This window comes from Ruegeria sp. AD2(2025), assembly GCF_056542385.1.
On record NZ_JBQFZS010000005.1, the window covers coordinates 1 to 112,212 of the forward strand.

A 112,212-nucleotide genomic window follows, 5' to 3' on the forward strand; every position below is an offset into this window, starting at 1 on the left:
GCCCCGGGAGAGTAGGTCACCGCCAAACCTAGTAAAAGCCCACTCAACCTCTCTAACACGATGAAACGAACACGACCCGGTCTCAAGTAGCCGAATAGGCGGTAGACCAACCAAAAGTGTCGCGGGATGGAGCAGCCCGGTAGCTCGTCAGGCTCATAACCTGAAGGTCGTAGGTTCAAATCCTACTCCCGCAACCAGCGTCAGAAAATCTCAGTACAGCCCGTTCGATCTATAAACAGTCCACCGGACTGTCAGCGCAACGTTCAAACAAACGCCGCCGAAAGACGGCGCATTCCGCGTTCTTTGGGATCGATCGATTGACCGTCCGGCCACCATGAGCGTCGAAGAAGCGGACGCGATCTGCCTTGAGGGGGGGCGGCGTCTGAAACGGGGATGAGCCTTCGGTTTCAAGTGTTATGTCACCAACACGCGGCTGCAATGCGAAATGACGAAGAAGCAGTTATAATGACGTATTTGGCGTCGTTTTCGTCAAGATAAGCCCTCCTGCGCGGACAAAACGCAGCTCATACTTGTAACAAACAAGATATGGAGGCGCGTTTTGAACTGGAATGTTTGCGTAGTCGGAGCAGGGAAGATCGGTCAGATGATCGCCACCCTGCTGAAATCATCGGCCCATTATTCGGTCACGGTTGCGGATCACGACCTGGTTGCTTTGGCGGCCTTCAAAAAGCGGGGGATTCCCACTCGGCAGATCGATGCAACGGACCCAAAAGGGCTTGAGCAAGGACTTGCCGGGTTCGATGCGGTGATCTCTGCGGCTCCGTTTTTTCTGACACCGGCGATTGCGGGGGCGGCGAAGGCCGTTGGGGCGCATTACTTCGATCTGACCGAGGACGTGGCGGCCACCAATGCGGTGCGCGATCTGGCGCAGGACAGCGCGACCGCGTTCATGCCGCAATGTGGTCTGGCGCCCGGGTTTGTTGGCATTGCCGGTGCGGCTTTGGCGGCTGAGTTTGATGAGATCGACAGCTTGCATATGCGGGTGGGGGCCCTGCCGCTCTATCCGACCAATGCGTTGAAATACAATCTGACATGGTCGACCGACGGGCTGATTAACGAATACTGCAACCCCTGCGATGCCATCGTGAACGGTGAGCGGGTCAAGACCGCGCCCTTGGAAGATTACGAACTGATCGGCCATGACGGGGTGGAGTATGAATGTTTCAACACCTCGGGCGGGTTGGGTACGCTGCCCGAGACGTTGGATGGGAAGGCGCGGGCGGTGTCCTATCGCTCGATCCGGTATCCGGGGCATCGCGATATCCTGCGCCTGCTCTTGAACGATCTGGGGCTGGAACGTCGCCGTGATCTGCTAAAAGAGATTTTTGAGACCGCGCTGCCGCGCACCGATCAGGACGTCGTTCTGGTCTACTGCACCGCCAAGGGCATGGTCGATGGCACGCTGCGCGAGAAATCCCTGATCAACAAGTCCTTTGCCCGCACCATTGATGGTCAGGTCTGGAGCGCGATCCAGATCACCACTGCGGCGGGTGTGCTGGGTGTTGTGGATCTGATGCGGACCGGGGCGCTGCCCTCGAAAGGGTTTGTCCGGCAGGAACAGGTGAAGCTTGCGGATTTCCTGAACACCGAATTTGGCCGGCTTTATCGCGCCGGTGACGTAACCGAACAGAATAAGGCGGCCTGAGATATGAAAGACATCGTGATGACTGCAGAAGCAACTCTGGCGAAACTGGACCTGACGGCGGCTGAGCTGACCGGGGGCACGCTGCGCGTGACGTCTCCGATCGATGGTGGCCTGCTGGCCGAGGTGCATGAGACGCCCGTGGCCGAGATGGAGGCGGTCTTTGCCCGTGCGCAGGCGGCGTTCAAAGCGTGGCGTGTTGTGCCTGCGCCTCAGCGGGGCGAGCTGATCCGGCTGTTGGGCGAAGAACTGCGCGCCGCCAAGGATGAGCTGGGGGCGCTGGTCAGCTGGGAAGCGGGCAAGATCACCTCGGAAGGTCTGGGCGAAGTGCAGGAGATGATCGACATCTGCGATTTCGCCGTGGGCCTGTCGCGGCAGCTCTATGGTCTGACCATTGCGTCTGAACGTCCCGGTCACCGGATGATGGAGACATGGCACCCGGCGGGGCCGGTGGGCGTGATTTCGGCCTTCAACTTCCCCGTGGCGGTGTGGTCGTGGAACGCGGCGCTGGCGCTGGTTTGCGGCGATCCGGTGATCTGGAAACCGTCCGAGAAGACGCCGCTCACCGCGATGGCCTGCCAGAAGATTTTTGAGCGCGCACTGGCCCGGTTCGGCGATGCGCCCGAGGGTCTGTTGCAGACCCTGATCGGCGGCGCCGCGCTGGGTGAGGCGCTGGTCGCCAGCGAGGATGTGCCCGTGATCTCGGCCACCGGCTCGACCCGCATGGGCCGCGCGGTTGCGCCGATTGTGGCGCAGCGGTTTGGTAAGTGCATTCTGGAGTTGGGCGGCAACAACGCGATGATCGTTGGCCCCTCGGCGGATCTGGAAATGGCGGTGCGGGCGATTGTGTTCTCGGCCGTTGGCACAGCGGGTCAGCGGTGTACCACGCTGCGCCGTCTGATCGTGCATAACTCGATCCGTGAGGAACTGGTGGCGCGTCTGAAAAAGGCTTATGCGGGCCTGCCCATCGGTGATCCGCTGGCCGAGGGCACGCTGGTCGGGCCGCTGGTGGATGAAGCCTCGGGCAATGCCATGACCGCAGCGCTTGAGGCGGCGAAGGCCGAGGGCGGCACTGTGTTCGGCGGCAATCGTGTGACTGAGGGCGTGCCGGGTGGTGTCTATATGGAGCCGGCCATCGTCGAGATGCCGGGCCAGACCGCGACCGTGAAGACCGAGACCTTTGCCCCGATCCTCTATGTCATAGGCTATGATGATTTCGCCGAGGCGATCGACATTCAGAATGATGTGCCACAGGGCCTGTCGTCCTGCGTGTTCACGCTGAACATGCGCGAGGCGGAACAGTTCCTGACCGCAGCTGGGTCGGATTGTGGTATTGCCAACGTCAATATTGGCCCCTCGGGGGCCGAGATTGGTGGTGCGTTTGGCGGTGAAAAGGAAACCGGTGGCGGGCGCGAAAGCGGTTCGGACGCTTGGAAGGCCTATATGCGGCGTCAGACCAATACGGTGAACTACTCCGCCGAGCTGCCGCTGGCGCAGGGTGTGAAGTTCGATATCTAAGGCATCTCTCCGGCAGCGCCCAGCGCGCTGCCGGGTTCAGTCGGCGAACAGGTAATCCAGTTGCATCACCGCGCGCGCCTGCTCGGCGCTGAGGTCCAGAAATGCGGCAATGGCGGCCTCGTTATCAGCGCGATTCGCAGCCTCGCGCAAATGGAACAATCCATCATGCTTGGTGCCTCTGATCAGTTCCGAGTCATATGCCAAAGCATTGCGCAGAGTCGGCAGCAGGCGCGTGACTGACGCATCCGGGCTGTTCTGCCCCGCCAGCCCCACCCGATGGGCGTGGCCTTTCAGGTAGTCGTCGGAATAGTCGCACTCGATTTCAAGAATACGCGTCTGGGCCTGATCGGCGCAGAAATCCTCGATCACCCCCAGATTGGATGGGTCGAGGCACAGCACCAGCCGGTCCGCGCCAAAGTGATCGAACAGCATCCGCACCACCGCGCGCCGGTGGCGCGAACGTTTCTTCAGTGTGGTCTCGATACCGCCCAGATCGGGCAGGGGCGTGTCCTGTTCGTCAAAGATATATTCGATGCACGGAGTGTCGGTCTCGGACGCGATCTGATCCACCAGCCGCTTGGCCACGTGCCATTTCTTGCAGACGATCAGCAGCACCTGACGGTTCGGGCCCAGCGTATTCCCGGCCTCCCAGAACCGCTGCCCGAAACGCCGCCCGACCCGCCCGCGCCCCGTCAGGAAGTGATAGAGGTTGCGCCCCTCGCCCGAGATATCAAAGCTGACCCCTTCGCTGGCGTATAGCTGACCTAGACGCTGCTTGAGCTCATGCGCGCCGGGGCTGATTTTGCGTGCGAACAGGTAATCCTGCCCCAGCAGCATGTCATAGTGATCATTGTAGAAGGTGACCGGCATCCCATAGTCCGAGAACATCAAGAACGTGAGCGTGCGGTTGTCGATTTCCTGCCGTGGGATCAGGTGGCGGACGAGGGTTTGAAAGAACGTCTCATCCGGAATCCACGTGGTCGAAAAGAACCGGATCACGTCCCGGCGCTGGCGCAGCAGGTCCAGGATCATCTCGACGGTGCGGCGGCGCAGGCACCACCACTGGCTGCCGATCATGATTTGCAGGTCTGCCGGAATCTCGCGCGTCAGGCCAAAGCGCTTTTGGGCCTCGTAAGAGGTGTAGAACAGCCGTGATTGTGTGCGTTCGTTGAAATAATGGCGATAGATCAGCCGGTCTTTTTTCATGCCGGTCTTGATCCAGTTGCTTTCAAAGAAGTCATGGCTTTCGATGAAATCCACGTCGTGCTCATCCAGAAAGCGATGCGCATATTCCGCTGTCTTGATCGCCATGCAATCGCCCGAAAGCATGTAGAAATGGGTGGCGCGGGGAAAGGCCTGAACCGCTGCCTGCAGTGCGTTCAGCGTGGCCTGAACCAGAGACCACTCGCCCCAGCCGCATTTGATGCGCTTGTGGGCAAAGGTGACGTTCGGGTTGTCCTTCAGGGCCTCGCGGATGCGCGTATAGGCCGCCGCGCTGGCGCGGGCGTCGAAATGGATCGCCATGCAATCGCCCGCCGCCGTCAGTAGCCCGGCCTGTTCGATGATCGCGTCAGGGTCTTTGTGACACAGCAGGATATAGGCAATCTTTGCCATCGGTGTTCCGCAATTTCCGTTTCTGCCCGTTTGCAACCGTGATACTGAGGATGAGCGATTGAATAAACAGAATATTTTTGGTTCTTTGGGCCAATAAGCCGAGGTATCACTCGGATACCCGGCCAAGGAGGCGCAGCAGATGGGTTTTCCCGGAACATGGATGACCGAAAGCGAAAGCATGGTGTACCGCGTGGTGCCCAAATGCGCCTGTTCGACCATTGGTCAGATCATGTATTACTCGGATCATGGCCAGTTTTTCGATGGCGATATTCATGACGCCACCGACGGGATGCACAAATGGGCCTTTGGGGCCAGTCAGGACCCGATTGCGCGGAATGTGAAGTCGCACGGATCTTACACCTTCACCTGTGTGCGCAATCCCTATACGCGGATTCTGAGTTCCTTCTTCGACAAGATCTGCGGCATCCAACGCAACGGCAAACGCTATCGCGGAAACCTCGTGCCGACGCTGGTCTACAATTACGGGATCGAAGTGGGCGGAGATGACGGCAAGGGCGAATTCGACCAGATCGCCAGTTTCCGCAGGTTTTTGCTGTTTGCGCGCGATACCATCCGCTGGCGGCGTCCGATGGACCCGGATATTCACTGGTCAGCCATGTCGGGTCATGTCTCGACCCTGATCGCGAATGGTGGTCAGTACGACCACATCTTCTGGACCGAGAAATTCAATGACGGGATGCAGGATGTGCTGGACAGCCTTGAAACCGCGCACCCCGTAACCCTGTCCGAGATTCCACGCTTCAACGAATCCGAGGGCCACGGACCCAAACGCGCGCACCCGGTCGAAGACTATTTCGACGATCTGTCGATGCATCTGGTCTATGAAATCTACAAGCAGGATTTTGAGCTGTTCAAATACGATTTCGAAAACCCGGCGAACAAGATGCCGATTGCCGAGATCGATCTGGACGAGATTCACGCCAAGCTGGGCGACTGAACAGGGGCAGAGGTTCTCCCGCCCATTGTCAATGTTTCTTGCGAAACATCTCCTCTGGTTGGGCCCGGCACCGCGCTTTGCGCGGCGCCGGGCCCAAAGCCGCAAGGGGTATCGGCGGAGCCGATGGCACGTAGCGGGTGCGGGAGTGTCCCCACTTTGCTTCTAAACCTGACGGACCGCACCTTTGGCAGCGCTGGTGGTCAGCTTGGCATAGGCTTTCAGCGCCGTGGACACTTTGCGTTTGCGCGGCGCGGCGGGGTGCCAGCCTTTCTCGTCCTGTTCCTCGCGCCGGGCGGCCAGTTCCTCATCCGATACGGCCAGATGGATGCTGCGGTTGGGAATGTCGATCTCGATCCGGTCGCCGGTTTGCACCAGCCCGATCTCGCCACCTTCGGCCGCCTCGGGTGAGACATGGCCGATCGACAGCCCCGAGGTGCCGCCCGAGAACCGCCCGTCGGTCAGAAGCGCGCAGGCTTTGCCCAGGCCCTTGGATTTCAGATATGAGGTCGGGTACAGCATCTCCTGCATTCCCGGCCCGCCGCGCGGGCCTTCGTAACGGATGACCACCACGTCGCCCTCTTTCACCTTGCCGGTCAGAATGTCGCTGACCGCCTGATCCTGGCTTTCGCAAACATAGGCCGAGCCGGTGAATTGCAGGATATTCGCATCCACGCCCGCCGTTTTTACGATACAGCCGTCGCGCGCGATGTTGCCGAACAGTACCGCCAGACCGCCATCCTGACTGAACGCATGCTCCTTGGAGCGGATCACGCCGCTCTCGCGGTCGGTGTCCAGTTCCTTGTACCGGTTCGACTGGCTGAAGGCCTGCGTGGTGCGGACGCCACCCGGCGCGGCCTTGAACAGGTCCTGCGCTTTTGGGTTGTTGGCGACCTTGATGTCCCAGTTGGCAATCGCTTCGCCCATAGTCCCTGAATGCACAGTGCTGCAATCCTCGTGCAGCAGACCTGCACGGCTGAGTTCGCCGAGGATCGAGAAGATGCCACCGGCGCGGTGGACGTCTTCCATATGCACGTTCTCGGTATTGGGCGCGACCTTACACAAACAGGGCACCTGACGGCTGAGCCCGTCCATGTCGGACATGGTGAAATGCACCTCGCCCTCATGTGCGATGGCTAGCAGGTGCAGCACGGTGTTGGTCGATCCGCCCATGGCGATGTCGAGGCTCATGGCGTTCTCGAAGGCTTCAAACGTCGCGATCTCGCGCGGCAGGAAGCCTTTTTCGTCCAGATCGTAGTGCCGCTTGGTGATCTCGACGATGCGGCGACCGGCTTCGAGGAATAGCTCTTTCCGGTCGGAGTGGGTGGCCAGCGTCGAGCCATTGCCCGGCAACGCCAGACCCAGCGCCTCGGCCAGACAATTCATCGAGTTCGCGGTGAACATGCCTGAACACGACCCGCAGGTGGGGCAGGCGTTTTCTTCGATATGCTGGACTTGCTCGTCGGTGAACCGGTCGTCGGCAGCGGCAACCATGGCGTCCACAAGGTCGATCTTCTTGGCGTCCAGATCTTCGATGTCGATCTTGCCGGCCTCCATCGGCCCGCCCGAGACAAAGATCGCCGGGATGTTCAGGCGCATGGCGGCCATCAGCATACCGGGGGTGATCTTGTCGCAGTTCGAGATGCAGACCATCGCGTCGGCGCAATGGGCGTTGACCATGTATTCGACCGAATCCGCGATCACCTCACGCGAGGGCAGGGAATACAGCATCCCGTCATGGCCCATGGCGATGCCGTCATCCACGGCGATGGTGTTGAATTCCTTGGCAACGCCACCCGCAGCCTCGACCTCGCGCGCGACCATCTGGCCAAGGTCCTTCAGGTGGACGTGGCCCGGCACGAACTGCGTGAACGAGTTGACGATGGCGATGATGGGCTTGCCGAAATCGTCGTCGCCCATGCCGGTCGCGCGCCACAATCCGCGGGCACCGGCCATGTTTCGGCCATGGGTTGAGGTTCTGGATCGGTAGAGTGGCATGATGCTGTTCCCCTGTTGCCCAAGCTGCGATATTGGGTGTGTACGTTATAGCGCACGTAGCATATGTACGTTATAACGCACAAGGCAAATCGCAAGGCACGGGTATGGAATCGGATGAGCTGACGCTGAAATTAAGGGATGTGCGGGCGGCCTCGGGGCTGAGCCTGTCGAAAGTGGCCGAGATGACCGGGGTCAGCAAGGCCATGCTGGGCCAGATCGAGCGCGGCGAATCCAGTCCCACCATCGCGACGCTGTGGAAGATCGCCAAGGGCTTTCAACTGCCGCTTAGCGCGCTGATCGGCACCGCTGGGATGCGGGCTCCGGCGGATGCGGGTGTGTTCCAGACCGTGACCTTTCCCGGCAGCCTTCAGGTCAAGATCGTGTTTCCATTCGACCCCGCACTTAGGGCCGAAACCTTTCACGTCGACCTCTCGCCGAACCAGAGCCATACCTCGCCCGCCCATGCCGCCGGCGTCACCGAGGAAGTGTTCGTGCTGGCCGGCACGCTCGAGGTGCTGCGGAACGGAGACTGGGTGCCGTTGCAGGCCGGGCAGGGGTTGCGTTTCGCCGCCGATCTGCCGCATGGCTATCGCGCCGGGGCGCAGGGGGCTGCATTCCTGAACATGCACCACTATGCGGAACCCGGGCTGGCTGAGATCGCAGAGGCACCGCATGAACGCATTTCTTGATACGCTGACCTGGGCCGATGCGGTTGGCTCGGCAGGGGCGCTGGTGGTTGTGGCCGCCTATTTCGCCACGCAGATGCGGATGATGAATTCTGATGATCTGGCGTTTCCGGTGGTTAACCTGCTGGGGTCGGTGCTGATCGTCTATTCTCTGGTCCACAACTTCAATCTTGCCTCGATGCTGATCGAGGGGTTCTGGATTCTGATCAGCCTCATCGGAATTATTCAGTATTTCCGGCTGCGTCGGGCCTCGGAATAGGTTGAACCTGTATCCCTGCCCGTATAGGGAAAAATCAAGCTCGCTTAGGGGAGGCTTTGATGCAGGACGATCCGAAAACCCTTGTTTCAACCGAATGGCTGGCCGCACATCTCAAGGACCCCGATCTGAGGGTTCTGGACGGGTCCTGGTATCTGCCCGCGCAGAACCGCGATGCGAAGGCTGAATATGATGCGGGCCACATCCCCGGCGCGCGGTTCTTTGATATCGACGATATCTCGGACCACCGGTCAGACCTGCCGCATATGGCGCCTCCGGTCGAGAAATTCATGTCGCGCCTGCGGGCGATGGGCGTGGGCGACGGACATCAGGTGGTGGTCTATGATGGCGCGGGCCTGATGTCGGCGGCGCGGGTCTGGTGGCTGTTCCGGCTGATGGGGCAGGACAACGTGGCGGTTCTGGATGGTGGCTTTCCCAAATGGCAGGCCGAGGGGCGCGCGATCGAGGATTTGCCCCCCGTCATCCGCGACCGCCACATGACCGTGCGCGTGCAGAACCATCTGGTGCGCGACGTGACGCAGGTGTCCGCCGCCGCCAAGCTGGGCGATCATGAGATTATCGACGCCCGGGCCGCCGCCCGCTTTGCCGGGTCCGCGCCCGAGCCGCGCGAAGGTCTGCGTTCGGGTCGCATTCCCGGTTCGCGCAACGTGCCCTTTGGCCAATTGCTGAACGCCGACAGCACCATGAAATCGCCCGCGGACTGCCGCACCATATTCGAGGCCGCCGGTGTCGATCTGTCGAAACCCGCGATCACCTCATGCGGGTCGGGCGTGACCGCCGCGATCCTCAGCCTTGCGCTCGAGCGCATGGGCAAGAAAGACCACTCGCTTTATGACGGCTCATGGGCGGAATGGGGTGCCTTCCCGACCTTGCCCGTCGCAACCGGAGAGAATTGATGTTCGAATATCTCAAACCGCAGCCAGCCGACAAGATTCTGATGCTGATGCAGATGTACCGCGATGATCCGCGCGATCAGAAGATTGATCTGGGTGTCGGCGTCTACAAGAACGCCGAAGGCGTGACGCTCGTGATGCGCGCCGTCAAGGCGGCCGAGCGGCGTCTGGTCGATGAGCAAGAGACCAAAGCCTATACCGGGCTGGCTGGCGATCCGGCCTTTGCGGATGCGATGATCGGGCTGATCCTGGGGTCGTCGGTGGCGCGCGCAAATATCGCTGCCGTGGCAACACCCGGCGGCACCGGAGCCTGCCGTCAGGCGTTCGAGATGATCCGCATGGCCAACCCCTCGGCCCGCGTCTTTGTGTCGAACCCCACATGGCCGAACCACCTGTCGATCCTCAGCTATCTGGGGATGGAAGCCGTGCCTTATCGCTATTTCGACAGCGAAACCCGCGGTGTTGATTTCGACGGCATGATTGCCGACCTCAAGACCGCTGCTGCGGGCGACGTGGTGCTGCTGCATGGCTGCTGCCACAACCCGACCGGGGCCAACCTCAACATGGTGCAGTGGCAAGAGGTCGTGAACGTGATCAACGACCGGGGTCTGGTGGCGATGATCGACATTGCCTATCAGGGCTTTGGCGATGGTCTGGAAGAGGATGCGCAGGCGGTGCGTCTGGTGGCCTCGTCGGTCAAGGAATGCCTGATTGCCGCGTCCTGTTCAAAGAATTTCGGCGTCTACCGCGAGCGTACCGGCCTGCTGATGGCGGTCAGCGCGGATGCTGGTCAGACGGCGCTGAACCAAGGTACGCTGGCGTTTCTGAACCGTCAGAACTATTCCTTCCCGCCCGATCACGGCGCGCGGGTGGTGACGACGATCCTGAACCACGACGCTCTGCGCGCCGATTGGGCCGCTGAGCTGGAAGAGGTCCGCCTGTCGATGCTGGGCCTGCGTCAACAACTGGCCGATGAACTGCAACGCGTCAGCGGTTCCGACCGGTTCGGCTTTGTCGCGCAGCACCGCGGCATGTTCTCGCGCCTTGGGGCCGCGCCGGAACTGGTTGAAAAGCTGCGGGTCGATCACGGCATCTACATGGTCGGCGACAGCCGCCTGAACATCGCGGGGCTGAACGCCAATACGGTGCCGATCTTGGCGAAGGCGATTGTCGACGTAGGCGTCTGACAACAAGTCGATCCCATAAAGAAAACCCGGGCGCAACCGCCCGGGTTTTTTGCTTTTATGTTAGGGGCCTTAGCCCTTGGAGAACTCAGGATACGCTTCCATACCCAGTTCGCCCATATCCAGACCGTTGATCTCTTCTTCCTCGCCAACCCGCAGGCCGACCGTGGCCTTGAGGATCGAGAACAGGATGAAGCTGACCACGAAGACGAAGATCCCGATGGCTGCGAAGCCGATGATCTGGGTCACGAAGTTCGCGTCACCGTTGGTCCATGCCACGATGAAGGTGCCCCAGAAACCTGCGATCAGGTGAACCGGGATCGCGCCGACTACGTCGTCGATCTTCATCTTGTCCAGCAGCGGCACGGTGTAGACCACGATCACGCCGCCGATGCCACCGATGATCAGCGCCTGGAACAGCGACGGGGCCAGCGGTTCGGCGGTGATCGAGACCAGACCCGCCAGCGCGCCGTTCAGCACCATGGTCAGGTCGACCTTGCCGTACATGACCTGCGTCAGGATCAGCGCGGCAACGGCACCGGCAGCGGCGGCCATGTTGGTGTTGGCGAAGATGCGGCTGATATCAGCCATGTCACCGATGGTGCCCATCGCCAGCTGCGAGCCGCCGTTGAAGCCGAACCAGCCCAGCCACAGGATGAACGTACCCAGCGTGGCCAGTGCAAGGTTCGAACCGGGGATCGGAACGACTTTGCCTTCTTTGTTGTACTTGCCGATCCGCGGGCCCAGCACGATGGCACCGGCCAGCGCTGCGAAACCACCTGCGGCGTGGACCAAAGTCGAGCCTGCGAAATCGCTAAAGCCCATCTCTGACAGCCAGCCGCCACCCCACTGCCACGAGGCCTCGATCGGGTAGATGATGCCGGTCAGGACGATCACGAAGAAGAAGAAGGGCCACAGCTTGACGCGCTCGGCCATGGTGCCCGAGACGATCGACGCGGTGGTGGCGCAGAACATCAGCTGGAAGAAGAAGTCCGAGCCGACCGAAGCGTAATCCAGCGCGGTTTCGGTATCCGCCAAACCAACCGGTTCCAGCGAGGTGGGCGAGAAGGCGCCCAGAATGCCGGTGATGGTCCAGCCATCGCCGGGGTACATCAGGTTGAAGCCCACCAGCCAGTACATGATGGCGGCAAACGAAAACAGGCCCATGTTCTTGACCAGCTGCATGGCCACGTTCTTTGACCGCACCAGACCGGCCTCGAGCATGGCGAAACCGGCTGCCATCCAGAACACCAGAAAGCCGCCGACCAAAAACAGCAGCGAGGTCAGGATATATTGCGTGTGCTGCGCGGTCTCGCCGCCAGCGGCCTCTTGCGCAAGGCCCATCTGCGGCAGCGCGACAATCGCGGCAGCAGGGATGAGAGATTTCATCAGGTTCATTTCAAGTCCTCGAATATGAGTGTGGGTGGGGGCGCGTCACAGCGCCTCTTCGTTGGTTTCCCCGGTCCGCACGCGCAGCGCCTGCTCGACATCGAGGACGAAAATCTTGCCGTCACCGATCTTGCCGGTCTTGGCGGTCGAGGTGATGGTCTCGACGATCTGGTCGGCCATGGTGGCGGGCACCACGATCTCCAGCTTGATTTTGGGGACAAAATTCACCGCGTATTCCGCGCCGCGATAAATCTCGGTATGGCCGGATTGCGAGCCGAAGCCCTTGATTTCCGTCACCATCATGCCGCGCACGCCCGCCTCGGTCAGGGCTTCGCGGACTTCCTCAAGCTTGAAGGGCTTGATTGTCGCAATGATCAGTTTCACGTCGTTTCCCTCTACTATTCCGGTTGAGCCGGTATTTCGCACTTGCAGAAAAAGACCCATTTCAGGGGTCAGGCGGAACGATTCCGCGGGGTGGGTCAGTGGAAAATCAGGGAAAGTTGCACATTTTTTGCACAATTTGATGGGCGTGATCAAAAAATAGGCTGATCTGAGAGGGGAAATACCGGAATTTCACACCTCTACATGGCCGCGCCCGCAGGGTATGGTGCGCCAAAAGCAAACCGGGCAGAGTTTGAGCATGACTGAGTCCAAGCGCCGCAAGACGCCTCTTGTTGCGGATAAAAGATACCCCTCGAAAGGGCGCAAGCCCGCAGCGTCCAAGCGCAGCGCGAAACCGGCGGGCAAGAAATCGACCGCGCGCAAGACGGCCACGCGCAAGACCGCGCGCCGCAAGACGCGCCGCCGGTCGGGCGGTGGCGGAGGTGGCATTTTCCGCCGCCTGTTCCGCTGGATCGGGCGGCTGGTTTGGGGCGTGACCTGGCGCGTGGGCGCGGTCTGCGCCCTGTTGCTGGCGCTGGCGGTGGGGGTTGTCTATACCACGCTGCCCGATGTCGATGCGCTGCTGGACGGGCGGGCGCGCGGGTCGGTGACGTTGCTGGACCGCGATGGCAAGGTCTTTGCCTGGCGCGGGGATCAATTCGGCGGGGTGATCACGGCGGACACCGTCTCGCCCCATCTCAAGAACGCAGTGGTCGCCACCGAGGATAAGCGGTTCTATCGCCATTTCGGCGTCAGCCCGCGGGGCGTGGCCAGCGCCGTGCGCATCAACCTGAGCGAAGGGCGCGGGCCCTTGTCGGGGCATGGCGGCTCGACCATCACCCAGCAGACGGCCAAGCTGCTGTGTCTGGGCGTGCCCTATGACCCTGCGGATTGGGAATCCGAGGCCGCGTATGAGGCTGATTGCCGTCAGGGGTCACTGTGGCGCAAGGCGAAAGAGGCCGTCTATGCGATGGCGATGGAAGTCAAGTATTCCAAGGATGAGATCCTGACCATCTATCTGAACCGCGCCTTTCTGGGCGCGGGCGCGCGCGGGTTCGAGGCGGCCAGCCAGCGGTATTTCGGCATTTCCGCCGCCGAGGTCAGCCCCGCCGAGGCCGCCATGCTGGCGGGCCTGCTGGTCGCGCCGACACGCTATGCGCCCACCAACAACCTGCAACGCTCGCAGGACCGGGCGCGGCTGGTGGTTGGGTTGATGCAGGATCAGGGCTATCTGACCGCCGCGCAGGCCAGCGAGGCGCGCAGCCGTCCGGCGGTCTTGTCCGAGGCTGCGGCGGCCCGCGCGGGCGGTTACTTTGCCGATTGGGTGATGGCCAGCGGGCCCGAGTTTTTCACCCGCAACACCACCGAAGACGTGGTGATCCGCACCACGCTGGACCAGCGGCTGCAGAAATCGGCGGAAGAGGCGCTGCAGTTCATCTTTCAGGAAAAGGTGCGCGAAGGGTCCAAGGCGCAGGCGGCCATCGTCGTGATGTCGGCGGATGGGGCGGTCCGGGCCATGGTCGGCGGGCGCAAGACCCGCGTATCGGGCGCGTTCAACCGCGCGACGCAGGCGCTGCGGCAGACCGGGTCGTCGTTCAAACCTTTCGTCTATGCCACGGCGCTGGAGCTGGGTTATTCCCCGCTGGATACGGTGATGGACGAGCCCTATTGCGTCGACATTCCCGGCTCGGGCCAGTGGTGTCCGAAGAACTACACCAAAAAATACTATGGCCGCGTGACGCTGGCGGATGCGCTGAAGAACTCGCTGAACATTCCGGCCGTGAAGGTGGCCGAAATCTCGGGGCTCGAGAATGTGCGCACCGTGGCCAGCGAATTTGGCATCGCCAGCGATCTGGCCGAAGGCCCGGCGCTGGCGCTGGGCGCGTCGGAAAGCACGCTGATCGAGATGACGGGGGCCTATGCGGGTATCCTGAACGGCGGCTCGGCGGTGGAGCCTTACGGTCTGACCGAGCTCAAGCTGCTGGGCGAGACCGAGCCGGTGATGGTGACGACCACCGGCATCGGTGAGCGGGTGATTAACGATAAAGCTGCCAAGCAGCTGACCTGGATGATGGAGCGCGTGGTCTCGCAAGGCACCGGCGCGCGGGCGCAGTTGCCGGGTTGGCAGGTGGCGGGCAAGACCGGCACCACGCAGGCGGCGCGCGATGCGTGGTTCATCGGGTTTACGGCCGATTACGTGGCGGGCGTCTGGATGGGGTATGATGACAACACGCCGCTGTCGGGTGTGACGGGCGGCGGGTTGCCTGCCGAGATCTGGAAAGAGACCATGTTGCGCGTGACCGAAGGGATGACCCCCACGCCGCTGCCGATGATGTCGCCGGAACCACCGGTGCGCACGGCCCAGCCGCGTCAGCAGCGCCGTAAGGGCAATGGTCTTGAAAATGCGATCAACAATCTGCTGAACAACATCTTCGGCAACTGACAGAGAAAAGGCGGTGCACCCGGCACCGCCTTTCTTAAATCAGAGGCTTTCGTCCAGAGCGGCCACGATCGCGTCGCCCATTTCAGAGGTCGACACAGGTTCGACCCCTTCATCCGCCAGCAGATCGGCGGTGCGGACGCCATCGGCCAGAACCTTCTCGATGGCGGCTTCCAGACGGTCGGCTTCATCACCCTGATCAAAGCTGTAGCGCAGCGCCATGGCAAAGCTGAGGATACAGGCAATCGGGTTGGCTTTGCCCTGACCTGCGATATCGGGGGCCGAGCCATGCACCGGCTCGTACATTGCCTGCGGACGGCCATTGGCGCGCGGAGCACCCAGCGACGCCGAGGGCAGCATTCCCAGCGATCCGGTCAGCATCGCAGCACAGTCCGATAGGATATCGCCGAACAGGTTGTCGGTGACGATCACGTCGAACTGCTTGGGCGCGCGCACCAGCTGCATCGCGCCGTTGTCGGCATACATATGGGTCACTTCGACCTCGGGGTAATCCAGCGCCACGCGGTCAACGACCTCGCGCCACAGGATGCCCGATTCCATGACGTTGGCCTTCTCCATCGAACACAGCTTCTTGCTCCGGCGCATCGCCAGTTCAAAGGCCGAGCGCGCGGCGCGTTCGATTTCGGATTCGGTGTAACGCTGGGTGTTGATGCCCACACGCTCATTGCCTTCCTGAAAGATGCCGCGCGGCTCGCCGAAATAGACGCCCGAGGTCAACTCGCGCACGATGACGATGTCGAGCCCCGAAACCACGTCTGCCTTCAGCGACGAGAAGTCGGCCAGCGCGTCAAAGCACTGGGCCGGGCGCAGGTTCGAATACAGGTCCATTTCCTTGCGCAGACGTAGCAGGCCGCGTTCGGGTTTCAGGCTGAAATCCAGATCGTCGTATTTCGGGCCACCCACGGCACCCAGCAGAACGGCATCGGCCTCATGCGCCTTGGCCATAGTCTCGTCCGACAGCGGTTTGCCATGTGCATCGTAGGCTGCGCCGCCGACCAGATCCTCGCTCACGTCAAATTGAAGTCCGCGATTTGCACCGAACCAGTCGATGATTTTGCGCACTTCGGTCATAACTTCCGGGCCAATTCCGTCTCCGGGCAGGATGAGGAGCGAGGGGTTGGTCATGAAGGGTCTCCTTGCGTTTTGTCGCACAGGCCCTAGCGTTTGCGCAGCATCGGGTCAATGAGACGATCCGACCAAACCACAAGGAAAGCACATGCTGATACCCGGAAACGCAGCCCCATCCCTGAAAATCGAAACGGTGGGCCATGGCACATTCGATCTTGAGCGCGACAAAGGCGAAAACGGCACGCTGGTGATTCAGTATCGCGGCCTGCACTGCCCGATCTGCATTCGCCAGATGGGCGAGGTCGAAGCGGCGCTGGATGACTTTGCCGAGCTGGGGATCGAGGTGATCATGATCACCACCGATACAGCCGAGCGCGCGGCTGAAACGGTCGCGAAAGCCGGGGTGTCGAAACTGCGGGTGGGTCACGGGCTGTCGCTGGCCGATGCGCGGGACGTCTGGGGGCTGAATATCTCGGTCGCGCGGGAGGGCAGCGCCGAGCCCGATCTGTTCGCCGAACCCGGGCATTTCTACATCGCCGCGGACCAGACCCTGTATTATGTGTGGCAGCAAACCACGCCCTTTGCGCGACCTGCCATGTCGGACATTGTCGGCGGGTTGAAGTTTACCCTGGCCAACAATTACCCGCCGCGGGGCACCTATACCGGCGCGCTTTGATCCCCGGCTAACCTGCCGGGACAAAGGCTGGCGCAAATGCTGCGCGCAGCCATTCGACCGTGACTTGCACACGTTTGTAACCAACCGTGTCGGGGTTGAGATAAAGGTACAGCGCGCGGCTGAATTCGGGCCGCCCTTGTCCGACGCGGACCAGATCATCGCGCCCTTCGGCCAGACACATCGGCAGCAGCCCCTTGCCCACCCCAGCGGCGACAGCCGCCAGCAATACGCTTGCATCTGTCGCGGTCAGGCGAATGGTATCGGCCTCGGCGCTCAGGCGGTCCATGGCGCGGCTGATGATCGGGCGGCTGGCCTCTTCGTCGAAGAATGCGACCCAGTTGGTCGGGTCAGCCTTTAGCCGCGCTGCGCGATAAACGGCGTACGGTACCTGTCCCAATGTGATCGTATATTCTGCGGATTGCGGCGGCACTTCGAACCAGACCTGAACCGAGGCCTCGCCGGTGACTTTTGCAGCGGGCGGGCGTGTCAGCAGACGCAGGTCAAGACCGGGGTTGTGCAAAAGGAAACGATCCATCCCTGCACACGCCAATCGCTGCATTGTCCATGCGTTCCCGATGATCCGCATGGTCCCGACCGCCCCGGATTGCGAACGCGAGATGTCGTCGGTCATCGAGTGGAAACTGGCCTCGATCTCTTCCGCGCGCCGGATCGCGATGGCTCCCGCCTCGGTTGCGACAAAGCCGGACTTGGCGCGGATGAACAGGATGGTGCCCAGATCGCGTTCCAGTGCCGTCAGCCTGCGCCCCATGGTCGTTGCGTCCACATCCAAAAGATGCGCCGCCCCGGTCAGGGACCCCGCGCGGCTGATGGCAAGCAGTATCTTAAGGTTGTCCCAGTTCATGGCTCTGGCCTTTCAATCAGAATCCTGCAGATATGCATGATCTTCATGCAGGTTGATGGCTTTTTGTCCAGATATTTCCGCATTAAAGTCGCGCAACCCAGAAACCATCGGCCATTTCCGTTATTTCACAATGGGTTATTGATGCACCTTTTTCGAAGGTGGTGGGGCCTGCCTCAGAGGGGGCCCGGCTTAAAAGGAAACATGAATGCGAGACTTCTCAAAACTTTTGTCGGCGACGTGCTGCCTGGCGTTTATCGCGGCCTGCAGCCAGACCGAGGCGCCGGCCCCGGTTCAGGCTGAACCGATTTTTAACAAATATGGCCATGTGGTCGGGTGCTCGGACGGCTCGACCCCGGGTGATGCGGATGCAACCAATCCGTGTCGTCAGATCCCGCCGCCGCCCCCACCGCCGCCGCCCCCACCGCCGCCGCCGGATGATTGCGTCGAGGTGTCGACCGGCATTCCCTGCCCACCTCCGGGTGAAGGGCGGGACGGAGATGACAGCTCCACCGGTGGCGGTGGCCGCGATCCCGATGGAAGTTCGACTTCGGGCGGTGGCCGTGATCCTAGCGGAAGCTCGACCACGGGCAGCAGGCCTGATCCGACGGGCGGATCATCGACTCCGGGTACGCCTCCTGGATCGACACCCTGATTTTCCATTGTTTGGGTAACAAGTGCGTCTGTTTGAAAGACGATCCTCGTGATGAAATTGGGCCACCTATCGGTGGCCCTTTTTCTGTGTGGCACTGGTCTAACGATCCAGTAGATCGACCCAGACCAGTCGATGGCGACTGGCCGTTTCTGCAACTGTGCGGGCAGACGGCGCAGGCCAATGGACGCCAGCGTCCTGCACTTGCCAATCTGCCGATGGCAAAACGTAATCCACCCGCATTTCGCCGACCCCTTTCCAGAACACCGTCGCGCCCGAGCCTTCGTCATCGATGGGTTCGGGGTCTTGCAGTTGAGGATGGGTCAGAAGGGAGCGGATCGCCTCGGTGCGGCCCTCGCCACGGCTCGGGTCGAGATTGGCGTCCCCCGCAATGACAAAGCGGCCCAAGGGGGCCGGTCCCAGTTTGCCGTCCAGAAGCAGGGACCAGAACCGCACCTCGTCCCGGTTGCGGAGCCCGTTGCGGTCTTCGGGCCCGCCGAAAACCGGGGGGCTGGCGTGGAAGGTCATGATCTGCAGCGGCCCGCCCGGCGTCTGGATCGGGATCACCCAATGCGCGGTGGAAGATAGCCGCTGTATCGCCTGCGCTTGCGCAGATGGAAACGGCGCGCCCTCGACCGTTGGCAGGATCGCCCCGGGCAGATCGCGCCACAGGATTTCGGAATAAGACAGCACCTTATCCGCGGCGATGGGATAGCGGGACAGGACCGCCAACCCGTTCTGGCCGGTGAACCTGCCCCAACCCTGCGCATCGCCCGGACCGCCGGTCTGACCGTCTCCGTCCAGATCAAGATCGGTCTCAAGCCCTGAATTGGGCCTTGCCGTAAAGCTGTAGGGATAGCTCAGCCCGTTCTCGTCCAACATCGCTGCCAGCGCGGCAAGCGCATGGCCCTCCAGATCCCAGTCGATGCCCTGCAGGGCCACGATATCGGGCCGGGTTTCAGTCAGCACCTGCACCACCGCGCGGACCTGCGCATCGCCGCGCCGAATATCGCGCAGCAGCAGGCCCGGACCGTCGCGGCCAAGTTCGGTGTTATAGCTTGCAATGCGCAAAGTATCTGCCTGCGCCGCGAAGGGCAGCAACAGCAGAACAAGCGCCCGGATCATGCGATCTGGGCAGCCTCGGTGGTAGAATAGGCGCGCCGTTTTTCTACGATCAGCCCGGCAATCCGCAGCGTTGCCATGCCGCGCATGATCATACTGGCCGGCAGGAAGGCCCAGGCACACAGCGTCCAGATCAGCGTCTGCGGGTTGCCCAGCGCAATCGGTGTCACAAACGCGGCCAGCAGTTTGATCAGCGCAGGGATCAGGAACGGCAGCAGCGCTCCGATGGCGATGTTCAGCCGGCCGTCGCGCTGCAACCGGGTGACGACATCTCCGCCCTTGGTGGGGTCGAACAGCGGCAGGTTGGTCCAGACGTTGAAGGCGCCGTTGCCCGTGGGCCAGCCGCGCAGTTTGACCGCGTATGCAAAGCTGGCAATCGTCACCAGCGCGGCGACATAAGCGACGCTGGCCGAGATACGCACCAGTTCGATCAGAGGCTGACTTGCATCCGCGGGCAACATCAGCACCACCAGACGCACGGGCGAATAGGGGAAATCGAGCACGTTGGCGACCATCAGACCGGTCGAATAAAACAGGCTGGTCAGGCTTGAGGGGTCATAAGCATTCTTGCAGATCAGCGTCAGGAAGGTGACCATCGACACCAGCCCGACAAAACGCAGCCGGTTCACCGGCGGCGCATCGCGGAATTCGATGAAACTGGGAAAGGCCGAGTTGTATTCGGAGAACGTCAGAAGGAAGGCAAGAATCGCCACAAAGACGACGATCTCGGTCCCGTTCGATGTCGATGCGGGAAGGTATAACGCAGGGGTGAGCACCATAAGTGCCACCAATAGTCCACGTATCGCCGCCCCCGATGTGCGTGCAATCACAATCCGAACCCTTTCCAAACCGGAGCAGCCGAATTCTCAGGTCGGCTTTCGCTTCCAACTTGTGCTCACCGTTCTTTTCGACGGTTACCTCAATATCGCCAACATTGACGATAAGCGGTATTTCGCTCAAGCCGGAGTGCAGAAAACACTTAATTTCGGGCAAAATGATGGCGCAACTGGTGCGGGATTGCATCATTTTGGACGCAAATCCGGCGTGTATCTCAATGTGATACCTAGATGTTGTGGTTTTTCAAGGATCAACCCCAATAATACGAACGGGGCCGCACTTGCGACCCCGTCAGGTTGAGTATCCACAGATTCGCCCCCGGAATCATACCCAGGGGCGGGCCTGACTTGCGTGATCCTCGAACTTGTCGATGTGGTGGTCTTTTTCCATGGTCAGGCCGATATCGTCCAGACCGTTCAGCAGACAGTGCTTGCGGTGCGGGTCAATGTCGAATTCGATCACAACCCCGTCCGAGGTGGTGATCTGCTGATCTTCCAGATGCACGGTCATGCGGGCGTTTTCACCCTTATGCGCGTCCTCCATCAGGATCACGTGATGCTCTTCCTCGACCACGATGGGCAAGATGCCGTTCTTGAAGCAGTTGTTGAAAAAGATGTCGGCGAAGCTGGTCGAGATCACGACCTTGATGCCGAAATCCTTGATCGCCCAGGGCGCATGTTCGCGCGATGAGCCGCAGCCGAAATTGTCGCCCGCCACCAGAATCTCGGTGTTGCGATAGGCGGGCTTGTTCAGAACGAAATCCTCGTTCTCGCCGCCATGCTCGTGATAGCGCATCTCGTCAAATAGCACGACGCCAAGGCCGGACCGTTTGATGGTTTTCAGGTGCACTTTGGGAATGATCATATCGGTGTCGATATTGATCAGCGGCATCGGGGCGGCCACCCCGTGGACTTTTTCAAACTTTTCCATCTTTACACTCCTGCGGGGTAGGGCCGCGCCCGTGCCTCGCGTTTAAGCTTCTTTCGTTTCGTCTTTGGGTGCGTTCTTGACGAAGAACGCCATGAAGATCAGGCCGAACCCGTTGAACAGCATCTCGATGCCCAGCAGGATGCCCAGAAGGCTCAGCAAGGCTGCTGGTTCCGCGGCCGCGTAAGACCAGATGATACCGGCCAGCACGATCGACAAGATGCCTGAGATCATCGTGGGCCAGAAAAACTGCGTTCCTTTCATCTGGAACGACAGAATGACCCGCGCGATACCGCCTGCCATGAACAGGATCAGCATCACGGTCGCCAGCGTCAGCGTGCCTTGCAGCGGGTGATCCAAAAAGGACCAGCCCAAAAACAGCATGACCGCACCCATGATGAGCGACAGGATCTTGTTGCCGGTGCCTTCAACGGTAAAGCCACCGACGATCTGCAGCGCCCCCGCGATCAGCAGCAGCACGCCAGTCACCACGGTCACCGCGACGGAGGCCACTACAGGTGCGCCCAGCACGAAGATGCCGAACGCTATGGACAGAAGCCCCAACAGGAGCCATTTGATCCAGTCACTCATTTGTTCAATCCCTCAAATATCTAGATATGAGCGGACCTTACATCAATTCACGGACGTCTGTCAGCCGTCCCGTGAGTGCCGCTGCGGCAGCCATCGCCGGGCTCAGCAGATGGGTCCGGCCACCCCGTCCCTGTCGCCCTTCGAAGTTGCGGTTCGAGGTCGCGGCACAGCGCTCGCCCGGTTGCAACTGATCGGGATTCATCGCTAGGCACATGGAACAACCCGCCAGACGCCATTCAAACCCGGCCTCTTTGAAGATGTCCGCCAGACCCTCTTCTTCGGCCTGAGCCCGAACAAGGCCCGAGCCGGGTACGACCATGGCGCGCATGCCGTCCTTGATCTTCTTGCCTTTCAGGATTTCAGCCGCCGCGCGCAGATCCTCGATCCGGCCATTAGTGCAGGACCCGATAAAGACGGTATCGACCTCGACTTCGCTCAGCTTCTGACCGGCTTCCAGTCCCATATATTCGATGGATCGACGGGCCGCATCGACCTTGCCACCTTCGAAATCTTCGGGGTGCGGGACGGTCGCGGTGATCGGCAGCACGTCTTCGGGGCTGGTGCCCCAGGTTACGACAGGGGCGATATCTTCGCCGCGCAGGGTCACGACCTTGTCGAAATGCGCGCCCTCATCTGTATAGAGCGTTTTCCACCAGTCCATCGCGGCCTCCCATTGTGCACCCTTGGGCGCATGGGGGCGGCCTTTGACATATTCAAAGGTGGTTTCATCCGGGGCGATCAGGCCCGCGCGCGCGCCGCCTTCGATGGCCATGTTGCAGACGGTCATGCGCCCTTCCATCGACAGATCACGGATTGCTTCGCCGCAATATTCGATGACATAGCCGGTGCCGCCGGCCGTGCCGGTCTCACCAATTACGGCCAGAGTGATGTCCTTGGCGGTCACGCCCGGCTGCAATTTGCCGGTGATTTCCACCTTCATGTTCTTGGACTTCTTCTGGATCAGAGTCTGGGTGGCCAGAACGTGTTCGACCTCAGAGGTGCCGATGCCGTGGGCCAGTGCGCCGAACGCGCCGTGGGTGGCGGTATGGCTGTCGCCGCAGACAACGGTCATGCCGGGCAGGGTCCAGCCCTGTTCAGGGCCAACGATGTGGACGATGCCCTGACGGACGTCATGCACCGGGTAATAGTGAATGCCGAAATCCTTGGCGTTCTTGTCCAGCGCTTCGACCTGAATGCGCGATTCCGGGTTTTCGATCCCGTTCACGCGGTCCGGCGTGGTGGGCACGTTGTGGTCCGGCACGGCAATCGTCTTTTCCGGTGCGCGCACCTTTCGGCCCGCCATGCGCAGGCCTTCGAACGCCTGCGGGCTGGTCACTTCGTGCACCAGATGGCGGTCGATATACAGCAGGCAGGTGCCATCTTCGGCCTCGTGGGCGACATGGGCATCCCAGATCTTGTCATAGAGTGTTTTGGGGGACATCGGTCCTCTCCCCGTATGTAATGAGAAATAGCTGGCGAGGTGGCTTAGGCCGCGGATAGGCGGGCCAGAACCGTGCGGGCAGCCCCAAAGAACCGTTCACGCAGGCGCGCGCGATCTTCCAGATTCTGTTCTTGGGCCACATTGAGTCTCATGCGCACCAGATATATCGGGGTTTGCCGTCAATCAAGGTTCAATCCGGCCACGGGCTTGCAACGCCTCGTGTGGATGGTCAATCTGGGCGTTATGAACCAGGACCTCATTCCGGAAACGCTGTCCGAGCTTTACGCCAACATGGTGGCGGCCTTCTCTTCCCAGTTTGAAAACCTGATCGAGCTGATCGTGACGCCGGGCTGGCGCCAGTATCAGCTGGTTATCATCCTGTTCCTGTGGGGTCTGGCCTTTCTGCTCAAGCTACTGACCCAGCGCAGGTGGGAGGCATGGGCCCGCGCGCGGTCGGGTTGGCCAAAGTGGCGGCTGCGCATCCTGATTCAGTTCATGCGACGCCTGACACTGGTGTATTTCGTTGTGTTGTCCTGGGGGCTGTATCTGATCATGCAGCAGGTCACATGGCCTTCGCGCAGCTATATCATTGGCGTGTTTGCGACTCTTGCAGCGGCATGGCTGGCCATCGCTTTGGTGTCGCGGCTGGTGCGCAACCGGACCTTGCGGCAGATTTTCAAGTGGTCGATGTGGGTCTATGCCACGCTGGCTGCACTGGGGCTGACGGACGATGTGGCCGATTTCCTGGACGGGGTTGCGGTCTCTATCGGCGATCTGCACATTTCGGCGCTGGGCATCATAAAGGCCGTTCTGCTGATCGGTATCCTGCTGACATTGGCCCGGGTGGGCACCCGCGCAGCCGAGAGGGGTCTGAAAAGCAACGACGATATCACGCCCTCGATGCAGGTGCTGTTGGCAAAGGGTATTCAGGTCCTGCTTTATGGCGCGGTTTTCATGGCCGCGATCCGCACGCTGGGGTTTGATCTAACCGGTATTGCCCTGCTGTCCGGTGCGATTGGTGTGGGGATCGGTTTCGGGCTGCAGAAAGTGGTCTCGAACCTGATCTCGGGCATCATCATCCTGATGGACCGGTCGATCAAACCGGGTGATGTGATCTCGCTGGGCGACACGTTCGGTTGGATCAATGCGCTGGGTGCGCGCTATGTGTCGGTTGTAACGCGGGACGGGCGGGAATACCTGATCCCGAATGAGGATCTGATCACCAATCAGGTGGTGAACTGGTCGCATTCGGACAAGTTCGTGCGCCTCGATCTGGATTTCGGAACCAGTTATGGCGATGACCCGCATCTGGTCCGTGCCACAGCGATCCGTGCGGTGAAATCGGTGGATCGGGTCCTGACCAGCAGCAAGCACCAACCGGTCTGCCATATCACCAGTTTCGGGGACAGCAGCGTGGACTATCTGTTGCGGTTTTGGATCAGCGACCCGACCAAGGGGCTGACCAATATCCGGGGTAATGTCTATCTGGCCCTTTGGGACGCGTTTCAGGCCGAGGGCATCTCGTTACCCTTCCCGCAGCGTGAAGTACGCTTGTTGAAAGACGACGCAGAGACGCAACAACTCGCCAAAGAGTGAGCGTGCGTCAGGCACCTCTGAGGCGCTTTCATTGAAATGTTGCATTCCCCTTGTTACCTTAATAGTACCCCAGCGCCGGGGATTTGGCGGCGCGCAGCAAAGGAGGACTATGTCCTGTCTCTACATACCCAGGCGGGTTTGCCCGCCGAAGACGGGGCCAGCGTAATGGCCCACTCTCAGTCAATCAGCGACAAGCTGCTTGAGCGTATCCTTTCCTCACTTTCCGATGACAAGGCCGAAGACGTCGTGCAGATCAACCTGCAAGGTAAGTCTTCTGTTGCGGATCACATGGTGATTGCCTCGGGTCGGTCGACGCGTCAGGTCTCGGCCATGGCGGAAAAGCTGACGGATCGCATCAAGCAGGAATTCGGTTTCACCTCGAAGGTCGAAGGCAAGGATGCCGGCGACTGGGTGTTGATCGATACGGGCGACGTGATCGTCCATATCTTCCGCCCCGAAGTGCGTGAATTCTATCAGCTGGAAAAGATGTGGCTGCCTCAGGGCGGCAGCGCCTCAGCCAACTGAGGCGCCATCCCGGCCCGTATTGAAGGGTCGGAGGCGAGAGAGACATGCGTATCAGCATCGTTGCGGTCGGGCGATTGCGCGCCGGACCGGAGAAATCCCTGCTTGACGATTACCTGACCCGATTTGACAGGACCGGCCGTGGCCTGGGCCTTGGTCCCGCGCGGGTGATCGAGGTTGAGGACAAGAAAAACGCAGGTATGGGGGCCGAGGCCGCGTTGTTGCGCAAGGCGCTGCCCAAAGGCGCGGTGATCTGCACTTTGGACGAACGCGGACGGGTGATGTCCTCGCCGGAATTTGCCAAAAAGCTGGGCGGATGGCGCGATGCCGGACGTCAGGATCTGGCGCTGATCATCGGCGGAGCGGATGGAATAGACCCTAATCTGCGGGCTGAGGCCGATTTTTCGATCTCATTCGGTGCGATGGTCTGGCCCCATATGCTGGTCCGTGTGATGCTGGCCGAGCAACTGTATCGGGCTGCAACCATCCTCTCGGGCGGCCCTTATCACCGGGTCTGAAACATGGCGCAGCTTCTGATCGTTTACCATTCGCGCACCGGCGGTGCCCGGCAGATGGCGGAAGCGGCTGCCGAGGCAGCAAATTCCGAGGCGGATACGATCCTGAAAACCGCCGATCAAGCGGGGCCGGAGGATCTGCTGGCCGCCGACGGCTATATCTTCTGCGCCCCCGAGAATCTGGCGGCAATTTCGGGTCTGATGAAGGAGTTTTTCGACCGCACCTATTATCCAGTTCTGGGCCGGATCGAAGGTCGCCCCTATGCCCAGATGATCTGCGCCGGGTCCGACGGGCAGAACGCGGCCCGTCAGATCGCCCGCATCGCAACTGGCTGGCGGCTGAAAGAGGTGCAGCCGCCGCTAATCCTCTGCACCCACGCGCAAACGCCCGAGGCTATTCTGGCCGAAAAAACCATTCAACAGGATCAGCTGGACCAATGCCGAGAGATCGGCGCGGCGCTGGGCGCGGGTCTGACGTTGGGTGTGTTCTAGTTCAAATCAACCACAAAGGTCTCTTTCGCCCAGCCATCCACATTGGTGCGGGCCTGAACCTGTACCTGAGACGTGCCCGCCGGGATCGCGACACCGCTGAGTGACCGGGTAAAGGGCTGTTCGTTCTCATGCGGGTGATGCAGCACGCGCATCCCCAGCTCTGCTCCCTCCATATCCAGCACGCGCCAACCGTCGGCATAGTCGTCCCAACCGGTTTCCGGATGCGAGACGGTCACGTCGAATCGCCAGGTATCGCCGCTCTGCCGGGCGGTGACATTTTCGATCACGGGATCGTCGGCAAGGGCGGGGCTGGCCAGAAGGGCGGCAAGAATCACATATCGCATGGCGTGAATATACGCAGGGTCGCGGGGCGATCCGATCACGTCTTTGTGTTTGGCGGCAGGGTCATCAATACACCCAGCGAATGCGAGGCGAACTCGCGCCGATAGAGCACACCCAGCGTCAGGACCGACCCGATCATCAGAGCCACCGGGCCCAGAATCCACGCCACCGAGGCCAGCGCGAAATAGGTGGCCCGCAAGGCGCGGTTGAAACTGCGTGAGGCGGTAACGCAGATCTCGGCGGCCTGCGCGGCGCGGGGATAGGCGTGCGGGTCGGTGTCATCGTTCGGCACCGCCGCCATCAGCACCGCGCAATAGCCGAACAGGCGGTGGGCCCAGACATATTTCAGAAAGGCGTTAGACAGAAACAGCAGCGTGATCAGGATCTTGATTTCCCACACCAGCGCCGGCGCGCTACCGATGGCAAGGTCCTTGGCAACCCCGGCCAGACGCTCGGTATTGCCCAGCAGCGCCAGCGCGCCGCCGATGCCGATCATCGTGGTCGAGGCAAAAAACGTGCTGCCCTGCCGCATGTTGCCAATCACATGAGCGTCGAACATGCGCGGCTGCCGGGTCACCATCTCGCGCATCCAGTTGCGGCGGAAATCGTCCATCATCATCGAGACCGACGGCTTGCCTGCGGGCGCATTCTCGATCCGCCAGCCGATCCATTGCCAGGCCCCCACAAGCAGCGCAATGGCCGCATAGTCGAGCGGGGAAAACAGAAGGGCACGATCAATCCAGGTCATGCGCGCGACAGTAGGCGGGGCAGCGCAAACTTGCCAGATGGGAAAATTGGTAATATCTTTTTACCAAATGGAGGGTCCGTCATGGAGATGCCGCAACCAAACCCCAAGGTACTTGCGCGCAAGAACGCCATCGTCGCGCGTCTGCGGCAGGTGCTGCCCGAGGATGCCATCATCCACGACCCGCATGAGACCCGCGCATATGAATGCGACGCGCTGACCGCATATCGGTGCCCGCCCATGCTGGCGGTGCTGCCATCCAGTACGCAGGAGGTTTCCGATATCCTGCGCATCTGCCACGCCGAAGGCGTGCCGGTGGTGCCGCGCGGGTCGGGCACCTCGCTGGCGGGGGGGGCGCTGCCGACTGCCGATTGCGTGATCCTGGGCGTGGCGCGGATGAACGACGTGCTGGAGGTCGATTACGGCAACCGATTTATCCGGGTGCAGACCGGTCGCACCAATCTGAGCGTCACCGGCGCGGTAGAACAGGACGATTTCTTTTACGCTCCCGACCCCTCGTCCCAGCTTGCTTGTGCGATTGCGGGCAACATCGCAATGAACTCGGGCGGGGCGCATTGTCTGAAATACGGGGTGACGACCAACAACCTGCTGGGCGTGACCATGGTGCTGATGGATGGCCGCGTGATCGAGATCGGCGGCGCGCATCTGGATGCGGGTGGGCTGGATCTGCTGGGCGTGATCTGCGGATCCGAGGGTCAGCTGGGCGTGGTGACCGAGGCGACTTTGCGCATTTTGCGCAAGCCCGAGGGCGCGCGGCCGGTTTTGATGGGGTTTGACGACAATGAGGTGGCAGGGCAATGCGTCTCGGACATCATCAAATCGGGGATTTTGCCGGTGGCGATCGAGTTCATGGACCGGCTGTGCATTCAGGCGTGTGAGAATTTCGCCCATGCCGGGTATCCCGATTGCGAAGCGTTGCTGATCGTCGAGGTCGAGGGATCAGAGGCCGAGATCGACGATCAGCTGACCCGAATCCTCGAGATTGCCCGCCGCCACAATCCGGTGGAATTGCGAGAAAGCCGGTCCGCCGAAGAAAGCGCGCGCATCTGGCTGGGTCGGAAATCGGCCTTCGGCGCGATGGGACAGATGAACGACTATATGTGCCTGGATGGGACGATCCCGGTCTCGTCGCTGCCCGAGGTCCTGAAGCGGATCGGGGAACTGAGCGACGCCTATGGTCTGCCGGTGGGCAATGTGTTTCACGCGGGCGATGGCAATATGCATCCGTTGATCCTGTTTGATGCCAATAAGCCCGGCGATCTGGAGAAATGCGAGGCGTTCGGGGCCGAGATACTGAAACTCTGCGTCGATGCCGGGGGATGCCTGACCGGAGAGCATGGGGTGGGCATCGAAAAACGCGATCTGATGGCCCATCAATATGCGCCACAGGACCTTGAGGCACAGATGGCGGTTAAGGATGTGTTCGATCCGGCCTGGTTGTTGAATCCGGCGAAGGTGTTCCCTTTGGATGTGTCCGAGGGGCGGCGGGTGGCTGCGGAGTAGGGGGCTCTGCCCCCGTGGCGCAGGGCGCGCGACTCCCCCGAAGTATTTTTGAACAGAAGAAGTGTTATGGAACCGCAAACGGAAACGGAACTGGCTGAACGGGTAGCGGGGTTGGATGGCCCGGTCCGGACTGTAGGTGGCGGGACGCGTGGGGTGGCCGGGGCCGAGCCTGTGTTGTCTGTGGCGGGGTTGCGCGGCATCACGCTTTATGAGCCGGGGGCCCTGACGCTGGTGGTGCGGGCGGGAACACCGGTGGCCGAGGTCGAGGCGGCGCTGGAGGCGGAGGGGCAGCAGCTGGCCTTTGAGCCGATGGATCACCGCGGCGTGCTGGGCACTGGCGGGGAACCGACCATCGGGGGTGTGGTGGCGGCGAATATCTCGGGGCCGCGGCGGATTCAGGCCGGAGCCTGCCGGGATTTCCTGTTGGGTGTGCGGTTCGTCGACGGGCAGGGGCAGATCGTCAAGAATGGCGGGCGGGTGATGAAAAACGTCACCGGCTATGATCTGGTCAAGCTGATGGCCGGGTCCTGGGGCACGTTGGGGGTGTTGACTGAAGTGTCGCTGAAGGTGTTGCCGAGGCCCGAGCGGGTGGGCACGCTGGCGATTGCGGTGCCGGATGCCGAGGTGGCCGTACGGGTGCTGTCGGCGGCATTGACCTCGGCCTTTGAGGTCACCGGGGCGGCGTATGATCCGGCTGTGGAAAAGGCCTTGATTAGGGTCGAAGGCTTTGCGGATTCGGTGACCTATCGATTGGACAGGCTTGTGGCCGCGCTGGGTGGTTTCGGCACGGTGTCGGAAGAGGCCGATGCGGAAGCGGTCTGGCGGTCCGTCCGTGATGTTCACGCCTTTCAGGGCAAAGGCGGCGATATCTGGCGTCTGTCCGTCAAGCCGGGGGATGCGCCCGAGATCGCCGCGCGGGCCGGGGCCGATCAGGTGCTGTTCGACTGGGGCGGCGGGCTCGTGTGGCTGCGGATGCCTGCGGGCACTGATCTTCGGGGACGGCTTGGCGCGTTTTCGGGTCATGCGTCCCTGGTGCGGGCAGATCGCGAGACGTTCGAGACTCTGGGCCGATTTCAGCCGCAAAGCGCCGAAATTCAGGCTCTGACACAAGGTATTCGGCAGAAATTCGATCCGCGCGGCGTGTTCAATCCGGGTTTGATGGGGTAGGCGATGCAGACGACATTTACCGAAGCACAGTTGCGGGACCCGGCGATCCAGCGCTCGAACGAGATCTTGCGCAGTTGCGTGCATTGTGGGTTCTGTACGGCGACCTGCCCGACCTATCAGGTCTTGGGGGACGAACTGGACAGCCCGCGGGGGCGGATTTACCTGATCAAGGATATGCTGGAAAACAACCGGGTGCCGGATGAAAAGACGGTCCGGCATATCGATCGCTGCCTGTCCTGTCTCGCATGTATGACCACCTGTCCGTCAGGTGTGCATTATATGCATCTGGTTGATCATGCGCGCGAATACATCGAGGCGACGTATAAACGCCCGCTGACCGACCGGTTGTTGCGTTGGCTGCTGGCACGGATCCTGCCCTATCCGATGCGCTTTCGTTGGGCGTTGATCGGCGCGCGGTTGGGGCGACCGTTCCGATTTCTGATGCCGGATGCGCGGCTGCGGGCGATGCTGGATATGGCGCCGAAACATATCCCTCCGGTCAGCCGCAATGACGATCCGCAGCGGTTCTTGCCGTCGGGCGCGCGCAAGATGCGCGTGGCGCTGATGACGGGCTGTGCCCAGAAGGCGTTGAACACCGATATCAACGACGCCACGATCCGGCTGCTGACCCGGCTGGGGTGCGAGGTGGTGGTGGCCGATGGCGCGGGGTGTTGCGGGGCGCTGACCCATCATATGGGCCGGACAAGCGACAGCCACGCAGCCGCGGCCGCGAATATCCGGGCCTGGGCGCGCGAGATCGATGGCGGGGGGTTGGATGCGATTGTCGTCAACACCTCGGGCTGCGGTACGACGATCAAGGACTATGGCCATATGTTCCGCAACGATCCGCTGGCCGAAGACGCCGCGCGGGTGGCGGCGCTGGCCGCCGATGTGACCGAGGTGCTGGCCCGGCTGGACATGCCTGAAGCCGCGCCGAAGGATATGGTCGTTGCCTATCACGCCGCCTGTTCGTTGCAGCACGGGCAGAAGATCACCTCGCATCCTAAGGACTTGCTAAAAACCGCTGGTTTCGCAGTATTAGAGCCTGCTGACAGCCATATGTGCTGCGGCAGCGCGGGCACTTACAACCTGCTGCAACCCGAGATTTCGGCCCAGCTGAAACAACGCAAGGTCCGCTCGCTTGAGGCAAGGGGGCCCGATGTGATCGCGGCGGGCAATATCGGCTGTATGATGCAGATCGGGTCGGGCACGCAGGTTCCGGTTGTTCACACGGTCGAGCTGCTGGATTGGGCGACTGGCGGGCCGCGCCCCCGCGCCATCAGACCTGTGCAAAATGCTGCAGTGCCCGGTTTGCCCTAATTTTGCCCCACCCAGCGCATTAAGGTTGTCGCCGGACCACATGACCGGAGACCCGCGTGCGCAACTGGATCACGGCGATTGTTTTTGGCCTGCTGCCCCTGACGGCGCAGGCGCAGGACACAGGGCTGAAACGCCTCGAGACGACGGATTCCGGGCGCGAATGGATGGCGGTCGGGCGGTTGGATATCGGTGAGTCCGGGTTTTGCACCGGGGCATTGATCGCGCCGAGCCTGGTTCTGACCGCCGCGCATTGTCTTTTCGACAAAACCACCGGTCAGCGGGTCGACCCGTCGCGGATCGAGTTTCTGGCGGGCTGGCGTCTGGGTCATGCCTCGGCCTATCGCACCGCGCGGCGGACGGTGGTTCATCCGGATTATGAATATGACAACAATGCCTCGCCCACACGGGTTCGGCACGATATCGCGCTGATCGAGCTGTGGCGGCCGATCCGCAACACCTCGGTCATTCCGTTTGAGACAGGCCGCCGCCCGACGCGGGGCGAGGATGTGGGCGTCGTCTCATACGCCCATGACCGCGCCGAAGCACCTTCGCTGCAAGAAGTCTGCTCGGTCATGGCCCGGCAGGCGGGTATTCTGGTGATGTCCTGTGACGTTGATTTCGGCGCATCCGGGGCTCCGATCTTTTCCTTTGAGGGCGGTCGCCCCCGCATCGTCTCGGTCGTTGCGGCCAAGGCCGAGATGCACGGCCGCAGCGTGTCGCTGGGCACGGCGCTGGAACATTCTTTGGAACTTTTGCAGGCCGAGCTGTCGGAAGGGCGTGGTGTCAGCGCGTCAACGACGGGCAGCCGCACAAATCCCGGAGCGAAGTTTATCAAACCATGATCCGTCTGTTTCTGGGCTTTGTCCTGCTCATCTCAGTTTCTGCAACCGCCGCTTTGGCCCAGAACGCCGGAAAGCGTCGCCTGACCGACCGTGACGACCTGTATGGATGGGAGGCGATCGGGCGGCTGGATTTCGGTGATCAGGGGTTCTGCACCGGGACGCTGATTGCCCGCGATATGGTTCTGACAGCAGCCCATTGTGCGTTGGACAAGGCCACCGGCAAGCCCTACGCGCCCGGCGAGGTCACCTTTCGCGCGGGTCTGAGCGATGGTGAAGCGCTGGCCGAACGCAAGGTGATCCAGATCGCGGCACACCCTGATTTCGTGGTCAATCGGCCGGTGTCCGCCCCGCGTGTCCGGGTCGATGTGGCCCTGATGCGGCTGGACGAGCCGATCCCCTACGCCATTGCCAACCCCTTTGCGCTGCACAGCGGGCGGGTCAGCGGCAACGAAATCAGCGTGGCCTCGTATGGTCGCGGGCGGGCCGAGGCTATCACGCGCCAGCGGTCCTGCCGTATCCTGCAGCGCGGGCAGGGGCTGATCAGCTTTGACTGCGACGTGACCTTCGGGTCCTCCGGGTCGGCCATTCTAGCGAAAAACGGGCCGCGCTGGCAGATTCTGTCGGTCGTCTCGGCGGTTGGAACGGATGGTCGGCAGAAGGTCGGATACGGGATGGAACTGCCCGCCGTTCTGGCCGAGCTCAAGGCCATCATGCGCCGCGATGCGCCCCGGCCCACGGCCACGATCCGCCGGTTGCAGCCGGGGTCCGGCAAATCCACGTCGGGTGCGAAATTCATCAGTTCCGGTGGGTCTTGAACCACGCCAATCCGCTTCCCATCTGAGATGTATCGGATCGCCTGCACAGGGGTCCGTCACATCATCGCCCGTCCATTCGGAGGGCACCCAATCGCAAATCGCTCAAGGATGAGGATATAGACATGCGTACTTTTGACTTTGCTCCGCTGCACCGCGCCACCATCGGTTTTGATCGCGTCGCCGACATGATGGATCGTGTTCTGACCAACGACGTGGCCCAGCCCAGCTATCCGCCGTACAACATCGAAAAGACCGAAGCCGATACTTATCGCATCTCGGTGGCCGTTGCCGGTTTTGCCGAACATGACCTGTCGGTCGAGGTGAAAGAGAATTCGCTGGTCGTCTCGGGCAAGAAAGCCGCCGAGGACAAGGACCGCAGCTATTTGCATCGCGGCATCGCCACCCGCGCGTTCGAACGCCGCTTTGCGCTGGCCGACCATGTCCGCGTCATTGGCGCGAGCCACGAGAACGGAATGCTGAACATCGACCTCAAGCGCGAAGTGCCCGAGGCGCTGAAACCGCGCCGGATCGAGATTTCGTCCGGCAAAGCCATCGAAAAGGATGTGGTCGACGCCAAGGCCGTGAACTGAGGCTATTGATCACGCGGCGATAATCCGGCCTCTCTGGGATTATCGCAGCCCACGCCCCGCGTTCCTCCAGACGCGGGGCGAAGTGTTTTTGGCCCGCGCGGGCCATTGATGGGCGACGAGGCACAAAAATCTGGCAATAGGCCCGACCGTCACGTTAGTCTTTTTGGCAAGACCCCTTTATCGATCTGCCAAAAAGGAAAACGTGACCGATGTTCCCGAAAATTGTCTCTGCCGGCCTCTGCTGCACTGTATTTGCTCTGACCTCGGTGGCTGCGGCCCCCGCCAAGGCAGACGACACCGGTGCGCTGATCGCCGGGGTTGCGCTGGGTGTGTTGGGGGCGTCGATTGCCAAGCACCATCACAAACATGGATCGCACTATCAGAAGCACCCTCATGTCTCGCCCGAAGAGAACGCCATCGGTCTGTGTATGCACCGGACCCACACGGCCATGTCCAATCAGGGATATTATGCCGTCGATTTCGAGCGGACGCTGTCCTACACGACCAATGCCGATGGCATTGACCTGATCGATCTGGAGGTCGCCCGGTCCAGCGACAGCACGGATGCGCGCAGCTATATCAAGGCGCATTGTGCGATCCAGAACGATCAGGTGGTGAACTTCCGGTACTCGAACTACTGACCCGATCCGGCGCGGAAAACGGCGGGCCGTTGCATTCAGGTCGCGGCCCCGAATGCGCGTGTCCGCGCCGGTTGTCCCCGTCTTTTCTTTCGCTGCGTAATTTGCCAGTCTTTGCGGGAATTTGGCATCCAAAGGGATGTAAATAGGCATAACATTACCTATATATTGGGTAGATAACACAAAAAAGGGATAGCAGATGTCGAACCAGCAGTTTGAAGCCTTGATTCAGGAAACGCAGACCAAGGTGCGCGAAAGTCAGTCGCAGATCGAGGGGCTGACCTCTCGCATCGAAGCGGCGCGGGCCAAGATCGGGACAGCCGAGGCTGATATCGACATCGAGAACGCCACTTTGGAGGACGTCCACGCCCATACCGAGGTGATGAACGCCAATATTGCCGAGCTGATCATGGGGCTGGACGACGTCACCAACGCCTTTTCCAAGGATTTCGATGAGATGCGTTCGAAAACCGGCTGGGAGTCGTTTGTCGGCATCTTCGCCAAGGCCAAATCCGAGTCGATGCGGCAAGAGCGGATGCGCACCGCCAATATCGATGACAAGCTGCAGGACCTGATCGCCAAATCCGATGTGATCGTAAAGCTGCTGGAAGGGCAATTGTCGGTACTGGAAGAACAGCGTGTGAAGGTCGAAGACAACCTGACCGTCACGCTGGACGACCGCGAGGCTACCGTAGCTGAACTGGAAGCGTTGCGCGCCGAGATACAAGGCATGGACCCGGCGATCATAACACTGGAAAACAAGATCAGCGTCGAACAGGATGCCGCCGCGCGCACCCAGTTAGAGACTGAATTGGCCGAGCTGAACAAGCAATACAACGCCAAGGTTCAGGAAGAACAGGTCAAGCTGGCCAAGTCTCAGACGCTGGAGCGCTATATCGAAAAGGGCAAAACCTGGGTCGATTCCCTACAGAACCAGGCGGCGACGCAGATGGTGCTGATCAACAAGCTGCAGACAGACACGCAACAGCGCGTGGTGCTGTATGACGCCCTGACCAAATCGCTGAAAACCGCGCAGCAGCAGGACGTTGCCCACCGCATCAACGAGATCGGCGTGCAGACCGACCAAGAGGCGCAAACCGCCATGGCCGCCATTGGCACTGCGACCAACCAGAAAATGGCCGACATGCTTGAGGCGCATGAGGACCACATGGTCTTTGCCCGCGATGTGCTGGAGAAAAAGGCCAAGGCGGACGAACGCTTTGCCCGCCGGTTTGCCTCGATTGTCGAGAAGCATGATAAGAATTTGTATGGCGGATGAAGTGGTTTAGCCAAAAAGACTTTAGGCTGCTCAGAATTGGCCTCTTTCTCGTGGTTTGGCCGTTCCCTGTCTATGGCCTAACGGCCCTTCTGCATGAAATCGGTGTCGATGGCGGAGCTTATAAGCTGCTCGGCTTCCTCACTCTATATGTCGGGCCGGGTAGTGTAATCTTCGGGCTTATCATCTTCGCATTGTACCTGATCTCGGAAGTTCTTCTTTTGCCTTGGCGGCTTCATCAATGCCGCACAAACGGGTGTAATAAATCTGCCAATGACTAACCCCACCCACGACCATGTCGGCCTGACCGACACCTTCGCCTCGCGCCGCTATTTCCGCAAATTCGAGGTGATCACTGTCCACCTCCTGCGCGTGGCCGCGACGATGGAGGCCGAGGGCGCGATCAGCAAGCAAGAGGTGCGGATCGTGTCGCGCTACCTCTCGGGGTTGCTCTACACCTTCCGCGCGCTGAGCATGAAATACCTGCTGGTCGGGCGCGATACGGGGCGCTTCTTCGGTAGCCTTGCCATGGACAAGCGCGACAGCGGGTTTCCGGTGGCGGCCGAGTTGTTGACCATGGCCAACGACGCGCAGCAGGCGCAGGTGCATCTGGCGAATATGCCCTCGGAAGATGACTTAAAAACCGACATGGTGCGGACGATCATTGGCGATCAGGAAATCCCCACCAAGCTGCAATTCGCGCTGTCGCAGAGGCTCTATTACGAGGAATTGCTGAAAGGTCAGCTGTTCTGGGCCCGCAATGATCCCGAGTGCCACTGGATCGGGAATGAGGGCGACCGGCGCAAGTTCATGATCCACTGGGCGGTTTATGACAGCCAGATCAACCTGCCGGTCATCTACCTTATGCAGTTGGAGGATAGCGGCAAAACGGCCCTGCCCAAGGACCAACGCCGCTGGCCCGAAGTGCAGGCCCACCTGATGGCGCAATCCTTGGGTGGGTTGAAACTGGTGACGATTGCGAAGGGCTTCGATCAGGATTTCGACGACCTGCACCCCAAACATCTGCGTCGCATCCACGTGGGGCCGATGTATTCCTCGGCCTATACCGAGCAATCCGGCCCTCTGAGGCAGGTGCTGGAGGACGCACAGGCGCCGCAAGGTCAGGATTGGGCCTTGGCCTGGACCACCGAAGAGCTGGAAAGCGAGGAGGTGATTCAGGAGCGATCCGGCTGGTTCGGGACAGTCGATCGAGAGGTTTTTGCATTGGATCCGTTTGGCGGGCAGGGGGCTGAAACTGGGGCCACGCGCACCCAGCGCTCGATCATCCTGCCACAGCGTCCGTTTCAGGTACTGGCCGAACGGAATCCACCGGGCTTTGCTGATGTCCGCAAGTTCGTGGTCAGCAAGTCAGGGCAAGTGTTGCGATACTGAGATTCTCGCCTACGGCGACCGTATTTTGAACGAGAAGAAGCAGAGTTGAGCAGATGAGTTTAACGTCAGATCAGATGGAATTGCGCGAAGACGACATTCGTAAGCATTACCCGGCAGCGACGGCCTTGTTGAACGGGTTCGAACACGCGCCGCGCATTGCGAAACCGGTTGATGTGGCGGTCGAGCGGTCCTCGGGCGTGTCGACGGGGCGGCGGTTTCGGTCCACCACGCCCGGTTTGGTGACACGCCGCACCGCGCGGGCGGATGGGGTGCATCTGGTCGAGCGGATCGAAGCGTCGGATGATGGTGATACGCTGGTCTCGCCCCCTCAGGCCACGGCGCAGCAGGCCATTCGGCGCGCGATTGCCATCGCTCTCGCCGTTGCCGAAGCATATGCGGAGCAGACTCCGTTGGCCGATTTGAAGCGGGCCAATCTGGCGGGGGATTTGCCGGTTGCGCGCAAGACCGAGTTTTCGGAATTGCTGACGGCTGAGGCTTTGATCACATCTCATGTGCTGGGCAATGCGCTGGCTTATCTGATGTCGTCTCATCTGGGCGAAACCACGGTTGATCTGGGTGAGATCGAAGAGGTGTTGACGGACAATGGCCAGCTTGCCCTGCACGGCACCTTGTGGGAGCTGGATCAGGTGCTGGCGAAACATGCCCCCGACGATGCCCACCTGATCGCGGCGACCAGTGCCTATGCCGAGCAGTTGATGGACAAGGTCGCCCTGCGCGCGCAATCGGCTGGCCATTTGGCCCCGTTCCAAAACGCGGCCTGGCATATCGAGGCTGACGACCTGACAATCCGGGGGTTTGAGGCGGCCTCGAAGGCAAAATCCACCAAACTCACCATGACGTTCAAGAAACCGAACGAGGTGGTGGGTAACCATATCGCCAAGTATCAGGCGATGAAACTGGCCAAAATGCTGATGGCCTATGACTTCGACCGCCGCTTGAACCCCTTTGCGGAACTCGGCGGGTTCATCTTTACCTTCATGGGCGATGGCAAGCCGGGCACCGGCAAGACCACTCTGATCCAGATGATGGCCGGGCTGATCAACGATTATTGCCAGAACGCGGGCTACCCGTTCCGCTATCAGAACCTGAGCACCGACAATATCGACAGCTATCAGGGCAAATCCGGCCAGAACGCCAAGGCGTTTATCAACACGATCATCGACCCCTCGGTTATTGGCTTTGGCACCATCGACGATATCGACCAATTGGCGGGCAAACGCGGCGACCGGCAATCGTCAGCCGGGCAGTTGGAAATCACCGCCGTGCTGATGGAGAGCTTTGCGGGTGCCAACACCGTCGTGCGCGGCAACTGCACCTTTGGCATGTTCTCGAACTACCCCGAGAACGTGGACGACGCCCTGCGCCAGAGGGCGGGCGCGCGGTTTCTGGTGGACGGGCCACAAACGCGAGAGGATTACATCGACATCCTGCACCTGCTGATGGGCCGCAACCACGACATCCCGCTGGGCGAACACGATGCCTATGCCGCGCAGGAGATCAAAAAGGCCGTCGCCGCCAGTTTCGAAAGCCATTCCCGCCCGCATGAGGACGCCTTGTTGCAGGTCTATGACCGGGTTTCGGCTCAGATCGGCCAGATGGACACGATTGCCAAGCTGGGCACCTACCTCAAGGCGATCCAACAGGCGGATGAGCGGTTTACTGGCCGCGCGATCAAGAACATCACCGACGCGGTCAAGGTCCGCGCGATGGATTTCGAACTGCCTGATGAGTGGATGGAGAACCCCGACCTGTTCCTGTTCCGCGACTATGACACCAAGAAAGCCATGATCGAGGACCTGCGCCAGCCGATCACGGTTGAGATGGTGATGCAGGAGATCAACCGCTACGCCGACAGCGAATTCCGCTATGCCGACAAGAGCGATGAGGTTGCCATCGAGAACGCCGTGCGTGAGATGGGTCGGATGGAAGAGGCCAAGCGGCGGTATCTGGAGGGCAAGGGATAATGCTCGTCTACGCGATTTCGGGTTTTGCGCTTGTATTGGGCCTGATCCTGCCTCTGCGTTGGGGTGTGATCGGATTTCTGGGCGCCGTGGCGATGCTGTTCCTAACTCAGTTTGGCGTGAACGCCGGCAGCGGGTTCGAGGGCACGACATGGGAAGAGTCGCTGATCCTGTTTGAAGGCAGCGTGGTGTCCTACATTGGGTTCAACCTGCAGATTACCGCGCGCGCATTTGCGTTGCCGTTGTTGGTTTTGGCGACGGTGGTTGTTGGCCGTAGCAATACGGGAGTTAGCTGAATGGCGTGCAACACAAACCAGTCAGAGGGAATGCCTAAGTGTTAGATTTTGTCTACCTGGTAGCGTGTGCGCTTTTTGCCTTTATAGGGGCCAAATTTGTGCTTTGGGTGATCAGGCGCAGCTTGCCTGTTCCTCTAGGTGGATTCATGTGGCTGCGGTTCTTTTCTTGGTCGTCGGCCAGTCTGGGTGTGGCGGTTTCGGTGTATTTCTTTTTGATAGTTGCATCTGGTATTTTAATTTTTGATTTCTGGGAGTTGGGTGAAAGACTGGAACCCTCAGTGATTTGGTTTGGAGGCATCATCCTGTCTGCGCCCTATTGGGTAGGTTTGATCAAAGGAATCGACATTCAAGTCACGTATCGGTGGTCACAATGATCCGCCTCATCGAAAAAGGCCTGATGTTTGGCAACCTCGTCCACATCTCCAGCCCGGCCTTGGTCGAGCGGTACAACCGCGCGCTGCAGCATCTGGCCGGAAAGACCACGGCGCTAACGGATTTCCATGTCGATATCTCGGGCTATTCGCCAGAGGTGGGAATTGAGCTGGAGGACGAGCTCTACCTCAACCCCAACGGGGTCAACCGGCAGTTCATCCTGCTGACGACCGAGCAGAAACGAGCGCCTTTGCTGAACGTCAAATTCTCGACCTCGCGCGATATCCTGCGCGAATTCATCGAAATGAACGAGGCGCAGCTGTTTGCCCTGACCGCCACGGATGCGGTGGCTGGAGAGCTGGTGAACTCGGTCTTCAAACTCACCACGCCGGGCGACTTGCTGAACCTGCGCAAGATCGAGATCGAGGCGGACACCGCAGGCGGCACCCTGCGCAAGGCTGAACAACTGGCGGGCATGGTCGAGCGGTTCAAGACAGAAGAAGACGCCTGGTTCGACGATGTGCTGATCGCAAAGATGATCGAAACCGCGAAGGATACCGGCGACGTCACCCGCAACCCCGTCCGCCTGCGTCACACCGCATTCGAGCAGCGCAATTTCTGGACGGCGCATTTCGGCGGGCTCTATCTGTTTCCGGATCTGGATCATCCGGCGGTAATTTGCATGGGTGAAAAGCCGGGTGACGCGCCGGTCAAATACGTCTTTGACCTGTCGCAGCGCAATCAGATCGCCAAATTCCTTGGGTTGAACGGGCTGGTGGAAACGATCATCGAGGCGCGCGGCGTCGATTCCGCCGCGATCCTGCAGCAAAAGATGGATTTCCTGACAATCGCGGCCGCGGCAGATGCGGATGTCGATCTGACCGGGCTGGACCGCAGCGACATGCGAAGGCTGGCCCGCGCCCATGCGGACCGGCTGCCGCAAGCGTATCACGGGCTGGCGCAACTGTTGCGCTGGGCAACGGACGGAGGGCCCTGGCCGCGCATCACTTCGGACCATCCGGCTTATTTCTACACCTTGCGCGCGGCGAATACGCCGAACCGTGATCTGGTGAACATGCTGCTGGCGGAACTGGCCCCGCTGGACCCGCGGCAGATGTTCATCTGCCACAAAGAGCTGTTCTACAGCACCTACGCAACCTGGCCCGAGGCCAAGAAAGCCTATGTTGCTGACTTCCTCGCGCGGGAATATCAGGTGGACAAATCAGGGGCTCGCGCCGCACTGTTCGGACACGAGCCGGATATGAGCGGCGATGACCGTGCCAGCGATGACCTGATCGCCCGCGTCGGTCCCTGGGGCGCCGTTGGGAGGCATTGAATGATCGTCGCTATTCGATTTCTGATCCCGCTGCTGATCGTTCTGACCGTGATCTATATCGGCCTGTCGATCTATTCCCGCCTAATGCGGCGGCGCAAGCTGATCGCTCATTGGGAGGCGAAGGGGCTGACCGGTGACCGCGATGCATTCGTCGCGCGCGGGTTGAAGAAATACGACAGCTCTTTCCGCCGAAAGCTGTTGTTGGGTGTTTATGTCGTACCGCTTGGGGCGATTGCCCTGCTGATCTATATTACCAATTTCATGTGAGGGCCGGACAGATGGTCTATGTCAAATGGGCGTTTATCATAGTGTTTTGGGGGCTTGTCGCCTCGGTGCTGGAATATACCCTGCCACAGCAGGACGTGGTGCGGATCGTCAAAACCGAGGTGCGGCGGGTCGATTTCGGTGAGAACTCGATTTTCTGGGCGCAACAGGATACCGGCCAGGAAACCGCGCAAACCGTGAACCGTGATGTCCGTTTCGTGGAAACCTTCCGGCCCAACGGCAAACCGCGCGTCTATCGCAACGAGGATACCGGTTGGGGCTGGCCGCCCTATTTCAAGCTCGACAGTTCGAACCTGCAGGCAGAACTGACCAATCTGGTCTCGACTGCGGATAACCCGCAATGGGTCGTATTGCGCCACTATGGCTGGCGCAATCAACTGATGTCGATTTTCCCCAACGTCGTGTCGGTGCGTCCGGTCGATAGCCCGGACGTTCGGATCATCCCGTGGTTCAACATCATTTTCCTGACTGTCTTCTTTGCAATCGTCTGGGCGCTTTGGGTGCGGTGGCGCAGATTCCGGAAGCGCCGCATCGACCCGATGATCGAAAATGTCGAGGATGGCCTCTATGCCGCGGGCGACGCGATTCAAGAGCGCGGCAGCAAGGCCCGCCGCTGGCTGGACAGTTGGAAGGCCAAATAACGCGCCACATGCCCGGCATCATCTGACGATGAATTCCGCGTGCAGGGCCCCGGCGGCTTTGATCGTCTTGAGAATGTCGATCATGTCCCGCGGAGACACCCCAAGCGCGTTCAGCCCAGCGACCACCTCGGACAAGGTGGTTGCCTCGGGGATTTCGGCCAGACCTGTACCTTCTTCTTCCTCGATGCCCGCGATGGTGCGCGGCACCACAACTGTTTCGCCACGTGCAAAGGGGTTGGGCTGAACTGCGATTGGGGCCTCCTCGACCGTCAGGGTCAGATTGCCCTGAGATACCGCCACGCGCGAAATCCGGACATCCTGCCCCATGACGATGGTGCCGGAGCGTTGATCAACCACGACTCGCGCTCGGGTTTCAGGCTCGACCAGGATGTTTTCGATCCGACCAAGAGCATGGGCTGTCGATACCGCCTGCGTTGCGGCAATGTTCAACTCAACTGTGCCGGAATCGCGCATGATCGCAACGGCGCGGTTGAATTCGGTGTTGATCGCCGCCTCAATCCGGCCGGCTGTGGTGAAATCGGGTTCGCGCAGGGCCAGCCGCAGTTGCGTCAGGCTGGCGAGATCAAAGTCGATCTCGCGCTCGACCCGCGCACCCGAGGGGATGACGCCCGAGGTCGGAACGCCGCGCACGACAGACGCGGCTTCGCCCTCGGCGACTGCGCCTCCGGCCAGAACGGTGCCCTGCGCCACCGCGTAAATCTGGCCGTCTGCGGCGTTCAGCGGTGTCATGATCAGGGTGCCGCCCAACAGGCTTTTGGAATCGCCAATGGCTGACACGGTGACGTCGATCTGGCCGCCAACGCGAGCAAAGGGCGGTAGGCTGGCCGTTACCAGCACGGCGGCCACGTTCTTGGGGCGAAAATCCTCTCCGGTCACGTTGACGCCCAGACGTTCGAGGATATTCGACATGATCTCTTCGGTGAACGGAGAGTTGCGCAACCCGTCGCCGGTGCCGTTCAGCCCGACCACAAGCCCGTACCCAACAAGGTCATTGCCGCGCACGCCGTCGAAATCGACCAGATCTTTCAGCCGGATCGCCCCGGCGGTGGCGAGGCTTGGCAGCAGTATCAGCAGGAGGGCAAGAATTTTCATCTCAGGAAATTCACCAGGGACAGGTTGGCGTTGCGGACGGTCACGGAATAGAGGCTTTCCAGTTGAAATTGCACGGTCTGCAACTGGGCTGCGGTTTCATACGGGTCAGCGGCGATCAGCGCATTGCGCGCGTGTTCGGCGCTGGTTTGCGCCGCCGCATTGCGCGTCGCGGCCTGTTCGACGCGGGCCTCGGCTGCACCCACCTGCGCGCGCAGCTTGACGGTTTCGTCCTTGGCATTTGCCAGATCGACGCCAAGATCCTTGAATAACGCCGTGCGCTGATCCTGCGGCAGCCCAAGCGCGGTGTCGGATACCAGTGCTGCCACCGCAACATCGCGCAACGCGGCCTTGAAGGCCGGATCAGTTGCGGTGATCGGCAGCGATATCCGTTCATTTTCCGAGATTTGCATCGGCGACAGCGGCGTGGCCGAGCCCTGATACATCACCGCATCAAATCCGGTGGGATCATTGAACCAGTCCTCAGCGACCTGCCGGATATCGGTGGCTGTGACCAGCCCGGTCAATTCGGCTTGCAGCGCGCTCAGCAGCGCCTCGGCCGAGGGCAGGGGCGAAACATCCGTCGCTGTGCCCGAATACAAGCTGCGCCCGCCGGTCCGGGTGTTGAGTGCCGAGACCATCGTGTCCAACTCATTCCGGGCCTGCACCGAGGCCTGTTCATGCGTCACCGCCTGATTTGAGGTGCCAAAGGATAGCAGCGCCGCCGACAGTTCGCTGACCGAGCCGCTGAAGGTCGTCATGCTCAGTTGCATGGTGTCGGTGAACAGGCGCGCTTCGGCAGTAGCGACACCAAAGGCGTCCAGCCGTTCCAGACGACGGTCCAGATCCAGCAGGTGCGAATAGTCTCCGCCCAGCCGGGCCGAGACATCCTGCACCTTGCCGGTCGACATCTCATAAGACAGCGTTTCGATCTGGGTTTTGATCTGGGTGCTGCGGGCGCGCAGGGTCAGCCCGCGGGCCAGATCGCCAATTGAATTCAGTGTCATGACTAGAGCCTCAGCAATGTGTCCATCAGTTCATCAACCACCGCCACGATCCGGGCATTCGCGGCATAGGCCTGCTCGATCTGCATCATGCGTTGCAGTTCCACATCGCTGTCGACACCCTGCTCGGCCACGATCTTCTGCATCTCAAGCTGCGCATTGGCGGCGAAGGTCTTGCGGGTGTCTGAAGCATGAGCGTCGGTGCCCGCCTTGGACAACAGCGCCTCAGTGATCTCTGGGGCGCGCATGTTGCCGGCGCCGAAACCTGCGCCGGTGATCGGACGGGCGTCGGCCAGAATAGCGCTGAACGCCTGCAACTGATTGGCGTCGCCCGGGTTGCGCGGCAGCGCCGCGCCCAGACCGGCGCGCAGTTTCCAACTGGCGCCCCCCGCATCGGGGTCAACCGCCGCGTTCAGGTTGATCCGCGAGGCCAGCCCAACCTGCATCGCCGGATCGAAGCGGTTGCCGTCATCGGTGAACAGGCCCGGATCGGTTGCGGTGACGGTCGGGTCCAGACCGGCTGTTTCGAACCGTTCGATCAGGTCGCGGGCGACCGCGTCCAGATCGGCCTGAGCCTCGACCGCCAGATCATCGCGGATTTCGAACTGCGCCATCAATGCGCCGCCGCGGATTTGGGCATAATCGCCGCTGATGCGAACCGGGTTGCCGTTGACCTCAAGCCCCGAGAGCAGCCCGTTGCCCACGGTCATGTGCGGCATGGTCTCGCCCGTGGTGGCAAAGCTGAACTCGACCGCGGTGCCTTCCAGCAGGATCAGACCCCCATCAGCGTAGAGCGACACCTGATCGTTGTCCCGGGCAATCACGTTGACGGGCACCAGTTCATTGACCTGATCGATCAACACCTGCCTCTGGTCCAGCAGCGCACCGATGTCGCCGCCCGAGTTCCGGATGGTGGGGATGCGGGCGTTCAGCGCCTCGATATCCTGCAGCGCGGTGTTCAGCGCGGTGACCTGCTTGCCGATTGTGCGGTCCGCGGCCGAGCGGGTTTGCCGTACCCCCTCGGACGCCGCATTCATGGCCACGGCCAGATCACGCCCGGTGCGGGCGACCTGATCCAGACGCTCGGCGGATTCGGGCAGGCTGGCGGCGGTGATCAGGCGGCTTTCGAATTTTGCCAGCCGCGCAGACAGCGAGGCAGCATCGTCCGCGGTGCCCACAAGGCTTTCGAACGTTGCGTGAAATTGGGCAACCGCGCTGGTCGCCGCGAGATCAGAGGTGGTGGCGCGCAGGTTGGCGGCCAGCACCGGATCCTGGTGCCGGGTGATCCCGACGACCCGCACACCATTGCCCGAGACTGGGCTGGTCGCCAGTTCAAGTGACCGGCGGGCATAGCCCGGCGTCAGCGCATTTGCGATGTTGCCGGACACGACCGCAGCCCCGCGACTGGCGGCGTTCAGCCCGCTGAGCGCGTTGTTCAAAGCCGTCGACATATTCATCGGACAGTTCCTTTCCGCCGGTCAAACCCCGGATCAGCGTTTGATATTGGTGGTTTCCTGCAGCATCTCGTCCACGGTCTGAATGACCTTGGCGCTTGACGAATAGGCGCGCTGCGTCTGGATCATCGAGGTCAGCTCGGTCGCCACATCAGTGGTCGATTCCTCGCGCGCGAAGGACACCAGGTCGCCGGTCGGCCCCTCGCCTGCATTCCACAGAAAAAACGTGCCACTGTCGCGAGAAGGCGCGTAAGTCTGGCTGTCCAGCGCCGTCAAACCGTTGGGGTTGGGCACATCGGCCAGCGGGATCTGGAACATGCGGCGGCTGACGCCGGTGTCATAGAACGCATAGACATAGCCGTTCTCGTCAACTTCGACGCTGGTCATCGTGCCCACGGCCGAGCCGTCGCGGGTGATCGAAACCGGCGCGAACGTGTCCGAGAGTTGCGTGATCCCGTCCGAATCGCCGATCTGGCCGATATTAATCTCCATCGGCCCCCCGGCGACGTTGACGATGAAGCTGCCGGTCGTCGGGTCGTAAGCTCCGCCAGACACGGCGGCGACGCTGGCCAGCGTGCCCCCGGCCGTGCGGCTGTCGGTGAAGGTCAGGGTATATTCCCCGACCACCGCCCCGCCCGAGGCGGAATCGCGCAGCCGCAAGGTCCATTCATTGCTGGACCCGGTTGCCGGGACGGTGGGAACCAGTTCGATATCGACGCTCTCGGATTTGCCTAGATTGTCGAAATATTCGACCGACAAGGGCTGTGTATCGCCCGGCGCGCCCGCATCCGTCGCGGTTGCGGGCAGGTTCATGCGCAAGTTCATCTGCGTGGTTGGCGCGCCTGACAGTTGATTGACGCTTAATTGAACAGGTTCAAGCGCTGCAGGCGTGTCGCGCGGGACGCTGGGGATCGAACCATCGGCCGCTGCGCGCCAGCCCAGCAGCACGAGGCCGGATTGCGTGACCAGATACCCTTCCTCATTGGTGCGGAACGAGCCGGTGGTGGTCAGCAACATCTCATTCGAGCCGGCAGCGATCTGCGAACTGGGCCGCACCGGCAGCATCCCGCGCCCGCGTACGGCCAGATCGGTTGAGTTGTTAGTTGTCACCAGCGATCCGCGCTGGTCGATCAGGCGCTGACTGGTCGTTCGAACACCGCCTGCCGAATAGCTTCCGCCCTGGCCGGACGTGACCATCGAATGAAAATCGGTCTCAACCCGCTTGTAGCCAAAGGTCGACGAGTTGGCGATGTTGTCGGAAATCGTCGCCAGCCTGTTGGCGTTGGCCTTCAGCGCCGCCACACCGGCATTCAGCGAAGAGGAAATGGTCATCAGCGCGCCCTTCTGTTGCGTCAGTCGTTGATGCAACAGCTAACGCGCCGCCCCTTAACAGCGCGCTAACAGCTAAAATGCCGTCTATCATTTTGCAGTTACGGATTGCGCAGGAATACGATTTCGATGCGATTGTTGCGCACCGCCATCGGGTTCGCGGTGGCCAGTTCCCGGTCGGCATGGCCCGTCACGCGGTCCATCCGGGCAGCCTCTACGCCCTTGCCCTGCAGCAGTTGACGCGCCACCTGCGCCCGCGAGGTGGATAGGTCCCAGACCGGGTTTTTCGCCAGTACCACCGGGGATGACCGGACATGCCCGTTCACCGCAATCGCATTCGTCACCAGATCAGAGGACCGCGCCACCAGCAGCGCCAGCGCCCGCATCATCTGCGTCGGAGTGCCCGTGCCCGATTCGAACAACGCCTGATCTTCGGTATCGAACAGCTCGACCACGAGCCCTTCATCGGTGACGCGGGTGACGATGTGCTCGAGCATCTTGTCCGAGACAATGCTCTCGCCCGTGCGACCCAGCAGCTGCGCCTCGAGCGATGAGAAATCCTCGGACGTGCCATTGTCGCCGCCCCGTGCGTCGACACCGGTTGATCCACGCGCCTGATGGGCCTCGGTCGGGTTGCGGCGGGTCGCGCCCGAGCCGTTCATCACCAGCGTCTTTTCCGAGAACATATTGTCGCCGCCAAAGGCCCCGTCACCGCCCCCCGATACCGGGTTGACGGGGATCGTCGGCGAAAAGTAATCCGCCAGCCCCTTGCGTTGCTTTTCCGTCGTCGCGTTCAGCAGCCACATCAACATGAAGAAGGCCATCATGGCCGTGACAAAGTCGGCATACGCGACTTTCCACGCGCCGCCATGGTGGCCATCGCCCCCCGACACACGCTTCTTCTTGATGATGATTGGCGCCGCATTGGATTGCGCACCCATCTCCACCACCTTTTTCTCACCCATCCAAAGGCGTAGCAGCGCAGGTCTTAAAGGGGGCTTAACACTTAAAACTGTCGGGAAATCGAGCGGCGATCATCGGGGCAGACCAGCATTTGCCCGGCGCTGGATCACAGACAGGCGGTTGAAGCTGTTCTCGATCCCGTCCGGGTCGGTCTTGCCAAAAAAGTCATCCAGTTCCTCGTGCACGCGCACCGCCTGATCCAGCAGCGGGTCGGCCCCTTCGGCATAGAGCCCGGCCTTGATCATAACCTCGGATTGCTCATAGCTGCCGACCAGCTTGCGGGTCTGTGCGATCATGCGGTTTTCATCCTCGGACGCGGCATCCGGCAGGCTGCGCGAGACCGAGCGGCTGAGGTCGATGGCCGGGAACCGCCCGCGTTCCGCAATCTCGCGGCTGAGCACGATATGCCCGTCCAGAACGCCGCGCAGAATATCTGCCACGGGCTCCTCCATGTCCGAGCCCGCAACCAGCACGCTGAAAACGGCGGTGATATTGCCCTGCACGGCGGTGCCGGGGCCAGCGCGTTCGCACAGGGCGGCAATCAGCGGCGTAACCGACGGCGGAAACCCTCGCAGCGAGGGCGATTCGCCCATGGCCACGGCAATCTCACGATGCGCCTCGGCAAAACGGGTGACGGAATCGGCCAGAAACAGGACGTTCAGACCCTGATCGCGCAGATACTCGGCCACCGCCATCGCCGACCATGCGCAGCGCCGCCGCGCCAGCGCCGACTGGTCCGAGGTCGCGGCCACGACCACCGCGCGCCGCATCCCTTCGGCCCCCAAGGCGGTTTCGACGAATTCGTTCACCTCGCGCCCACGCTCACCCACAAGGGCCACGACCACCGCATCGGCCTGCATCGACCGCGCCAGCGTGGCCAGCAGCGTGGATTTGCCAACGCCCGACCCGGCAAACAGCCCCACGCGCTGACCCTGCACAATCGGTAGCAGGGTGTTTAGGATCGCAAGCCCGGTTTCCATCCGCGCGCCCAGCGGCTTGCGCTCTACCGCGGGCGGCGGCGTTTGCAGTATGTCGCGCGCCTGCGCGCCTGCCAGCAGCGGCTTGCCGTCCAGAGGCCTGCCGAACGGGTCGACCACCCGCCCCAGCCAGTGCATTCCCGGCGCAAAGGCGGGGGTCTGCTCCAGCACCACCGGATCGCCCAGGCTGACCCCATCGGGCGCGGCGCCGGGCAGCATGTGGATAAGGCCCGATTCGACATGCAGCACCTCGCCCGGCAAATCCGGCCCGCTGCGCCGCCGCAAGGTCAGGTGATCGCCGATTCGCGCCTGTCCGGCCAGCCCCTCGATTTCGATGACACCACGCGCCACGCTGGCCACACGGCCCATATGGCGAACGGCGGTCAGTCGGTCGATTTCGCATTTCACAAGCACCGGGTCGAGATCGGACATAACGGGAACTCCAACAGTTTCTGAAAACGGTTTCTAAAGGAATCGGGGTTAAGCCTTGATTGAAATTGATCGAGGGAGAAGCCCCGATGTTCACTGACCTGAACGTCTTTAAGACAGCGTACGCAATGGCAACCCATGCCGGGCAACGGCAGGCCGTCATCGCGCGCAACATGGCCAACGCGGACACGCCGGGCTACCAGCCCCGCGACCTCGAGGCCTTCAAGACAGCTTTTGAAAACACCGGGCACGCCGCCTCGATGACTGCCACACGGGCCGGTCATCTGAATGGCGTAGCGGTCGCGCAGCCCTGGGCCGAGTATGAGGCCACGCCGGCAGGTGACCCGAACGGCAACGGCGTTTCCATCGAAGAAGAGATGCTGAAAGCTGTCGATGTAAAGCGCCAGCATGACCGCGCGCTGGCGATCTACAAATCGTCCATCGGCATCCTGCGCACCTCTCTGGGCCGTGCCTAAGGGGGGATGGCATGAGCGATTTTTCCCATTCCCTGACGGCCTCGGCCAGTGCCTTGCGGGCGCAGGCCGCGCGGCTGCGGCATGTGTCCGAGAATATCTCGAACGCAGATACGCCCGGATACCGGCGCAAGACCGTGCCGTTTGAAACGGTTGAAAAGGGCGGCGCGGAAACGGTGCAGGCGGGCCGGGTCAGGCTCGACCGCCGCGACCTTAGCCGCGTCTATGACCCCAGTCATCCGATGGCGGATGAGACGGGGCATTACAACGGCTTGAATGTCGATCTGATGATCGAGATTGCCGACGCACGCGAGGCGCAGCGCAGTTACGAAGCCAACCTCAAGATGTTCGACCAGACCCGGCAGATGTCGTCGGGCCTGATGGATTTACTTCGCAAATAAAGGACAGCCAGAATGGATATCCGATCTTTGACCGCGGCGCAGAGCTATGCCGGCGCGCGCCCCGCCACGCAGGCCGACCCCGATCATGCCGGACCGGCGCAGGGGCTGCGGGCAACCTTTCAGGATTTTGCCGCAACGCTGAAACACAGCGAGCAGGTGGCGCAATCGTCGATGGTGGGGCAGGCCGATCCGCACGCGCTGGTGCAGGCGCTGACGCAGACCGAACTGGCGGTCGAAACCGCCGTAATCGTGCGCAACAAGGTGGTCGAGGCCTATCAGGAAATCCTGCGGATGCCGGTCTGAGCCATGCTGAGCGAAGGTCTGTTCTATGACATCGTCCGTCAGGCGCTGTGGGTCGCGGTGATCACCTCGGTCCCGATTCTGGCGGTGGCGCTGATCTCGGGTCTGGCGGTCGGTCTGTTTCAGGCGCTGACCTCGGTGCAGGAGATGACGCTGACCTTCGTGCCCAAGCTGATCGCCATCGTCATCGTGTTCTGGATTTCGATGGGCTTCATGACCCAGACCCTTGTCACATTCTTCACCGGGACACTGATCCCCCTGATTGCCGGAGGCCGCTGATGGACACCGCCTATACCACCCTGTCCCGCCAGTCCGGGCTGATGAACGAAATGCGGCTGGTGGCGAACAATATCGCCAATGCCAACACCACCGGATACCGCCAGCAGGGGCTGGTGTTTTCCGAGTTCATCCGCGACATGCCCGACGCGCCCTCACTGTCGATGAGCCGCGCTCAGGTCCGTAACACGTCGCTGCAGCAAGGTGTGCTGACCGAAACCGGCGGCCAATTCGATTTCGCCATCGAGGGCGACGGGTTCTTCATGATCGAAACGCCGGGTGGCAATCGCCTGACCCGCGCGGGCAGTTTTTCGCTCAGCGCCGAGGGTGATCTGGTGACGATGGGTGGGCATCGGGTGCTGGACAGCAACGGTGCCCCGGTGTTCATCCCTCCCGATGCGGCCAGCATTGATGTAGGCAGTGACGGCACGCTCAGCGTCAACGGACAGCTTCTGAGCCAGCTCGGGGTCTATCGGGTGGCCGAAACGAAGGATCTGGTGCGCGAAGGCAGCACGCAATTTCGCACCGACGCCGACATCGAACCTGTGGCGGAACCGGTCGTTCTGCACCGTTTCCTCGAAGGATCGAACGTCAACGCTATCGAACAGGTGACGCGGCTGGTTGAAATTCAGCGCGCCTATGAGTTGGGCCAGAGCTTTCTGGATGCCGAGGATGAACGGGTGCGCGGTGCGCTCAAGGCGCTGATGCGCTGAATTGTTTAAGGAGATACTGATATGCGGGCTTTGAAGATTGCTGCCACGGGCATGACCGCCCAGCAGATGCGGGTCGAGACGATCTCGAACAACTTGGCGAACATGAACACCACCGGCTACAACGCGCGGCGGGCTGAATTCGCCGATCTGCATTATCAGCAGATGGCGCGGGCGGGAGCGGTCAATGCCTCGGACGGGACTGTGCTGCCGACGGGTATCCAGCTGGGTCTGGGGGTACGTCCATCGGCCGTAACGGTGCAGCTGGAACAGGGTGGGCTGTCGGCGACCGGCAGCGATCTGGATGTGGCCATCGAAGGACGCGGTTATCTTGAGGTGACCTTGCCCAATGGCCAATCGGCCTTTACCCGCGATGGTAGTCTGAAGCGGTCAGCCGAGGGGTTGATCGTCACCTCTGACGGGTTCGCCGTCGCTCCCGAGATCACCATTCCCGACGATGCAAGATCGATCTCGATCAACGCCGCGGGCGAGGTTTACGCTTATTTCGACGATACTGCCGAGGGGCAGTTGCTGGGCGAATTCACACTGGCCAGTTTCTCGAACGCCAAGGGGCTGGAAGCGGTGGGCAGCAACCTATTCAAAGAGACCGAAGCCTCGGGCGCGCCGGTGGTCGGAACGCCGGGCGAGGATGGGCTGGGGACCTTGCGGCAGGGGTACCTGGAGGACAGCTCGGTCGATGCGGTGCGCGAGGTGACGGAATTGATCGAGGCGCAGCGCGGCTATGAGATGAACGCCAAGGTCATCTCGGCCGTCGATCAGATGATGGGCGCAACGACGCAGGTGCGGTGATGCGGGCACTGATCTGCCTTCTTGCGCTGATACCCGCCGCGACATGGGCCGAGATTGTGGTGCCGACCCGGGCGATCCGTGCAAAGGAAATTATTTCCGCTGCGGACCTTCAGATCAAAGCCACCGATGTGGCGGGGGCGGTTCGGGATATCTCGGATCTGATTGGGCAAGAGGCGCGCGTGGCGCTGTACCCGGGGCGGCCGATCCGCCCGTCGGATATCGGCCCGCCCGCCATCGTGGACCGCAACGATCTGGTGACGCTGGTCTTTGATAGCGTCGCACTTTCGATCAACGCCGAAGGTCGAGCGCTGGGTCGGGGGGCCGCAGGTGATCGGATCCGTGTGATGAATCTGTCGTCGCGCACAACGGTAACGGGCGTGATCCGCCCCGATGGTCAAATCGAGGTCAAGTAATGTCTAAAATAATGAAATGTATGCTCTTTGCCGTTCTGGGCGTTGCCGCTTGTGGTCGGCTTGATCATCTGGGCAAACCGCCCAGCCTGACACCCAGTACGGAATCGCCCGAGCATGTTGCGATGCTGTGGCCCGGCCTGCCTTTGCACAGCCAATCCCAACGCACCGTGGACCGCGCTTCCTTGTGGAGCGGCGGGCAGCATTCCTTACTTGGGGATCAGCGGGCGATGAAGAAAGGTGATATTCTGACCGTGGTGATCGAGCTGGACGAAAAGGCCGAAATATCGAACGACACCAACCGATCCCGCGCCGGGTCGGAAAGCCTTGCTGTGCCCAGCCTGTTCGGCCTGCCGCAACGCGCGGCCGAACGGTTGCCGGACGGAGCGTCGCTCGAGGAGGCGGTATCGATTGACTCGGCCTCTGTCAGCAAGGGCAAAGGGTCGGTCAAACGCAAGGAAAAGCTGACCCTGCGGGTGGCGGCGACGGTAGTCGATGTGCTGCCCAACGGGGTGCTGTCGATCACCGGTTCGCAAGAACTGCGGGTGAATTTCGAACTGCGTGAACTGCTGGTTGCTGGCTATGTCCGCCCTCAGGACATCTCGCGCCAGAACGAAATCACCTATGACAAGATCGCGTCGGCGCGGGTGTCATATGGTGGGCGCGGTCAGATCACGGATGTTCAGCAGCCGCGATACGGGCAGCAGGTTCTCGATACGGTTCTGCCGTTCTGAAGGGAGGATGTGATGGGAAAACTGTTGCCGATCATCTGTCTGGTCACGGGTCTTGCTGCGGGTGTCGGGGCTGGTGTTGTCCTAGCCCCTTCGGACAAGGTCGAGGAAAAGGCCGAAGCCAAGCCGGCCAAGTCTGAGGCCGGACAGCAAAAGACCTCAAAATCCGGGAAAAAAGATGAAAAGAAGACGCAGCAATATCTGAAGCTGACCAAGCAGTTCGTGATCCCTGTTGTCTCGGAGCATGAGATATCGGCCCTGGTCACCATGTCGCTCAGCCTCGAGGTGCGTTCGGGTATCGAGGATGCCTTTTACGAGATCGAACCAAAGTTGCGAGACAGGTTTCTGCAAGTGTTGTTCGATCACGCTAACAGCGGTGGATTTGACGGGGCTTTTACCCGCTCGGATAACCTTCAGGTTCTGCGCGCGGCATTGCTGGAAGTTGCGCAAAAGGATCTTGGTCAGGATGTCTCGAAGGTGCTGATCACCAGCGTCAACCGACAGGATACCTGATCGCAGCCCTATTCTTGCGCCGCGCGGCGCTTGCTTTGCTGCAGGCGCTGCGACAATTCCGTCACCGCTTGCTTGCGCCCGAAAGCCCGCCGCAAGTCGTCCATCACTGCAATTTTTTGCGACCGCAGGCGCGCCAGCTCTGTGTTCAGCTGCCGCCGTGTGGCCGATTCCCAGCTGTGCCACAACAGATCGGTGCCGGTGATGCGGTAGCCATCGGTGTCTGCACCTTGCGACTTTACCTCGGCCAACTGGCGGTCCAGCCGGGCCAGTTGCTGCAACAGCTTCGCCTCTTGCCTCAGCAGCGGGCGCAGCTTCTGGTGCTCGCGCTGATAAGCCGCTTCGGTCACGGTCAAAAGGCCTGTCATACGGTCGCGCATCATATCACCTGCCCCTTGGCGCGTTTGCGCATGGCTTCGGCAAAGCGGATCGCGGCAGCGACGGGACGATAGTATTCCTCGGCGATCTCCTGACCAATCTCGACCGTCGCGTGCAGCGCGCGCGCGGTTGGCGGGTCCGAGTGGATGGGCACCCCAGCCTCGCCCGCCGTAGCGCGGATCGTGGCGGCCACCTGATCGACCCCTTTGGCGACGCAAACCGGCGCGGTGCCGCTGGCGCGCGACCATTTCAGCGCCACCGCGTAATGGGTCGGGTTGACGATCACCACATCGGCCTTGGGCACATCCGCCATCATCTGGTTGGTAGCAATGTCCTGCGCGCGCTGGCGGCGCTGCTGTTTGACATGCGGGTCGCCCTCGGAATCCTTGGTTTCGTCCTGAATTTCCTTGCGGGACATGCGGTTCTTGCGCAGATGCTCGGCATGTTGCCACAGATAGTCGATCACGCCGATCGCCAGCGCGATTGTGATGACGATGAACAGGAACCGAAACAACAAGTTCATCATCAGCAGGATGGACGCGCGCGCGGGTGCCGCGCTGGCCGAGAGGATCTCGGGCAGGTTCGCACGCAGAAACAGGGCCAGGCAGGCCCCGTAGATCAGTAGCTTTACAAAGCTCTTTGCGAATTCGAACAGGCCGCCCCGGCCAAATTTGTTCTTTGCATTCGAGGGGATCGAAATGCGTGAGGTTTTGGGCTTCAGCTTATCGGGGGCAAAAATCAGGGCGCGCTGCGCGATCAGGCTGAGCACCACCGCGACCGCGGGCACCACGAACAGGGCGGCGACGGGCACCAGCGTGGCACGGAGGATGCCCGTCACCGGGGCCGTGGCCGGGCCTGTTGTCAGCAGGTCCGCCAGTCGATCCGATTGGTCGATCAGAACCACAAACAGGGTGCCATGCTGTTCCGCCGTATACTGTCCCGCCAGCAGCAGCGCGATGAGCAATCCGGAATAGGCAGCCACCACCGACAGATCGTTGGATTTGGCGACCTCGCCCTTCTTGCGGGCTTTCTCAAGCTTCTGCGGTGTCGCCTCGAAGGACTTGTCGCTGTCATCGTCCTGCCCGCTCATCTTGCGCCCTCAAGCGGGTTCTGGAGGAACGCGAACAGCGCGTCGGACCAGACGGACAGGATCAGCGGCGTACCCGCGAACAGCAGAAACAGACCGGCGAAGGTGATCGCGGGGGCGCCCACGAACGCGACCATCAGCTGCGGCATGGCGCGGTTGATGACGCCCAGCGCCAGATTGTAGATCAGCGAGGCGATGACGAAGGGCATTGCCAGCGCAAAGGCCAGCCCGAAGCTGCGTGAAATCTGGGTAACGCCCCATTGCGTCAGGTCCGGGGCCAGCGGCAGGGTGCCCATCGGGAACAGCGTATAGCTGTGGATCATGAATTGCGCGGCGCGGACATGCAGGCCCAACAAGGCGGCCAGCGCCAGACCGGCCAGCGTCAGCAAGTAGCCCATCGCGGGTACGGGCTCGGCCGCCGCTCCGCCCAGAATTTGCGACAGGGATGTCGCCTGCGCGGCAATCGAACCGGCGGTTTGCAGCGCCAGCACAAACAGGCGCAGGCCGATGCCCAACGCCAGGCCCGTCGCGACTTCGGTACCGATCAGCGCGACCATGCGCCCGAACGCGGGCACCGTTTCGACCTCGGGCACCGCAGGGGCCACGATCAGCGAAAACGCCACAGCCAAACCCAGCTTGACGCGCACCGGGATGCTGCGTTCACCAAAGGCGGGCAGCAGTGACACCATGGTCGACACGCGCAGGAAAATGGCGAAGAGATGCCACAAGGTTTGCCCCAGATGGGGCAACAGCTCGGGCGGCAGGGCGATCACGCGGGCACCGTTCCGACCAGCGCCGGGCGCGCCTCGAGCCCGATTTCCTCGAAGGACAGAACCGGGTTGGCGATGCCGCGGGCATGCATGATGGTGCGCAGCAACCGCCGTCGCCGGGTCGAGGTCACCACCGCGGGGAACAGCCCGTGGTCGGCGGATTTGGCGACGCTGTCATTCACCCCGTCGGCAAGCTTGTTGAACAGGTTCGGCGGCAGCGCCACGTCCAGACCGGCATTGGGGGCGTCGATCTGATAGCTGGCAAAGGTATCCTCCCACTCGGGGGCCAGCTGGATCAGCGGGATCGATCCGTCCTCGCGCTTCATCTCGGCCACCAGTTGAAAACCCAGCCGCTGGCGGACCAGTTCGCAGATGCCTTCGGGCTGGGTTGTGGTCAGCCGCGCCTCGGCTACGCTTTCCAATATCAGCGCCATGTTGCGGATCGAGACCCGTTCGTCCAGCAGCAGTCGCAATACCGCATGCAGGGTGTCGATCGGCACCTTGTCGGGGATCAGTTCGTCGAGCAGCTTGCGGTTGGCCTCGGCCCGGACCGGATCACTAAGGCGGGTCATCTCGGACAGCAGGCGGCGCAGGGATTTCAGCGTCAGCAGGCGCGAGAAATTCTGTTTGATGATCTCAAGCAGGTGGGTCGCCAGAATCTCGGGCGGCGTTACGATGGTGGCCCCGTTCATGGCGGCGGTTTCCTGATCCTTGGGCAGAATCCAGCGGGCGGGGGCGCCATAGACCGGCTCGGTCACATCGGTGCCATCCGGCAGCAGGTCGTGCCCGTCCTGCACCAGCGCCAGCACCAGTTCCGAATTCAGCACGCCGCGCGCTTGTTCCACGCCCTGAACCTTGATCACATACGTTCCGGTGGGCAGGTCGGCGCGGTCTGTCAGACGAATCTCGGGCAGGATCAGGCCGAAGCTTGAGGCGACATAGGTGCGCATGTTGGCAATCCGTGCATCCAGCCCGGTGCCGGGGTTCAGCACCATGCTGACCAGGTCAGGGGCGAATTCCAGATGCACGTCGTCCAGATCCAACACATCTCCGATGGCTTGCGAGACAGGGGTGTCGGCCTCGGGCGCGGTATCTTCGGGGATGTCTTCGGTGTTTCGCTTTTTCAGGCCAGAATAGGCCGCGTAGCCCAGCGCTGCCGCGCCGAGCATGAAGGGCAGAAATGGCAATCCTGGCACCAGCGCAAACAGCGCCATGAGCACCGCAACCGTGGCCAGCGCCGCCGGGTGCCGCCCGAGCTGCGAGAAAATCGCGCTGTCCGTGGCCCCTTGCGTACCGCCCCGGGCCAGCAACAGGGCAGAGGCGATTGAGATGATCACCGCCGGGATTTGCGACACGAGCCCGTCGCCGACGGTCAGGATCGCGTAGGTTTCGAACGCGGATGAGACCGGCATGCCATGGACGATCACACCCATCACGAGACCCATTACAAGGTTCAGCAGGGTGATCAGCAGCCCCGCGATGGCATCGCCCTTGACGAATTTCGACGCGCCATCGAGCGAGCCGAAAAACGTGGTCTCTTGCTGTTCACGCTCGCGCCGTTCCTTGGCCTGTTGGTGGTCGATGGCCCCGGCGGACATATCGCTGTCGATGGCCAGCTGTTTGCCGGGCATCCCGTCCAGCGCAAAACGCGCGCCGACCTCGGCCATGCGGGCGGCACCTTTGGTGATAACCATGAAGTTCACGATCAGCAGCACGCCGAACACCACGAGACCCAGAAAAATGCTGCCGCTCATGACGAATTGCGCGAAGCCTTCGATCACGTCGCCCGCCGCGTTTGTACCGGTGTGCCCCTGTCCGATGATCAGCTTGGTCGACGAGACGTTCAGCGACAGCCGCAGCATCAGCGAGGCAAGCAGGATCGTCGGGAAGGACGAGAAATCCAGCGGCCGTTCGATGAACAGGGTCAGGGTGAAGATCAGGATCGCTAGCGCGAACGAGGCCGCAAGCCCCACGTCGAGCACCCATGCGGGCATCGGCAGGATCATCATCACGATCACCGTCATCAGCGCCAGCGCCAGCAGGACGGTCGGAGAGAACAGGTTGCGGATGTCGATCCGGGGCACGGGGACCTCTTAGTTGAAGGGGATGAACGCGGTGGCGGCGGCAGTTTGGGGCACCAATGAGCCCAGCGCGGTGCGGCTGGCGGGCTCGGACGGGGGGAACAACGGGGCGGCGGTCATGGTGAACGGGTCGCTGGTCACGCGCGGACCTTCCAGTTGCGCCAGCACCGCTTGAAAGCGGTTGGAATACGAGGCCGCAAGATGGTTGGTCCGGGAATGATAGGCCCCGGCGGCGGCGGGCCATGAGCCGAGCTCGGCATAAAGTTCGTTCAGGAAGCGGGCGGCGTAGATGGCATTTTCGTCCGGGTCGAACATGGCGTCGATCGAGCGGAAGGCCTTGCCGTGCCAGCGGTAGTTGATCTGGAAACAGCCCACATCAAAGCTGCGGACACCGGACTTGAATATGTTGAACACATAGGCTTTGGCCTCGGTCGCCGAGGCGAACCAATATCCCTGCCCCTCGCGGTTGATGGCCCAGGGCCAGGGGTGCAGCGCACCATCCACCGTGCGGCCTGTTTCAACCCGCGTGATGGCGCGCAGTACGTCCAGAGGCACGCCTTCGGCCCGTGCAGCCCGTTGCGCGGCCTGATCGCACAAAGCCGCCGTTTCAATGCCCGCCACGGCGTGGCCGGGTTTCACCAGCGCAAGATGCGCGAGCAGCGCAAACAGGATTTCGCGATAGGGCATTCTGCCGGTCCGGGATTCTGATCAATCCCGGCCAAGCTAGCCGCCCATGGGTTTACAGAGGGTTAGCGCCCCTCAGGTCCGGTCGATTTTGCGGCCAAAAACCACACTGGTGTTAGTCCGCAACACGCCGGGGATGCGGGCCAGTTCGTCGACCAGTATATCGAGGTCTTCGATCCTTGGGGCCTCGGCCGACAGAAGCAGGTCGAATTCGCCGTTGATCGAGAGGCAGAGCTTGACCTCGGGGTAGGCCTCAAGCCGTTTGATGATGCGTATGGTTTCCTTTTGCTGGACCTCCAGCAGCACGACGACCTGAACACGCGGCGTGTCTTCGGTTTCGCGCAGAATGACCGAATAGCCTGCGATGATGCCGCGTTCTTCCATGCGGTTGATGCGTTCGTGGACGGTGGTGCGCGCCACGCCAAGCGTTGCGGCGATGCGGGTCGTCGAATCGCGGGCGTTGTGCTGCAGGGCGGCGATGATGCGGCGGTCAAGCTGGTCCATGCGGGCTCCGGGCGTCAGAAGGGGCGTGTTCCGGTTTACGGCAGTTTGCGGGGCAGGCTCAAGACTGGCGAGGGAAATGGGGGTGTAACTCGTCAATGATGATGGGATGGGCATGGGGCGCTGGTCCCGCCAGATGCGGGTGATTTGCGGGCAGGTCGGGGTGGCTGTGCGCGATTGCCGCACGGCTGTTGCGCGGCCAGATGCGTAGTGCAAGCGTCACGCCCATAATCGCGGCAGTGGCCATCGCGGCCATGGCAACGGTGACCCCGAAGCGGGTCATCAACCACCCGGCCAACGGGTACAGCACCAACCAGCAGGCGTGCGACAGCGTGAACTGCGCAGCAAAGAGGGTGGGGCGATCCTCGGGGTGGGCCGAGCGGGTCAGCAGACGGCCCGAGGGCGTCAGCGTGGCCGCATAGCCAAAGCCTACGGCGGCCCAGATCAGCGTCAGTAGTATGAGCGTCATGGGCAGGGTGGCGGACAGCAGGGCGGCGATGGCCATGGCTCCGGTCGCCAGCGCCGCGCCGCTCAGCATCACCTGGCGGTCGGAGATATGTTCCAGCAGCCGGGGCAGGGCGAAGGCGGCCAGCATGGACCCGCCGCCGAACCCGGCCAGCGCGACCGCCACGGCGCTTTCGGACAGGCCCAGATCGGCGCGCACGATCACCACCGTGTTGACGATCACCATCGCGCTGAGCGCCGCAGCGCTCCAGCTGAGCGCCAGCAGCCCATGCAGGCGGGGGGTCTTGAGATAGATGCGGATGCCGCGCGTGGTCCGGTCATAGATGCCGCGCCGGGCGGTGGGTTTGGGCGAGGGCAGAGCGACGGACACCACCAGCAGCGCCGAGGCCACAAACCCAAGGCTGGTGCCCAGAAACAGGCTGTCGAAACTGACCAGCAGCAAGAGGACAGCTGCCAGCATCGGGCTCAGCAGGCTTTCCAGATCATAGGCCAGCCGCGACAGGGACAGGGCCTTGGTATAGTCCTGCTCGTCTGTCAGCACGTCTGGAATGGTGGCCTGAAAGGTCGGGGTGAACCCGGCCGAGGCAGATTGCAGCACAAAGATCAACACATAGACCTGCCAGATATCACTCACGAACGGCAGGCACAGCGCCACCGCCGCCCGGATCAGATCCAGTGCCACCAGCATCTTCCGACGGTCCAGCCGCTCTGCAAAGGCAGCGGCCAGAGGCGCGACGGTGACATAGGCTACCATCTTGATGGTCAGCGCGGTGCCCAGCACCAGCCCCGCGGCCTCGCCTGCCAGATCAAAGGCCAGCAGACCCAGCGCCACGGTGGCCAACCCGGTCCCGGACAGCGCCACGATCTGCGCGGCCAGCAGGTGCCGATAGGTGCGGTTTTTCAGGACGCTGAGCATGGGTCAGAGGTATTTCGTGATGGATTTGAAATCGTCGATACTGTCGCCATCGGCCCCGGCAGACAGGCAGTGATCGACATGGTCGTGGATCAGCGCCCGCTTGGCGTTGGTGATGGCTTTCTCGACGGCGAAAAGCTGCTGCGCGATGTCCCCGCATGGGGCCTGATCGTCCAGCATGGCGATGACCTTGGCCAGATGGCCATGGGCGCGTTTCAGCCGCGCGGTGATCTGTGGATGTGAAGCGTGGGTATGAGTCGTCATGATCATATCCTTATCCCCCCCTTGGGGATAATGTAAAGCCGATGAGCGCGTAGCAGCCCCGCGACCCCGATGACGTTGAGTTTGCCTGCGAAACCCCCTATCTCGGGGGCGAAAGCGCTTGAAGGATATCCCAGTGGCGAACCACCTTTATAAGAATGACCTGCCGGACGGGCTGGATCTGGGCCCGGTCGTGGCCATTGACTGTGAAACCATGGGGCTGAACCCGCATCGGGACCGCCTGTGTGTGATCCAGATGTCGGGCGGCGACGGCAACAGCCATATCGTGCAGGTCGAGAAGGGGCAGACTCAGGCTCCGAACCTGTGTGCGATGCTGGAAAACCCGAATGTGCTGAAGCTATTCCACTTTGGCCGCTTTGACATTGCCGCGATGTACCACACGTTTGGCGCGTTGGCCGCACCGGTCTATTGCACCAAGATCGCCAGCCGTCTGGTGCGCACCTATACCGACCGGCACGGGCTGAAAAACCTGTGCCAGGAGCTGATCGGCGTCGATATCTCGAAACAACAGCAGATGAGCGATTGGGGTGCGGAAACGCTCACCGATGCGCAGCTCGAATACGCCGCGTCGGACGTTTTGTACCTGCACCGCCTGCGGGACGCGCTGGACGGGCGTTTGGCCCGCGAAGGCCGCACCGAGATGGCGCAGGCCTGTTTTGACTTCCTGCCGATGCGTGCGAAGCTGGACCTCGCCGGTTGGCCCGAAACGGATATTTTTGCGCACTCATGACCGATACCGAAGCATTTCTGAGAACCGCCCGACAGGTTGTCACCGACGAAGCCCGCGCGCTGGACGTGCTGGCCGAAGGGCTGAACGAACATTTTGCCGAGGCCGTACAGTTGATCCTGCAGGCCACAGGCCGCATCATCATCAGCGGTATCGGCAAGTCGGGCCATATCGGTCACAAGATCGCGGCAACGCTGGCCAGCACCGGGACGCCCGCCTATTTCGTGCACCCCGCCGAGGCGAGCCATGGGGATCTGGGCATGGTATCGAAAGGCGATGTGGTTCTGGCGATCTCGAACTCGGGCGAAGCGCCGGAACTGGCCAACCTGCTGGCCTTTACCCGCCGCTTTGGCATCCCGCTGATTGGCCTGTCCAGCAAACCCGAAAGCACGCTGATGAAGCAGGCTGACGTGCATCTGCTGATCCCGTCTTTGGGTGAGGCCTGCGGGTTCGGCATGGTGCCCTCGATCTCGACCACGCTGACGCTGGCGATGGGCGACGCGCTGGCGATTGCGCTGATGAAGTATCGGGACTTCAAGCCCGAAGATTTCCGCGCCTATCACCCCGGCGGCAAGCTCGGGGCGCAGCTGTCAACGGTGCGCGACCTGATGCACACCGATACGCCCATCGTGCAATCTGGCACTCCGATGGGCGAAGCCCTGCTGGTCATGAGCCAAAAGGGGTTCGGGGTCGTTGGTGTGACCAATGCTGACGACCAACTGCTTGGTATCGTGACGGACGGCGACTTGCGCCGAAACATGAATGGACTGTTGGATCTGACCGTTGATCAGGTCATGACCGCCGACCCGCGCACAATTGGCCCGGACGAATTGGCTGAGGGTGCGGTAGCGTTGATGACTATGCAGAAGCCCAAGATCACCTGTCTGTTTGTGGTGGACCCGGCCTCGGATGGCCGCACCGAGGGCATTCTGCACATCCACGACTGCCTGCGCGTTGGTCTGGGCTGAGGGGACACACCGGTGGATCGCCATTCCCGATGGGTGCAGTTTCTCAAGGTGGTGTTGCCTCTGGCCGCCATCTTGCTGCTGTCCACCGTGTTCCTGCTGTCGCGCAGCATCGACACAGACGTCTCGGTGCCCTTCAGCGGGCAGGAGATCGACGAGCGGCTGACCGAGCAGGTGGTGACCCGCCCGGATTATAAGGGCGTCACCCGCAAGGGTGAAGAAATCCGCGTCGAAGCCCGCCGCGCCAGTCAGGGCAGCGCCGGTGGCAGCCCCACGGCGGCTGAGGTTCAGGGCCGGTTCGGTCTCAGCAACGGGGGCGAGATCACGCTGGAATCCAACACCGGTATGATCCGGCCCGACAAGGGCACCGCCACCTTTGCCGGCAACGTGGTCATCACCACCGCTGATGGCATTCAGGTCACCACCGATCTGTTGAACACATCGTTGGATGAAATTCGCGGCGATACGCCGGGCCAGATTGACGGCACCGGCCCGATCGGGGACTTCACCGCCGGGCGGATGACGTTCGGAACCGAAAAAAAGGATGGTCCGGTCCATATTCTTTTTACAGATGGCGTGAAGCTGATATACGAGCCGCAAAAAGCTGAAAGATAACCCGTGTTTGATTTTCGTGTCGCCTCTGTTTGTATTGCCCTGATCGCCGCAACTGCGCCCGTGTCGGCGCAAGAGGCTCAGGTGGCATTTGGGGCCGTCAAGGCCGACCCGAGCCTGCCGGTCGAAGTGACGTCGGAGACCTTGAACGTCAATCAGGAAGACGGCTCGGCCGAGTTTGTCGGCAACGTCATCGTCATTCAGGGCGAGATGCGCCTGACCGCGGAACGGGTTCTGGTGATCTACAATCAGGACCGCTCGGCCATCGAACGGATGGAGGCGACCGAGAACGTGGTTCTGGTCAGCCCGCCCGATGCGGCCGAGGGCGACTGGGCCGAATACACCATCGAATCCGGCGTGATCGAGATGCGGGGCAATGTGCTGCTGACCCAAGGCCCCAGCATCATCAGCGGGGATCAGATGGTCGCGAACTTGACCAGCGGCACCGCAACCATGTCGGGCGGCGTCAAGACCATCCTGCAACAGGGTCAGAACTGATGAACCGCCCGAACCTGTCTGTTGCCGAAGGCACATCTGGTCTGAAGATCGAAAAACTGCGGAAATCCTACCGCAAGAAAACCGTGATCCGTGACGTGTCGATGACGCTGGACCGGTCCGAGGTTGTGGCGCTGCTGGGGCCGAACGGGTCGGGCAAGACCACGACTTTCTATTCTGTTGCCGGGCTGGTGTTTCCTGAGGCCGGGACAGTGACCATCGACGGGCAGAACGTGACCACCCTGCCGATGTATCGCCGCGCCCGTCTTGGCATCGGCTATCTGCCGCAGGAAATGTCGATCTTCCGCGGCATGAGCGTCGAGGACAACATCGCCTCGGTGCTGGACATTACCGTTAAACACGCCCATCGCCGCAAGGAGCGGCTTGAGGAGCTGCTGTCGGATTTCTCGATTGAACATTTGCGCCGCGCGCCCGCGCTGGCCTTGTCGGGCGGGGAACGTCGCCGGGTCGAGATCGCGCGCTGTCTGGCGGCTGACCCGAAATATCTGCTGCTGGACGAACCTTTTGCAGGCGTTGACCCGATCAGCGTCGGCGATATCCGCCATCTGGTGGCCGATCTGAAAAAGCGCGGCATCGGGGTTCTGATCACCGACCATAACGTGCGGGAAACGCTCGAAATTGTGGATCGGGCCTATATTCTGCATGACGGTCAGGTTCTGATGTCCGGCACCCCCGATGAAGTGGTCGAAAACGAAAACGTGCGCCGCGTTTATCTGGGGGAAAACTTCCGCATTTCATGAGCTTACGAAGAATTGTGCCCGGTGCATGCCGGAAATCTGGTGGATACGCACCTGTTTTGATTGACTCTTCCCTCGGCTCTTGTCTCAATTGGGGTATGGCAAGTCTTCGGTTCCAGACTGAATCGCTATGCCCCTTCATCGAAGGGGTGGATCAGCGGCAACCGCAGGCTCTGCTGCGACCCCCCACCCGATAAAAATAAGACCGCCGCGGATTGCGGCATCAAAATGGGTGTGAATTGTGAAGGAGATCACATGCGTTACCAAATCAGCGGAAAACAGATCGACATCGGTGCGGCCCTGCAAACTCATGTGCAGACCGAACTGGGCGAGGTTGTGGGCAAGTACGCCCAGCGGCCGACGGATGCCAGCGTCGTGTTTTCCCGTTCGGCGCATGAATATGTATGCGAAACCACCGTGCATATGTCGACCGGCCTGACCGCTCAGGCCAAGGCGCACGCGACCGAGATCTATGCGGCGTTCGAGGGGTGCTGCGACAAGATGGAAAAACAACTGCGTCGTTATAAGCGCAGATTGAAAGACCACCACAAGGATCGGTCCGAGCCGGTTGAACTCTTCGGCGCGTCCTCATATATCCTCGCCTCTGACGAATCGGATTCGGCTGACGAGCCCGAATCGCTGCAGCCGATGATCGTGGCTGAGATGGAAACCAAGATCCCATCGCTGAGTGTTGGTGAAGCGGTTATGCAGATGGAACTGGCCGGTGCGCCGGTCCTTGTGTTCCGGAACGAGAACAAGGACGGATTGAATGTCGTATATCGCCGCGAAGACGGCAATATCGGGTGGATCGATCCGTAACAGGCAAGGATTATTGGCCTGTCCCCGGCTGCGGGGGCATGGCCCAGGAGCAAGATGATGGAGCTTTCGAGCATTCTGAAGCCCGAAGCGGTACGCGTGTTGTCGTCCGCGTCCAGCAAGAAACGTTTGTTTCAGGAAATCGGTGACATTGCCGGTGCGACGCTTGGGCTTGACGCGCAGGCCGTGGTGGATGGTTTGCTCGAACGTGAGAGTCTGGGTCCCACCGGCGTTGGCCATGGTGTGGCGCTGCCGCATGCGCGCTTGCCAGAGCTGGATGCGGTTTCAGGCGTGTTCGTGATGCTGGAAAAACCCATCGATTTCGGCTCGGTCGACCGTCAGCCCGTTGATCTGGCGTTTTCGCTGTTTGCCCCCGAAGAAGCCGGTGTCGATCACCTGAAGGCGCTGGCGCTGGTGTCGCGCACGCTGCGCGAGCAATCCGTCTGCGCCAAGCTGCGGGCGAATCCCGACCCGGTCAAGCTGTATGCGATCCTGACCGAAGCGCAGTCGATGCAGGCCGCTTAAGGCACTGATCAGAAACAAAAAAGCCCCCGAATTTCGGGGGCTTTGTCATGTCTTGCTGGCTGCGATCAGCCGCCCGTTCCCATTTCCAGCGTCCACCAGATCTTGCCGCCGCCTTCCTGATGCCAGGCAAAGCCCATCTGGGTCGCCTTGGGGTCCATGATGACCGAGCGCGGTCCGGGCTCTTGCATCCAGGCCGCCAGCGTTTCGGTCTCGGTCTCATAGGTTTCCGAGATCGCCTCGCCCAGGAATGTCCCGAAATACCCGACCCGCGCGGCGCGATCGATGGGTGAGGACCCGTCCGATCCAAAGTGCCAGGGTCGGTTCTGGCGGGCCATATCCTTGGAATGGGTCGCCGCCGCTGCGTTCAGCTGTGAATTCAGTTGCACCGTCTGCAGACCCGAGGCCTGCCGCAGCGCGTTGACCGAATCCAACATGCGGAACTGCAGTTTCTCGGGGTTGCCGCGAATCTTGTAGACCGAAGGCAGCGGTCTGCCATCGGCCCCAAGGGCTGTGGTACCCGAATCGGTACATGCCGCCAGCGCGACGAAACAAATCGTTAGAAGGGAAAGAATACGTGTCATGACCGGCCTGAATTTTGTGTCGCAAGGGAAATAACCCGCCTGACGTCCCGGGGTAAATGCACAATGGGCCAAGCGTGCGTGAATCTGCCGGTTTGATTTGCGACTGAAGCATTCTGGCCATAAAATGTGCTGGAATTTGCATTCTTCCTTAACAAAGGACCGCTCGACATGGTCAAGAAAGTCATTCTGCCCTCGACGCGCCGCGGATTTCTGGCAGGCGCAGCGGCCAGCCTCGCCTCGCCCGCGCTGGCGCAGTATATCCCCGGAGATCCCCTGCGGCCCGCCCCCGAACCCGAGGCGCCGGTGCGCCGCAATATGTCGGGTTTCCGGGCGCTGGACTGGCAGCCATATTTCTCGAACACCAATAATGGGGCCATTCTGGTCGATACCGTCTCACGGGCGCTGCATTATTGGTCAGAAGATCAAACCGTGTACAAACTTTACCCATCCTCGGTCCCGCTGACAGAGGAATTGACCCGTCGCGGTCGCACCAGCGTCATCCGCAAGGTCGAAGGCCCAAGCTGGTCGCCGACCCCCTCGATGAAGAAGCGCAACCCGGAATGGCCGGACTATATTCCGCCGGGTCCCGATAACCCCTTGGGAACACACGCTTTGTACCTGAGCTGGAAGTATTATCGCATCCACGGCACCCACGATACGCGCAAAATCGGGCGTCGGTCGTCGAATGGTTGCATCGGCCTGTTCAACGAAGATATTGCCGAGCTTTTCGGAATGGCCAATGTTGGCACGCAAGTGTTGCTAATTTGACGACATTTTCGCGCACGAACCCGCTTGTCGCGTAAGTTACAATTGCAATCCATGGGGATAGCTGATTAGAAAAACTCACGAGGTAAGTCTTAGATGTGCGGTTTCGTTATTGGGAATCGCGCAAATTCTGGAGGTTAATATGAAGAAACTCGTTCTCGCCGCTGCTCTGACTGCTGCTGCTTCGACCGCATATGCTGGCAACCTGGAAGAGCCGGTTGTTGAAGCACCGGTTGTCGTCGAAGAAACCCAAGGTTCGTCGCAGGGCATCATCCTGCCGCTGATCCTGCTGGTTGTTGTTGCTGCAGCTGTTGCCGCAGGCTAATCGACGAGCATTGTCTTAGAGAGAAGGCGGTGGAGCATTCCACCGCCTTTTTTCGTGTCCGGGTGACGCTGCCGAAGGCGCTTTAGTCGAGCCAGCCGCGCAGATTGTCCTCGACCACCTTGCCCAGGGCTGCGATATGCGCGTCCTCATCGTTGAGGCAGGGGATATAGGTGAACGATTCGCCGCCCGCCTCTTCAAAGCTTTCCTTGATCTCTTCGTTGATCTCTTCCAGCGTTTCGATGCAATCGGCGGAAAAGGCCGGTGCGATGACGGCGATGTTCTTTTTCCCCTGACGCGCCAGATCGGCCACGTGATCGACGGTATAGGGTTTCAGCCATTCCTCAGGCCCGAACCGCGACTGGAAGGTCGAGACCAACTGATCATCCGACCAGCCCAGCCGCTCTTTCAGCAGACGTGAGGTTTTGACGCACTGACAGTGATAGGGATCGCCCTGCTGCAGATAGCGTTCCGGCATTCCGTGGTAGGAACAGACCAGAATATCCGGCTTGATCTCCATAGCGGCATAGGCGCGCTCGACCGAGCCTGCCAGCGCGTCGACATAGGCCGGTTCGTCGAAATAGGCGGGCACCGTGCGGCTGGCGGGTTGCCACGGCTCGGCCATCAGGGCGCGGAAGAACTGGTCATTCGCGGTGGCCGTCGTGGCCCCGGCATATTGCGGGTAGAGCGGGAAGAACAGGATGCGGTCGCAGCCTGCTGCCACCATCTCGCGCACCTTTGACGGGGTCGAGGGGTTGCCGTAGCGCATGCAGAAATCGACCATAACCTGATCGCCGTAGTTCTCTTGCAACGCGCTGCGCAGTTTGGCGGTCTGGTCCTTGGTGATCGTCATCAGCGGGCTTTCGCCCTTGTCGTGGTTCCAAATCGATTTGTAGGCCTCGCCCGAACTGAAGGGCCGCTTGGTCAGGATGATCCCCTGCAGGATCGGCTGCCATTTCCACGCGGGATAGTCGATGACGCGTTTGTCCGAGAGAAACTCGTTCAGATACCGCCGCATGGGCCAATAGCTGTAATCGTCCGGCGTGCCCAGATTGGCCAGCAGAACGCCGACGCGGCCCGTCTTGACCTTGGGGTGGTCGGTTGGGGCATGGGTGGGGCGAGTGGCGTCAAACATATGAAGCTTCCTGAATTCTCATGTTCCGGCCTGAGATAAAGGGAAATGCCGGGCCGTCAATCGGGCAGTTTGCCCTCTTCCGTTTTTAGCGCTTCGGCCAGACGCATCTGGGCTGATCCGGGGCGTAGGGGTTTCGGCTGGCTGGTATCCGGGGACCAGCCGGTCAGGCAGATGATCTCGAACGTGGCCGCCAGCCGTCCCGAGGCGGTGGTGAAATGATCTGCATAGATGCGCTGAGCGGTCTCGAACACCGTGCGCGCCGTTGGGCGTTTCAGCCGGTCTGACAGAGCATTGGTCTCACCCATATCCCGCAGATCGCGCATCAGGTGCCAGATATCGCGGTACTCTGCCGTCAGCGGCACGGAGTCCGCCACAGGCAGAGCCAACCCGGCCCGCTGCAACAGCCCGCCCAGATCGCGCAGCTCTGCCATTGGGGCAATGCGCGGGCTGAGGCCGCCGGTCACTTCGATCTCGGCCTGACCCAAGGCGGCGCGCAGCTCGTGCAGGGTTTCGCCGCCAAGGCAGGCCACCAACAGCAACCCGTCGGGTTTCAGGGCGCGGTGGCATTGGATCAACTGCCCCACCGGATCATTGGCACAATGCAGCGCCATGGCGTGGATCACCAGATCATGCGCGCCGGGCTGCAAGGGCAGGGTATCCGCATCCTCGACGATGACCGCATCGCGCAGAACATCGCCCCAGAGCCGCGGAAACGGGCTGATGATCGCCGCGGCCGTAAAGGCTTTGTTAACCATGGAGAGGCGATCCTGCACCTCATCCACCGCCGCGCGGTGCAGAAACAGCGCCTCGTCGCGCGCGCGGGCGCGGTGCAACCGGATGGCGGTGCGGTCAAACAGAGAGGGCGCAGTGGACTCGGGCAGTTTCATAGCTCGCAACTATCGCATGGCGCAGCGGATTCAAACCGCTATCGAGCTGATTTACCCGCCCCGTTGCATGGGATGCGGAGATCTGACGGCTGCCGATTTCGGCCTTTGCGGGCAATGCTGGCGCGATACACCTTTCATTGGAGGCACGGTCTGCGAAAGCTGCGGCGTGCCCTTGCCCGGCGCGCGGGACGGGTTTCGGATCGACTGCGACGACTGCCTGAAAGCGCCGCCTCCGTGGCAGGACGGGCGCGCGGCGCTGCTCTATCAGGGCAAAGCGCGATCTTTGATCCTTGCGCTCAAACATGGCGACCGGCCCGAGCTGGCGCGCCCTGCAGCACGGTGGATGGCGCGGGCGGGGCGTGAGTTGCTAAGGCCCAACATGCTGATCGCGCCGGTACCGCTGCATTGGTCGCGCCTGCTGAAGCGGCGGTATAACCAATCGGCACTGCTGGCCCAGCATCTGGGGCGTGAGCTTGGCTTGGAATGCGTGCCCGATCTGCTGCAGCGCATCAAACGAACCCCGGTGCTGGATGGCAAAACTGCGCAGGAACGAGCAGAGGTTCTGGAGCCTGCTATCGCGCCCCATCCCCGGCGGGGGCATCACATCAACGGGCGGGATATCCTTCTCGTTGATGACGTGATGACTTCGGGGGCGACGTTGGCTGCGTGTACGCGCGTATGTCAGGCCGCAGGGGCAAATCATATTTTCGTGTTGGCTCTGGCGCGCGTTGCCAAGGATGCCTAATTCGCTCAAGATTGTGCGAAACCCGAAGGGACGGAATATGAAACCGGTCGAAATCTATACCTCGCCGCTATGCGGCTTTTGCCACGCGGCCAAGCGGCTGCTGAAACAGAAAGGCGTCGAGTTCAAGGAAGTCGACGTGCTGATACACCCCAAACGCAAGCCCGAGATGATCAAGCGCGCGGGCGGTAAACGCACCGTGCCGCAAATCTTCATCGGCACGCAGCATGTGGGCGGCTGCGATGACCTCTATGAGCTTGAGCGCCAAGGCAAGCTGGATCGTTTGCTGGCGGCATGAAGACCGCTCTGCTGCAGATCACTTCGTCGGACGACCCGGCTGAGAATCTGGACATGGTGCGCGCCCTGATGGCCGAAGCGGCAGATCAGGGCGCGCGCTTTATCCTGTCTCCTGAGGTCACGAATTGTGTGTCCACCAGCACCACGCGACAGCGCGCGGTTCTGCAGCATGAAGAAGGCGACATCACGCTGGCGGGCCTGCGTGAGCAGGCCGCCGCGCTGGGCGTGTGGCTTCTGATCGGCTCGCTGGCGATCAAGACCCGCGACGCCGATGGGCGCTTTGCCAACCGCTCTTTCATGATCGACCCGCAGGGGCAGATCATGGCGCGATATGACAAGATCCATATGTTCGACGTGCAGGTCACAGAATCCGAGACCTTCCGCGAATCGAAGAACTACCGCCCCGGCGACCGGGCTGTGATTGCGCAGACCGATTTCGGCAAGGTCGGTTTGACCATCTGCTACGATATCCGCTTTCCGCATCTCTACGCCGCGCTGGCGCAGGCAGGTGCCCGGATTTTGACGGTTCCGGCCGCGTTTTCGCCCGTGACCGGCGCGGCGCATTGGCAATCTCTGCTGCGGGCGCGGGCGATTGAGACTGGCTGTTGGGTGCTGGCCCCCGCCCAGACCGGAGAGCACCCCAAGACGCGCGGCAAAACACGCTACACCCACGGTCACAGCATGGTTGTCGCCCCGTGGGGAGAGGTGCTGATCGACGCAGGCACCGATCCGGGCATTCACATTTTCGATTTGGATGATAGTTCTGTGACAGAGGCGCGCCGCCGCGTGCCCTCACTGACTCACCTGCGGCCCTTTGACGGGCCCTGATCCAGAACCGGACTTATGACGGACGAGAAAAACGCCCTTGCGGTCACGCTGTTCAGCGAGATCCTGACCGCCGATCAGCTATTGCGAAACCGGCTCAGCCGGGTGCTGCCCAAGGGCATGGAAATTTCGCATTTCTCGGTGCTGAATCATCTGGTTTTTGTGGGGGATGAACGCACGCCGGCGCAACTGGCCAGCACGTTCCACGTGACCCGGGGCGCAATGACCAACACCTTGGCCAAGCTGGAATGGGCCGGATACATCCACATCCGCCCCGACTGGGACGACGCCCGCCGCAAGATGGTCGCCATCAGCCCCGCCGGCCGCCGCGCCCGAGATCAGGCGATTTCGTCCATTGCCCCGCTGATCAACCGCGTGGTCGGAGAACTGGGGCTGGAGCGCGTCCGCAGCACGCTGCCCGTGCTGCGGGATTTGCGGTTGCAGTTGGAGGGGGAGTAGGAAGGTGATGCGTTGGTTTAGGAAGCGACGGAAATCCAGTGGGATTTCAGAGAACGTGACTTCGCCAACCGCTTCGGCGGTACTCGATAATGAAGATCAACAAAGTCGATCTAACCTGAAGACTGCAAAACCGAGTGGAGCAATCTGGGTCAGCGATGTTTACCGAAGACATGAACTGAGCATTGGTTTTGTGACTGCGCCAATGCGAAACAAGATCACTTCGATCAAATTTCGCGACGAAGATGTCGAAATCGCTAAGAAACATCGTGATGGAGATAGAAAAAATTCCCGTGGCGAGCATGTCGATCCAGGCGCGGTGCCGAGTGAACTATATTGGAACCTAAGCGAGGCACCACCTAGCACAATCCCGCCGGTTTTCAGCGCAGGGCACCCAATGTTGCGTGCGGATATCGCGGAGATTTTTAAGCATCATGATTTAGGTCAAGCACGTCTGCAAGAAACGCAGCTTTTTGGTTATGATGCGGAAGCACCGCTTGATTATGTCGCCTATGCTCTGATTTTCCAGAACCAAGGCTATGCTATCGATATAGCAAAGAGCGATGTGGAGCCTGTATGGCCAGGGCGCGAGGTGTTTAAGCCTAAGCCAGATGCCTCTCTTGCAGATTGTCTTGTGCCGGATACCAGAGCGGTAAATGGTCCGGGTGTCTGGATTGATCCCCACATGTTTATGTTTTTTTTCCTTAGTGACGCACTTGGCAGCGAACTAACAGCTGCTGGTTTTGGTTCTGCTTTTGGACTGACCCGTTTGGAGTATTAAGGGATCGTAGGATGGGTTTCTAACCCATCGCTCAAGATCGAAAACGTTTGCAAGATGGGTTGAAAACCCATCCTACCCCGGCTTCACACTCGCCGTCACATAATTCACGCTCAGATCCCGGTCCGAGATCGACCAGTTCCACAGGATCGGGTTGAAGACGAACCCTTTGCGGTCCACCGGTTCCAGCCCGGCCTGGCGCAGCAGGTCGAACAGTTCGTCGGGGGTGATGAACTTATTCCACTCATGCGTGCCGCGCGGCAGCCAGCGCATCACGACCTCGGCCCCAAAAATGGCCATCGCATAGGATTTCGGGTTGCGGTTGATGGTCGAGCAGATCAGCAAGCCACCCGGTTTCAGCAACTGCTGCGATGCGGTCAGGAAGCCCAAAGGATCGGCCACATGCTCGACCACCTCCATATTCAGCACTACGTCGAATTGTTCGCCTGCGGCGGCCAGGTCTTCGGCGGTCGTGTGGCGATAGTCGATCTGCAGCCCCGATTGTTCCGCATGGATGCGGGCGACGGGAAGGTTGCCTTCGGCGGCGTCGGCGCCCACGACCGTGGCACCCAGACGTGCCATCGGTTCGCTTAGCAGCCCGCCGCCACAGCCGATATCCAGCAGGCGCAGGCCCTCGAAGGGGTTCGGAGCGGTCAGGTCGCGGTGAAACTCACCCGCGATTTGCTGGGTGATATAGTCCAGACGACAGGGGTTCAGCATGTGCAGCGGCTTGAATTTCCCGTGAGGATCCCACCATTCCGCCGCCATCGCCTCGAATTTTGCGATCTCGGACGGGTCAACCGTGTTCGGATGCGCTTGCATTCCTGTCTCCGTGTGCTCTTTTACGTCTAAGGACTATATAGGGCCATAATGGACAAGTACCCGGACCAAAAGCGCGCAGTTCAATATCTGTACCCGCCGATTGATCCTTTCGATCAGCGTGTGGTCGATATGGGCGATGGGCACCGTATTTATGTGGAACAATGCGGCAATCCTGACGGAATTCCGGTGGTGATTCTGCATGGCGGCCCCGGCGGCGGCTGCAGCCCGGCGATGCGGCGGTATTTCGATCCTAAAGCCTATCGGGTGATTCTGTTTGATCAGCGCGGGTGTGGCCGGTCGCGGCCTACGGCTTCGGTCGAAAACAACACCACCTGGCACCTGGTGGCGGATATCGAGCGTCTGCGCAAATTGTTCTACATCGAGGACTGGATCGTCTTCGGCGGCAGTTGGGGGGCGACTCTGGCTCTGGTCTATGCGCAGACCCATCCTGACCGGGTCAACCGTCTGGTGCTGCGCGGCGTGTTTCTGGCCACGCAGGCCGAACTGGACTGGTTCTATGGCGGCGGCGCGGGCAAGTTCTGGCCCGAGCAATGGGCCAAGTTCACTTCGCTTCTGCCCGAACATGAGGTGAGTGACGCGATTGCCGCTTATAGCAAGCGCCTGTTCTCGGGGGATCGCGCGACCGAGATACTGTATGCGCGTGCGTGGTCGCATTGGGAAAACGCGCTGGCCTCGATCCACACGAACGGATCGGTGGGGGAAAGCCCGGGGGAATATGCGCGCACCTTTGCGCGGCTTGAGAATCACTACTTCACCAATGCGGCTTTTCTTGAATATGACGGCCAGATTCTGGATCAGATGGACCGGATCGCCGATATCCCGGGCCATGTCGTGCAGGGGCGCTATGACATGATCTGCCCGCCGCAGGCCGCGTGGAACCTGTCGCAGCGCTGGCCCAATGCCGAGCTGAGGATGGTGCGGCAGGCCGGGCACGCTTTGTCTGAACCCGGGATCAGCGCTGAATTGGTCCGCATCATGGATCGCGTGGCCGAGGGGGTGGTATGACCCGGATCGACCGTCGTGCGTTGTTTGCCTCAGGTGCGGCTGCCGCTTTGCTGGCGGCCACAGGGGCATCTTTGGCGGATACGCCGAAAGAGGGCGGCGCGCTGCGACTGGCGGTGCCGCGTGACAACAGTCTGGAACGTGTGGCGCGGGGTGCGGTCTTTGACACGCTGACCGAGATTGCACCTGACGGTACGTTGCGCGGAGAGCTTGCGACGGGTTGGCAAACCGACGCTGACGCTCGAGTCTGGAGTTTCGATCTGCGCGATGATGTCGTTTTCCACGATGGCACCAAGCTGGATATCACAGATGTTCTGGCCGTTCTGGGTGACGTTGGCCGCGCCGAGGCCATAGCCCCGCACCAAGTGCGGCTGCACTTGTCCGAAGGCAATCCTGGCCTGCCATTCCTGTTGTCAGAGTCCCAGTTCGTCATCGCGTGCGATGGCGTGACGCCGCTGGCGCAAGCCAACGGTACCGGCTGCTACCGGGTCGAGCGGGCCGAGGATGAGCGTCATTTGCGCGCGCGGCGCGTGGCCGATCACTACAAGGCCGGATCGGCGGGTTGGGCCGACACGATCGAGATCATCGTGATCCCTGACGCCAAGGTGCGGGCCGAGGCGTTGCGCGATGGCTATGTGGATATCGCGGCACTGCCTGCTGGCGAGGACCTGATTGCGCAGCGAGGCTTGCGGTATCATCCGTCGCAGGCCGAGATGGCGCTGGCTGTGGCCGCGCATGTCGGGATGCCGCGCCAGATTGGTAAGGCTGCGCTGGACGATGGGCGCATCGCCGAACGGTGGTGGCTGGCGTAAATCCGATCACGTTTTACGCCGGGGGTTGCAGACTCGGAATCTCCTGCGTATATGCATCTGCAACAGCGGCGCGTTGGACTTCTGGTCCAAGGCTCCACCGGAAAATACGACGGGCCGCGCGCCCGTTTTTTTGTGCCCGATTGAAGGGTAGAGACCCGAATGACAAACGACCTGATAGCCAAAGCAGCCATCGACCGGCGACTGGCCGAGATCATCACCCCCGTGATCGAGGATCTGGGGTATGAGCTTGTGCGTATCCGCCTGATGAGCGGCAAGCAGACCACGCTGCAGATCATGGCCGACAAGCCCGATGGCGGCATCGAAGTGGATGACTGCGCCGAGATTTCCAACGCCGTCAGCGCCACGCTGGATGTCGAGGACCCGATTTTGGATGCCTATACGCTTGAGGTCTCCAGTCCCGGCATCGACCGTCCTTTGACCCGCCTCAAGGACTTTGAGACGTTTGAGGGCTATGAGGCCAAGATCGAGACCGCCGAACTGATCGACGGCCGCCGCCGCTTTAAGGGCGAATTGGCCGGGATCGAAGGGAATGAGGTTCTGATCAACGTCCCCGAGGGGGATGAGACGATCACCATCGGTCTGCAATTTGACTGGCTGAGCGACGCCAAGCTGGTTCTGACCGATGATCTGATCAAGGAAATGCTGCGCCAGCGTAAAGATGCTGGTGCCTTGAACGAAAACGCTTTCGACGAGATTGAGACCGAAGGGTCCGAAGAGGAGACGAACTGATGGCAATCACCTCAGCCAACCAGCTGGAGCTGCTGCAGACCGCCGAGGCCGTGGCCCGCGAAAAGATGATCGACCCCGGTCTGGTTGTCGAAGCGATGGAGGAATCGCTCGCTCGTGCCGCCAAGAGCCGTTACGGCGCCGAGATGGACATCCGCGTGTCCATCGACCGCAAGACCGGCAAGGCGACATTCACCCGCGTCCGCACCGTGGTCGAGGACGAAGAGCTGGAAAACTATCAGGCCGAGTTCACCGTCGAGCAGGCCAAGCAATACATGGAAAACCCCGAGGTCGGTGACGTCTTCGTGGAAGAAGTGCCGCCGGTTGAAATGGGCCGTATTGCTGCTCAGTCCGCCAAGCAGGTGATCTTGCAGAAGGTCCGCGAGGCCGAGCGCGACCGTCAGTACGAAGAATTCAAGGATCGCGCAGGCACCATCATCAACGGTGCGGTCAAGCGTGAAGAGTTTGGCAATGTCATCGTCGATCTGGGCGGTGCCGAGGCCGTTCTGCGCCGCAACGACAAGATCGGTCGCGAAAGCTATCGCCCCAACGACCGCGTGCGCGCCTATATCAAAGAAGTGCGCCGCGAGGTGCGTGGCCACCAGATCTTCCTGTCGCGCACCGCGCCGGAATTCATGGCCGAGCTGTTTAAGATGGAAGTGCCGGAAATCTATGACGGCATCATCGAGGTCAAGGCCGTGGCCCGTGACCCCGGTTCGCGCGCCAAGATCGCCGTGATCTCGTATGACGGCTCGATAGACCCCGTTGGTGCTTGTGTCGGTATGCGCGGCAGCCGCGTGCAGGCCGTTGTGAACGAACTGCAGGGTGAAAAGATCGACATCATCCCGTGGAACGAAGATCAGCCGACCTTCCTGGTGAACGCGCTGCAGCCTGCCGAGGTCTCGAAGGTGGTTCTGGACGAAGAAGCGGGCAAGATCGAGGTTGTGGTGCCCGAGGAACAACTGTCCCTCGCCATCGGCCGTCGCGGTCAGAACGTGCGCCTGGCCAGCCAACTTACCGGTCTCGACATCGACATCATGACCGAAGCCGAAGAATCGGCGCGTCGTCAGAAGGAATTCGAAGCCCGCACCCAGTTGTTCATGGAAACGCTGGATCTGGACGAGTTCTTCGCGCAGCTGCTGGTCTCGGAAGGCTTCACCAATCTGGAAGAAGTCGCTTATGTCGAGATCGACGAACTGCTGGTCATCGACGGTGTGGACGAAGGCACCGCGCAGGAATTGCAGACCCGCGCGCGCGAATTCCTGGAAGCACAGGCCAAGGCGGCGCTTGATGCGGCGCGTGCATTGGGTGCCGAGGACAGCCTTATTGAATTCGAGGGCCTGACACCCCAGATGGTAGAAGCGCTGGCCAAGGACGATGTGAAGACGCTGGAAGACTTCGCGACCTGTGCCGACTGGGAACTGGCCGGTGGCTGGACCACAGTTGATGGCGAACGCATCAAGGATGACGGTGTTCTGGAACCTTTCGGCGTGACGCTGGAAGAGGCTCAGGACTTGGTCATGACGGCGCGTATCATGTTGGGCTGGGTTGATCCGGCTGAACTGGAGCAGGCCGAAGAAGACGGCGAAGCGACCGACGAGGAGGTCGAGGCCTGATCTCAGGCCTCGGGTGGCTGACATGGGTCGCGGTGGCGTCCATAAGGATCGGTCGGAAGGGCCTGAGCGCAAGTGCATCGCCACGGGCGAGGTTCAGCCCAAATATGGGCTGATCCGCTTTGTGACGGGGCCGGATGGTCAGGTCTATCCCGATGTCGCGGCGAAACTGCCGGGGCGCGGGGTTTACGTGGCGGCGGATCGCGCCGCGCTGGACAAGGCCGTTGGCAAGAAACTGTTCTCGCGCGGGTTCAAGGCGCAGGTCAGCGCGTCGAAGGACCTGACGGATGAGGTCGAAAAACAGATCGCGCGCCGTGTGGTTGAATTGCTCAGCCTGGCGCGCAAGTCCGGTGACGCGGTTGCCGGGTATGAAAAGGTCAAGACGTGGCTGGACCGGGAAGAGGCAAGCGTGCTGATTCAGGCCAGCGATGGGTCGGGGCGCGGCAAGTCGAAACTCAGCACGCCGCACTTCGGTAAGTATATCGGCTGGCTGACTGCGGACGAGCTTGGGGCGGCATTTGGGCGCCAAACGGTGATTCATGCGGCCTTGGCCTCTGGCGGACTCGCCAAACGTGTTGTAGAGGAAGCGCAGCGCCTGCGTGGCTTGCGCGAAACGGATGACGGCGGCAAGGGCCGCACGGAAGGGTAAGAAGCTTTATGAGCGATAGTGACGGCAAAAAGACATTGGGTCTTCGTGGCGGGGCGCGCCCCGGAAATGTGAAACAGAGTTTCAGCCACGGACGCACCAAGAATGTCGTGGTCGAGACCAAACGCAAGCGCGTGGTCGTACCCAAGCCGGGCGCGGCCAAACCAAGCGGTGGTGCGGCACCTTCGGGTGACCCGTCGCGTCGTCCTGCGGGCATTTCCGACGCGGAAATGGCGCGTCGTATGAAAGCATTGCAGGCCGCCAAGGCACGTGAGGCGGAAGAGGCTGCGGCCCGCGAGGCGCAGGAGAAGGCGCGTGAAGAAGAACGCGCGCGCCGCCGGGCCGAGCAGGAAGCCAAGGAGCGCGAACAGCGTGAGGCCGAAGAAAAGGCGCGTGCCAAGGCCGAAGAAGAAGAGCGCAAGCGCAAAGAGGCCGAAGAGGCCGCACAGCGCGCTGCTGCAGCACCGGCACCGGAACCCAAGGCGGCTCCGCGCGGTCCCGCGCCGTCCACCGCCGCGCCCCGCAAGCAGGAGCGCGAGCGCGAGCAGCGTGGCCGTGGCAAGGGCCGTGACGACAACCGCCGCTCGGGCAAGCTGACACTGGGTCAGGCGACCGGTGGCGAAGGCAATCGCCAACGCTCAATGGCCGCGATGAAGCGCAAGCAGGAGCGTGCGCGTCAGAAAGCCATGGGCGGCCCCGTCGAGCGGGAAAAGGTAATCCGCGACGTGCAGCTGCCCGAGGCGATCATGGTCTCGGAACTGGCCAACCGTATGGCCGAGCGTGTGGCTGACGTTGTCAAATCGCTGATGCAGATGGGCATGATGGTTACGCAGAACCAGACCATCGACGCCGACACCGCAGAACTGATCATCGAGGAATTTGGCCACAAGGTCACCCGCGTCTCCGATTCGGATGTGGAAGACGTCATCAAAGAGGTCGAAGATACCGAAGACGATCTGCAGCCACGTCCTCCGGTCATCACCATCATGGGCCACGTTGACCACGGTAAGACCTCGCTGCTGGATGCAATCCGCGACGCGCGCGTTGTGGCTGGTGAGGCCGGTGGCATTACCCAGCATATCGGCGCCTATCAGGTGAAAACCGATGGCGGCACCACGCTGACATTCCTGGATACGCCGGGCCACGCGGCCTTTACCTCGATGCGCTCGCGCGGTGCTCAGGTCACGGATATCGTTGTTCTGGTTGTCGCCGCCGATGACGCGGTGATGCCGCAGACGATTGAGGCAATCAACCACGCCAAGGCGGCTCAGGTCCCGATGATCGTGGCGATCAACAAGATCGACAAGCCCGAGGCGAATCCCGACAAGGTGCGTACTGACCTGCTGCAGCATGAAGTCATCGTCGAGAAGATGTCGGGTGAAGTTCAGGACGTCGAGGTTTCGGCCATGACCGGTCAGGGCCTTGATGAACTACTCGAAGCCATCGCGCTGCAGGCCGAGATTCTGGAACTGAAAGCCAACCCCGACCGCGCCGCGCAAGGTGCCGTGATTGAGGCTCAGCTGGATGTGGGCCGCGGTCCCGTGGCCACCGTTCTGGTTCAGAACGGCACGCTGCGTCAGGGCGATATCTTCGTTGTGGGTGAGCAGTACGGTAAGGTCCGTGCGCTGATCAACGACAAGGGCGACCGCGTCAAAGAGGCTGGTCCCTCGGTTCCGGTTGAGGTTCTGGGTCTCAACGGTACGCCCGAAGCGGGCGACGTTCTGAACGTGACCGAGACCGAAGCGCAGGCCCGTGAGATCGCCGCCTACCGTGAGCAGGCCGCCAAGGACAAACGCGCCGCGGCGGGTGCCGCGACCACGCTTGAGCAGCTGATGCAGAAGGCCAAGGACGACGAGAACGTGGCCGAGCTGCCGATCCTCGTCAAAGCCGATGTGCAGGGGTCTGCCGAAGCCATCGTTCAGGCGATGGAAAAGATTGGCAACGATGAAGTGCGCGTGCGTGTTCTGCACTCGGGCGTTGGTGCGATCACCGAGACGGATGTCGGCCTTGCCGAAGCCTCGGGCGCGCCGGTCATGGGCTTTAACGTCCGTGCCAACGCATCTGCCCGGAACACCGCGAACCAGAAGGGTGTCGAGATCCGCTATTACTCGGTGATCTATGACCTCGTGGATGACGTGAAAGCGGCCGCATCCGGCCTGCTGAGCGCCGAGATCCGCGAAAAGTTCATCGGTTACGCCGAGATCCGCGAAGTCTTTAAGGTCACCGGCGTCGGCAAGGTTGCTGGTTGTCTGGTCACCGAAGGCGTTGCCCGCCGCTCTGCAGGTGTCCGCCTGCTGCGCGACAACGTGGTGATCCACGAAGGCACGCTGAAGACGCTGAAGCGCTTCAAGGACGAAGTGGCCGAGGTTCAGTCGGGACAGGAATGCGGTATGGCGTTCGAGAACTACGACGATATCCGCGCGGGCGACGTGATCGAGATTTTCGAGCGCGAAGAAGTTACCCGGACGCTCGACTAAGGTCTGACAAAACCGAATACGAAAACAGCGGCTTATCGGGCCGCTGTTTTCATTTGATGGGGTCTATTCGCTGCGCGACGACAGAAACGTGCCCGAGGGCATGATGATGTCGAAATGATGCTTGCCCCGCTGCAGATCGAAGCTGACCGAATGCCCCGCCTTGCGCAGCAATTCTGCATAGTCGCGGCTTTGACGGATGAACTCGGGCGTGTCGCGTTCGGCCACCGTCACCCGGTAACGTGGCCCCGGCGCGGGCAGGTTCAGGCAGGGTGAAAGGTCGTGAATTTCGACCTTCGTCAGTTGTAAGGGATCATTCACCGGGGTCAGGCTGATCGGCTCAAGATCATACACCCCGCTGATCAGGATGACATTGCGCACCCGCAGCCCCGCCTGTGCCAGCGCGTTGGACGCACTTGCCATCACCATCGCCGTCAGATGCGCCCCGGCGCTGTGGCCCGAAAGCGTGACATGCGACGGATCAAACCCCAGCGTTTCGGCCTGCGATGCCAGCCACAGCAGGGCGGTGCGGCATTCCTCGACCATCTGGCCCAACCGGGCGTCGGGGGCCAACGTATAGTTCAGCGTGGCAAAAGCCTGCCCGTTCTCGTGCAGCACCGGGGCCATCAGGGCCGAGTCGCGCTGGCTGAGCGCCTGCCAATAACCGCCATGAATGAACACATGCAGCGGGGCCTTGGCACCGGCGGCAGGGAAATAGTCCAGCACCTGCGCCGGGCTGTCCCCATAGGCGAGGTTTTTCCGCACCTCCAGATCGGCCCGCGCCTGTGCGCTGAGGACCGCATAGCTGGCCAGATAAGGCGTCAGATCGCCGCCGACCATCGAACTGGGCGCATATTCCTGCTCCAGCTCGTCTTGTGAAAATCCGCGATACAGCATCAGTCCCCCGCATACATCAATTCGGTGCGCATGTCATAGAGGTCGTGGAAGAACCGCAACTCCAGCGCCTTGCGCAGAAAGGCCACACCGCTGGAGCCGCCGGTGCCGGGCTGCATCCCGATCACCCGCTCGACGGCGGTGGCGTGGTCGAACCGCCAGCGCTGGAACAGCGATTCCACATCCATCAGCTTTTCGGCCAGCGCGTAGAGGTCCCAGTACTTATCGGTGTTGCGGAACACCTCGGTCCAGATTTTCACGATGCGCGGGTCGCCGGAATAGGGCTGGGCATAGTCCCGGTCGATCAGGTCCTGCGGCACGTCGAACCCCTGGCGGGCCAGCATGTGCAGCACCTCGTCATATAGCGAGGGCTTGGTGAGCGCGGCGTTCAGCATCTCCATCACTTCCGCGTCGTGTTCGTGGACCTTCAGGGTCGAGACATCCTTGTTGCCCAGAATGAACTCGATCTGGCGGTAGCCATAGCTTTGAAAGCCCGAAGAATTGCCCAACGCCTGCCGAAAGGTCATGTAATCGGCGGGGGTCATGGTCAGCAGCGTCTCCCACGCTGCGATCAACTGCCGCTGGATCGCCTTGATCCGGTCGAGGTTCTTCATCGCCGGGCCAAAATCGTCCTGCTGAAGAAAGCGGCGCACCTCGACCAGCTGGTGATGCATCAGTTTCAGCCACAGCTCGCTGACCTGATGGATGATGATGAACAGCATCTCGTCCGGCTGGGCGGGGTCCTGAAAGGTCTTTTGCAGGTTCAGCAGCGTCTTGAGCTGCAGGAAATCGCCATAGCTTTTGCGGTGGGTTTCCGCGAAATCCGTGACCAGCGTGTCTTCGATCCCGCGTTCCAGAAAGCGGTCGTCCTTGTCGCTCATGAGGTCCCTCTCAGGTGGTGTGCTGCCCCTGTTTAGGACCTCATTTTGCAACTTTCCAGAGCGTCAGGTCCAATCCAGAACGACTTTGCCCGAGAGGCCCGATTTCATCGCGGCGAAGCCTTCGGCAAAGTCATCGACCCCGAACCGGTGCGTGATGACGCGGCTGACATCCAGACCATTCTGCAGCATGGCGATCATCTTGTACCAGGTCTCGAACATCTCGCGCCCGTAGACGCCTTTGATGGTGATGGCCTTGAACACGATACGCGACCAGTCGACGGGGGATTTACCCGGTGGAATGCCCAGCAGAGCGATCTTGCCGCCCATCACCAGCGCCTCGACCATCTGGTCCAGCGCGGCCTGCGAGCCCGACATCTCAAGCCCCACGTCAAAGCCCTGCGACATGCCAAGCTCGGATATGACATCCTGCAGATCCTCGGTGGTGACGTCGACGGTGCGCACCGTGGGCACCACATGGGTGGCCAGTTTCAGGCGGTCGGCGTTGATATCGGTGATGACCACATGCCGCGCGCCTGCGTGACGGGCGACGGCGGCGGCCATGATGCCGATGGGGCCTGCCCCGGTGATCAGCACGTCCTCGCCCAGCAGATCAAAGCTGAGCGCGGTATGTACGGCATTGCCCAGCGGGTCGAGGATGGCGCCGATCTCGTCGGGGATATCATCGGGCAGGGGCACCACGTTGAAGGCAGGCAGGCGCAGATATTGCGCAAACGCACCTTGTTCGTTCACCCCGATCCCGCGCGTGCCCGGGTCCAGATGGAACTTGCCGGCGCGGCTCTGGCGGCTGTCATTTCCGATCAGATGCCCCTCGCCCGAGCAGCGCTGACCGATCTGAAATCCGGTTACATTGCGCCCGATCTCGACGATTTCCCCGGCGAATTCGTGGCCCGTAATCATCGGAACCGGCACCGTGGCCGAGGCCCAGTCGTCCCAGTTCCAGATATGGATATCCGTGCCGCAAATGCCGGTCTTGTTGACGCGGATCAGAACCTCGTCTGGCCCGATCTCGGGCACCGGGGCCTGTATCATCCACAGGCCTTCCTCGGGTTTTGATTTTTCCAGTGCTTTCATGGTGTTGGGTCGCATCTGTATTACTCCCACAAATCGGTGGACAGGTATTTCAAACCACTGTCGCACATCACAATTGCAACGCAGCCGCCCTTTTCCGGGCCGCGCAAAAGCTCAATCGCTCCGGCAAGGTTCGCGCCGGCCGAGTAGCCGGCGAAAATGCCTTCGGTCCGGGCCAGCAGGCGCCCCCCATCCCGCGCGGCGTCGCCCGAGACCGACAGATGCCCGGTCAGAGAGGTATCGATAAGATGAACCAGATCGCTCATCGCGTAGCCACCACCTTGAATCGGGTGATCCGGGGTGCTGATGGCTTCTCCAGCGATGGCACGCGCGCCTTCGGGTTCCACGGCATAGCAGCGTACTCCGCGTGGTGTCAGATAGGCTGCGGCCCCGGCCAAGGTGCCGCCGGAGCCTGCAAAATCGCAAAAGGCCGTGACGGTGCCGCCGGATTGTTCCCAGATTTCGGGGCCGGTGCCGGTGGCATGGGATTTGGGATTGCCGGAATGGCCAAACTGATCGGCCCGAAATGCATTGCGCTCGGCGGTGATGTGTTGCGCGGCCTCGTCAACCAAGGCCAGATCCGTGCCCGATACCTCGCCGGGCTTGCTGCCTTCGGCTTGCGGAACGATGATAACTTCGGCACCCAGGGCGCGCATCATCCGGGCGCGTTCGACAGAGTTGCCCGCGCTCATGACTGCGACAAAGGGATGCCCCAGAATGCCGCAGACAATCGCCAGCCCCGTGCCCATATTGCCCGAGGTCAGTTCAACAACCGTCTGCCCCGGCAACAGGGTTCCGTCAGCGCGGGCGAGCTCGATGATGGATCGTGCGGCGCGGTCCTTTTTCGAGAACCCGGGCAACAGATAGTCCAGCTTGGCCAGAATACGACCGTCCAGATCAAGCGCTCGGCAGAGGCGGCTTAGCTCGACCAGAGGTGTGTTCCCGATGACCTCAATAACCGAGGGCAGTATCATGAGATGATCCCGAGGTCTTTGCCGACCTTGCCAAAGGCCGCCAGCGCGCGGTCCAGTTCGTCGCGGGTCAGGGCCGCGTTCATCTGCGTGCGGATCCGGGCCTTGCCGCGGGGCACGACGGGGAAGAAAAACCCCGAGACATAGACGCCCTCGTCAAACAGTCTGGCGGCCATGTCCTGCGCCAGTTGTGCCTCGCCCAGCATCACCGGGATGATCGGGTGTTCGCCGGGCAGCAGGTCAAAGCCCAACTTCTCCAGCCCCGCGCGCCAGTATTTGGCGTTGCCGAACAGTTGCGCGCGCAGCATGTCGCCCTCTTCAACCAGACGGATTGCTTCCAATCCGGCGGCAACGATGGACGGCGGCAGCGAGTTTGAGAACAGATAGGGCCGCGCCCGCTGCCGCAGCAGGTCGATCACTGGCTGCGGCCCGGCGATATAGCCGCCGATTGCCCCCCCAAGTGCCTTGCCCAAAGTTCCCGTCAGAATGTCCACATCGACGCCGAAATGATCCGGTGTGCCCGCCCCGTTCGGCCCCACGAAGCCGGTGGCGTGGCAGTCATCGACCATGACGATGGCGTCGTATTTGTCAGCCAGTTCCCGGATCTTTGGCAGGTTGGCCAGATAGCCATCCATCGAAAACACGCCGTCGGTGGCGATCATGATATGCCGTGCCCCATCCTCGCGCGCTTGTTTCAACCAGGCTTCGAGGTCGTTCATGTCATTGTTCAGATAACGATAGCGCTTGGCCTTGCAGAGCCGAACCCCGTCGATGATCGAAGCATGGTTCAGACTGTCCGATATGATGGCGTCCTCGGGTCCCAGAAGGGGCTCAAACAGCCCTCCGTTCGCATCGAAACAGGCGGCGAACAGGATCGCGTCGTCCTTGTTCAGGAATGCGGCCAGCTTCTGTTCCAACTCGCGGTGAATGTCCTGCGTCCCGCAGATGAAGCGGACCGAGGCCATGCCGAACCCCTTGGGCTCCATCGCGCCTTTGGCGGCATCGATCAGCGCCGGGTGGTCGGCCAGCCCCAGATAGTTGTTGGCGCACAGGTTGATGACCTGCCGGTCGCCCACCGTAATCTCTCCGCCCTGAGGCGAGGTGATCATTCGCTCGCGCTTATACAGACCTTCAGCTTCGATCTGGGCGAGTGTGTCCGTGATGTGGGACAGGAATGCATCTGCCATGGCGGCCTCCGGTTTATCTGAGTCGCGTGTCTAACATAGCGGATGTAATTCCCAAATAGGAGAATTACAGTATGAAGGAAAAATATCCGTGAAGGCGGAAAATCGCTGATGTCAGGCGTTCTTGACGATCAGGAACACCCGCGCCGGTTGGGCGGCTGATATGGAATGCGCGATGTCGGCGGCGTAGCGGGCGGTGTCGCCCTGCCCAAGGTCCGAGACCGCGGTGCCCGAGGTGATGCGGACGGCGCCCTCAAGCACGGTTAGTTGCTCGCGCGCGCCGCGCGCATGGGGCTGGCTGTTCAGCGCTCCGCCGGCGTCGAACTGAATGTCATAGACCTCGTGCCCACCGGCCTCTTCCGGGGGGGAGAGGATGCGAATCCGGCATTTCTCGCCCATGTTGTCGATGCTGGGCACCTCGGCGCTGCGCAGCACTTCGATCCGGTCGGCGATTTCGCCGTCTTCCAGAAGCCCGGCGAAATCGACCTGCAGGGCGCGGGTCAGGTTCCACAGGGTCGAGATGGTGGGGCTGCTTTCTCCGCGTTCGATCTGGCTGACCATGGACCGGGACACACCGCTGAGGTTGGCCACGGCCTCAAGCGACAGGCCCTTGGCGCGGCGGGCTTCTTTCAAGCGGGCGGGCAGGCGTGTCAGGATATCGTCTGAATTGTCCGTCATGACGGAATCCATGCGCCTTGCGGGGCCAGATGTCAATTCCACCCGTGACGGGACGTCCCATGGGACAGGGGGATGCTGCAGGTGCATACTGTTTCCGAATCCTGGAGGAGAAAGACATGACCGATATCGTTATTCTCGATGGTGCGCGCACCGCGATTGGCACCTTTGGTGGAGCGCTGGCCTCGACCGCGCCGATTGATCTGGCAACCGTCGCAACCGAGGCGGCGCTGGAGCGGTCCGGGGTTGAGGGGGCGCAGATCGGGCATGTGGTGTTTGGTCATGTGATCAATACCGAGCCGCGCGACATGTATCTGTCGCGGGTGGCGGCAATGCAGGCGGGGATCCCGAACGGTACGCCCGCGATGAATGTGAACCGTCTGTGCGGGTCGGGCGCGCAGGCGATTGTGTCGGCGGTGCAGGCCCTGATGCTGGGCGATGCGGATTTTGCCGTGGCAGGCGGGGCCGAGAGCATGTCGCGCAGCCCCTATATCGTGCCTCAGGCGCGATGGGGCGCCAAGATGGGCGATGTCACATCGCTGGATATGATGCTGGGGGCGCTGAACTGTCCGTTTGGGACCGGGCATATGGGCGTGACGGCCGAGAATGTGGCCGACGAGCATCAGATCAGCCGCGCGCAGATGGATGATTTCGCGCTGACCAGCCAGACCCGCGCTGCAGCGGCGATTGAGGCGGGGCATTTCGACAGTCAGATCGCGCCGGTGCAGGTCAAGGTCAAGCGGGATATGGTGGATTTCAAGGTTGATGAGCATCCCAAAGCCACGACCGCCGAGGCGCTGGCTGGGTTGCGTCCGGTGTTCAAGAAAGATGGCCGGGTGACGGCGGGCAATGCCTCGGGCATCAATGACGGCGCGGCTGCGATGGTGCTGGCGACAGCGGATGCGGCTGAGAACGCCGGGTTGAAACCGAAAGCGCGTGTGTTGGGTTATGCCCATGCCGGAGTGCGCCCCGAGGTGATGGGGATCGGACCGGTTCCGGCGGTGCAGAACCTGTTTGCCAAGACGGGCCTGTCGGCGGGTGATTTCGATGTGATCGAAAGCAATGAGGCGTTTGCGGCGCAGGCGCTGGCAGTCAACAAGGAGCTTGGGCTGGACACGGCAAAGGTGAACCCGAACGGGGGAGCGATTGCTTTGGGACATCCGGTTGGGGCCACGGGGGCGATCATTACGCTCAAGGCGCTGTATGAACTGGAGCGGATTGGCGGCTCGAAGGCTCTGATTACCATGTGTATTGGCGGCGGGCAGGGGATTGCCATCGCCATCGAGCGGCTCTGATCCCGAGCTGGTCAGGGGGGCTGTCTGCCCCCCATCGCGCCGCTGGCGCGATTCCCCCCAAGGATATTTATGGCCAGATGAAGGGACGGATCGGATTTAGCCGAGGGCAGTGATCAGCAGGGTGAGGGCCGCGCCTGCGGCAGCGCCGATGGCGGCGGGCAAGAACATCTGCGAGATCCATGCGACCTGAGGCTCGTCCTTTTGCGTCTGGGCAATTAGCGCGCTTTCCACCAGCGCGGGCAGGCGGGGGCCGAAGCGAGCCAGCACCAATGCGGTTTTGCCGAAATCGCGCAGGACCGCGCGGGGGCCGATGGATTTCTTGATATAGTCCTCGACGACCGGGCGGGCGACTTCCCAGATGTTCATATGCGGGTCGAGCGAGCGCGCGACGCCTTCGACCACGACCATGGTGCGTTGCAGCAGGATCAGTTCTGTGCGGGTTTCCATGCCGAAGCGTTCGGTGACTTCGAACAGGTAGTTCAGCAGGCGGCCCATCGAGATGTGGGTGGCATCCATGCCGAAGATGGGTTCTCCGACTGCGCGCAGGGCGCGGGCGAATTCGTCGACGTCCTGGTTGGCGGGGACGTAGCCGGCCTCGAAATGCACTTCGGCCACGCGTTTGTAGTCGCGGCGGATGAAGCCGAACAGGATCTCGGCATAGACGCGGCGGGTGTATTCGTCGATATGGCCCATGATGCCGTAGTCATAGGCGATGATGTCTCCGTTCGCGGCGACCTTGAGGTTGCCCTGATGCATGTCGGCGTGGAAATAGCCGTCGCGCAGGGCGTGTAGCAGGAACAGGCGCAGGACGCGTTCCGCCAGATCGCGGCGGTTGTGGCCGGCGGCATCCAGCGCATCGTTGTCGCCCAGCGGGATGCCATCGGCCCAGCTGAGCGTCATCACCCGGCGCGCGGACAGGGACCAGACCACGGGGGGGAGCCAGAAGCCCGCGTCATCCTTGGTGTTGGCGGCGTATTCTGACGCGGCGGCGCTTTCGAGGCGCAGGTCGAGTTCTCCGCGGACCACACCGTCGAAATGTTCTATCACTTCCATCGGGCGCAGGCGGCGCGCGCCGGGGGCGCAGAGAGAGACGATGCGGGCGGCGAAATAGAAGGCGTCGACGTCCTTACGGAAGGCGCGTTCGATTCCGGGGCGCAGGACTTTGACGGCGACGTCTTCTCCGCTGCTGGTCAGCTTGGCCTTGTGGACCTGCGCGATGGATGCGGCGGCGATGGGTTCGCTGAAATCGCTGAAGATTTCTGAGACGGGTTGGCCCAGCTCCCGTTCAACCTCGGCCATAGCTTCGGCCTTCGAGAAGGGCGGCAGCTTGTCCTGCAGGACGCGCAGTTGTGCCGCCAGTTCGTCGCCGACAACGTCGGGGCGGGTCGAGAGCACCTGACCGAACTTGATATAGGCCGGGCCCAGAGCGGTCAGCGCGCGAGTTGCGGGCGGCATTTCGGGGTCGCCCTTGTAGCCCAGCCATTGGAACGGTTTGCCCAACGCGTGCGCTACGATGCGCAGGGCGCGTGGGGCCTCGAACGCATCCAGCACCACGTTCATGGCGCCGGTGCGCTCCAAAGTGGCGCCTGTGCGGATCAGGCGGATGATGTTGTGCGGACCGCGCATCTAGATTTTCCAGCCGGAATGCAGCGCGGCGATGCCCATGCTCAGGTTGCGGTATTTGGCGTTTTCGAATCCGGCGGTGCGGACCATCGACAGGAAAGTGTCCTGATCCGGGAATTTGCGGATCGATTCCACCAGATACTGGTAGCTGTCGTAATCATTGGCGATCAGTTTGCCCATGCGCGGGATGACGTTGAAGCTGTAGAGGTCATAGAGCTTCTGCAGCCCGTCATTGGGTAATTGGCTGAATTCCAGCACCATCAGGCGGCCGCCGGGTTTCAACACGCGGTAAGCCTCGTTCAGCGCCTCTTGCGGACGGGTCACGTTCCGGATGCCGAAGGAGATGGTGTAGACGTCGAACGTGTTGTCCTCGAACGGCAGCGCCATGGCGTCGCCGACCACCCAGTTCAGGCTGTCGGCCATTTGGTCGGCTTCGGCGCGCTGGCGACCTTCGACCAGCATCGGCTCGGTCAGGTCCAGAACGGTGGCATGGCCGTGGCCTGCACGTTTGAGAAAACGGAAGGAAATATCTCCGGTGCCGCCCGCCACGTCCAGCAGGCGCTGACCGGGGCGCGGGGCCAGCCAGTCCATCATCGCGTCTTTCCAGACCCGGTGGATGCCCATCGACATGACATCGTTCATCACGTCGTATTTCGAGGCGACCGAGTTGAACACGCCCTGCACGCGCCCGGCTTTTTCAGCCTCGCGCACGGTTTCAAACCCGAAATGAGTGGTCTTGTCGCTGTTGTCGGACATTTGCCTTGCCGTTCGTCGAATTTCGCCTCTGTTATAAGGCCATGAGAGGCGGGCACAATGCGGCCCTTTGGAATGGGAGCCATCTAATGCCCGAATTGCCCGAGGTCGAGACAGTAAGACGCGGCTTGACCCCAGCGATGGAGGGGGTGGTGATCGAACGGGCGGATGTGAACCGCCCCGATCTGCGCTGGCCGTTTCCCGAACTTATGGCCGAGCGGCTGACCGGGCAGACGGTTCAGCGCCTGCGGCGGCGGTCAAAATATATCTTGGCTGATCTCAGCAGCGGAGAGACCCTGTTGATCCATCTGGGCATGTCCGGGCGGATGACGGTGTCCGGTGATCCGTTAGGCCAGTTCGTGCATGACCATCCGGCGTTGCAAAAGCATGACCATGTGGTGTTTCACATGGCCAATGGTGCGCGGATCACCTTCAACGACCCGCGCCGGTTTGGGACGATGGATCTGTTGCCGACGGTCGCGGCAGATCAGCACAAGCTGCTGTCGGTGCTGGGACCTGAGCCCTTAGGGAACGACTTTCACGAGCAACACCTGATCGATGCGTTCAAGGGCAAGAACACCCCGGTCAAATCGGCGCTGCTGGATCAGGGAATCGTTGCCGGTCTGGGCAATATCTACGTCTGCGAGGCGCTTTATCGCGGCAAGGTGTCGCCACGTCGCAAAGCCGGACAGATTTCTGCGCCGCGCGTCGCCGCGCTGGTGCCGATCATCCGGCAGGTGCTGCAGGATGCCATCGATGCCGGAGGATCCTCCCTGCGCGATTTCCGCCAAGCCGATGGAGAGCTTGGATATTTTCAGCACAGCTTTGACGTCTACGGGCGCGAAGACGAGCCCTGTCGCACTGACGGATGCAGCGCGACGATCAAGAGAATCACCCAGTCTGGTCGCTCATCCTTCTATTGTGCGCAATGCCAAAGATAACTTGATCCAGCGCAACCGCGTGGTAAGGAATCGTACCTGAACGGAACAACCGGAAGCTTATACCTCATGGCTTTTGAGACGATCATCGTCGAAATCGAAGACCACGTCGCCCTTATCAAACTCGACCGCCCCGACGCGATGAACGCGCTGAACACCCAGCTGCTGGGTGAACTGTGCACCGCGCTTGAGGATGCGGACGGCAATGACAAAGTGCGCTGCATTGTCATCACCGGCTCGGACAAGGCTTTTGCCGCAGGCGCGGATATTAAAGAGATGTCCGAGATGAGCTTTGTCGATGTGTTCGACATCAACCTCTTTGCGGATGCCAATGATCGCGTCACGGCCATTCGCAAACCGATCATCGCCGCCGTGGCTGGCTATGCGCTGGGCGGCGGGTGCGAACTGGCGATGTTGTGCGATTTCATCATCGCGGCGGATACGGCCAAGTTTGGCCAGCCCGAGATCAATCTGGGCGTCATCGCCGGTCTGGGCGGTACGCAGCGCCTGACGCGCTTTGTTGGCAAATCCAAAGCGATGGACATGAACCTGACGGGTCGCTTCATGGACGCCGAAGAGGCCGAGCGCGCGGGGCTTGTCAGCCGCGTTGTTCCTGCCAAGAAACTGGTGGAAGAGGCCGTGGGCGCGGCCCAGAAGATTGCCGAAAAATCCTTGCTTACGGCTGCCGCGGCCAAGGAGGCCGTGAACCGCAGCTATGAGATGCCGCTGAGCGAGGGGATGCTGTTCGAGCGGCGAGTGTTTCATTCGATGTTCGCCACAGAGGACCAGAAAGAGGGCATGGCGGCGTTTCTGGAAAAGCGCGCGGCACAGTTCCGCGACAAGTAATCCCGTCTTTGGGTGCGTAAACAGGCGGGCTTTGGCCCGCCTTTTTCATGGCCGCAACGCGGGTTCAAGAATCCGCTTGGCAAACTCGGACAACTTGGATAGTAAGCGCCGTCATACATGCGCGTGCGGCCCGCCTGGCCCGACTCACACTCGTGATTTCTGATCCGGTGCGGATAATTCCCGTGGCGCGCAACCCAAGATAACCGTACCGAACAAAGGTCAAAGTCACATGGCAAATTCGCCCCAGGCAAAGAAACGCGCCCGTCAGAACGAAAAGCGTTTCGCCGTCAACAAAGCACGCCGCTCGCGCATCCGCACCTATCTGCGCAAGGTCGAAGAAGCGATCGAATCCGGCGACAAAGATGCAGCAGCCGCTGCCCTGCGCGCAGCCCAGCCCGAGCTGATGCGCGGCGTCACCAAAGGCGTCTTCCACAAGAACACCGCTTCGCGCAAAATGTCCCGCCTGTCGGCCCGCGTCAAAGCGCTGGGCTGATTCTGTGGGAAAACGCGTCAAGCGTTGATCTGCGAAAAAGGCGTCGCCAAGTGCGGCGCCTTTTTCATTGTTGCCCGAAAGCCGCGTCTTCACGAAACCGAGAGATTCTTTCGCCCCGAACGCCGAGTCAATATCAGAGTTTCGTTGCCCGCGGCGGCACCCTGTTGTTACCACTAGATCAGCGATTCACTCGCTTGGGGGGACAGGCTGTTCCAGCGATCTGACTGACGGGCATCGGAAGGATCACGGGAACGAATGTTCGAAAGACCGGTTTTGGCCGGATGGACGATCTGCTCTGGGTTTCGGGTATCCCGACAACTCTGGCCCTGTCGAAACAGTGGAAGTCATGCGCAACCCGGTCTCCGGGTGCGTCCCCTTTACGGGGTGCTGCCTTATTGGGCCGCGCTGGTCTTCGATCTTACCCGCCAGACTCTGTGGTCTGGTGACGGTATCCTTGTGTGTGAACGCGCCATAAGACCCGGAAAACCGGGACATATTAATAAGGCCGCTGGGCCAATAAAGATGGGATGCGTGAGGCGCCGAATGACACAAGAGAAATGGGGACAGTTGCGGAACAAGTTGATGAAGGCTGTTGGTAAGAACAACTTCACCACCTGGATCGAACCTCTGAAATTTGAAGAGTTGCAGGACGGAGTGGCGGTGTTTTCTGCCCCGACCAATTTTATGGGCAACTATGTCAGTCAGAATTTTGCAGACCTCATTCTTTATGAACTGAACACGTCCGGCGAATCCGTCCAGCGGCTGGCGTTCCGCACGGCGGCGAACTCTCCGGCGCGTCCGGCGCAGGCCGAAGCCCCGAAGCCCGCGCCGAAGCCCGCCGTGGTTGACGTGGCAAATGACGCGCTTGAGGCGCTTCAGGCGGCCCCGCTGGATGCGCGGTTCACTTTTGACAGTTTCGTGGTCGGCAAGCCCAACGAGTTGGCCCATGCCGCCGCGCGCCGCGTGTCCGAGGGTGGTCCGGTTACCTTCAACCCGCTGGTTCTGTATGGCGGCGTCGGCCTCGGTAAGACCCACCTGATGCACGCCATCGCGTGGGAGCTGAAAACCAAGCACCCCGAGCTGAACGTGCTGTACCTGTCGGCGGAACAGTTCATGTACCGTTTTGTTCAGGCCCTGCGCGAGCGTCGGATGATGGATTTCAAGCACCTGTTCCGTTCGGTCGACGTGCTGATGGTGGATGACGTGCAGTTCATCGCCGGTAAGGATTCCACGCAGGAAGAGTTCTTTCACACCTTCAACGCGCTGGTGGATCAGAACAAACAGATCATCATCTCGGCCGATCGCGCACCCGGTGAGATCAAGGATCTTGAGGACCGCGTGAAATCGCGCCTGCAATGCGGTCTGGTCGTTGATCTGCACCCGACCGACTACGAATTGCGTCTGGGCATCCTGCAGAACAAGGTGCAGCAATACGCCACCACATATCCCGACCTGACCATCGCGGATGGGGTGCTGGAGTTCCTCGCACAGCGGATCTCGACCAATGTACGCGTGCTGGAAGGGGCTTTGACCCGCCTCTTTGCCTTCGCCTCGCTGGTGGGTCGCGAGATCGACATGGACCTGACGCAGGATTGTCTGGCCGATGTGCTGCGCATGTCCGAGCGAAAGATCACCGTCGAAGAGATTCAGCGCAAAGTGTCCGAGTATTACAACATCCGCCTCAGCGACATCATTGGCCCCAAACGCCTGCGTTCTTACGCGCGTCCGCGTCAGGTGGCGATGTATCTGTGCAAGCAACTGACCAGCCGGTCGCTGCCCGAGATCGGTCGCCGGTTCGGTGGTCGTGACCACACCACGGTGATGCATGGCGTCAAGCGGATCGAAGAGTTGAAAACAACCGATGGCCAGATCGCCGAAGATGTCGAGATGCTGCGCCGGTCGCTTGAAGCCTGAGGTCAGCCCGATTTCCCGCAAAACGCCCCGGACCTCACGCCGGGGCGTTTTCTTGTGCGCTATAGTCCACGGTCGGACCGGAACTGATGCGTAGCGGGCACCCGCCCCTTGACGCCTCGCGTATTCCGACCCAGAAATCCATAAAAAATCCTTGTGCCTCAGGGCTGAGACGCTAACGTGCCAGTCCCGCCCATTTTCGGCACGCAAGTCAAAGGAACAGAGGGTATGAAGATCAGCATCGAACGCGGCACCCTTCTCAAGGCCGTTTCGCAGGCCCAATCCGTGGTTGAGCGCCGGAACACCATTCCGATCCTGGCCAATGTGCTGATCGAGGCCGAAGGCGATCAGGTGCAGTTCCGTGCCACCGATCTGGATATCGAGGTGGTCGACAAGGCCCCCGCGCAGGTCGAGAAGGCCGGGGCGACAACCGTGGCGGCAACCACCCTGCACGAGATTGTCCGCAAGCTGCCCGATGGCGCACTGGTGACGCTGACAGCAGACAGTGCCGCAGGGCGTCTGACGGTTGAGGCGGGTCGGTCGAACTTCTCTTTGGCGACGCTGCCGAAAGAGGATTTCCCGGTCATGGCGTCCTCGGAATATGCGTCGAACTTTACCGCCTCGGCGGCGCTGCTGCGGCGGTTGTTCGACAAGTCGAAATTTGCGATTTCCACCGAAGAGACGCGGTATTATCTGAACGGCGTCTACATGCACGTCGCGGATGGGTCCGAGGGCGGCAAGGTTTTGCGTTGCGTGGCCACCGATGGCCATCGTCTGGCGCGGATCGATGCGGATTTGCCGGATGGCGCGGCGGACATGCCGGGCGTGATTGTGCCGCGCAAAACCGTGGGTGAGCTGCGCAAGCTGCTGGAAGATGACGAAATGGATATCGCGGTATCGGTCAGCGAGACCAAGGTGCGGTTTGCAACACCCGATATCACCCTGACCTCGAAAGTCATCGATGGCACGTTCCCGGACTACACGCGCGTGATCCCGCAGGGCAACACCCGCAAGCTTGAGGTGGACGCCGCCGAGTTCGCGCAGGCCGTGGACCGGGTGGCGACTGTTTCGTCTGAACGCTCGCGAGCGGTCAAGCTGCAGTTGGATGGTGACAAGCTGGTGCTGTCGGTGAACGCGCCGGACAGCGGTGCGGCTGAGGAAGAACTGGCCGTGGCTTATGGCGATGAGCGGTTGGAGATCGGCTTCAACGCCAAGTATCTGCTGGAGATTGCGTCTCAGGTGGATCGCGAGAATGCGGTGTTCATGTTCAACTCGGCGGGTGATCCGACCCTAATGCGTGAAGGCAATGATCAGAGCGCAGTCTATGTGGTTATGCCGATGCGCGTCTGATCGCGCTGGCGCGCGATGCCTCCGGCGGGAGTATTTTTGAAAAGATGAAGGGAGGGGTCATGGGATTGGCCCTGACCGAGCTCACGGTCTCGCATTTTCGGTCTCATAAGCTGGCGCGGTTGGTTTTGGACGGGCGGCCGGTGGCGATCCATGGGCCGAATGGGGCCGGCAAGACCAATATTCTGGAAGCTGTGTCTTTGTTCTCGCCCGGACGCGGGATGCGCCGGGCCAGCGCGGCTGAGATGACGCGGCGGCCCGAGGCGCTGGGCTGGAAGCTGTCGGGACTGTTGCAGGCGCAAGGGCAGGCCTATGAGATCGAGACATGGTCCGAAGGCGGCGCGGCGCGGCAAGTTCGGATTGATGAGAAGGCGGCCAGTCAGATTGATCTGGGCAAGCTGGCGCGGGTGGTCTGGCTGATCCCGTCGATGGATCGGCTGTGGATCGAGGGGGCAGAGGGGCGGCGGCGGTTTCTGGACCGCATCGCGCTGAGCTTTGATCCTTCGCACGCCGAGGCGTCTCTGACCTATGAAAAAGCCATGCGGGAACGCAACCGCCTGCTGAAAGAGCAGGTGCGGGACGCGCATTGGTATGCCGCGCTAGAGGGGCAGATGGCCGAGACGGGACACCGCATTCATGCGTCCCGCCTGACGGCATTGGAGCACTTGCGCGGGGCGCAGGATCAGGCGGAAACCGCGTTTCCTTCTGCTGATCTGGAGTTGGTGCAGACCGAGGGTGCGATGCCCGAGACTGCGGACGACCTGCGCGAGGCGTTGAATGAAAGCCGGTTTCGGGACCTTGCGGCGGGCCGGACCTTGGTGGGGCCGCATCGGTCGGATCTGTATGGCGTGTTCGCGGCCAAGGGGGTGCCGGCCAAGGATTGTTCGACCGGGGAGCAGAAGGCGCTGTTGGTTTCGTTGATCCTGTCGAATGCCCGGGCTTTGGCGGGGATGGTGGGCGCGCCTCCAATCGTGTTGTTGGACGAGGTGGCCGCGCATCTGGATGCTGGGCGGCGGGCGGCGCTGTATGACGAGATTTGCGCGCTGGGCGCTCAGGCCTGGATGACGGGCACCGGGCCTGAGCTGTTTGCGGAATTGGGGGACCGGGCCCAGACGCTGATCGTCAACGACAGCGGCGAGGGCTCGGTCGTGGCCTAGGCGGGCTCGCCGACTTTACGTTCCCACAGGAAGCCGCGCATCACCTCGTCCACCGGCGTCTGCGCCATGTGGTTGACGTAGTTCGACATGGTTTTCTGTGCAAGACCCAGAACCACGTCCAGTACCGCGCGGTGCGAGTAACCTGCGTCGAAGAAGGCCTGCAGCTGTTCGTCGGTCACGTTGCCGCGGGTCTGCATCATTTGCAGGGTGAAGGTGCGCAGCGCCTCAAGCTTGGCCGAGGGCAGCGGCGTTTCGTTACGCAGCGCTTCGGTGATGTCGTCCGAGACCTTCATCATCTTGGCGATGCCGGTATGGGCGGGCACACAGTAATGGCACTCGTTTTCGACGTTGATGGTCTGCCAGACCACGGTTTTCTCGTCATTGTCGAAATCGGTCTGCGTGAAGAGGTGGTGCAGAACCTGATAGCCCTCAAGATGTTGCGGGCTTTCGGCCATGACCTTGTGCAGGCCGGGCAGGCGGCCGAAGGCGGCTTGTGACTTTTCCAGCAGCGGTTTGGACCCTTCAGGGGCGGTTTCAAGGTCGTGGGACGGGAAGTTTGCCATGTCAAAACTCCTGATTTTGGCGCGATGAGACAGAAATAGGGTTTATTGAGCGATCACTCAAGTATATATTTGAGCGGACGTTCAAGAATTGGTGATGACCATGCCCCGCAAACCTTCCTATGACCGGGATGCCCTGATCGAACAGGCGCGCGATATCTTCTGGTGTCAGGGCTGGGCGGGCACCTCACTGAAGGACCTTGAACGCGAGCTCAAACTGAAGCCCGGCAGCTTTTATGCGGCGTTCGGGTCCAAGGATGCGCTTTATGCGCTGGCGATGGACCGCTATGCGCAGGATGGCGTGGCGCGTCTGATGGCGTTGGCGGAAGAGGACGGGCCGCTGGCCGCGCTCAAGGCTCAGCCGCTGCTGGTGATCGCGGGGGCGGACGCCCGGGCCTGTATGCTGGCCAAGACCTTTGCCGAACTGCGCGCCAAGGATCACGATCTGGCCGAGCAGGCGCGCGGGCATATGGCGGCGATGAAAGAGTGTTTTGCCACCCTGTTCCGGCGCGCGCAGGCGGCGGGTCAGATCGGCCCGGATCATGATCCCGACCGGCTGGCGGCGCGCTATCAGTCCGACATTCTGGGCCTGCGTTTGTCGGCCGAGCGCAGCGATGTGGATGCGCAGGCGATTGCCGAAGATATCGCCGCCGATCTCGACCGGCTCTGATCTGCCGACCTGCCCCGAAGACACACAAAATCTTGGGGGAGCGCGTGACAATCCCCACCAGAGAACGTATAAGTTACGAAAATAATATAGGTACTCACGGCATGTCCGAAGACGCACAGGCACCGCAGGAATATGGCGCCGATTCCATCAAGGTTCTCAAAGGGTTGGAGGCTGTTCGCAAGCGCCCCGGCATGTATATCGGCGACACCGATGATGGCTCGGGTCTACACCATATGGTGTATGAGGTTGTCGACAACGGAATTGACGAGGCGCTGGCCGGTCACGCCGACCATGTCACCGTGAAAATCCACGCCGATTCCAGCGTTTCGGTCAGCGATAACGGGCGCGGAATCCCGGTCGATATTCACCCGGAAGAGGGCGTGTCGGCCGCCGAGGTCATCATGACCCAGCTGCACGCGGGCGGTAAGTTCGACAGCAACTCGTATAAAGTGTCGGGCGGTCTGCATGGGGTGGGCGTTTCGGTGGTGAACGCGCTGTCCGACTGGCTGGAACTGCGCGTCTGGCGCAACGGCAAGGAACACATTGCCCGTTTTGAGGGGGGCGAGACGGCTGAGCATTTGAAAGTGATCGGTGAGTGCGGCGATCAGACCGGCACCGAGGTGCGGTTTCTGGCCTCGACCGATACGTTTTCGAACCTCGAGTATTCGTTCGAGACGCTGGAAAAGCGCCTGCGCGAACTGGCGTTTCTGAACTCGGGTGTGCGGATCATTCTGATCGATGAACGGCCGGCCGAACGGCTTGAGACCGAACTGTTCTACGAAGGCGGCGTCAAGGAGTTTGTGAAATACCTCGACCGGTCCAAGACCGCCGCGATGCCCGAGCCGATCTATATCAAGGGTGAGCGTGACGACATCGGCGTGGAAATCGCCATGTGGTGGAATGACAGCTATCACGAGACGGTGCTGCCCTTTACCAACAACATTCCGCAGCGCGATGGCGGGACGCACGTTGCCGGTTTCCGGGGAGCGCTGACGCGGACGATCAACAATTACGCGCAGTCCAGCGGGATTGCGAAGAAGGAAAAGGTCAGCTTCACCGGCGATGACGCGCGCGAAGGTCTGACCTGTGTGCTGTCGGTCAAGGTGCCCGATCCCAAGTTCTCGTCCCAGACCAAGGACAAGCTGGTGTCGTCCGAAGTCCGCCCGGCGGTCGAAGGTCTGATGAATGAGAAACTGGCCGAGTGGTTTGAAGAAAACCCCAATGAGGCCAAGACCATCGTCGGCAAGATCATCGAGGCCGCCTTGGCCCGCGAAGCCGCCCGCAAGGCGCGCGAACTGACCCGCCGCAAAACGGCGATGGATGTGAACTATCTGGCCGGTAAGCTGAAGGATTGTTCCGAGAAAGACCCCTCGAAGACCGAAGTCTTTCTGGTCGAGGGGGATTCGGCGGGTGGATCAGCCCAGACCGGCCGGGATCGCCTGACGCAGGCGGTGCTGCCCCTGCGGGGGAAAATCCTGAACGTCGAACGTGCCCGGTTTGACCGGATGCTGTCGTCGCAGGAAATCGGCAATCTGGTGATGGCGCTGGGCACGGGCATTGGCCGTGACGAGTTCAACATCGAAAAGCTGCGCTACCACAAGATCGTCATCATGACCGACGCGGATGTGGACGGCGCGCATATCCGGACGCTGCTGCTGACCTTCTTCTACCGGCAGATGCCGGAACTGATCGAAGGCGGATATCTCTATATCGCGCAACCGCCGCTCTATAAGGTTTCACGTGGAAAGTCAGAGGTTTACCTGAAAGATCAAGCCGCTCTGGACGATTACCTGATCCATCAGGGCGTTGAAGGTGCGGTGCTGAAACTGGGCTCAGGCGAGGAAATTATCGGGCAGGATCTCACCCGGGTTGTGGACGAAGCACGGCAGCTGAAACGCGTGCTGGACGCCTTCCCGACGCATTACCCGCGCCACATTCTGGAGCAGGCCGCCGTCGCTGGGGCCTTCGTGCCGGGCGCGGTTGACGCCGACCTTCAGGGCGTCGCTGACAAGGTCGCGGCCCGCCTCGACCTGATCGCGCTGGAATACGAACGCGGCTGGCAGGGCCGCATCACGCAGGATCATGGCATCCGTCTGGCCCGCATCCTGCGCGGCGTCGAAGAGGTCCGCACGCTCGACGGCCCCATGCTGCGCTCGGGTGAGGCGCGCAAAACCGGGTCGTTCACGCAAAGCCTGCAGGAGGTCTATAACACGCCCGCCACGCTGGTACGCCGCGATCGGATGCAAGCCATCCACGGCCCGCTGGACCTGCTGCGCGCGATTCTGGAAGAGGGCGAAAAGGGCCTCTCGCTGCAGCGTTACAAGGGTCTGGGTGAGATGAACCCCGACCAGTTGTGGGAAACCACGCTGGACCCCGACGCCCGTACTCTGCTGCAGGTCCGCGTGGACGACATGGTCGAGGCCGATGACCTGTTTACCAAGCTGATGGGCGACGTCGTAGAGCCGCGCCGCGAGTTCATCCAGCAGAACGCGCTGAGCGTGGAAAACCTGGATTTCTGAAGAAATGTAGGTTTGCGCATAACACTTCGCACATCCCATAAGTTTGCGCAGTTCGCCCATAGTCTTGCGCTGCGCGATTGTCGGCATCGGCGACGAATTCAATAAGGCTTGGCTTAGTCGTTGTGGTTACGACCCTTTGCATTTCTCAATCCGCAAAGGGCCACCCTAAGGAATATTGGATTCTCGCGAAGGTCTGCGATGCGCAGAAAGCGGACTTTGCAAAGTCTAGCGGATGGCCCATGGGAGGACGCAGCGACGCCGCTTGCCATGGCATTTAGCGCTGAACACACCTGCCTTGGCATCTCAAAGCATTTTGACGTTCCGGAAAGCGTCCCAACTCAGCAGGTTTCGTGAAATATGACAAGTGTGACACTGAGGTCCGAAAATTAAGTGAGGAACAGCGAAAGTTCTAATCGCCTGAATATCTGCGTATCATAGTCCTTCCTTTGCTTGGACGGATTAACAACACCTCAATGGCCTGATTGCAGGGGGCTGAGTCATGCCTCACTCAGGTAGAACAGGCATATATCTCAGAGCAGATTGGCCAAACAAAACATTTTGGGAAACGTCCTTTCGCTATTTTGAGAACAAGTGTGCCTGAATTAGGCTTGAGTCTTGTTGCGGGTGCATCATGAATGCATACATGGAAACTTGACCCAAGTTCGCGGAACGCTCACGACGAATTTTTGACAAAGGATTATTGACCAGCCAAATTCCATCCGGTTCTGTCGCCATTCTTAGCGGATGCTTCTTGAATACAAACATAGATCTGATGAAACGCCTAAGGTACTTCTCATATTCTTCAATTTTCGCATCTCGAACTGGAAGAGTTACTTTCTTTTTTCCTAAAAGCCCTTTTTTCTCGTATTCGGCAGAGGCGAAAAATGCACCTTTGTGAATTGGCAAAGGAAACTGCCCGGCCACTTGTTTATCAAGCCTTGAATGCGCTTCTGACAACAATGAATTTAAATTTTCGTCGGTAAGGGCTTCTTGCTCTACCCATTTCCAAAATCTTCGATAGCATGTGGAAACGCGTTTATAGTGCTCATCTTTTGAAACGGCTTTAAGCTTTGGAACTTTCCACCCTGGCGTTGTGGATATGAACTCCCCACATTCAGTTAGGTACGTCCGGACCTTACCAGCTAGGCGAACCAATGCACCTCCTTCTTTCAATCTATTGCCATACAAGTACAGTTGATTTCCTTCAGCTTCGGAATATCCCAGTTCGTTAATTGACTTCTCATCCTTCCGATATGAACGTGAGAGATCTTCGCGATTATTGGTCCGTTCTCGTAGTTGCTCGAACAAAACTTCTTGGTTGTGGATTAGGCGGCCATGACTAGTTTGCCCCAAAGAGGTGTGCGGATCGTATACGTCTTTTTTCCAAGTCACTTAACTTCCTCCGAACCTTTATATTGGCTGAGGGGGAACTTTCTACGTCTGTTAAAAAGTCACCCAAGAATGCTGGTCATATCGCTTTCTGTAAGAACTACTGAAATTCGTGTTTAAAAACCCGGACAACCCGCTGATCGTATTTTTCCAATGGCAGCGGAAGAACCGGCCAATGAAAAAATACCAAGATCCCAGTCTTCCCACCAGGTTTGCGCGGTTGATCCCGCTTGCAGCGCTCTTACGAGAGGAAGAACACCAGGGCGCCCTCCTGTTGAGCATTGATTGGCTTCACACGACACAGGCACATTGATGCGGGACGCTGCGTTTCCGTCTATCACAAACCCAAGGAAACCGCTGTTAGCCTGACGCATGGAACTGGGTCGAATGTCTGGCCGGACAACTATTCCAACCTCGCCACTGTTTCCACAGTCTACAATTAAGGTCGAACCATCAGACCCCGCCACGGATGCCGAGCCGGCGGGGCCGCCATCTGGTGAATAAGTCCAATTGGCCAGAGCCGGAAAGGGTAAGTTTACTGTCGCGCAAACAAGGAAAGTTTGAAGGGTTGCGATCCGAGTCATCTTTAATTCTCCTGACAAAAACAGAAACTTGTCATTCCAACGTACGGCTGATCGGCCAGACGACTATTTTGTTTTCGTCCAGCTTTTGCTCCGGGGCAGTGTGCATCGGATGCCAACTGGGGCTAATCGATGTTAGGTGACCGCCCGCCGTCACATTCAGTACGTTTGCCACCCATTCTATCCGAGCACCCTCTGGCACACGCAAAATCAGCCGGTCATTTGAATCTCCAAACCCTGAAAACGCGATGCGCCGCTTCAACCCTGTGATCACAGGCGTCAGAAACACCCCTGAATCAATAATGACGGTATCCGGCACGCCGTCTGGCGCGGCTATGAATTCAATCGATAGCCCGTCAAGTCGGCAAAGGATTGCAACGTCGTTGCCGGGTCCAAGAGTGACCGATCCATTGCCGGTAAAGATATAGGCTGTATCGTTACCAGCGCCCAAATCAACTGAGCTGTGCGAGAGGATGCCGTGTTCGGAATCTTCATCTATCGAATTTAAGATGACCGTTTCATCCTGGCCGCCATACCGAACCTGCAAGGGAGTATGCTCATCCAGATTTGGCAGGTTTTCCGGGCTCGCGCTGCTGGCCGGTAAGTTGGATTGGTCACATACAAGTGTTGGAGGCGTGCTATCCGGTGTTATACCGGCGAGTGTTTTGGCGTTTGACCAACTCTGTTCCGCAAAGGCAAGGTTTTCCGCCGGGACAACTTGGATAGCTGCTTTGCGAACCTCTATATCGTTCAGTAACGGTGCCGGCGGCAAAACGCCGGTTTGAACTGCCGCCTTCAATACAGACGAATCCGGCGCGTTCCCGTGGTACAGCCTGACCAGCAAAGGACCGTAAGTAACATCGGTGCTGTACCCACCCGCCGACGGCTCGACCACCGGTGTAAAGGGTGCGGGCGGCAATATCAGGCGATCCGTTTCCGGTTGAAACTCTGAAACGGAAACCCGCCGTGAGTACCCTTCGGGAATGCCAGCCAGAACGCCTTCTGAAATAACAAGCGTGTCTGGGTCTTCGTCCATTGCGGCATCTCCATTCCCAAGAGAAATACCCGCATCGATATCTTCGACCGAACACAGCACAACGAGATCCGACCCACGGCCAGCAATCAAGGCGCTATCCGGTGCAACGTTGTACAACCACAATTGGTCGTCGCCACCGCCAGCCAATAGTTCATGCCCCTGCCCATCGCCGACATGAACGATCTGATCATCACCGTCCAGCCAGGTGCTTTCCCGTGTGTCATGGCTTTCAGGTGTTACATCAACTTCGGCTGTATCAAGCCCATCAAATTGTCGGATCGACGCGCATGTCCCATTCCTGCTGACCTCCAGCCCGATTTTCCGGTAAACAGACGGATCCGTGGCGCGGTCACCTTCGTGATGATCATCATGTCCGTGCTCGGCATGTTCATCAGAATTGTGGACCATAGCACCATGATCTTCGCGTTGCCGGACTGTCTGCTCTGCAACCACGGCCAACAATTCCAGAGTTCCCGGTGGGTCTGGTTGCACTACCTCTGTTTTGATACCTGTGGTTGGATGCGGTGCGGCCTCATCGGTTATCTGGATGTCAAGCTGAATTGGACCGGCTTGAACGAGTGTTCTCCACGATGAGTCTTCTACTATCTTCGGTGCAACCGACGTTGGCGACCGGAGAATGATACGATCCGCACGGGCGTCAAAGCCGGAGATCATTATCCTTGCGCCGCGGATTTCAATTGGACGACCACCCAGATTGACTTGATTGGTTCCGATTGCCTCTGCCGAAGTGAAGGCGCTGGGATGAATTACGATCAAGTCGGGAACGGAATCCGGAGTCATTTCGCCGCCACTTGTTCCAACCAGGTTGATCGTGCTGACCAGAGAGCAGACATGGATCGTATCGCTCCCGTTCTCGCCGAGAGCATTGCCATGTGGTGAAGGGTTGACGACGAAAATCGTATCATTGCCGTCTCCGGCAGAGCTGACGGTTTCCTCCCCTGGACCCAGCAATACCGTATCACTTTCCTTGCTGTAAAAGTGTTCTGACAGGGGCATGCCAAACTGGAAGTCTGAAAGGGACTCGCGATCCATTTCTGAGCTGATGCTCGACGATGGGCTATCGAAGTCGGGTGCCATAAATTGTTCAAGACATGTAGCGTTTTCGTTCGGAAAACCCTCTGCCAATGCCTCAGAGCGCGCACTTACTAAATGCGCAAACGCGAATGCTGCGATCACTGTGGAAATCAATTTGGAACCAGTCGCGCCAAGCACTTTTAACCCCCAGAAACACCAACTGACTGCCAGATCCACGATTTTCTGGGGGTACATCTAGCTTAAAGAACTAGGTCAAATCGGTTCATTGGCTCCGATGCGAATTGACAATTTTTCGCAATGTCTTCGGCCTAGTCAAATTTCCCAGAACAATAGGACGAAGGTTAGGACGAGGCGCGATTCGCATCAAGTGATGGCAAAAATAGGTTCCACAGAAACACCCTGCTGTCCTAGTGAATAGTGGCTCGTTTTGGCCAAGCAGCACCCTCTATTCGTACCAATCACAATAGATGCTATTCGTCCTAACGTTGCATGACCTGTAATCCTGAGTCACCCGCCAATTGGAGCCGTCAACTTGCACCGACACCCATCTCGGGCCTGAGAGAGTTATCATAGTGTTCAAGAACGCGGTAATGGGCTCCAGCTTCTTATCTCCGAAAAGCGCTCGGCCAGAGAACTGACAGAACACGAGACCGTCTTTTGCCACAAAGCAGTCATGCAGCTTGAAGTCATCGTATTCAAATCCCGCATTCTCTGCGCCCAGGAGTAAACTGTAAACGCCCACTGAAAGCCCATAGTACTTGGACAGGGCGAGTTGCAACTGTTCGGAAGTAGGTTGGCGACCGATGGGCTGACCGTTAGCAACTTCGGCAACACTAGGTGGCGGCGGTTCGTAGTTCGGATCGCTCATAGCGCAGTGTCGAAGAAGCGGTAGCAGATCTACTTCGTATCCACTCAGGTTTGCCCCACCGCCGAGCCTTAAATATTTCTCGCCTTCTTTGAGTATCACTTGCAGGTTTCCGGTTGGCCCTAGGCTGGAGGCAACCTTGCCGTTTGCGGGTACTTCCACCGAAATTCTGAACATCGTTGATGGACCATTCGCCTCATCCAGTGTCGGGACTGCCCCGAGTATCGTTGCTCCGTCCGGCAAAACTGTATCCAGGCCGATTGGGCTGGAAATGAGTTCCACATTTGAAATGTACCCCGGCTTGATAAATTCAGGCACGTCGTCAGTCCCATATGGATTTACAACAAAGGTCATTCGAAGCACGCCCGGTGCCGAGCAATCAAACGTGGAAGCCAGAAAGTCTCCGTATCTCCAGTTATTCTCTTTTCGGTAGGCAAGCACGGGTATGCCGTCGACCGAAAGCAGCGTTACTGAAACAGGCACGCTTCTGCTAAGAACTAGGTTGGTTCCTCCAGCTTCCGCACGTTGAACGAGGTCGCTCAGATAGTCCATTGTAGCGCGGGCTTGATTAGCGTTCTGGGCCGAAGTTGGTGAAGCGACCACAACAACTGCCAGCCATGCCAACAAAATGATCCTGTGAAATGCGATATGCATGATTGCCCCCCTGATACCAAAAACAACTTTGTCAATGTAACGATCTCACTCGACCCAAGTTCAGGCAAGCCCGGCTTCGGAGAATGCCCTTATAAGTGCGAGGTAACTCATCCTTTTCGATGATTATGACCTCAGCAAATTGGTCTACGAGCACAGTTGCCGTCATCAGACCGACCTGCCATACCTGCCCCGACTACAATAAGCGCGTTGCCGTACTAGGCCATCAATCACAGTGGCTCTCATTTTCGTTCGGAACGAAGACTAGATATTCTGGATTTTTTCAGGCTCCGCCGTTTTTCCCCAAAAGTCGGGCGCTCGAATTGTCCCCTTGTCGGGATCTAAAAGCTTATTAGTTAAGGTCCGCTATGGGCTGCGATCAGAAAATTGTGTAAGACGCATCCAGCAGAGTCATGGCTCCCAAAACTACATTCCACCACTGGGTAAACCCGACACCGACTGACAGCTATTTTTAATTCAAGTATTTTATCACAAGCCTCTTGTTCTTCTCGTTGTGCATTTCCCAATAAAGCTTGGTGATCTGACTTGTGATATGGCCGGGAGATCCAGCACCGATATTTTGTCCATTCACTTTGGTCACTGACATGATCCCTCCGGCGGTTGAAGATATAAACACCTCGTCTGCACCCAGGAGTTGGTCTCGGGGTATGTCGACGGCTGAGCAGTCAAATTCCAGGTCCGTGCAAATTTCGAAGACCGTCTGACGAGTGACCCCGAGAAGCACTCCGAGCTTTGGTGTAAGGACTCTTCCGTCGATGACGGCAAAAATATTGAATCCGGGCCCTTCAGACACGTTCCCATTTGTATCGACAAGGATCGCCGTGTCGGCACCGCGGTCGTAAGCCTCATAGAGGCCTCTCACCAGATCCAACCAGTGATAGTTCTTCACAGTTGGATCGACTGAATTAGGCGGAATGCGGACCAAGGATGATATTGCTGCATGTAGCCCATGCTTCGTCTGCTATGGATTAGCCGCCGATCCAAACGGGATTGCGAACGCGATGAACTGATTGATGGCGTCACGTGGATCCCGGCTGAATGTCGGAGACATGCCGCGAGTACAAATAAACTCGACGTAGGCGTTCTTTAACCCGGAAAGTGCGACGCATTTGTGCAGTATCTCGATGATCTGGTCTCGGTCATATTCAATCGACATATGCAGCTTTTCCAAACCTGCGAAGAACCGATCAAGGTGATTTTCGAGTCGAAAGAAGGCTCCGTTCCAAACATGGACGACATCATACGTCGCGTCGGAATGAAGTAGCCCATAGTCCAGCACCGAAATCTTGGCTTCCGAAATCGGCAAATACTGCCCGTCCATGAAAGCCACGCCAGGAGGATATGTTTTAGGGTCAGAGTAATGCTCGGAGAGATTGGGGAAAACAGTCATGAATAGAAGCTACCGGAGTGCGGACAGAAACCGCAATGTCCGTTTTGGGCTGCGAGCCTGAAGCATCTATCTGCAATGAAAAGCTCTCAAACTGGGCTTTAGGGCAATTTAAGTTGACAATTCATCTGTGAAATCGCCGGATTTCTTGAGCAACAATCTTGGAGGTGGTGAACGCTCGCCGCTCCAGCCTATTGCCGACACCGAACTAGGAGATTCGCAATTTCTATCGACAGTTTTGCAGACACTGAGATTGCAAGACACCTGGCCGACGCTGCACGGCGTTGCCGCATAGTTTTCTTCACTGGATTACCAGCATCAGGAAAGTCATTCCTGTTGCGTCAGCAGATATCCATTTCAGTCTCCTTGGAACGTCGCGTGCATATCATGCGTTGGGATACAGGGCTCGCGGCGTTTCAGACCGAAGACATACTCGCAAAGTATCCGGATGTTTCGGATGGAACTCATCCGTTGATCCGAAAGGCAGCCGGGCTGTGGGGGCGGAGAGCACTGGCGCGATGGCTGGCGGAGAATACCGACCCCACAGGCATGATTGTCGGTGAAGTCCCTATCATCGGAAACAGGTTTTCAGAGTTCATCCAGGCGCAGCCCGATCAGATTGAGCCTGCCTTAGCTTCCGAGGAAACCACATTCATCTATCCGGTTCCTACAAAGGGCTTGCGTACCAATCTCGAAGCTATTCGAAGATCTACGTTTGCGAACCCCAGACATCCCGATGAGGCTAGGGACGCGCCGCCGTCCACAATGGAATTGGCTTGGCGCCAGACATGTGCCAAGGCAGCGGAGTTGGGCTTAGTCTCTGAGGTGGACATCCATTCCCCGTATGAGGAGGCGATCTATGTCCGGTTTTTTGAGCACCTGCTGCAACACCGGAACGCCGTCAGAATTGCGGTCGATACGATTTATTCAGATGCCGGGTCAGCCCATGACCTGAATGCGAACATCTTGGAACTCAGTGCAAGCCCGGATGAAGTACGGTGTGTAATCGCAGAGGTAGAGGCTGCTTTTACAGTCGACGAAGCTACCCGAGACGTTGAAAACTGGTATCTGGTGTAGCCTCGTGTAAAAGTTCGCTCTTTGGCGTCTTGGAAACTGCAAAGTCTAACTGTGCTTGTCCGCTTTGGGTTCGCGCCGCCGAAAAAACAAAGCGCAGAGAAACGCGTCATTGAGGCCGCGCTGTTTGGACAAACGAGTTAATGTCGGTGTCAGCCGGTCAATCCTGCCGCCCGTAGCCCTTGGGCAAGACGTTCAAAATCATCTGGTCGCCGCCACATAGACCTGAACCCGCGGGCAAGGCTGTCGACCGTCTCATCCTCAACCACAATACCTCGACTTGTGAACTCATCGTGACGTTCGGTGACAAATTCTCGCAACGCGTCGGAGGCGTCTCGCTCTCGTTTGAGCTGCGCGTAAGACGCGGCGACAAAGGCAGTTGCCAGTGAGTTGAGCCGCGCTGCTCCCATCAGAAAACCAAGCGATGCTTCCAAGTTACCGTTGAAGAATTCGACCTGCCCCATAATCCAGTCGATGGCGGGCGGATGCAGCGGGTCCAGCCCCATAGCTTCCGAAACTACATCGCGCGCCTTTTCGTGCTGGCCTAGCAGTAGGAAAGCATAGCCGCACCAAGCCATCGACTCTGCCTCGCTGTCTATCATCGAAAGTGTCTTGTTGAATTGCGCCTCGGCCTCATCCCAAAGTCCAGCACAGAGATAAGCAAAACCAAGCTGGTCCTGAATGTAGACGTCACGATTATCCAGTGCCACGCCCTTTCGGGCAATTTTCAACGTGTGCGTGGGCGCGTCAGCGTCCGCCAGACCAAGCCACAAATCTATGACATATGTATCTGAAAGATACATATAAGATCGCGCGATGGTCGGATCGAGTGCGACCGCGCGTTCCAACAACGCTCTCGCCTTGGCCGTATCTCGTGCGTTCAGACCATCGCGTAGCGCCTTGCCCTTGAGCATCAGTTCATAGGCCTTCATCTGATCCGTTGGTTTCTGTGTCGAACGGTCGACGACATCGTGCTGGACCCTGCCTGGCAACACTGCGACGATATTTCGGGCCACCTCGTCTTGTACCGCGAGAACATCTTCCAGTTCGTGATCGTATCGATCCGACCAGAGGTGAGTGCCCGTACGCGCGTCAGCGAGCTGTACCGAGATTCTCACGCGACTACCGGCCTTTCGCACGCTGCCTTCAACCAGGTAATCTGCGCCAAGAGCCTCCGCGATTTTGGCCGGATCTGTGTCCTGTGTCCGAAACCTGAAAGACGCATTTCTGGAAACGACCTTAAGTGTCCGAAAACGCGATAAGCCCACAATAATGTCTTCGGCAATCCCGTCGCTAAAGAAGGCCTGCTCGGGGTCATCGCTCATGTTGTTTAGAGGCAAGACAGCAATAGTGGCTTTTCCTGATGATTCAGGCCGAGGCGGTTCAGGGCATACTGCGCTTGACCCGCCAATGCGCCAAGCATGTACCGGTTCGGCAACGTTCTTTACCGTGTGCTGACCAGCATCCTCCCAATCGACCGGTATACGGTTCCCGACCACACGATAAACAGCGTCCGACACCAACACACCGCCGGGCGGGGCAAGCCGCTCCAACCTTGACGCAAGATTCACACCGGATCCAAAAACATCTCCGTCGCGCATGATAATGTCACCAAGAGTGATGCCGATGCGAAAGCGAAGCGGGTCGGAGCCTGCCACTGGCGAATTTTGCCATTCAACCGCGCAGGACACGGCATCGACGGCGCTGTCGAAGCTGGCGAGTAGACCGTCCCCCATCTGTTTGACAATGCGACCGTGATGCCGACCGACAAGCGGAACGACGGTATCGTCAATGTGCGTAGAGAGGATTTCGAGCGTGCCTTTCTCGTCCCGCTCCATCCGAGCGGTAAAGCCGACAAGGTCAGCGATCAGGATGGCCGCCAGCTTTCGCTCCACGTGTTGTCCTCCTTTCTGTTTCATACTGGTCGCTACGTGTTTAGACCATGCGAAAGTGCACAGGGTCGGTTTCTGACATTGCTTGAAGTCGGTTGCAGCGTAGGGGAGCGAATGCCATTCGTCTGTGCTAACAGCTCAGTGGGCAAACGGCCTTTTTGCCCTCATTTTGCTAAAATTCATCGCCGCTTTGGGTTGTTGCTATCCATTCGGGTCGAACAATGGAAACTGTTATATCAAGTGAGCTGGCGTCCATCGGAAAAGGCTTTTTTCATATTCGGTAATTGATTTCGAAAGCCACCTCTGAAACACCTTTGCAGCTGGGCGAACCGGCCCAGGCAACGTGACGAGGTAATATCCGATCTGCGGGATTGGATCATCGAATAGCGCTACGAGATCTCCAGACTTTAATTCATCAGAGATGAATGCCGGAACCGTCGCCCCGACACCATCACCTCGACGGATTCCATCAAGCAGCATGTTGCCCGGCAAGCGAACAACTCTCCTGTCGGCACCAGGTGGTACTCCAACCTTTTCCAACCACAGGTCAAATTCGACCGAAGCCTGTTCCTGAAGAAGAGTAAAGTCGAGCAACTCAATTGGGCCTTTGAGCATCCGTTCCCCAATCAATTCTTTTGCAGCAACCACTGTCAGACAGCCAGGTAGCAACATTTGCGAGACCAGTCCCGACCAACGCCCGGTGCCGTATCGAATGGCTATGTCAACGCCCCCCGGTTTGAGGTCGACTGCCTGGATTGTTGAGTCGATCCGAAGCTCGATATCCGGAAACTCCTGAACAAACGTCGATAGTCGCGGCATAAGGAATGCGCTTGAAAACATCGGTGTGGCACTGACCACCAGTGGGCGAACTGCCTCTGCACTTGATATGCTCTCAGTCAGGGACACCATTGAGGCGAATGCTTCATGTAAACCCGCCGCTAAGAATTCCCCCTGTGCGGTCAGAGCGATACCGTGTCGCGTCCGAGAAACAAGCTGGGTTCCCAGATGCTGCTCCAGTCCTCGGATTTGTTGGCTGACCGCGGAGTGGGTCACATTCAGTGCCGCTGCCGCGCGGGTCAAGTTTCTAAACTCTGCGGCGGCGGCAAAGGCTCTGAGAGACGTCAGCGAGGGTAACGTGTGCCAATCCATAAGTCAGAAAATCTAACAATAGAGAAATATTTACAACTACGCGTTTTCTCAATTCTTACGCATGTTGACGTGGAACACCAATGACCAGAACTGGAGAAAACCATGGCAACGCTTGCGGTACTCGGATTGGGCAACATGGGTTCGGCGTTGGCGCATTGCCTGCTCAATGCAGGTTACAGCGTCTGCGTCTGGAATCGGACACCTAAAAAGACCAGATCGTTTGAAAGTGCAGGTGCAGGGATTTGCGTATCGCCGGAAGATGCTGTTGCGGCGTCTGATTTCATCATCGTCTGTATCAAAAGCCACAAGGAAACCTTCGATTTGGTCAGTGGGCTAAGTGTTTCCTTGAAGGGAAAAACAATCTGCGACATGAGCACCGGCGATACGTCCGATGCCGATACATTAGTCTCATTCCTTAGCGAAAAAAACGCCGACTACATGCTGGGCATGATCAATGCATACCCTTCGGGCATTGGCAGCAGTGACACCACCATCCTGACCGTGGGCAGTGCCGGAACCTGGGATCGCTATGGCGAAGTGATAAGGTCTCTTGG

The 112,212-nt window shown here is 60.4% G+C and carries 116 protein-coding genes, 1 tRNA gene and 1 pseudogene (1 of these 118 only partly in view); 71 read left to right on the forward strand and 47 right to left on the reverse strand.

Going from position 1 to position 112,212, the window contains the following annotated elements; all coding sequences use genetic code 11:
* Positions 1-120 precede the first annotated feature (120 nt).
* The 3 genes from ACR1XV_RS11750 to amaB all read left to right on the forward strand — a co-directional run bounded on the left by ACR1XV_RS11750 (position 121) and on the right by amaB (position 3,181).
* Positions 121-197 (forward strand) — tRNA-Met (locus ACR1XV_RS11750).
* Between the two features lie 362 nt (positions 198-559).
* Positions 560-1,666: a saccharopine dehydrogenase family protein gene (locus tag ACR1XV_RS11755; protein ID WP_480531479.1), complete on the forward strand. Its 1,107-nt coding sequence runs from the start codon at positions 560-562 to the stop codon at positions 1,664-1,666.
* Between the two features lie 18 nt (positions 1,667-1,684).
* A complete protein-coding gene (gene amaB / locus ACR1XV_RS11760; protein WP_480531481.1) occupies positions 1,685-3,181 on the forward strand; it encodes an L-piperidine-6-carboxylate dehydrogenase in 1,497 nt (498 codons plus the stop codon).
* Positions 3,182-3,217: 36 nt separating this feature from the next.
* Here amaB and ACR1XV_RS11765 read toward each other — a convergent pair whose 3' ends face one another.
* Positions 3,218-4,795 (reverse strand): DUF5928 domain-containing protein, encoded by a 1,578-nt coding sequence (locus ACR1XV_RS11765; RefSeq protein ID WP_480531483.1) that lies wholly within the window; start codon positions 4,793-4,795, stop codon positions 3,218-3,220.
* A 139-nt stretch (positions 4,796-4,934) separates the two neighbouring features.
* Here ACR1XV_RS11765 and ACR1XV_RS11770 point away from each other — a divergent pair, with 139 nt between their 5' ends.
* Positions 4,935-5,753: a sulfotransferase family protein gene (locus tag ACR1XV_RS11770; RefSeq protein WP_480531485.1), complete on the forward strand. Its 819-nt coding sequence runs from the start codon at positions 4,935-4,937 to the stop codon at positions 5,751-5,753.
* A gap of 162 nt (positions 5,754-5,915) precedes the next feature.
* Here ACR1XV_RS11770 and ilvD read toward each other — a convergent pair whose 3' ends face one another.
* A complete protein-coding gene (gene ilvD, locus ACR1XV_RS11775) occupies positions 5,916-7,748 on the reverse strand; it encodes a dihydroxy-acid dehydratase (RefSeq protein ID WP_480531487.1) in 1,833 nt (610 codons plus the stop codon).
* A 104-nt stretch (positions 7,749-7,852) separates the two neighbouring features.
* Here ilvD and ACR1XV_RS11780 point away from each other — a divergent pair, with 104 nt between their 5' ends.
* Genes ACR1XV_RS11780 through ACR1XV_RS11795 form a run of 4 tightly spaced genes read left to right on the forward strand, consistent with a single transcriptional unit; the run spans position 7,853 to position 10,791 of the window.
* Positions 7,853-8,437 carry a helix-turn-helix domain-containing protein gene (locus ACR1XV_RS11780; RefSeq protein ID WP_480531489.1) on the forward strand — a complete coding sequence of 195 codons (585 nt, stop codon included), beginning with the start codon at positions 7,853-7,855 and terminating at the stop codon, positions 8,435-8,437.
* A complete protein-coding gene (locus tag ACR1XV_RS11785) occupies positions 8,421-8,693 on the forward strand; it encodes a CBU_0592 family membrane protein (protein ID WP_480531491.1) in 273 nt (90 codons plus the stop codon). Before ACR1XV_RS11780 ends, ACR1XV_RS11785 begins: the two co-directional genes overlap by 17 nt.
* Positions 8,694-8,752: 59 nt before the next feature.
* Positions 8,753-9,607, forward strand: coding sequence for a 3-mercaptopyruvate sulfurtransferase (sseA, locus tag ACR1XV_RS11790; protein WP_480531493.1), 855 nt, complete (start codon positions 8,753-8,755; stop codon positions 9,605-9,607).
* The gene (locus tag ACR1XV_RS11795) at positions 9,607-10,791 is read left to right on the forward strand and encodes an amino acid aminotransferase (protein ID WP_480531495.1); all 1,185 of its coding nucleotides are present in this window, start codon (positions 9,607-9,609) and stop codon (positions 10,789-10,791) included. The genes sseA and ACR1XV_RS11795 overlap by 1 nt, the downstream gene beginning before the upstream one ends.
* Before the next feature lie 69 nt (positions 10,792-10,860).
* Here ACR1XV_RS11795 and ACR1XV_RS11800 read toward each other — a convergent pair whose 3' ends face one another.
* Entirely contained in the window at positions 10,861-12,186 is a 1,326-nt protein-coding gene (locus ACR1XV_RS11800; protein ID WP_480531497.1) for an ammonium transporter, read from the reverse strand.
* A gap of 36 nt (positions 12,187-12,222) precedes the next feature.
* A complete protein-coding gene (locus ACR1XV_RS11805) occupies positions 12,223-12,561 on the reverse strand; it encodes a P-II family nitrogen regulator (protein WP_480531499.1) in 339 nt (112 codons plus the stop codon).
* Between the two features lie 256 nt (positions 12,562-12,817).
* Between ACR1XV_RS11805 and ACR1XV_RS11810 the strand changes: the two genes are divergently transcribed.
* Positions 12,818-15,001: a transglycosylase domain-containing protein gene (locus ACR1XV_RS11810; protein ID WP_480531501.1), complete on the forward strand. Its 2,184-nt coding sequence runs from the start codon at positions 12,818-12,820 to the stop codon at positions 14,999-15,001.
* A gap of 39 nt (positions 15,002-15,040) precedes the next feature.
* On the opposite strand, the gene leuB is transcribed toward ACR1XV_RS11810, so the two are convergent.
* Complete coding sequence (gene leuB / locus ACR1XV_RS11815) at positions 15,041-16,144, reverse strand: 3-isopropylmalate dehydrogenase (protein ID WP_480531503.1); 1,104 nt, start codon at positions 16,142-16,144, stop codon at positions 15,041-15,043.
* 91 nt (positions 16,145-16,235) lie between these two features.
* Between leuB and ACR1XV_RS11820 the strand changes: the two genes are divergently transcribed.
* A complete protein-coding gene (locus ACR1XV_RS11820) occupies positions 16,236-16,763 on the forward strand; it encodes a redoxin domain-containing protein (RefSeq protein WP_480531510.1) in 528 nt (175 codons plus the stop codon).
* Positions 16,764-16,770: 7 nt separating this feature from the next.
* On the opposite strand, the gene ACR1XV_RS11825 is transcribed toward ACR1XV_RS11820, so the two are convergent.
* A complete protein-coding gene (locus ACR1XV_RS11825; protein ID WP_480531512.1) occupies positions 16,771-17,625 on the reverse strand; it encodes a LysR family transcriptional regulator in 855 nt (284 codons plus the stop codon).
* A 205-nt stretch (positions 17,626-17,830) separates the two neighbouring features.
* Here ACR1XV_RS11825 and ACR1XV_RS11830 point away from each other — a divergent pair, with 205 nt between their 5' ends.
* Positions 17,831-18,277 (forward strand): hypothetical protein, encoded by a 447-nt coding sequence (locus tag ACR1XV_RS11830; RefSeq protein WP_480531514.1) that lies wholly within the window; start codon positions 17,831-17,833, stop codon positions 18,275-18,277.
* Between the two features lie 99 nt (positions 18,278-18,376).
* Here ACR1XV_RS11830 and ACR1XV_RS11835 read toward each other — a convergent pair whose 3' ends face one another.
* Positions 18,377-19,399, reverse strand: coding sequence for an endonuclease/exonuclease/phosphatase family protein (locus ACR1XV_RS11835; protein ID WP_480531516.1), 1,023 nt, complete (start codon positions 19,397-19,399; stop codon positions 18,377-18,379).
* Positions 19,396-20,175 (reverse strand): hypothetical protein, encoded by a 780-nt coding sequence (locus ACR1XV_RS11840; protein WP_480531518.1) that lies wholly within the window; start codon positions 20,173-20,175, stop codon positions 19,396-19,398. Before ACR1XV_RS11840 ends, ACR1XV_RS11835 begins: the two co-directional genes overlap by 4 nt.
* On the opposite strand from ACR1XV_RS11840, the gene ACR1XV_RS11845 reads away from it, so the two are divergent.
* The gene (locus tag ACR1XV_RS11845; protein ID WP_480531520.1) at positions 20,165-20,533 is read left to right on the forward strand and encodes a hypothetical protein; all 369 of its coding nucleotides are present in this window, start codon (positions 20,165-20,167) and stop codon (positions 20,531-20,533) included. The two genes, ACR1XV_RS11840 and ACR1XV_RS11845, sit on opposite strands and share 11 nt — an antisense overlap.
* A gap of 24 nt (positions 20,534-20,557) precedes the next feature.
* Here the strand turns inward: ACR1XV_RS11845 and leuD are convergent, their stop codons facing one another.
* From leuD to ACR1XV_RS11865, 4 genes are read right to left on the reverse strand one after another with little or no spacing between them, the layout of a single operon-like run.
* Complete coding sequence (gene leuD / locus ACR1XV_RS11850; protein WP_480531522.1) at positions 20,558-21,163, reverse strand: 3-isopropylmalate dehydratase small subunit; 606 nt, start codon at positions 21,161-21,163, stop codon at positions 20,558-20,560.
* 42 nt (positions 21,164-21,205) lie between these two features.
* Complete coding sequence (locus ACR1XV_RS11855) at positions 21,206-21,751, reverse strand: HdeD family acid-resistance protein (protein WP_480531524.1); 546 nt, start codon at positions 21,749-21,751, stop codon at positions 21,206-21,208.
* 37 nt (positions 21,752-21,788) lie between these two features.
* Positions 21,789-23,192, reverse strand: coding sequence for a 3-isopropylmalate dehydratase large subunit (gene leuC, locus ACR1XV_RS11860; protein ID WP_480531526.1), 1,404 nt, complete (start codon positions 23,190-23,192; stop codon positions 21,789-21,791).
* Between the two features lie 44 nt (positions 23,193-23,236).
* On the reverse strand, positions 23,237-23,332 hold the full coding sequence (locus ACR1XV_RS11865; protein WP_260023663.1) for an isopropylmalate isomerase: 96 nt from the start codon (positions 23,330-23,332) through the stop codon (positions 23,237-23,239).
* A gap of 85 nt (positions 23,333-23,417) precedes the next feature.
* Between ACR1XV_RS11865 and ACR1XV_RS11870 the strand changes: the two genes are divergently transcribed.
* From ACR1XV_RS11870 to ACR1XV_RS11885, 4 genes are all read left to right on the forward strand, one after another.
* Complete coding sequence (locus tag ACR1XV_RS11870; protein ID WP_480532059.1) at positions 23,418-24,788, forward strand: mechanosensitive ion channel family protein; 1,371 nt, start codon at positions 23,418-23,420, stop codon at positions 24,786-24,788.
* A gap of 165 nt (positions 24,789-24,953) precedes the next feature.
* The gene (rsfS, locus tag ACR1XV_RS11875; protein WP_058276550.1) at positions 24,954-25,313 is read left to right on the forward strand and encodes a ribosome silencing factor; all 360 of its coding nucleotides are present in this window, start codon (positions 24,954-24,956) and stop codon (positions 25,311-25,313) included.
* Between the two features lie 44 nt (positions 25,314-25,357).
* The gene (gene rlmH / locus ACR1XV_RS11880) at positions 25,358-25,828 is read left to right on the forward strand and encodes a 23S rRNA (pseudouridine(1915)-N(3))-methyltransferase RlmH (RefSeq protein WP_480531528.1); all 471 of its coding nucleotides are present in this window, start codon (positions 25,358-25,360) and stop codon (positions 25,826-25,828) included.
* Between the two features lie 3 nt (positions 25,829-25,831).
* Positions 25,832-26,317 carry a flavodoxin family protein gene (locus ACR1XV_RS11885; protein ID WP_480531530.1) on the forward strand — a complete coding sequence of 162 codons (486 nt, stop codon included), beginning with the start codon at positions 25,832-25,834 and terminating at the stop codon, positions 26,315-26,317.
* On the opposite strand, the gene ACR1XV_RS11890 is transcribed toward ACR1XV_RS11885, so the two are convergent.
* Positions 26,314-26,661 carry a hypothetical protein gene (locus ACR1XV_RS11890; protein ID WP_480531532.1) on the reverse strand — a complete coding sequence of 116 codons (348 nt, stop codon included), beginning with the start codon at positions 26,659-26,661 and terminating at the stop codon, positions 26,314-26,316. The two genes, ACR1XV_RS11885 and ACR1XV_RS11890, sit on opposite strands and share 4 nt — an antisense overlap.
* A 35-nt stretch (positions 26,662-26,696) precedes the next feature.
* The gene (locus ACR1XV_RS11895) at positions 26,697-27,407 is read right to left on the reverse strand and encodes a DUF599 domain-containing protein (protein WP_480531534.1); all 711 of its coding nucleotides are present in this window, start codon (positions 27,405-27,407) and stop codon (positions 26,697-26,699) included.
* An 81-nt stretch (positions 27,408-27,488) separates the two neighbouring features.
* Here ACR1XV_RS11895 and ACR1XV_RS11900 point away from each other — a divergent pair, with 81 nt between their 5' ends.
* The 15 genes from ACR1XV_RS11900 (at position 27,489) to ACR1XV_RS11970 (ending at position 41,880) form a co-directional block, all read left to right on the forward strand.
* Complete coding sequence (locus tag ACR1XV_RS11900; protein WP_480531536.1) at positions 27,489-28,928, forward strand: FAD-linked oxidase C-terminal domain-containing protein; 1,440 nt, start codon at positions 27,489-27,491, stop codon at positions 28,926-28,928.
* A 66-nt stretch (positions 28,929-28,994) separates the two neighbouring features.
* On the forward strand, positions 28,995-30,095 hold the full coding sequence (locus tag ACR1XV_RS11905; protein ID WP_480531538.1) for an FAD-binding protein: 1,101 nt from the start codon (positions 28,995-28,997) through the stop codon (positions 30,093-30,095).
* A gap of 3 nt (positions 30,096-30,098) precedes the next feature.
* Complete coding sequence (gene glcF, locus ACR1XV_RS11910; RefSeq protein WP_480531540.1) at positions 30,099-31,415, forward strand: glycolate oxidase subunit GlcF; 1,317 nt, start codon at positions 30,099-30,101, stop codon at positions 31,413-31,415.
* 56 nt (positions 31,416-31,471) lie between these two features.
* Entirely contained in the window at positions 31,472-32,257 is a 786-nt protein-coding gene (locus tag ACR1XV_RS11915; RefSeq protein ID WP_480531542.1) for a trypsin-like serine peptidase, read from the forward strand.
* Positions 32,254-33,072 carry a trypsin-like serine peptidase gene (locus tag ACR1XV_RS11920; protein WP_480531544.1) on the forward strand — a complete coding sequence of 273 codons (819 nt, stop codon included), beginning with the start codon at positions 32,254-32,256 and terminating at the stop codon, positions 33,070-33,072. The genes ACR1XV_RS11915 and ACR1XV_RS11920 overlap by 4 nt, the downstream gene beginning before the upstream one ends.
* Before the next feature lie 122 nt (positions 33,073-33,194).
* Positions 33,195-33,662, forward strand: a complete 468-nt coding sequence (locus ACR1XV_RS11925; protein WP_480531546.1) for an Hsp20 family protein — start codon at positions 33,195-33,197, stop codon at positions 33,660-33,662.
* A gap of 209 nt (positions 33,663-33,871) precedes the next feature.
* Entirely contained in the window at positions 33,872-34,303 is a 432-nt protein-coding gene (locus tag ACR1XV_RS11930) for a hypothetical protein (RefSeq protein WP_480531548.1), read from the forward strand.
* A gap of 196 nt (positions 34,304-34,499) precedes the next feature.
* On the forward strand, positions 34,500-35,579 hold the full coding sequence (locus ACR1XV_RS11935; RefSeq protein ID WP_480531550.1) for a hypothetical protein: 1,080 nt from the start codon (positions 34,500-34,502) through the stop codon (positions 35,577-35,579).
* Positions 35,580-35,849: 270 nt separating this feature from the next.
* Positions 35,850-36,968, forward strand: coding sequence for a hypothetical protein (locus ACR1XV_RS11940; RefSeq protein ID WP_480531552.1), 1,119 nt, complete (start codon positions 35,850-35,852; stop codon positions 36,966-36,968).
* A gap of 53 nt (positions 36,969-37,021) precedes the next feature.
* Positions 37,022-38,953 (forward strand): AAA family ATPase, encoded by a 1,932-nt coding sequence (locus ACR1XV_RS11945; RefSeq protein ID WP_480531554.1) that lies wholly within the window; start codon positions 37,022-37,024, stop codon positions 38,951-38,953.
* A complete protein-coding gene (locus tag ACR1XV_RS11950; RefSeq protein WP_480531556.1) occupies positions 38,953-39,246 on the forward strand; it encodes a hypothetical protein in 294 nt (97 codons plus the stop codon). The genes ACR1XV_RS11945 and ACR1XV_RS11950 overlap by 1 nt, the downstream gene beginning before the upstream one ends.
* Before the next feature lie 38 nt (positions 39,247-39,284).
* The gene (locus ACR1XV_RS11955; RefSeq protein WP_480531558.1) at positions 39,285-39,620 is read left to right on the forward strand and encodes a hypothetical protein; all 336 of its coding nucleotides are present in this window, start codon (positions 39,285-39,287) and stop codon (positions 39,618-39,620) included.
* Complete coding sequence (locus ACR1XV_RS11960) at positions 39,617-40,954, forward strand: DUF6638 family protein (protein WP_480531560.1); 1,338 nt, start codon at positions 39,617-39,619, stop codon at positions 40,952-40,954. The genes ACR1XV_RS11955 and ACR1XV_RS11960 overlap by 4 nt, the downstream gene beginning before the upstream one ends.
* A complete protein-coding gene (locus tag ACR1XV_RS11965) occupies positions 40,955-41,221 on the forward strand; it encodes a hypothetical protein (RefSeq protein ID WP_480531562.1) in 267 nt (88 codons plus the stop codon).
* Positions 41,222-41,232: 11 nt separating this feature from the next.
* Positions 41,233-41,880 (forward strand): DUF1523 family protein, encoded by a 648-nt coding sequence (locus ACR1XV_RS11970; RefSeq protein WP_480531564.1) that lies wholly within the window; start codon positions 41,233-41,235, stop codon positions 41,878-41,880.
* A gap of 18 nt (positions 41,881-41,898) precedes the next feature.
* On the opposite strand, the gene ACR1XV_RS11975 is transcribed toward ACR1XV_RS11970, so the two are convergent.
* From ACR1XV_RS11975 to ACR1XV_RS12000, 6 genes are all read right to left on the reverse strand, one after another.
* A complete protein-coding gene (locus tag ACR1XV_RS11975) occupies positions 41,899-42,993 on the reverse strand; it encodes a flagellar basal body P-ring protein FlgI (RefSeq protein WP_480531566.1) in 1,095 nt (364 codons plus the stop codon).
* A complete protein-coding gene (locus ACR1XV_RS11980) occupies positions 42,990-43,997 on the reverse strand; it encodes a flagellin (RefSeq protein ID WP_480531568.1) in 1,008 nt (335 codons plus the stop codon). The genes ACR1XV_RS11975 and ACR1XV_RS11980 overlap by 4 nt, the downstream gene beginning before the upstream one ends.
* A 2-nt stretch (positions 43,998-43,999) precedes the next feature.
* Positions 44,000-45,451 carry a flagellar hook-associated protein FlgK gene (gene flgK, locus ACR1XV_RS11985; protein ID WP_480531570.1) on the reverse strand — a complete coding sequence of 484 codons (1,452 nt, stop codon included), beginning with the start codon at positions 45,449-45,451 and terminating at the stop codon, positions 44,000-44,002.
* Between the two features lie 33 nt (positions 45,452-45,484).
* A complete protein-coding gene (locus ACR1XV_RS11990; protein ID WP_480531572.1) occupies positions 45,485-46,780 on the reverse strand; it encodes a flagellar hook protein FlgE in 1,296 nt (431 codons plus the stop codon).
* Between the two features lie 98 nt (positions 46,781-46,878).
* Positions 46,879-47,718, reverse strand: coding sequence for a flagellar motor protein MotB (locus tag ACR1XV_RS11995; RefSeq protein WP_480531574.1), 840 nt, complete (start codon positions 47,716-47,718; stop codon positions 46,879-46,881).
* 93 nt (positions 47,719-47,811) lie between these two features.
* The gene (locus tag ACR1XV_RS12000; protein WP_480531576.1) at positions 47,812-49,149 is read right to left on the reverse strand and encodes a FliI/YscN family ATPase; all 1,338 of its coding nucleotides are present in this window, start codon (positions 49,147-49,149) and stop codon (positions 47,812-47,814) included.
* Between the two features lie 86 nt (positions 49,150-49,235).
* On the opposite strand from ACR1XV_RS12000, the gene ACR1XV_RS12005 reads away from it, so the two are divergent.
* The 9 genes from ACR1XV_RS12005 to ACR1XV_RS12045 are packed head-to-tail and all read left to right on the forward strand — an operon-like array spanning position 49,236 to position 53,770.
* The gene (locus ACR1XV_RS12005) at positions 49,236-49,622 is read left to right on the forward strand and encodes a FlgB family protein (RefSeq protein ID WP_480531578.1); all 387 of its coding nucleotides are present in this window, start codon (positions 49,236-49,238) and stop codon (positions 49,620-49,622) included.
* Positions 49,623-49,633: 11 nt separating this feature from the next.
* Positions 49,634-50,020 (forward strand): flagellar basal body rod protein FlgC, encoded by a 387-nt coding sequence (gene flgC / locus ACR1XV_RS12010; protein ID WP_480531580.1) that lies wholly within the window; start codon positions 49,634-49,636, stop codon positions 50,018-50,020.
* 12 nt (positions 50,021-50,032) lie between these two features.
* A complete protein-coding gene (gene fliE / locus ACR1XV_RS12015) occupies positions 50,033-50,323 on the forward strand; it encodes a flagellar hook-basal body complex protein FliE (RefSeq protein ID WP_480531582.1) in 291 nt (96 codons plus the stop codon).
* Between the two features lie 3 nt (positions 50,324-50,326).
* The gene (locus tag ACR1XV_RS12020) at positions 50,327-50,599 is read left to right on the forward strand and encodes a flagellar biosynthetic protein FliQ (RefSeq protein ID WP_170675403.1); all 273 of its coding nucleotides are present in this window, start codon (positions 50,327-50,329) and stop codon (positions 50,597-50,599) included.
* Entirely contained in the window at positions 50,599-51,309 is a 711-nt protein-coding gene (locus ACR1XV_RS12025; RefSeq protein ID WP_480531584.1) for a flagellar hook-basal body complex protein, read from the forward strand. The genes ACR1XV_RS12020 and ACR1XV_RS12025 overlap by 1 nt, the downstream gene beginning before the upstream one ends.
* Positions 51,310-51,330: 21 nt before the next feature.
* Positions 51,331-52,116, forward strand: a complete 786-nt coding sequence (gene flgG, locus ACR1XV_RS12030) for a flagellar basal-body rod protein FlgG (RefSeq protein ID WP_480531586.1) — start codon at positions 51,331-51,333, stop codon at positions 52,114-52,116.
* Positions 52,116-52,529, forward strand: coding sequence for a flagellar basal body P-ring formation chaperone FlgA (gene flgA / locus ACR1XV_RS12035; protein ID WP_480531588.1), 414 nt, complete (start codon positions 52,116-52,118; stop codon positions 52,527-52,529). The genes flgG and flgA overlap by 1 nt, the downstream gene beginning before the upstream one ends.
* Complete coding sequence (flgH, locus tag ACR1XV_RS12040) at positions 52,529-53,260, forward strand: flagellar basal body L-ring protein FlgH (protein ID WP_480531590.1); 732 nt, start codon at positions 52,529-52,531, stop codon at positions 53,258-53,260. Before flgA ends, flgH begins: the two co-directional genes overlap by 1 nt.
* Before the next feature lie 12 nt (positions 53,261-53,272).
* Complete coding sequence (locus tag ACR1XV_RS12045) at positions 53,273-53,770, forward strand: flagellar basal body-associated protein FliL (RefSeq protein WP_480531592.1); 498 nt, start codon at positions 53,273-53,275, stop codon at positions 53,768-53,770.
* A gap of 8 nt (positions 53,771-53,778) precedes the next feature.
* On the opposite strand, the gene ACR1XV_RS12050 is transcribed toward ACR1XV_RS12045, so the two are convergent.
* The 8 genes from ACR1XV_RS12050 to ACR1XV_RS12085 all read right to left on the reverse strand — a co-directional run bounded on the left by ACR1XV_RS12050 (position 53,779) and on the right by ACR1XV_RS12085 (position 60,910).
* Positions 53,779-54,150 (reverse strand): hypothetical protein, encoded by a 372-nt coding sequence (locus ACR1XV_RS12050; protein WP_480531594.1) that lies wholly within the window; start codon positions 54,148-54,150, stop codon positions 53,779-53,781.
* Positions 54,147-55,235, reverse strand: a complete 1,089-nt coding sequence (gene flhB, locus ACR1XV_RS12055; protein ID WP_480531596.1) for a flagellar type III secretion system protein FlhB — start codon at positions 55,233-55,235, stop codon at positions 54,147-54,149. Before flhB ends, ACR1XV_RS12050 begins: the two co-directional genes overlap by 4 nt.
* A complete protein-coding gene (locus tag ACR1XV_RS12060; RefSeq protein ID WP_480531598.1) occupies positions 55,232-56,005 on the reverse strand; it encodes a flagellar biosynthetic protein FliR in 774 nt (257 codons plus the stop codon). Before ACR1XV_RS12060 ends, flhB begins: the two co-directional genes overlap by 4 nt.
* The gene (flhA, locus tag ACR1XV_RS12065) at positions 56,002-58,086 is read right to left on the reverse strand and encodes a flagellar biosynthesis protein FlhA (RefSeq protein WP_480531600.1); all 2,085 of its coding nucleotides are present in this window, start codon (positions 58,084-58,086) and stop codon (positions 56,002-56,004) included. The genes ACR1XV_RS12060 and flhA overlap by 4 nt, the downstream gene beginning before the upstream one ends.
* 9 nt (positions 58,087-58,095) lie before the next feature.
* A complete protein-coding gene (locus ACR1XV_RS12070; RefSeq protein WP_480531602.1) occupies positions 58,096-58,770 on the reverse strand; it encodes a transglycosylase SLT domain-containing protein in 675 nt (224 codons plus the stop codon).
* Positions 58,771-58,842: 72 nt separating this feature from the next.
* Positions 58,843-59,271, reverse strand: a complete 429-nt coding sequence (locus ACR1XV_RS12075; RefSeq protein ID WP_480531604.1) for an Lrp/AsnC family transcriptional regulator — start codon at positions 59,269-59,271, stop codon at positions 58,843-58,845.
* Between the two features lie 58 nt (positions 59,272-59,329).
* Positions 59,330-60,649, reverse strand: coding sequence for an MFS transporter (locus tag ACR1XV_RS12080; RefSeq protein WP_480531606.1), 1,320 nt, complete (start codon positions 60,647-60,649; stop codon positions 59,330-59,332).
* A gap of 3 nt (positions 60,650-60,652) precedes the next feature.
* The gene (locus ACR1XV_RS12085; protein WP_480531608.1) at positions 60,653-60,910 is read right to left on the reverse strand and encodes a metal-sensing transcriptional repressor; all 258 of its coding nucleotides are present in this window, start codon (positions 60,908-60,910) and stop codon (positions 60,653-60,655) included.
* Positions 60,911-61,043: 133 nt separating this feature from the next.
* Here ACR1XV_RS12085 and ACR1XV_RS12090 point away from each other — a divergent pair, with 133 nt between their 5' ends.
* From ACR1XV_RS12090 to ACR1XV_RS12120, 7 genes are all read left to right on the forward strand, one after another.
* Positions 61,044-61,658 carry a ribonuclease D gene (locus ACR1XV_RS12090; RefSeq protein ID WP_480531610.1) on the forward strand — a complete coding sequence of 205 codons (615 nt, stop codon included), beginning with the start codon at positions 61,044-61,046 and terminating at the stop codon, positions 61,656-61,658.
* Positions 61,655-62,623 (forward strand): KpsF/GutQ family sugar-phosphate isomerase, encoded by a 969-nt coding sequence (locus tag ACR1XV_RS12095; RefSeq protein WP_480531612.1) that lies wholly within the window; start codon positions 61,655-61,657, stop codon positions 62,621-62,623. Before ACR1XV_RS12090 ends, ACR1XV_RS12095 begins: the two co-directional genes overlap by 4 nt.
* Before the next feature lie 12 nt (positions 62,624-62,635).
* Positions 62,636-63,235 carry an LPS export ABC transporter periplasmic protein LptC gene (locus tag ACR1XV_RS12100; RefSeq protein ID WP_480531614.1) on the forward strand — a complete coding sequence of 200 codons (600 nt, stop codon included), beginning with the start codon at positions 62,636-62,638 and terminating at the stop codon, positions 63,233-63,235.
* A 3-nt stretch (positions 63,236-63,238) separates the two neighbouring features.
* Positions 63,239-63,730, forward strand: coding sequence for an LptA/OstA family protein (locus tag ACR1XV_RS12105; protein ID WP_480531616.1), 492 nt, complete (start codon positions 63,239-63,241; stop codon positions 63,728-63,730).
* Positions 63,730-64,488, forward strand: a complete 759-nt coding sequence (gene lptB, locus ACR1XV_RS12110) for an LPS export ABC transporter ATP-binding protein (protein WP_480531618.1) — start codon at positions 63,730-63,732, stop codon at positions 64,486-64,488. Before ACR1XV_RS12105 ends, lptB begins: the two co-directional genes overlap by 1 nt.
* A gap of 252 nt (positions 64,489-64,740) precedes the next feature.
* Positions 64,741-65,304, forward strand: coding sequence for a ribosome hibernation-promoting factor, HPF/YfiA family (gene hpf, locus ACR1XV_RS12115; protein WP_480531620.1), 564 nt, complete (start codon positions 64,741-64,743; stop codon positions 65,302-65,304).
* Between the two features lie 57 nt (positions 65,305-65,361).
* Entirely contained in the window at positions 65,362-65,826 is a 465-nt protein-coding gene (locus tag ACR1XV_RS12120) for a PTS sugar transporter subunit IIA (protein WP_480531622.1), read from the forward strand.
* 65 nt (positions 65,827-65,891) lie between these two features.
* On the opposite strand, the gene dalA is transcribed toward ACR1XV_RS12120, so the two are convergent.
* Positions 65,892-66,407, reverse strand: coding sequence for a divisome-associated lipoprotein DalA (gene dalA / locus ACR1XV_RS12125; protein WP_480531624.1), 516 nt, complete (start codon positions 66,405-66,407; stop codon positions 65,892-65,894).
* 168 nt (positions 66,408-66,575) lie between these two features.
* Here dalA and ACR1XV_RS12130 point away from each other — a divergent pair, with 168 nt between their 5' ends.
* Both ACR1XV_RS12130 and ACR1XV_RS12135 read left to right on the forward strand, forming a co-directional pair.
* Complete coding sequence (locus ACR1XV_RS12130) at positions 66,576-67,175, forward strand: L,D-transpeptidase (RefSeq protein ID WP_480531626.1); 600 nt, start codon at positions 66,576-66,578, stop codon at positions 67,173-67,175.
* Between the two features lie 139 nt (positions 67,176-67,314).
* Positions 67,315-67,497, forward strand: a complete 183-nt coding sequence (locus tag ACR1XV_RS12135; protein ID WP_005979327.1) for a hypothetical protein — start codon at positions 67,315-67,317, stop codon at positions 67,495-67,497.
* Positions 67,498-67,579: 82 nt separating this feature from the next.
* Here the strand turns inward: ACR1XV_RS12135 and hemH are convergent, their stop codons facing one another.
* On the reverse strand, positions 67,580-68,629 hold the full coding sequence (gene hemH / locus ACR1XV_RS12140) for a ferrochelatase (RefSeq protein WP_480531628.1): 1,050 nt from the start codon (positions 68,627-68,629) through the stop codon (positions 67,580-67,582).
* Positions 68,630-68,685: 56 nt separating this feature from the next.
* The gene (locus ACR1XV_RS12145; RefSeq protein WP_480531630.1) at positions 68,686-69,516 is read right to left on the reverse strand and encodes a methyltransferase domain-containing protein; all 831 of its coding nucleotides are present in this window, start codon (positions 69,514-69,516) and stop codon (positions 68,686-68,688) included.
* A gap of 16 nt (positions 69,517-69,532) precedes the next feature.
* Between ACR1XV_RS12145 and ACR1XV_RS12150 the strand changes: the two genes are divergently transcribed.
* The 5 genes from ACR1XV_RS12150 to ACR1XV_RS12170 are packed head-to-tail and all read left to right on the forward strand — an operon-like array spanning position 69,533 to position 72,617.
* Positions 69,533-70,261, forward strand: coding sequence for a double zinc ribbon domain-containing protein (locus ACR1XV_RS12150; RefSeq protein WP_480531632.1), 729 nt, complete (start codon positions 69,533-69,535; stop codon positions 70,259-70,261).
* A 37-nt stretch (positions 70,262-70,298) separates the two neighbouring features.
* Positions 70,299-70,556: a glutaredoxin 3 gene (grxC, locus tag ACR1XV_RS12155; RefSeq protein WP_171125942.1), complete on the forward strand. Its 258-nt coding sequence runs from the start codon at positions 70,299-70,301 to the stop codon at positions 70,554-70,556.
* The gene (locus tag ACR1XV_RS12160) at positions 70,553-71,383 is read left to right on the forward strand and encodes a carbon-nitrogen hydrolase family protein (protein ID WP_480531635.1); all 831 of its coding nucleotides are present in this window, start codon (positions 70,553-70,555) and stop codon (positions 71,381-71,383) included. The genes grxC and ACR1XV_RS12160 overlap by 4 nt, the downstream gene beginning before the upstream one ends.
* 15 nt (positions 71,384-71,398) lie before the next feature.
* Complete coding sequence (locus ACR1XV_RS12165; protein WP_170334681.1) at positions 71,399-71,839, forward strand: MarR family winged helix-turn-helix transcriptional regulator; 441 nt, start codon at positions 71,399-71,401, stop codon at positions 71,837-71,839.
* Positions 71,840-71,843: 4 nt separating this feature from the next.
* A complete protein-coding gene (locus ACR1XV_RS12170; protein WP_480531637.1) occupies positions 71,844-72,617 on the forward strand; it encodes a hypothetical protein in 774 nt (257 codons plus the stop codon).
* A 72-nt stretch (positions 72,618-72,689) separates the two neighbouring features.
* On the opposite strand, the gene ubiG is transcribed toward ACR1XV_RS12170, so the two are convergent.
* A complete protein-coding gene (gene ubiG, locus ACR1XV_RS12175; protein WP_480531639.1) occupies positions 72,690-73,436 on the reverse strand; it encodes a bifunctional 2-polyprenyl-6-hydroxyphenol methylase/3-demethylubiquinol 3-O-methyltransferase UbiG in 747 nt (248 codons plus the stop codon).
* Positions 73,437-73,484: 48 nt separating this feature from the next.
* On the opposite strand from ubiG, the gene pip reads away from it, so the two are divergent.
* From pip to infB, 6 genes are all read left to right on the forward strand, one after another.
* The gene (gene pip, locus ACR1XV_RS12180; protein ID WP_480531641.1) at positions 73,485-74,462 is read left to right on the forward strand and encodes a prolyl aminopeptidase; all 978 of its coding nucleotides are present in this window, start codon (positions 73,485-73,487) and stop codon (positions 74,460-74,462) included.
* On the forward strand, positions 74,459-75,271 hold the full coding sequence (locus tag ACR1XV_RS12185; protein ID WP_480531643.1) for an ABC transporter substrate-binding protein: 813 nt from the start codon (positions 74,459-74,461) through the stop codon (positions 75,269-75,271). Before pip ends, ACR1XV_RS12185 begins: the two co-directional genes overlap by 4 nt.
* A gap of 159 nt (positions 75,272-75,430) precedes the next feature.
* Complete coding sequence (gene rimP, locus ACR1XV_RS12190) at positions 75,431-76,021, forward strand: ribosome maturation factor RimP (RefSeq protein ID WP_480531645.1); 591 nt, start codon at positions 75,431-75,433, stop codon at positions 76,019-76,021.
* The gene (gene nusA / locus ACR1XV_RS12195) at positions 76,021-77,634 is read left to right on the forward strand and encodes a transcription termination factor NusA (RefSeq protein ID WP_480531647.1); all 1,614 of its coding nucleotides are present in this window, start codon (positions 76,021-76,023) and stop codon (positions 77,632-77,634) included. Before rimP ends, nusA begins: the two co-directional genes overlap by 1 nt.
* A 22-nt stretch (positions 77,635-77,656) precedes the next feature.
* Positions 77,657-78,280 carry an RNA-binding protein gene (locus ACR1XV_RS12200; RefSeq protein ID WP_170657882.1) on the forward strand — a complete coding sequence of 208 codons (624 nt, stop codon included), beginning with the start codon at positions 77,657-77,659 and terminating at the stop codon, positions 78,278-78,280.
* 8 nt (positions 78,281-78,288) lie between these two features.
* On the forward strand, positions 78,289-80,754 hold the full coding sequence (infB, locus tag ACR1XV_RS12205; protein WP_480531650.1) for a translation initiation factor IF-2: 2,466 nt from the start codon (positions 78,289-78,291) through the stop codon (positions 80,752-80,754).
* A gap of 63 nt (positions 80,755-80,817) precedes the next feature.
* On the opposite strand, the gene ACR1XV_RS12210 is transcribed toward infB, so the two are convergent.
* The 6 genes from ACR1XV_RS12210 to ACR1XV_RS12235 all read right to left on the reverse strand — a co-directional run bounded on the left by ACR1XV_RS12210 (position 80,818) and on the right by ACR1XV_RS12235 (position 86,448).
* Positions 80,818-81,648: an alpha/beta hydrolase gene (locus tag ACR1XV_RS12210; RefSeq protein WP_480531652.1), complete on the reverse strand. Its 831-nt coding sequence runs from the start codon at positions 81,646-81,648 to the stop codon at positions 80,818-80,820.
* Positions 81,648-82,526 carry a tryptophan 2,3-dioxygenase gene (locus ACR1XV_RS12215; protein ID WP_480531654.1) on the reverse strand — a complete coding sequence of 293 codons (879 nt, stop codon included), beginning with the start codon at positions 82,524-82,526 and terminating at the stop codon, positions 81,648-81,650. Before ACR1XV_RS12215 ends, ACR1XV_RS12210 begins: the two co-directional genes overlap by 1 nt.
* Before the next feature lie 63 nt (positions 82,527-82,589).
* Positions 82,590-83,618 (reverse strand): L-threonine 3-dehydrogenase, encoded by a 1,029-nt coding sequence (gene tdh, locus ACR1XV_RS12220; RefSeq protein WP_480532061.1) that lies wholly within the window; start codon positions 83,616-83,618, stop codon positions 82,590-82,592.
* Positions 83,619-83,638: 20 nt separating this feature from the next.
* Positions 83,639-84,589: a PLP-dependent cysteine synthase family protein gene (locus tag ACR1XV_RS12225; protein WP_480531656.1), complete on the reverse strand. Its 951-nt coding sequence runs from the start codon at positions 84,587-84,589 to the stop codon at positions 83,639-83,641.
* Positions 84,586-85,773, reverse strand: a complete 1,188-nt coding sequence (locus ACR1XV_RS12230) for a glycine C-acetyltransferase (RefSeq protein ID WP_480531658.1) — start codon at positions 85,771-85,773, stop codon at positions 84,586-84,588. Before ACR1XV_RS12230 ends, ACR1XV_RS12225 begins: the two co-directional genes overlap by 4 nt.
* A gap of 111 nt (positions 85,774-85,884) precedes the next feature.
* Positions 85,885-86,448, reverse strand: coding sequence for a helix-turn-helix domain-containing protein (locus tag ACR1XV_RS12235; protein ID WP_480531660.1), 564 nt, complete (start codon positions 86,446-86,448; stop codon positions 85,885-85,887).
* A 116-nt stretch (positions 86,449-86,564) separates the two neighbouring features.
* On the opposite strand from ACR1XV_RS12235, the gene ACR1XV_RS12240 reads away from it, so the two are divergent.
* Positions 86,565-87,740, forward strand: a complete 1,176-nt coding sequence (locus tag ACR1XV_RS12240) for an acetyl-CoA C-acyltransferase family protein (protein ID WP_480531662.1) — start codon at positions 86,565-86,567, stop codon at positions 87,738-87,740.
* Positions 87,741-87,836: 96 nt separating this feature from the next.
* On the opposite strand, the gene ubiB is transcribed toward ACR1XV_RS12240, so the two are convergent.
* Positions 87,837-89,366, reverse strand: coding sequence for a 2-polyprenylphenol 6-hydroxylase (ubiB, locus tag ACR1XV_RS12245; RefSeq protein WP_480531664.1), 1,530 nt, complete (start codon positions 89,364-89,366; stop codon positions 87,837-87,839).
* Positions 89,367-90,119, reverse strand: a complete 753-nt coding sequence (gene ubiE, locus ACR1XV_RS12250; RefSeq protein ID WP_480531666.1) for a bifunctional demethylmenaquinone methyltransferase/2-methoxy-6-polyprenyl-1,4-benzoquinol methylase UbiE — start codon at positions 90,117-90,119, stop codon at positions 89,367-89,369.
* 86 nt (positions 90,120-90,205) lie between these two features.
* On the opposite strand from ubiE, the gene mutM reads away from it, so the two are divergent.
* From mutM to recF, 6 genes are all read left to right on the forward strand, one after another.
* Positions 90,206-91,057: a bifunctional DNA-formamidopyrimidine glycosylase/DNA-(apurinic or apyrimidinic site) lyase gene (gene mutM / locus ACR1XV_RS12255; RefSeq protein ID WP_480531668.1), complete on the forward strand. Its 852-nt coding sequence runs from the start codon at positions 90,206-90,208 to the stop codon at positions 91,055-91,057.
* 66 nt (positions 91,058-91,123) lie between these two features.
* Positions 91,124-91,900 (forward strand): enoyl-CoA hydratase, encoded by a 777-nt coding sequence (locus ACR1XV_RS12260; RefSeq protein WP_480531670.1) that lies wholly within the window; start codon positions 91,124-91,126, stop codon positions 91,898-91,900.
* A 229-nt stretch (positions 91,901-92,129) separates the two neighbouring features.
* Entirely contained in the window at positions 92,130-92,393 is a 264-nt protein-coding gene (gene rpsT, locus ACR1XV_RS12265; protein ID WP_480531672.1) for a 30S ribosomal protein S20, read from the forward strand.
* 543 nt (positions 92,394-92,936) lie between these two features.
* Positions 92,937-94,307: a chromosomal replication initiator protein DnaA gene (gene dnaA, locus ACR1XV_RS12270; RefSeq protein ID WP_480531674.1), complete on the forward strand. Its 1,371-nt coding sequence runs from the start codon at positions 92,937-92,939 to the stop codon at positions 94,305-94,307.
* Between the two features lie 225 nt (positions 94,308-94,532).
* Positions 94,533-95,654 (forward strand): DNA polymerase III subunit beta, encoded by a 1,122-nt coding sequence (gene dnaN, locus ACR1XV_RS12275; protein ID WP_480531676.1) that lies wholly within the window; start codon positions 94,533-94,535, stop codon positions 95,652-95,654.
* Between the two features lie 59 nt (positions 95,655-95,713).
* Positions 95,714-96,808 carry a DNA replication/repair protein RecF gene (gene recF / locus ACR1XV_RS12280; RefSeq protein ID WP_480531678.1) on the forward strand — a complete coding sequence of 365 codons (1,095 nt, stop codon included), beginning with the start codon at positions 95,714-95,716 and terminating at the stop codon, positions 96,806-96,808.
* Here recF and ACR1XV_RS12285 read toward each other — a convergent pair.
* Positions 96,805-97,371, reverse strand: coding sequence for a carboxymuconolactone decarboxylase family protein (locus tag ACR1XV_RS12285; protein ID WP_480531680.1), 567 nt, complete (start codon positions 97,369-97,371; stop codon positions 96,805-96,807). The two genes, recF and ACR1XV_RS12285, sit on opposite strands and share 4 nt — an antisense overlap.
* Positions 97,372-97,471: 100 nt before the next feature.
* Here ACR1XV_RS12285 and ACR1XV_RS12290 point away from each other — a divergent pair, with 100 nt between their 5' ends.
* Together ACR1XV_RS12290 and gyrB are read left to right on the forward strand one after the other, a co-directional pair.
* On the forward strand, positions 97,472-98,038 hold the full coding sequence (locus ACR1XV_RS12290) for a TetR/AcrR family transcriptional regulator (protein WP_480531682.1): 567 nt from the start codon (positions 97,472-97,474) through the stop codon (positions 98,036-98,038).
* Positions 98,039-98,139: 101 nt separating this feature from the next.
* On the forward strand, positions 98,140-100,557 hold the full coding sequence (gene gyrB / locus ACR1XV_RS12295; RefSeq protein WP_480531684.1) for a DNA topoisomerase (ATP-hydrolyzing) subunit B: 2,418 nt from the start codon (positions 98,140-98,142) through the stop codon (positions 100,555-100,557).
* 576 nt (positions 100,558-101,133) lie between these two features.
* Here the strand turns inward: gyrB and ACR1XV_RS12300 are convergent.
* The 4 genes and pseudogenes from ACR1XV_RS12300 to ACR1XV_RS12315 form a co-directional block, all read right to left on the reverse strand.
* Entirely contained in the window at positions 101,134-101,949 is an 816-nt protein-coding gene (locus ACR1XV_RS12300; RefSeq protein ID WP_480531685.1) for a hypothetical protein, read from the reverse strand.
* A 612-nt stretch (positions 101,950-102,561) separates the two neighbouring features.
* Positions 102,562-104,835 (reverse strand): hypothetical protein, encoded by a 2,274-nt coding sequence (locus tag ACR1XV_RS12305; protein ID WP_480531687.1) that lies wholly within the window; start codon positions 104,833-104,835, stop codon positions 102,562-102,564.
* A gap of 229 nt (positions 104,836-105,064) precedes the next feature.
* Positions 105,065-106,138 (reverse strand): hypothetical protein, encoded by a 1,074-nt coding sequence (locus ACR1XV_RS12310; protein WP_480531689.1) that lies wholly within the window; start codon positions 106,136-106,138, stop codon positions 105,065-105,067.
* Positions 106,139-106,607: 469 nt separating this feature from the next.
* Positions 106,608-107,546, reverse strand: a pseudogene (locus ACR1XV_RS12315) (aminotransferase class IV).
* A gap of 333 nt (positions 107,547-107,879) precedes the next feature.
* On the opposite strand from ACR1XV_RS12315, the gene ACR1XV_RS12320 reads away from it, so the two are divergent.
* On the forward strand, positions 107,880-108,620 hold the full coding sequence (locus ACR1XV_RS12320) for a hypothetical protein (protein ID WP_480531691.1): 741 nt from the start codon (positions 107,880-107,882) through the stop codon (positions 108,618-108,620).
* A 149-nt stretch (positions 108,621-108,769) separates the two neighbouring features.
* On the opposite strand, the gene ACR1XV_RS12325 is transcribed toward ACR1XV_RS12320, so the two are convergent.
* Together ACR1XV_RS12325 and ACR1XV_RS12330 are read right to left on the reverse strand one after the other, a co-directional pair.
* Positions 108,770-110,536: an adenylate/guanylate cyclase domain-containing protein gene (locus tag ACR1XV_RS12325; protein ID WP_480531693.1), complete on the reverse strand. Its 1,767-nt coding sequence runs from the start codon at positions 110,534-110,536 to the stop codon at positions 108,770-108,772.
* 204 nt (positions 110,537-110,740) lie between these two features.
* Complete coding sequence (locus ACR1XV_RS12330; protein ID WP_480531695.1) at positions 110,741-111,658, reverse strand: LysR family transcriptional regulator; 918 nt, start codon at positions 111,656-111,658, stop codon at positions 110,741-110,743.
* Between the two features lie 102 nt (positions 111,659-111,760).
* Between ACR1XV_RS12330 and ACR1XV_RS12335 the strand changes: the two genes are divergently transcribed.
* Positions 111,761-112,212: the 5' portion of an NAD(P)-dependent oxidoreductase gene (locus ACR1XV_RS12335; protein ID WP_480531697.1), read on the forward strand. Its footprint extends 415 nt past the window's final position; only the first 452 of its 867 coding nucleotides appear in the window; it begins with the start codon at positions 111,761-111,763; the stop codon falls past the right edge of the window.

Coding starts and splice junctions, on each gene's coding strand:
- amaB (WP_480531481.1), top strand. CDS start 1,685: ATGACTGCAGAAGCAACTCTGGCGAAACTGGACCTGACGGCGGCTGAG.
- ACR1XV_RS11765 (WP_480531483.1), bottom strand. CDS start 4,795: ATGGCAAAGATTGCCTATATCCTGCTGTGTCACAAAGACCCTGACGCG.
- ACR1XV_RS11770 (WP_480531485.1), top strand. CDS start 4,935: ATGGGTTTTCCCGGAACATGGATGACCGAAAGCGAAAGCATGGTGTAC.
- ilvD (WP_480531487.1), bottom strand. CDS start 7,748: ATGCCACTCTACCGATCCAGAACCTCAACCCATGGCCGAAACATGGCC.
- ACR1XV_RS11780 (WP_480531489.1), top strand. CDS start 7,853: ATGGAATCGGATGAGCTGACGCTGAAATTAAGGGATGTGCGGGCGGCC.
- ACR1XV_RS11785 (WP_480531491.1), top strand. CDS start 8,421: ATGAACGCATTTCTTGATACGCTGACCTGGGCCGATGCGGTTGGCTCG.
- sseA (WP_480531493.1), top strand. CDS start 8,753: ATGCAGGACGATCCGAAAACCCTTGTTTCAACCGAATGGCTGGCCGCA.
- ACR1XV_RS11795 (WP_480531495.1), top strand. CDS start 9,607: ATGTTCGAATATCTCAAACCGCAGCCAGCCGACAAGATTCTGATGCTG.
- ACR1XV_RS11800 (WP_480531497.1), bottom strand. CDS start 12,186: ATGAACCTGATGAAATCTCTCATCCCTGCTGCCGCGATTGTCGCGCTG.
- ACR1XV_RS11810 (WP_480531501.1), top strand. CDS start 12,818: ATGACTGAGTCCAAGCGCCGCAAGACGCCTCTTGTTGCGGATAAAAGA.
- leuB (WP_480531503.1), bottom strand. CDS start 16,144: ATGACCAACCCCTCGCTCCTCATCCTGCCCGGAGACGGAATTGGCCCG.
- ACR1XV_RS11820 (WP_480531510.1), top strand. CDS start 16,236: ATGCTGATACCCGGAAACGCAGCCCCATCCCTGAAAATCGAAACGGTG.
- ACR1XV_RS11825 (WP_480531512.1), bottom strand. CDS start 17,625: ATGAACTGGGACAACCTTAAGATACTGCTTGCCATCAGCCGCGCGGGG.
- ACR1XV_RS11830 (WP_480531514.1), top strand. CDS start 17,831: ATGCGAGACTTCTCAAAACTTTTGTCGGCGACGTGCTGCCTGGCGTTT.
- ACR1XV_RS11835 (WP_480531516.1), bottom strand. CDS start 19,399: ATGATCCGGGCGCTTGTTCTGCTGTTGCTGCCCTTCGCGGCGCAGGCA.
- ACR1XV_RS11840 (WP_480531518.1), bottom strand. CDS start 20,175: ATGGTGCTCACCCCTGCGTTATACCTTCCCGCATCGACATCGAACGGG.
- leuD (WP_480531522.1), bottom strand. CDS start 21,163: ATGGAAAAGTTTGAAAAAGTCCACGGGGTGGCCGCCCCGATGCCGCTG.
- ACR1XV_RS11855 (WP_480531524.1), bottom strand. CDS start 21,751: ATGAGTGACTGGATCAAATGGCTCCTGTTGGGGCTTCTGTCCATAGCG.
- leuC (WP_480531526.1), bottom strand. CDS start 23,192: ATGTCCCCCAAAACACTCTATGACAAGATCTGGGATGCCCATGTCGCC.
- ACR1XV_RS11870 (WP_480532059.1), top strand. CDS start 23,418: ATGGTCAATCTGGGCGTTATGAACCAGGACCTCATTCCGGAAACGCTG.
- rsfS (WP_058276550.1), top strand. CDS start 24,954: ATGGCCCACTCTCAGTCAATCAGCGACAAGCTGCTTGAGCGTATCCTT.
- rlmH (WP_480531528.1), top strand. CDS start 25,358: ATGCGTATCAGCATCGTTGCGGTCGGGCGATTGCGCGCCGGACCGGAG.
- ACR1XV_RS11885 (WP_480531530.1), top strand. CDS start 25,832: ATGGCGCAGCTTCTGATCGTTTACCATTCGCGCACCGGCGGTGCCCGG.
- ACR1XV_RS11890 (WP_480531532.1), bottom strand. CDS start 26,661: ATGCGATATGTGATTCTTGCCGCCCTTCTGGCCAGCCCCGCCCTTGCC.
- ACR1XV_RS11895 (WP_480531534.1), bottom strand. CDS start 27,407: ATGACCTGGATTGATCGTGCCCTTCTGTTTTCCCCGCTCGACTATGCG.
- ACR1XV_RS11900 (WP_480531536.1), top strand. CDS start 27,489: ATGGAGATGCCGCAACCAAACCCCAAGGTACTTGCGCGCAAGAACGCC.
- ACR1XV_RS11905 (WP_480531538.1), top strand. CDS start 28,995: ATGGAACCGCAAACGGAAACGGAACTGGCTGAACGGGTAGCGGGGTTG.
- glcF (WP_480531540.1), top strand. CDS start 30,099: ATGCAGACGACATTTACCGAAGCACAGTTGCGGGACCCGGCGATCCAG.
- ACR1XV_RS11920 (WP_480531544.1), top strand. CDS start 32,254: ATGATCCGTCTGTTTCTGGGCTTTGTCCTGCTCATCTCAGTTTCTGCA.
- ACR1XV_RS11925 (WP_480531546.1), top strand. CDS start 33,195: ATGCGTACTTTTGACTTTGCTCCGCTGCACCGCGCCACCATCGGTTTT.
- ACR1XV_RS11930 (WP_480531548.1), top strand. CDS start 33,872: ATGTTCCCGAAAATTGTCTCTGCCGGCCTCTGCTGCACTGTATTTGCT.
- ACR1XV_RS11935 (WP_480531550.1), top strand. CDS start 34,500: ATGTCGAACCAGCAGTTTGAAGCCTTGATTCAGGAAACGCAGACCAAG.
- ACR1XV_RS11940 (WP_480531552.1), top strand. CDS start 35,850: ATGACTAACCCCACCCACGACCATGTCGGCCTGACCGACACCTTCGCC.
- ACR1XV_RS11945 (WP_480531554.1), top strand. CDS start 37,022: ATGAGTTTAACGTCAGATCAGATGGAATTGCGCGAAGACGACATTCGT.
- ACR1XV_RS11950 (WP_480531556.1), top strand. CDS start 38,953: ATGCTCGTCTACGCGATTTCGGGTTTTGCGCTTGTATTGGGCCTGATC.
- ACR1XV_RS11960 (WP_480531560.1), top strand. CDS start 39,617: ATGATCCGCCTCATCGAAAAAGGCCTGATGTTTGGCAACCTCGTCCAC.
- ACR1XV_RS11965 (WP_480531562.1), top strand. CDS start 40,955: ATGATCGTCGCTATTCGATTTCTGATCCCGCTGCTGATCGTTCTGACC.
- ACR1XV_RS11970 (WP_480531564.1), top strand. CDS start 41,233: ATGGTCTATGTCAAATGGGCGTTTATCATAGTGTTTTGGGGGCTTGTC.
- ACR1XV_RS11975 (WP_480531566.1), bottom strand. CDS start 42,993: ATGAAAATTCTTGCCCTCCTGCTGATACTGCTGCCAAGCCTCGCCACC.
- ACR1XV_RS11980 (WP_480531568.1), bottom strand. CDS start 43,997: ATGACACTGAATTCAATTGGCGATCTGGCCCGCGGGCTGACCCTGCGC.
- flgK (WP_480531570.1), bottom strand. CDS start 45,451: ATGAATATGTCGACGGCTTTGAACAACGCGCTCAGCGGGCTGAACGCC.
- ACR1XV_RS11990 (WP_480531572.1), bottom strand. CDS start 46,780: ATGACCATTTCCTCTTCGCTGAATGCCGGTGTGGCGGCGCTGAAGGCC.
- ACR1XV_RS11995 (WP_480531574.1), bottom strand. CDS start 47,718: ATGGGTGCGCAATCCAATGCGGCGCCAATCATCATCAAGAAGAAGCGT.
- ACR1XV_RS12000 (WP_480531576.1), bottom strand. CDS start 49,149: ATGTCCGATCTCGACCCGGTGCTTGTGAAATGCGAAATCGACCGACTG.
- ACR1XV_RS12005 (WP_480531578.1), top strand. CDS start 49,236: ATGTTCACTGACCTGAACGTCTTTAAGACAGCGTACGCAATGGCAACC.
- flgC (WP_480531580.1), top strand. CDS start 49,634: ATGAGCGATTTTTCCCATTCCCTGACGGCCTCGGCCAGTGCCTTGCGG.
- fliE (WP_480531582.1), top strand. CDS start 50,033: ATGGATATCCGATCTTTGACCGCGGCGCAGAGCTATGCCGGCGCGCGC.
- ACR1XV_RS12020 (WP_170675403.1), top strand. CDS start 50,327: ATGCTGAGCGAAGGTCTGTTCTATGACATCGTCCGTCAGGCGCTGTGG.
- ACR1XV_RS12025 (WP_480531584.1), top strand. CDS start 50,599: ATGGACACCGCCTATACCACCCTGTCCCGCCAGTCCGGGCTGATGAAC.
- flgG (WP_480531586.1), top strand. CDS start 51,331: ATGCGGGCTTTGAAGATTGCTGCCACGGGCATGACCGCCCAGCAGATG.
- flgA (WP_480531588.1), top strand. CDS start 52,116: ATGCGGGCACTGATCTGCCTTCTTGCGCTGATACCCGCCGCGACATGG.
- flgH (WP_480531590.1), top strand. CDS start 52,529: ATGTCTAAAATAATGAAATGTATGCTCTTTGCCGTTCTGGGCGTTGCC.
- ACR1XV_RS12045 (WP_480531592.1), top strand. CDS start 53,273: ATGGGAAAACTGTTGCCGATCATCTGTCTGGTCACGGGTCTTGCTGCG.
- ACR1XV_RS12050 (WP_480531594.1), bottom strand. CDS start 54,150: ATGATGCGCGACCGTATGACAGGCCTTTTGACCGTGACCGAAGCGGCT.
- flhB (WP_480531596.1), bottom strand. CDS start 55,235: ATGAGCGGGCAGGACGATGACAGCGACAAGTCCTTCGAGGCGACACCG.
- ACR1XV_RS12070 (WP_480531602.1), bottom strand. CDS start 58,770: ATGCCCTATCGCGAAATCCTGTTTGCGCTGCTCGCGCATCTTGCGCTG.
- ACR1XV_RS12075 (WP_480531604.1), bottom strand. CDS start 59,271: ATGGACCAGCTTGACCGCCGCATCATCGCCGCCCTGCAGCACAACGCC.
- ACR1XV_RS12080 (WP_480531606.1), bottom strand. CDS start 60,649: ATGCTCAGCGTCCTGAAAAACCGCACCTATCGGCACCTGCTGGCCGCG.
- ACR1XV_RS12085 (WP_480531608.1), bottom strand. CDS start 60,910: ATGACGACTCATACCCACGCTTCACATCCACAGATCACCGCGCGGCTG.
- ACR1XV_RS12095 (WP_480531612.1), top strand. CDS start 61,655: ATGACCGATACCGAAGCATTTCTGAGAACCGCCCGACAGGTTGTCACC.
- lptB (WP_480531618.1), top strand. CDS start 63,730: ATGAACCGCCCGAACCTGTCTGTTGCCGAAGGCACATCTGGTCTGAAG.
- hpf (WP_480531620.1), top strand. CDS start 64,741: ATGCGTTACCAAATCAGCGGAAAACAGATCGACATCGGTGCGGCCCTG.
- ACR1XV_RS12120 (WP_480531622.1), top strand. CDS start 65,362: ATGGAGCTTTCGAGCATTCTGAAGCCCGAAGCGGTACGCGTGTTGTCG.
- dalA (WP_480531624.1), bottom strand. CDS start 66,407: ATGACACGTATTCTTTCCCTTCTAACGATTTGTTTCGTCGCGCTGGCG.
- ACR1XV_RS12130 (WP_480531626.1), top strand. CDS start 66,576: ATGGTCAAGAAAGTCATTCTGCCCTCGACGCGCCGCGGATTTCTGGCA.
- ACR1XV_RS12135 (WP_005979327.1), top strand. CDS start 67,315: ATGAAGAAACTCGTTCTCGCCGCTGCTCTGACTGCTGCTGCTTCGACC.
- hemH (WP_480531628.1), bottom strand. CDS start 68,629: ATGTTTGACGCCACTCGCCCCACCCATGCCCCAACCGACCACCCCAAG.
- ACR1XV_RS12145 (WP_480531630.1), bottom strand. CDS start 69,516: ATGAAACTGCCCGAGTCCACTGCGCCCTCTCTGTTTGACCGCACCGCC.
- ACR1XV_RS12150 (WP_480531632.1), top strand. CDS start 69,533: ATGGCGCAGCGGATTCAAACCGCTATCGAGCTGATTTACCCGCCCCGT.
- grxC (WP_171125942.1), top strand. CDS start 70,299: ATGAAACCGGTCGAAATCTATACCTCGCCGCTATGCGGCTTTTGCCAC.
- ACR1XV_RS12160 (WP_480531635.1), top strand. CDS start 70,553: ATGAAGACCGCTCTGCTGCAGATCACTTCGTCGGACGACCCGGCTGAG.
- ACR1XV_RS12165 (WP_170334681.1), top strand. CDS start 71,399: ATGACGGACGAGAAAAACGCCCTTGCGGTCACGCTGTTCAGCGAGATC.
- ubiG (WP_480531639.1), bottom strand. CDS start 73,436: ATGCAAGCGCATCCGAACACGGTTGACCCGTCCGAGATCGCAAAATTC.
- pip (WP_480531641.1), top strand. CDS start 73,485: ATGGACAAGTACCCGGACCAAAAGCGCGCAGTTCAATATCTGTACCCG.
- ACR1XV_RS12185 (WP_480531643.1), top strand. CDS start 74,459: ATGACCCGGATCGACCGTCGTGCGTTGTTTGCCTCAGGTGCGGCTGCC.
- rimP (WP_480531645.1), top strand. CDS start 75,431: ATGACAAACGACCTGATAGCCAAAGCAGCCATCGACCGGCGACTGGCC.
- nusA (WP_480531647.1), top strand. CDS start 76,021: ATGGCAATCACCTCAGCCAACCAGCTGGAGCTGCTGCAGACCGCCGAG.
- ACR1XV_RS12200 (WP_170657882.1), top strand. CDS start 77,657: ATGGGTCGCGGTGGCGTCCATAAGGATCGGTCGGAAGGGCCTGAGCGC.
- infB (WP_480531650.1), top strand. CDS start 78,289: ATGAGCGATAGTGACGGCAAAAAGACATTGGGTCTTCGTGGCGGGGCG.
- ACR1XV_RS12210 (WP_480531652.1), bottom strand. CDS start 81,648: ATGCTGTATCGCGGATTTTCACAAGACGAGCTGGAGCAGGAATATGCG.
- ACR1XV_RS12215 (WP_480531654.1), bottom strand. CDS start 82,526: ATGAGCGACAAGGACGACCGCTTTCTGGAACGCGGGATCGAAGACACG.
- tdh (WP_480532061.1), bottom strand. CDS start 83,618: ATGAAAGCACTGGAAAAATCAAAACCCGAGGAAGGCCTGTGGATGATA.
- ACR1XV_RS12225 (WP_480531656.1), bottom strand. CDS start 84,589: ATGATACTGCCCTCGGTTATTGAGGTCATCGGGAACACACCTCTGGTC.
- ACR1XV_RS12230 (WP_480531658.1), bottom strand. CDS start 85,773: ATGGCAGATGCATTCCTGTCCCACATCACGGACACACTCGCCCAGATC.
- ACR1XV_RS12235 (WP_480531660.1), bottom strand. CDS start 86,448: ATGACGGACAATTCAGACGATATCCTGACACGCCTGCCCGCCCGCTTG.
- ACR1XV_RS12240 (WP_480531662.1), top strand. CDS start 86,565: ATGACCGATATCGTTATTCTCGATGGTGCGCGCACCGCGATTGGCACC.
- ubiB (WP_480531664.1), bottom strand. CDS start 89,366: ATGCGCGGTCCGCACAACATCATCCGCCTGATCCGCACAGGCGCCACT.
- ubiE (WP_480531666.1), bottom strand. CDS start 90,119: ATGTCCGACAACAGCGACAAGACCACTCATTTCGGGTTTGAAACCGTG.
- mutM (WP_480531668.1), top strand. CDS start 90,206: ATGCCCGAATTGCCCGAGGTCGAGACAGTAAGACGCGGCTTGACCCCA.
- ACR1XV_RS12260 (WP_480531670.1), top strand. CDS start 91,124: ATGGCTTTTGAGACGATCATCGTCGAAATCGAAGACCACGTCGCCCTT.
- rpsT (WP_480531672.1), top strand. CDS start 92,130: ATGGCAAATTCGCCCCAGGCAAAGAAACGCGCCCGTCAGAACGAAAAG.
- dnaA (WP_480531674.1), top strand. CDS start 92,937: ATGACACAAGAGAAATGGGGACAGTTGCGGAACAAGTTGATGAAGGCT.
- dnaN (WP_480531676.1), top strand. CDS start 94,533: ATGAAGATCAGCATCGAACGCGGCACCCTTCTCAAGGCCGTTTCGCAG.
- recF (WP_480531678.1), top strand. CDS start 95,714: ATGGGATTGGCCCTGACCGAGCTCACGGTCTCGCATTTTCGGTCTCAT.
- ACR1XV_RS12285 (WP_480531680.1), bottom strand. CDS start 97,371: ATGGCAAACTTCCCGTCCCACGACCTTGAAACCGCCCCTGAAGGGTCC.
- ACR1XV_RS12290 (WP_480531682.1), top strand. CDS start 97,472: ATGCCCCGCAAACCTTCCTATGACCGGGATGCCCTGATCGAACAGGCG.
- gyrB (WP_480531684.1), top strand. CDS start 98,140: ATGTCCGAAGACGCACAGGCACCGCAGGAATATGGCGCCGATTCCATC.
- ACR1XV_RS12310 (WP_480531689.1), bottom strand. CDS start 106,138: ATGCATATCGCATTTCACAGGATCATTTTGTTGGCATGGCTGGCAGTT.
- ACR1XV_RS12325 (WP_480531693.1), bottom strand. CDS start 110,536: ATGAAACAGAAAGGAGGACAACACGTGGAGCGAAAGCTGGCGGCCATC.
- ACR1XV_RS12330 (WP_480531695.1), bottom strand. CDS start 111,658: ATGGATTGGCACACGTTACCCTCGCTGACGTCTCTCAGAGCCTTTGCC.